The 115,091-nt window shown below is 65.8% G+C and carries 94 protein-coding genes and 1 tRNA gene (1 of these 95 running past the window's edge); 61 read left to right on the plus strand and 34 right to left on the minus strand.

The features are described 5' to 3' along the window. Positions 1-219: 219 nt before the first annotated feature. Positions 220-2,370: a methyl-accepting chemotaxis protein gene (locus tag MLE18_RS05345; RefSeq protein WP_243368019.1), complete on the minus strand. Its 2,151-nt coding sequence runs from the start codon at positions 2,368-2,370 to the stop codon at positions 220-222. Positions 2,371-2,638: 268 nt separating this feature from the next. Here MLE18_RS05345 and cysK point away from each other — a divergent pair, with 268 nt between their 5' ends. From cysK to MLE18_RS05365, 4 genes are all read left to right on the plus strand, one after another. Beyond that, the gene (gene cysK / locus MLE18_RS05350) at positions 2,639-3,577 is read left to right on the plus strand and encodes a cysteine synthase A (RefSeq protein WP_243368021.1); all 939 of its coding nucleotides are present in this window, start codon (positions 2,639-2,641) and stop codon (positions 3,575-3,577) included. Beyond that, positions 3,574-4,497: a serine O-acetyltransferase EpsC gene (gene epsC, locus MLE18_RS05355; protein WP_419714886.1), complete on the plus strand. Its 924-nt coding sequence runs from the start codon at positions 3,574-3,576 to the stop codon at positions 4,495-4,497. Before cysK ends, epsC begins: the two co-directional genes overlap by 4 nt. Positions 4,498-4,500: 3 nt before the next feature. After that, positions 4,501-5,721 carry a bifunctional nucleoside/nucleotide kinase/histidine phosphatase family protein gene (locus MLE18_RS05360; RefSeq protein ID WP_243368023.1) on the plus strand — a complete coding sequence of 407 codons (1,221 nt, stop codon included), beginning with the start codon at positions 4,501-4,503 and terminating at the stop codon, positions 5,719-5,721. A gap of 64 nt (positions 5,722-5,785) precedes the next feature. After that, a complete protein-coding gene (locus MLE18_RS05365; protein ID WP_243368025.1) occupies positions 5,786-6,181 on the plus strand; it encodes a hypothetical protein in 396 nt (131 codons plus the stop codon). A 255-nt stretch (positions 6,182-6,436) separates the two neighbouring features. Here the strand turns inward: MLE18_RS05365 and MLE18_RS05370 are convergent, their stop codons facing one another. The 5 genes from MLE18_RS05370 to MLE18_RS05390 form a co-directional block, all read right to left on the minus strand. Further along, a complete protein-coding gene (locus MLE18_RS05370; RefSeq protein WP_243368027.1) occupies positions 6,437-7,222 on the minus strand; it encodes a 4Fe-4S binding protein in 786 nt (261 codons plus the stop codon). Continuing rightward, positions 7,215-8,078 (minus strand): substrate-binding domain-containing protein, encoded by an 864-nt coding sequence (locus MLE18_RS05375; protein ID WP_243368029.1) that lies wholly within the window; start codon positions 8,076-8,078, stop codon positions 7,215-7,217. The genes MLE18_RS05370 and MLE18_RS05375 overlap by 8 nt, the downstream gene beginning before the upstream one ends. 461 nt (positions 8,079-8,539) lie before the next feature. Further along, positions 8,540-9,985: an outer membrane homotrimeric porin gene (locus MLE18_RS05380; RefSeq protein WP_243368031.1), complete on the minus strand. Its 1,446-nt coding sequence runs from the start codon at positions 9,983-9,985 to the stop codon at positions 8,540-8,542. Positions 9,986-10,280: 295 nt separating this feature from the next. Beyond that, positions 10,281-11,732, minus strand: coding sequence for an outer membrane homotrimeric porin (locus tag MLE18_RS05385; RefSeq protein ID WP_243368033.1), 1,452 nt, complete (start codon positions 11,730-11,732; stop codon positions 10,281-10,283). A gap of 345 nt (positions 11,733-12,077) precedes the next feature. Beyond that, on the minus strand, positions 12,078-12,800 hold the full coding sequence (locus tag MLE18_RS05390; RefSeq protein ID WP_243368035.1) for a carbonic anhydrase: 723 nt from the start codon (positions 12,798-12,800) through the stop codon (positions 12,078-12,080). Between the two features lie 114 nt (positions 12,801-12,914). On the opposite strand from MLE18_RS05390, the gene MLE18_RS05395 reads away from it, so the two are divergent. Continuing rightward, complete coding sequence (locus tag MLE18_RS05395; protein ID WP_243368037.1) at positions 12,915-13,277, plus strand: hypothetical protein; 363 nt, start codon at positions 12,915-12,917, stop codon at positions 13,275-13,277. A gap of 21 nt (positions 13,278-13,298) precedes the next feature. Here MLE18_RS05395 and MLE18_RS05400 read toward each other — a convergent pair whose 3' ends face one another. Genes MLE18_RS05400 through MLE18_RS05410 form a run of 3 tightly spaced genes read right to left on the minus strand, consistent with a single transcriptional unit; the run spans position 13,299 to position 19,256 of the window. Further along, complete coding sequence (locus MLE18_RS05400; RefSeq protein ID WP_243368039.1) at positions 13,299-16,466, minus strand: efflux RND transporter permease subunit; 3,168 nt, start codon at positions 16,464-16,466, stop codon at positions 13,299-13,301. 8 nt (positions 16,467-16,474) lie between these two features. Then, entirely contained in the window at positions 16,475-17,620 is a 1,146-nt protein-coding gene (locus MLE18_RS05405; protein WP_243368041.1) for an efflux RND transporter periplasmic adaptor subunit, read from the minus strand. A gap of 28 nt (positions 17,621-17,648) precedes the next feature. After that, a complete protein-coding gene (locus MLE18_RS05410) occupies positions 17,649-19,256 on the minus strand; it encodes an efflux transporter outer membrane subunit (protein WP_272881500.1) in 1,608 nt (535 codons plus the stop codon). A gap of 168 nt (positions 19,257-19,424) precedes the next feature. On the opposite strand from MLE18_RS05410, the gene MLE18_RS05415 reads away from it, so the two are divergent. The 5 genes from MLE18_RS05415 to MLE18_RS05435 all read left to right on the plus strand — a co-directional run bounded on the left by MLE18_RS05415 (position 19,425) and on the right by MLE18_RS05435 (position 27,062). Further along, positions 19,425-20,195, plus strand: coding sequence for a LytR/AlgR family response regulator transcription factor (locus tag MLE18_RS05415; RefSeq protein ID WP_243368045.1), 771 nt, complete (start codon positions 19,425-19,427; stop codon positions 20,193-20,195). Next, positions 20,192-21,907, plus strand: a complete 1,716-nt coding sequence (locus tag MLE18_RS05420; protein WP_243368047.1) for a LytS/YhcK type 5TM receptor domain-containing protein — start codon at positions 20,192-20,194, stop codon at positions 21,905-21,907. Before MLE18_RS05415 ends, MLE18_RS05420 begins: the two co-directional genes overlap by 4 nt. Before the next feature lie 153 nt (positions 21,908-22,060). Beyond that, positions 22,061-23,872, plus strand: a complete 1,812-nt coding sequence (locus tag MLE18_RS05425; protein ID WP_243368049.1) for a carbon starvation CstA family protein — start codon at positions 22,061-22,063, stop codon at positions 23,870-23,872. A 171-nt stretch (positions 23,873-24,043) separates the two neighbouring features. Next, positions 24,044-25,855, plus strand: a complete 1,812-nt coding sequence (locus MLE18_RS05430; protein ID WP_243368051.1) for a carbon starvation CstA family protein — start codon at positions 24,044-24,046, stop codon at positions 25,853-25,855. Positions 25,856-26,168: 313 nt separating this feature from the next. Continuing rightward, entirely contained in the window at positions 26,169-27,062 is an 894-nt protein-coding gene (locus tag MLE18_RS05435; protein WP_243368053.1) for a hypothetical protein, read from the plus strand. An 82-nt stretch (positions 27,063-27,144) separates the two neighbouring features. Here MLE18_RS05435 and MLE18_RS05440 read toward each other — a convergent pair whose 3' ends face one another. From MLE18_RS05440 to MLE18_RS05450, 3 genes are all read right to left on the minus strand, one after another. Then, entirely contained in the window at positions 27,145-27,651 is a 507-nt protein-coding gene (locus MLE18_RS05440; protein WP_243368055.1) for a GNAT family N-acetyltransferase, read from the minus strand. Beyond that, positions 27,648-27,920: a type II toxin-antitoxin system TacA family antitoxin gene (locus MLE18_RS05445; RefSeq protein ID WP_243368057.1), complete on the minus strand. Its 273-nt coding sequence runs from the start codon at positions 27,918-27,920 to the stop codon at positions 27,648-27,650. The genes MLE18_RS05440 and MLE18_RS05445 overlap by 4 nt, the downstream gene beginning before the upstream one ends. Before the next feature lie 122 nt (positions 27,921-28,042). After that, positions 28,043-30,217, minus strand: a complete 2,175-nt coding sequence (locus MLE18_RS05450) for a malate synthase G (RefSeq protein WP_243368059.1) — start codon at positions 30,215-30,217, stop codon at positions 28,043-28,045. 161 nt (positions 30,218-30,378) lie between these two features. Between MLE18_RS05450 and MLE18_RS05455 the strand changes: the two genes are divergently transcribed. From MLE18_RS05455 to MLE18_RS05470, 4 genes are all read left to right on the plus strand, one after another. After that, entirely contained in the window at positions 30,379-31,443 is a 1,065-nt protein-coding gene (locus MLE18_RS05455; protein ID WP_243368061.1) for an FAD-dependent oxidoreductase, read from the plus strand. Beyond that, the gene (locus MLE18_RS05460; RefSeq protein ID WP_243368063.1) at positions 31,440-31,958 is read left to right on the plus strand and encodes a 4Fe-4S dicluster domain-containing protein; all 519 of its coding nucleotides are present in this window, start codon (positions 31,440-31,442) and stop codon (positions 31,956-31,958) included. The genes MLE18_RS05455 and MLE18_RS05460 overlap by 4 nt, the downstream gene beginning before the upstream one ends. Before the next feature lie 60 nt (positions 31,959-32,018). Continuing rightward, positions 32,019-33,101 (plus strand): butyrate kinase, encoded by a 1,083-nt coding sequence (buk, locus tag MLE18_RS05465; protein WP_243368065.1) that lies wholly within the window; start codon positions 32,019-32,021, stop codon positions 33,099-33,101. 179 nt (positions 33,102-33,280) lie between these two features. Continuing rightward, positions 33,281-34,603, plus strand: a complete 1,323-nt coding sequence (locus MLE18_RS05470) for a hypothetical protein (protein WP_243368067.1) — start codon at positions 33,281-33,283, stop codon at positions 34,601-34,603. 216 nt (positions 34,604-34,819) lie between these two features. Here the strand turns inward: MLE18_RS05470 and MLE18_RS05475 are convergent, their stop codons facing one another. Further along, entirely contained in the window at positions 34,820-35,032 is a 213-nt protein-coding gene (locus MLE18_RS05475; protein WP_243368069.1) for a hypothetical protein, read from the minus strand. Positions 35,033-35,051: 19 nt separating this feature from the next. On the opposite strand from MLE18_RS05475, the gene MLE18_RS05480 reads away from it, so the two are divergent. Together MLE18_RS05480 and MLE18_RS05485 are read left to right on the plus strand one after the other, a co-directional pair. Then, on the plus strand, positions 35,052-36,989 hold the full coding sequence (locus MLE18_RS05480; RefSeq protein ID WP_243368071.1) for a toxin-antitoxin system YwqK family antitoxin: 1,938 nt from the start codon (positions 35,052-35,054) through the stop codon (positions 36,987-36,989). A 408-nt stretch (positions 36,990-37,397) separates the two neighbouring features. Beyond that, positions 37,398-39,488: a toxin-antitoxin system YwqK family antitoxin gene (locus MLE18_RS05485; RefSeq protein WP_243368073.1), complete on the plus strand. Its 2,091-nt coding sequence runs from the start codon at positions 37,398-37,400 to the stop codon at positions 39,486-39,488. 75 nt (positions 39,489-39,563) lie between these two features. On the opposite strand, the gene MLE18_RS05490 is transcribed toward MLE18_RS05485, so the two are convergent. Then, complete coding sequence (locus MLE18_RS05490; protein ID WP_243368075.1) at positions 39,564-41,237, minus strand: DEAD/DEAH box helicase; 1,674 nt, start codon at positions 41,235-41,237, stop codon at positions 39,564-39,566. Between the two features lie 305 nt (positions 41,238-41,542). Here MLE18_RS05490 and upp point away from each other — a divergent pair, with 305 nt between their 5' ends. From upp to MLE18_RS05525, 7 genes are all read left to right on the plus strand, one after another. Next, complete coding sequence (upp, locus tag MLE18_RS05495) at positions 41,543-42,169, plus strand: uracil phosphoribosyltransferase (RefSeq protein WP_243368077.1); 627 nt, start codon at positions 41,543-41,545, stop codon at positions 42,167-42,169. A gap of 9 nt (positions 42,170-42,178) precedes the next feature. Continuing rightward, positions 42,179-43,426 (plus strand): uracil-xanthine permease family protein, encoded by a 1,248-nt coding sequence (locus tag MLE18_RS05500; protein WP_243368078.1) that lies wholly within the window; start codon positions 42,179-42,181, stop codon positions 43,424-43,426. A 165-nt stretch (positions 43,427-43,591) separates the two neighbouring features. Next, positions 43,592-44,095 carry a hypothetical protein gene (locus MLE18_RS05505; protein WP_243368080.1) on the plus strand — a complete coding sequence of 168 codons (504 nt, stop codon included), beginning with the start codon at positions 43,592-43,594 and terminating at the stop codon, positions 44,093-44,095. 305 nt (positions 44,096-44,400) lie between these two features. After that, positions 44,401-44,889, plus strand: coding sequence for a transcription elongation factor GreA (gene greA / locus MLE18_RS05510; RefSeq protein WP_243310400.1), 489 nt, complete (start codon positions 44,401-44,403; stop codon positions 44,887-44,889). A 191-nt stretch (positions 44,890-45,080) separates the two neighbouring features. Further along, positions 45,081-45,869: an amino acid ABC transporter substrate-binding protein gene (locus MLE18_RS05515; RefSeq protein WP_243368083.1), complete on the plus strand. Its 789-nt coding sequence runs from the start codon at positions 45,081-45,083 to the stop codon at positions 45,867-45,869. A gap of 114 nt (positions 45,870-45,983) precedes the next feature. Further along, the gene (locus tag MLE18_RS05520; protein ID WP_243368086.1) at positions 45,984-47,036 is read left to right on the plus strand and encodes an amino acid ABC transporter permease; all 1,053 of its coding nucleotides are present in this window, start codon (positions 45,984-45,986) and stop codon (positions 47,034-47,036) included. Beyond that, on the plus strand, positions 47,023-47,802 hold the full coding sequence (locus MLE18_RS05525) for an amino acid ABC transporter ATP-binding protein (protein ID WP_272881502.1): 780 nt from the start codon (positions 47,023-47,025) through the stop codon (positions 47,800-47,802). The genes MLE18_RS05520 and MLE18_RS05525 overlap by 14 nt, the downstream gene beginning before the upstream one ends. 950 nt (positions 47,803-48,752) lie before the next feature. Here MLE18_RS05525 and MLE18_RS05530 read toward each other — a convergent pair. Further along, positions 48,753-50,036 (minus strand): EAL and HDOD domain-containing protein, encoded by a 1,284-nt coding sequence (locus MLE18_RS05530; protein ID WP_243368088.1) that lies wholly within the window; start codon positions 50,034-50,036, stop codon positions 48,753-48,755. 224 nt (positions 50,037-50,260) lie between these two features. Here MLE18_RS05530 and MLE18_RS05535 point away from each other — a divergent pair, with 224 nt between their 5' ends. The 4 genes from MLE18_RS05535 to MLE18_RS05550 all read left to right on the plus strand — a co-directional run bounded on the left by MLE18_RS05535 (position 50,261) and on the right by MLE18_RS05550 (position 54,389). Continuing rightward, positions 50,261-50,689 carry a hypothetical protein gene (locus tag MLE18_RS05535; RefSeq protein ID WP_243368090.1) on the plus strand — a complete coding sequence of 143 codons (429 nt, stop codon included), beginning with the start codon at positions 50,261-50,263 and terminating at the stop codon, positions 50,687-50,689. 38 nt (positions 50,690-50,727) lie between these two features. Then, complete coding sequence (gene gpt / locus MLE18_RS05540; RefSeq protein WP_243310405.1) at positions 50,728-51,222, plus strand: xanthine phosphoribosyltransferase; 495 nt, start codon at positions 50,728-50,730, stop codon at positions 51,220-51,222. A 142-nt stretch (positions 51,223-51,364) separates the two neighbouring features. After that, a complete protein-coding gene (locus MLE18_RS05545; protein ID WP_243368092.1) occupies positions 51,365-52,639 on the plus strand; it encodes an EAL and HDOD domain-containing protein in 1,275 nt (424 codons plus the stop codon). A gap of 193 nt (positions 52,640-52,832) precedes the next feature. Then, the gene (locus MLE18_RS05550; RefSeq protein WP_243368095.1) at positions 52,833-54,389 is read left to right on the plus strand and encodes a diguanylate cyclase; all 1,557 of its coding nucleotides are present in this window, start codon (positions 52,833-52,835) and stop codon (positions 54,387-54,389) included. 21 nt (positions 54,390-54,410) lie between these two features. Here the strand turns inward: MLE18_RS05550 and MLE18_RS05555 are convergent, their stop codons facing one another. Beyond that, entirely contained in the window at positions 54,411-56,009 is a 1,599-nt protein-coding gene (locus MLE18_RS05555) for an ABC transporter substrate-binding protein (protein WP_243368097.1), read from the minus strand. Continuing rightward, positions 56,009-56,455 carry a CreA family protein gene (locus MLE18_RS05560; RefSeq protein ID WP_243368098.1) on the minus strand — a complete coding sequence of 149 codons (447 nt, stop codon included), beginning with the start codon at positions 56,453-56,455 and terminating at the stop codon, positions 56,009-56,011. Before MLE18_RS05560 ends, MLE18_RS05555 begins: the two co-directional genes overlap by 1 nt. Positions 56,456-56,677: 222 nt before the next feature. Here MLE18_RS05560 and MLE18_RS05565 point away from each other — a divergent pair, with 222 nt between their 5' ends. Further along, on the plus strand, positions 56,678-59,233 hold the full coding sequence (locus tag MLE18_RS05565) for a hybrid sensor histidine kinase/response regulator (RefSeq protein WP_243368101.1): 2,556 nt from the start codon (positions 56,678-56,680) through the stop codon (positions 59,231-59,233). Positions 59,234-59,408: 175 nt separating this feature from the next. On the opposite strand, the gene MLE18_RS05570 is transcribed toward MLE18_RS05565, so the two are convergent. Continuing rightward, entirely contained in the window at positions 59,409-62,297 is a 2,889-nt protein-coding gene (locus tag MLE18_RS05570) for a bifunctional diguanylate cyclase/phosphodiesterase (RefSeq protein WP_243368103.1), read from the minus strand. A gap of 311 nt (positions 62,298-62,608) precedes the next feature. On the opposite strand from MLE18_RS05570, the gene MLE18_RS05575 reads away from it, so the two are divergent. From MLE18_RS05575 to MLE18_RS05600, 6 genes are all read left to right on the plus strand, one after another. Next, positions 62,609-63,031: a universal stress protein gene (locus tag MLE18_RS05575; RefSeq protein WP_243368105.1), complete on the plus strand. Its 423-nt coding sequence runs from the start codon at positions 62,609-62,611 to the stop codon at positions 63,029-63,031. 13 nt (positions 63,032-63,044) lie between these two features. Then, positions 63,045-64,154 (plus strand): YeiH family protein, encoded by a 1,110-nt coding sequence (locus tag MLE18_RS05580; RefSeq protein ID WP_243368108.1) that lies wholly within the window; start codon positions 63,045-63,047, stop codon positions 64,152-64,154. Positions 64,155-64,167: 13 nt separating this feature from the next. Next, entirely contained in the window at positions 64,168-64,566 is a 399-nt protein-coding gene (locus tag MLE18_RS05585) for a biotin/lipoyl-containing protein (protein WP_243368109.1), read from the plus strand. Next, on the plus strand, positions 64,566-65,003 hold the full coding sequence (locus MLE18_RS05590) for a universal stress protein (RefSeq protein ID WP_243368111.1): 438 nt from the start codon (positions 64,566-64,568) through the stop codon (positions 65,001-65,003). The genes MLE18_RS05585 and MLE18_RS05590 overlap by 1 nt, the downstream gene beginning before the upstream one ends. Positions 65,004-65,140: 137 nt before the next feature. Further along, positions 65,141-67,576 (plus strand): c-type heme family protein, encoded by a 2,436-nt coding sequence (locus tag MLE18_RS05595; RefSeq protein ID WP_243368114.1) that lies wholly within the window; start codon positions 65,141-65,143, stop codon positions 67,574-67,576. After that, positions 67,569-69,002: a sigma-54-dependent transcriptional regulator gene (locus tag MLE18_RS05600; protein WP_243368116.1), complete on the plus strand. Its 1,434-nt coding sequence runs from the start codon at positions 67,569-67,571 to the stop codon at positions 69,000-69,002. The genes MLE18_RS05595 and MLE18_RS05600 overlap by 8 nt, the downstream gene beginning before the upstream one ends. Before the next feature lie 156 nt (positions 69,003-69,158). Here MLE18_RS05600 and MLE18_RS05605 read toward each other — a convergent pair whose 3' ends face one another. After that, the gene (locus MLE18_RS05605; RefSeq protein ID WP_243368119.1) at positions 69,159-70,820 is read right to left on the minus strand and encodes an aspartate:alanine exchanger family transporter; all 1,662 of its coding nucleotides are present in this window, start codon (positions 70,818-70,820) and stop codon (positions 69,159-69,161) included. Positions 70,821-70,845: 25 nt separating this feature from the next. Continuing rightward, the gene (locus tag MLE18_RS05610) at positions 70,846-73,929 is read right to left on the minus strand and encodes a hypothetical protein (RefSeq protein ID WP_243368121.1); all 3,084 of its coding nucleotides are present in this window, start codon (positions 73,927-73,929) and stop codon (positions 70,846-70,848) included. A 334-nt stretch (positions 73,930-74,263) separates the two neighbouring features. Here MLE18_RS05610 and MLE18_RS05615 point away from each other — a divergent pair, with 334 nt between their 5' ends. From MLE18_RS05615 to MLE18_RS05630, 4 genes are all read left to right on the plus strand, one after another. Next, a complete protein-coding gene (locus MLE18_RS05615; protein ID WP_243368123.1) occupies positions 74,264-74,827 on the plus strand; it encodes a GAF domain-containing protein in 564 nt (187 codons plus the stop codon). 11 nt (positions 74,828-74,838) lie between these two features. Then, positions 74,839-75,855 (plus strand): type I glyceraldehyde-3-phosphate dehydrogenase, encoded by a 1,017-nt coding sequence (gap, locus tag MLE18_RS05620; RefSeq protein WP_243368125.1) that lies wholly within the window; start codon positions 74,839-74,841, stop codon positions 75,853-75,855. A gap of 536 nt (positions 75,856-76,391) precedes the next feature. Next, entirely contained in the window at positions 76,392-76,625 is a 234-nt protein-coding gene (locus MLE18_RS05625; RefSeq protein ID WP_243368127.1) for a hypothetical protein, read from the plus strand. A gap of 8 nt (positions 76,626-76,633) precedes the next feature. Then, entirely contained in the window at positions 76,634-77,635 is a 1,002-nt protein-coding gene (locus MLE18_RS05630) for a DUF6976 family protein (RefSeq protein ID WP_243368129.1), read from the plus strand. A 218-nt stretch (positions 77,636-77,853) separates the two neighbouring features. On the opposite strand, the gene MLE18_RS05635 is transcribed toward MLE18_RS05630, so the two are convergent. Then, a complete protein-coding gene (locus MLE18_RS05635; protein ID WP_243368131.1) occupies positions 77,854-78,948 on the minus strand; it encodes an NAD(P)H-dependent flavin oxidoreductase in 1,095 nt (364 codons plus the stop codon). Between the two features lie 819 nt (positions 78,949-79,767). Here MLE18_RS05635 and MLE18_RS05640 point away from each other — a divergent pair. From MLE18_RS05640 to MLE18_RS05710, 15 genes are all read left to right on the plus strand, one after another. Beyond that, complete coding sequence (locus MLE18_RS05640; protein ID WP_243368132.1) at positions 79,768-80,439, plus strand: Crp/Fnr family transcriptional regulator; 672 nt, start codon at positions 79,768-79,770, stop codon at positions 80,437-80,439. Between the two features lie 77 nt (positions 80,440-80,516). Beyond that, positions 80,517-84,272 carry a proton-conducting transporter transmembrane domain-containing protein gene (locus MLE18_RS05645; RefSeq protein ID WP_243368134.1) on the plus strand — a complete coding sequence of 1,252 codons (3,756 nt, stop codon included), beginning with the start codon at positions 80,517-80,519 and terminating at the stop codon, positions 84,270-84,272. Beyond that, positions 84,265-85,224, plus strand: coding sequence for a respiratory chain complex I subunit 1 family protein (locus MLE18_RS05650; RefSeq protein WP_243368136.1), 960 nt, complete (start codon positions 84,265-84,267; stop codon positions 85,222-85,224). The genes MLE18_RS05645 and MLE18_RS05650 overlap by 8 nt, the downstream gene beginning before the upstream one ends. A 15-nt stretch (positions 85,225-85,239) precedes the next feature. Beyond that, positions 85,240-85,698 (plus strand): NADH-quinone oxidoreductase subunit B family protein, encoded by a 459-nt coding sequence (locus MLE18_RS05655; protein WP_243368138.1) that lies wholly within the window; start codon positions 85,240-85,242, stop codon positions 85,696-85,698. Continuing rightward, positions 85,683-86,210 (plus strand): 4Fe-4S dicluster domain-containing protein, encoded by a 528-nt coding sequence (locus MLE18_RS05660; protein WP_243368141.1) that lies wholly within the window; start codon positions 85,683-85,685, stop codon positions 86,208-86,210. The genes MLE18_RS05655 and MLE18_RS05660 overlap by 16 nt, the downstream gene beginning before the upstream one ends. Beyond that, positions 86,207-86,755 (plus strand): NADH-quinone oxidoreductase subunit C, encoded by a 549-nt coding sequence (locus MLE18_RS05665; protein WP_243368143.1) that lies wholly within the window; start codon positions 86,207-86,209, stop codon positions 86,753-86,755. Before MLE18_RS05660 ends, MLE18_RS05665 begins: the two co-directional genes overlap by 4 nt. Continuing rightward, the gene (locus MLE18_RS05670; protein ID WP_243368144.1) at positions 86,755-87,840 is read left to right on the plus strand and encodes a hydrogenase large subunit; all 1,086 of its coding nucleotides are present in this window, start codon (positions 86,755-86,757) and stop codon (positions 87,838-87,840) included. The genes MLE18_RS05665 and MLE18_RS05670 overlap by 1 nt, the downstream gene beginning before the upstream one ends. A 333-nt stretch (positions 87,841-88,173) precedes the next feature. After that, on the plus strand, positions 88,174-88,533 hold the full coding sequence (hypA, locus tag MLE18_RS05675) for a hydrogenase maturation nickel metallochaperone HypA (RefSeq protein ID WP_243310435.1): 360 nt from the start codon (positions 88,174-88,176) through the stop codon (positions 88,531-88,533). A gap of 2 nt (positions 88,534-88,535) precedes the next feature. Beyond that, positions 88,536-89,099 carry a 4Fe-4S dicluster domain-containing protein gene (locus MLE18_RS05680; protein WP_243368146.1) on the plus strand — a complete coding sequence of 188 codons (564 nt, stop codon included), beginning with the start codon at positions 88,536-88,538 and terminating at the stop codon, positions 89,097-89,099. A gap of 278 nt (positions 89,100-89,377) precedes the next feature. Next, positions 89,378-90,202: an FkbM family methyltransferase gene (locus tag MLE18_RS05685; protein ID WP_243368148.1), complete on the plus strand. Its 825-nt coding sequence runs from the start codon at positions 89,378-89,380 to the stop codon at positions 90,200-90,202. Then, positions 90,189-91,028, plus strand: coding sequence for a sulfite exporter TauE/SafE family protein (locus MLE18_RS05690; protein ID WP_243368150.1), 840 nt, complete (start codon positions 90,189-90,191; stop codon positions 91,026-91,028). The genes MLE18_RS05685 and MLE18_RS05690 overlap by 14 nt, the downstream gene beginning before the upstream one ends. An 82-nt stretch (positions 91,029-91,110) precedes the next feature. Beyond that, positions 91,111-91,374 (plus strand): hypothetical protein, encoded by a 264-nt coding sequence (locus tag MLE18_RS05695; RefSeq protein ID WP_243368152.1) that lies wholly within the window; start codon positions 91,111-91,113, stop codon positions 91,372-91,374. An 859-nt stretch (positions 91,375-92,233) separates the two neighbouring features. Further along, positions 92,234-94,519, plus strand: coding sequence for a multicopper oxidase family protein (locus tag MLE18_RS05700; RefSeq protein ID WP_243368154.1), 2,286 nt, complete (start codon positions 92,234-92,236; stop codon positions 94,517-94,519). 103 nt (positions 94,520-94,622) lie between these two features. Continuing rightward, positions 94,623-94,919: a hypothetical protein gene (locus tag MLE18_RS05705; RefSeq protein WP_243368156.1), complete on the plus strand. Its 297-nt coding sequence runs from the start codon at positions 94,623-94,625 to the stop codon at positions 94,917-94,919. A 170-nt stretch (positions 94,920-95,089) separates the two neighbouring features. Continuing rightward, positions 95,090-95,302, plus strand: coding sequence for a hypothetical protein (locus MLE18_RS05710; RefSeq protein WP_243368157.1), 213 nt, complete (start codon positions 95,090-95,092; stop codon positions 95,300-95,302). Between the two features lie 166 nt (positions 95,303-95,468). Here the strand turns inward: MLE18_RS05710 and MLE18_RS05715 are convergent. After that, positions 95,469-95,544 (minus strand) — tRNA-Asn (locus tag MLE18_RS05715). A gap of 159 nt (positions 95,545-95,703) precedes the next feature. On the opposite strand from MLE18_RS05715, the gene lysS reads away from it, so the two are divergent. From lysS to fabZ, 6 genes are all read left to right on the plus strand, one after another. Then, entirely contained in the window at positions 95,704-97,314 is a 1,611-nt protein-coding gene (lysS, locus tag MLE18_RS05720) for a lysine--tRNA ligase (protein ID WP_243368159.1), read from the plus strand. After that, positions 97,311-98,540 carry an ABC transporter permease gene (locus MLE18_RS05725; RefSeq protein ID WP_243368161.1) on the plus strand — a complete coding sequence of 410 codons (1,230 nt, stop codon included), beginning with the start codon at positions 97,311-97,313 and terminating at the stop codon, positions 98,538-98,540. The genes lysS and MLE18_RS05725 overlap by 4 nt, the downstream gene beginning before the upstream one ends. Beyond that, positions 98,533-99,216 (plus strand): ABC transporter ATP-binding protein, encoded by a 684-nt coding sequence (locus MLE18_RS05730; RefSeq protein ID WP_243368162.1) that lies wholly within the window; start codon positions 98,533-98,535, stop codon positions 99,214-99,216. The genes MLE18_RS05725 and MLE18_RS05730 overlap by 8 nt, the downstream gene beginning before the upstream one ends. After that, positions 99,203-101,884: an outer membrane protein assembly factor BamA gene (bamA, locus tag MLE18_RS05735; protein WP_243368164.1), complete on the plus strand. Its 2,682-nt coding sequence runs from the start codon at positions 99,203-99,205 to the stop codon at positions 101,882-101,884. The genes MLE18_RS05730 and bamA overlap by 14 nt, the downstream gene beginning before the upstream one ends. Before the next feature lie 108 nt (positions 101,885-101,992). Then, a complete protein-coding gene (locus MLE18_RS05740) occupies positions 101,993-102,514 on the plus strand; it encodes an OmpH/Skp family outer membrane protein (protein WP_243368166.1) in 522 nt (173 codons plus the stop codon). Between the two features lie 67 nt (positions 102,515-102,581). Then, positions 102,582-103,034 (plus strand): 3-hydroxyacyl-ACP dehydratase FabZ, encoded by a 453-nt coding sequence (fabZ, locus tag MLE18_RS05745; RefSeq protein WP_243368168.1) that lies wholly within the window; start codon positions 102,582-102,584, stop codon positions 103,032-103,034. Positions 103,035-103,224: 190 nt separating this feature from the next. Here fabZ and MLE18_RS05750 read toward each other — a convergent pair whose 3' ends face one another. The 5 genes from MLE18_RS05750 to MLE18_RS05770 form a co-directional block, all read right to left on the minus strand. Continuing rightward, positions 103,225-104,274, minus strand: a complete 1,050-nt coding sequence (locus MLE18_RS05750; RefSeq protein WP_243368170.1) for a threonine aldolase family protein — start codon at positions 104,272-104,274, stop codon at positions 103,225-103,227. 72 nt (positions 104,275-104,346) lie between these two features. Then, a complete protein-coding gene (locus tag MLE18_RS05755) occupies positions 104,347-106,089 on the minus strand; it encodes an HD-GYP domain-containing protein (RefSeq protein ID WP_243368171.1) in 1,743 nt (580 codons plus the stop codon). Positions 106,090-106,113: 24 nt separating this feature from the next. Beyond that, complete coding sequence (locus MLE18_RS05760) at positions 106,114-106,503, minus strand: response regulator transcription factor (RefSeq protein ID WP_243368173.1); 390 nt, start codon at positions 106,501-106,503, stop codon at positions 106,114-106,116. A gap of 237 nt (positions 106,504-106,740) precedes the next feature. Further along, positions 106,741-107,061 (minus strand): IscA/HesB family protein, encoded by a 321-nt coding sequence (locus tag MLE18_RS05765; protein ID WP_243368175.1) that lies wholly within the window; start codon positions 107,059-107,061, stop codon positions 106,741-106,743. A 397-nt stretch (positions 107,062-107,458) separates the two neighbouring features. Further along, on the minus strand, positions 107,459-107,776 hold the full coding sequence (locus tag MLE18_RS05770; RefSeq protein WP_243368176.1) for an IscA/HesB family protein: 318 nt from the start codon (positions 107,774-107,776) through the stop codon (positions 107,459-107,461). A gap of 144 nt (positions 107,777-107,920) precedes the next feature. On the opposite strand from MLE18_RS05770, the gene pyrR reads away from it, so the two are divergent. Together pyrR and MLE18_RS05780 are read left to right on the plus strand one after the other, a co-directional pair. Next, complete coding sequence (gene pyrR, locus MLE18_RS05775) at positions 107,921-108,469, plus strand: bifunctional pyr operon transcriptional regulator/uracil phosphoribosyltransferase PyrR (RefSeq protein ID WP_419714887.1); 549 nt, start codon at positions 107,921-107,923, stop codon at positions 108,467-108,469. Next, the gene (locus MLE18_RS05780; protein ID WP_243368180.1) at positions 108,466-108,819 is read left to right on the plus strand and encodes a hypothetical protein; all 354 of its coding nucleotides are present in this window, start codon (positions 108,466-108,468) and stop codon (positions 108,817-108,819) included. Before pyrR ends, MLE18_RS05780 begins: the two co-directional genes overlap by 4 nt. A 386-nt stretch (positions 108,820-109,205) precedes the next feature. On the opposite strand, the gene argB is transcribed toward MLE18_RS05780, so the two are convergent. The 7 genes from argB to MLE18_RS05815 all read right to left on the minus strand — a co-directional run. Then, on the minus strand, positions 109,206-110,093 hold the full coding sequence (argB, locus tag MLE18_RS05785; protein ID WP_243368182.1) for an acetylglutamate kinase: 888 nt from the start codon (positions 110,091-110,093) through the stop codon (positions 109,206-109,208). Between the two features lie 11 nt (positions 110,094-110,104). Then, on the minus strand, positions 110,105-111,463 hold the full coding sequence (gene hslU / locus MLE18_RS05790; RefSeq protein ID WP_243368183.1) for an ATP-dependent protease ATPase subunit HslU: 1,359 nt from the start codon (positions 111,461-111,463) through the stop codon (positions 110,105-110,107). Continuing rightward, a complete protein-coding gene (gene hslV, locus MLE18_RS05795) occupies positions 111,460-111,999 on the minus strand; it encodes an ATP-dependent protease subunit HslV (protein ID WP_243310459.1) in 540 nt (179 codons plus the stop codon). Before hslV ends, hslU begins: the two co-directional genes overlap by 4 nt. Before the next feature lie 11 nt (positions 112,000-112,010). After that, the gene (locus MLE18_RS05800; protein WP_243368185.1) at positions 112,011-112,568 is read right to left on the minus strand and encodes a macro domain-containing protein; all 558 of its coding nucleotides are present in this window, start codon (positions 112,566-112,568) and stop codon (positions 112,011-112,013) included. Beyond that, positions 112,565-113,833, minus strand: coding sequence for a M16 family metallopeptidase (locus MLE18_RS05805; protein ID WP_243368187.1), 1,269 nt, complete (start codon positions 113,831-113,833; stop codon positions 112,565-112,567). The genes MLE18_RS05800 and MLE18_RS05805 overlap by 4 nt, the downstream gene beginning before the upstream one ends. Beyond that, positions 113,833-114,750 (minus strand): ABC transporter permease, encoded by a 918-nt coding sequence (locus MLE18_RS05810; protein WP_243368189.1) that lies wholly within the window; start codon positions 114,748-114,750, stop codon positions 113,833-113,835. The genes MLE18_RS05805 and MLE18_RS05810 overlap by 1 nt, the downstream gene beginning before the upstream one ends. Before the next feature lie 202 nt (positions 114,751-114,952). Continuing rightward, on the minus strand, positions 114,953-115,091 hold the 3' portion of the coding sequence (locus MLE18_RS05815) for an ABC transporter permease (RefSeq protein ID WP_243368191.1). 887 nt of this gene lie beyond the right edge of the window; only the last 139 of its 1,026 coding nucleotides appear in the window; the start codon falls outside the window, past its right edge — the gene reads right to left on this strand; its stop codon occupies positions 114,953-114,955.

Here is a 115,091-nt window from a genome sequence, read left to right on the forward strand (position 1 = left end):
GCTGATGTTCTTCAAATACAGCGGACAGTTCGGCCCCGGAGAGGCCTCGGCTGGACCTAGGACAAACCGGAGGCCTCCGGCGGCCAAAGGGAGTTCCTCCCTTTGGAATCCCGCTTCGCTTCGCGTTCACGGCGGGAGCATCGAGTTCATTCGATACGAAAACGCCGGGTGATCCTGACGGATCACCCGGCGTTTTTTTGGGGGGAAAAGGCAGGGATGCTAGGCGGGCAGGGCGTTGGCCCCGGAGCCGTTCTGCATGTCCTCGATGAGCTGCTTGAGCACCACGGCCTGGCGCGAGAGCTGCCCCACGGCCTCCGAGGCCTGGATCATGGCCTGCGAGGTCTCGCCCGAGATGGCGTTGACCTCCTCGATGGAGCGGTTGATCTGTTCGCTGGCCGCGGACTGCTCCTCCGAGGCCGCCGCGATGGAGCGCACCTGGTCGGCGGCGGCGTCCACCAGGGTGACGATCTCCAGCAGGGATTCGCCCGAGGTCTGGGCCATGCGGGTGGCGTCCTCGATGGCGCCCACGGCCTTCTCCACGGTGACGATGTTGGTGCGCGTGCCCTGCTGGATGCCGGAAATGGACTCCCCCACCTCCTTGGTGGCGGTCATGGTCTTCTCGGCCAGCTTGCGCACCTCGTCGGCGACAACCGCAAAGCCGCGGCCGGCCTCTCCGGCGCGGGCGGCCTCGATGGCCGCGTTGAGGGCCAGCAGGTTGGTCTGGTCCGCGATGTCGGAGATCACATCCATGATCTGGCCGATCCCCTCGGCCTGATGCCCCAGGGAGGACATGTCCGTCTTGAGATTCATGGCCTGGCGCTGCACCTCGCGGATGCTCTCCACCACCTTGGCCACCACGGCGGAGCCGCCCTCGGCCTTGTGCTTGGCGCCCTCGGCGGTCTGCGCCGCCTGGGAGGCGTTGCGGGCCACCTCCAGCACGGTGGCGTTCATCTGCTCCATGGCCGTGGCGGTCTCGGCCACGCGCTGGGCCTGGGTCTGCGCTCCGGCGCTGGAGTGGTCCACCTGGGCGGAGAGCTGGTCAGAGGCGGAGGCCAGAATTTCAGTCACGTGCTGCAGCTCCCCGGCCACGCGCAACATGCTGGAGAGCGTCTGGTCAGCCTGCACCCGGGCCGCGTCGGACTCGGCCCTGGCGGCCAGCGAGGCCTCGGCCTGCTCGGCTGCCAGGCGGGACTGCCTGTCGGCCTCCTCGATCTTCTCCTTGAGGCTGCCCACCATGGTGTTCAGGTTGGCGGCCAGCTCGCCTATCTCGTCCTTCTGGTCCAGCTCCAGGGTGCTGCCGTAGTCCCCGGCGGCCACCTTGCGGGCGAAGTCCACGCCCTTGCGCACCGGGCCGGTTATGGCCCGGGTGATGAACAGCGAGACGATGGCGCCCAGGCCCAGGGCCACGGCCAGTCCGATGGCCAGCTCCAGGCGGGCCATGCCCAGCTCCGCGCTGGCCTGCTCGGAAAGCTTGGTCAGCTGCTTGATGCCCGCCTCGGAGATGGAGGCCGTGCTGGCAAGAATGGCCTGGGCGGCCTTGGCCCCTGCCGCGTTCTGCTCGCGCACGTCGGCGGAGGCGGCGATCTGCTTGTCCAGCCTGTTGGAATAGACGGTGATGGTCTCCACCAGCGTGTTGAAGGTATTCTTCTGTTCTGCGTCGGTGGCGAAGGCCTTGAGCGTGGCGATGTTGCTGTGCACCTGCTGGAACAGGGCCTTGGCCTGCTTGTATTCGGCGGCATCGCCCGTGAGGTCGGCGCGCAGCACGTGGAACTGGATGGAGGAGGCCGCCTCCAGGATGCCGTTGGCGAGCTCAAGGTTCTGGAGGTCGTCCTCCAGCGTGTTCTTGCCCGCGTCCTTGGCGATGGATTTGTGCAGTATGCTCTCGTAGAGGCGGGCCACGTCCTGCGCGGCCTTGAAAAACCGTTCCGCCGCAGCCACGCGCTCGTCCCTGGCGGCGTTCAGGGCCTCCATGATGACCACGGTCTGGGAGGAGAGTTTTTCATAGTCGGCCAACTGGGTGGATACGGGGCCGATGGCCTCGCGCAGGGCCACGAGCTTGGGGTAGCGGTCGGCCAGAGCCTGGGCGTCCGCCAGGGCCTTCTTGGCCTCGGCCATCTGGGCGCGCATGGTCTCGAATTCGGCCTTGCTGCCCGTGTAGGCATAGCCGCGCATGGCGAACATGGCGCGCTGGGCGTGGTTTTGGATGTCGTTGGCCAACTCGACTTCCGGGACGTATTCGTCCTTGATCCGGGTGGAGGTCTCGCTCACGGAGGACATGCCCAAGAAAGCAACCGCACCGAGGACGACGACCAGCGCCAGGACCACGCCGAAACCGATCCCGATCTTGAGGGACAGCTTGAAATTCTTCATAACGACTCCCGATGCCGAAGAGGATATCCGTAAAAAGATGAGTGACGCGAACTGGTTGGGGTTCGCAAGTTCCATCGTATCTAGAGGGGCCATTCATTCACCGGGTTACCACATTTGTCAAATGTCTCTTTTCAGTCGGGATGAAGGCGGCCCTGGGGCGGAGGGAAATTCCACACCCTCTTCCGACCGCATCTGGCGGTCTTCCCTGAATGGGTCTATAGTGGGCACTTGCAAAAGAACCGCGCCTGGCGCGCAGAGAGGATACCCCATGAAAATAGCAGAGAGCATGGTGGAGCTGGTCGGCAAGACGCCCCTGGTCCGCCTGAACAGGATAGGCCAGGGTCTTGGCGTCACGCTGGTCGCCAAGCTGGAGTCCGCCAACCCGTGCTTTTCCGTGAAGGACCGCATCGGCCGCAACATGATCCTCGACGCCGAGAAACGCGGCGTCCTGGACAAGGACACGGTGATCGTGGAGCCCACCAGCGGCAACACCGGCATCGCCCTGGCCTTCATGTGCGCGGTGCGCGGCTATAAACTCATCCTGACCATGCCCGAATCCATGAGCCAGGAGCGCCGCACCCTGCTCAAGGGCTTCGGGGCGCAGCTGGTGCTCACCGAGGCGGCCAAGGGCATGCGCGGGGCCATCGAGAAGGCCCACGAACTCGTGGCCGAGCTGCCCAAGGCCTTCATGCCCATGCAGTTCGCCAACCCGGCCAACCCCGAGGCCCACGCCCTGACCACCGCCGAGGAGCTCTGGAGCGACACCGACGGCGCGCTGGACGCATTCGTGGCAGGCGTTGGCACGGGCGGCACCATCACCGGCGTGGGGCGCGTGCTCAAGCCGCGCAAGCCCGGCCTCCAGGTGGTGGCCGTGGAGCCTGACGCCTCCCCGGTGCTCTCCGGGGGGCAGCCCGGACCCCACGCCATCCAGGGCATCGGAGCGGGTTTCGTGCCTGACGTGCTGGACACCGCCCTGCTCGACGAGGTGGTCCGCGTCGCCAACGAGGACGCCCTGGCCATGGCCAGGCGCCTGATACGGGAGGAGGGCATCCTCTGCGGCATTTCCTCCGGGGCCAACTGCCACGCCGCGCTGGAGCTGGCCAAACGGCCGGAGAACAAGGGAAAGATGATCGTGTTCATCGTTTGCGACACGGGCGAGCGTTACCTGAGCACGGCCCTGTTCACGGCCATGGAGGGCGCGAAATGATGCGCGAGCACCACGTGCTGGTCAACATGACCCCCGACAAGTCCGTCATCGAGGACGTGGTGGGCCGGCTCACCGCGCCCAGCTCCTACCAGGCCTTCGCCAGCCGCAAGCTCACCGACGCGCCCATGCCCTCCATAGAGGTGCTGAGCGAGGTGATGAAACGCCTGAAGGCGGTGCTGTTCCCGGGATACTACGGCGACTCCGAGGTGACGCCCGACACCCTGGCCTATCACACCGGCGCGCACCTGGACATCGTGTTCCGCCGCCTGGCCGACCAGATCAAGCGCGGCTTCTGCTTCACCTGCATGGGCGAGAACAAGGCCTGCACCGGCTGCGAGGAGCAGGCCATGGAGAAGGCCACGGCATTCCTCCAGAGCCTGCCCGCCATACGGGACGCGCTCATCCTGGACGTGCAGGCCGCCTACGAGGGCGACCCCGCCGCCAAGAGCCCCGGCGAGACCATCTTCAGCTACCCCAGCGTGGCGGCGCTCATCCACCAGCGCGTGGCCCACAGCCTGCACGTGCTCGGGGTGGACATCATCCCCCGCATCATCACCGAGATGGCCCACGCCGTCACCGGCATCGACATCCACCCCGGGGCCACCATCGGCAAGGGCCTGTTCATCGACCACGGCACCGGCGTGGTCATCGGGGAGACCTCCATCATCGGCAACAACGTGCGCCTCTACCAGGGCGTGACGCTCGGGGCCAAGAGCTTCCCCAAGGACGAGCACGGCAACCCCGTGAAGGGCCTGCCCCGCCACCCCATCGTGGAGGACGACGTGGTCATCTATTCCGGGGCCACGGTGCTCGGGCGCATCACCGTGGGCAAGGGCGCGGTGATCGGCGCCAACGTGTGGGTCACTTCCGATGTGGAGCCGGGCGCCAAGGTCCTCCAGGCCAGAAACCCCAAGGAGTAGCGCATGTCCTCGGCCAAGCTGGTGATCGCCATGGTGGGGCTGCCCGCCTCGGGCAAGTCCACTGTGGCCTCCAAGATAGCGCAGTGCCTGGCGGCCGAAGGCGTGGCCGTCCGCGTGTTCAACAACGGCGACGTGCGCCGCGAGATGCTGGCGGGGCAGGACTCCGCCAGCCCGGAGTTCTATTCCCCGGCCAACCGCGAGGGCGCGGCCCTGCGGGAGAAGATCGCCCGCATCAACCTGGAGCGTGCGGCGGACTATCTGCGCGGCGGGGGCGAGGTGGCGGTGCTGGACGCCACCAACGTCTCGGCGCAGCGCCGCAGGGTCATCAAGCAGATGATGGCCGGGCACACCCAGTTCTTCATCGAGTGCGTCAACCCGGACCCGGAGCTCCTGGCGGCCAGCATCTCCCGCAAGGCCAAACTGCCCGAGTTCAGCCATCTGCCGCAGGAACAGGCCGAGCAGCACTTCCGGGAGCGCATCGGATACTACGAGACCATCTACACCCCCCTGGCCGACGAGGAGAACTTCGTGGTGCTCGACACCCTGGACAACCGCATCCTCCGCGAGCGTGTCCAGGCCGTTCTGCCCTACTACCGCATCCTGCGGGACTTGCTGGTCTCCGACTGGGTGCGAAGCCTCTACCTGGCCCGTCACGGCGAGACCGCCTACAACCTGGAGATGCGCATAGGCGGCGATTCCGACCTCACGGCCCGGGGCATGGTCCAGGCCCAGGCCCTGGCCTGGGCCTTCAAGGAGGTGCCCCTGCCCTACGTGTTCACCAGCACGCGCAAGCGCACCCGCCAGATGGCCATGGTGCTCTGCGACGGCCGGGAGGACTGCCGGACCATCGCCCTGCCCGAGTTCGACGAGATAGACGCGGGCGTGTGCGAATCCATGACCTACGACCAGATCGCCAGGGACATGCCCTCCGTGCACGAGGCCCGCACCCGGGACAAGTTCCATTACGTCTACCCCGGGGGCGAAGGCTACGTGACCCTGCAGGAGAGGGTGGAGCGGGGAGTGAAGAAGGCGCTCTATCTCTCCGGCAACGCGGAGAACATCCTGATCATCGGGCATCAGGCCGTGAACCGCATGATCCTCTCCCATTTCCTCTACCGGCGCACCGGGGACGTGCCCTACATACACATCCCGCAGGACCGCTATTTCCACATCGTGTCCACCCAGTCCCGCAAGCTTTTTGAACTGGTCAGATTCATGGGTTGATCTGCGTCCGGCAAAGTGCCATAGCTCAAGGGGGGGGTAACATCACACCCAGTGGGAGGATAGTATGCTCGGATTGGAAAAACGTGTCGACGCCATGAGGGACATGCAGGGCATTTCCAGCACGGAAGCGCAGAGCCCCGCCAAGAGCACCGCAACAACGGGCATCATGCTGGCCCTGGTGGCCATCGTCGTCGCGGTGGGCGTCTATTTCGCGGTGGACGGCAAATACGCCGGCAAACTGAGCGCCTCGGAAACCCGCCTGGCCGCCATGGAAGCCAAGGTGGCCGAAGCGGTGAACGCCCCCAAGGAGATGGCCCGCAAGGCGATCGCCGCCAACAACCTGGACGAGATGGCTCTGAAGGTCAACCAGCTCAAGGGCCAGCTCGAAGCGGCCCAGCAGGAGAAGCTGGCCAAGATCGAGGAGCTGGTGAAGGGCCTGCAGGCAGACATGGCCAAATAGGCTTCACCCGGAATCGGTATCGAAAATGGCCGCCGGAAGCATCGCTTCCGGCGGCCTTGTTTGTTTTCCAGGGGCACGTAGGCGGCAAGGAGCGGATTTCCAAAGGGTGTAGCCCTTTGGCTGCCGGGGCTTCCATCACAACCTGCGGGCCGAATCAGACACTAGGGACATTGCGAACCGGAAGACGCCTCCGGCGGGCAAAGGGAGTTCCTCCCTTTGCGATCCCTTCCCGCTTCGCGTCGTCCTTGTGAACGTTCAGGGCTTGGCGTTCTTCGGGGGCTTGCCGAACCCGATGGCGTCCACCGGGCAGCTGCCCAGGCAGTCGCCGCAGTTGGTGCAGCCGCGTTCGTCCGGACGCGCGCCCATCTCGCAGACCTTGCGGCACTTGTCGCAGCCGTTGCAGGCCTCGGTCTTGTAGAATCGCAGCAGGCTCAGGCGGTTCAGCAGCCCCAGCCCGGCCCCGGTGGGGCAGGCGAAGCGGCACCAGAAATTGGCCAGTATCAACCCGGCGGCCAGCAGCCCCAGCACCACGGCCGTGCGCACGAGCCAGAACGTGCCCGCGTGCTCGAAGGTCAGGGCCACGGAGCCGAAAAACTCGCCTGCGCGGATGGGCACGTTGCCGCGTGGCTGGCCCAGGGCGAACCACACCCATGCGCATAGCAGCAGCGCCGCTATCCCGCCGTAGGATGCGGCCGAGGTCCAACCGTTGCGAATCCTGGCCTTGAGGGGCGCCACAAGCCCGAGCAGTTGGTTGACCAGACCGCCTGGGCAGGCCCAGCCGCAGAAGGCGCGGCCCACGGCCAACGCCGAGAGCGGCAGCAGCAGCCAGAGGCCCCAGAACATGGTCAGGAGCCTGCCGTGGCAGGTGATGACCGGGCAGTTTTGGCAGCTGACGTATGGCACGATGAACGGGCAGCGGAAGATGCCGTAGAAGGACCATTGGCCCAAGAGGGCGAGCATTCCGAGCTGCACGGTCCTCCTGATCGCGCGCAGGCGGGTGGTGCGGGCCGGGTGCAGGGGGCTGGCGATGACCTCAGACATCCTTCACCCCCAGCTTCTCGGTGAGTTCGCGCCCCTTGTCCGACACGGCTGGGATGAAGCCCGCCCGCTCCAGGGTGGCCTGGGACTGGGAGGAGAGCATGTGCTCCACGTAGTCCTGGGCGCGGGAGCGATCCTTTGCGCTCTTCATCACGCCGATGGTGAAGGTCAGCGGCGGCGGCGGGAAGAACTTCGCGTCGATGGGCACCACGTCGAGCTTCCCGGCGAAGCCGGGCAGGCGGGTGACGCGCAGCTCCACGATGGAGACGTCGCCCTTGCCGGAGATGACGTCGTCCATGGTGCGCTGCACGCAACTGCCCAGGCTCACTGCGTTGGCCATGGCCTGGTCGTGGACGCCGGACTTCTTGAGGATGGCTATGGCCGCAGCTCCGCCCGGCGGAGATGCCTCGGGGGCAAGCACCACGCGCACGCCGGGGCGGGCCATGTCCTCGATGGAGGCGATTCTGGCCGGGTTGCCCTTGGGCGTCACCAGCACGTAGCTGGTGAAGCACAGCGGCGAGAATGAAACCATCTTGCCCGTCTGGCGCAGCTTCTTGGCCAGGTCGAGCACGCGCCCGGCGAAGACGTCCGTTTCGGCGCTTCCCAGCAGGGACTTGCCCAGCGCCGCTGCGAAGGCTCCGGTGTAGGCCACGCGGCACCCCGTGCGGGCCTCGTAGGCTTGGTTGGCTGGGATCATCGCCTCTGCCAGCCCCCCGCAGGACCAGACCTGCAACAGCCCGCCCGCGGCCGCGCGCGACGGCGCAACAGGCAGCACCGCGCCCGCGATGGCCGCCGCCGTGGAGGCCGCGGCCGATTTTAGAAAGTCCCTCCGCCCCCTCGATGTGTCCGAGGAATCCATGCGCCCCTCCCTGCTCCGGCCCTTCGCGGTGGAACCGCTCGTGTGGAATGGGCGCATCATACTGTGTAAATATCTATGAATAAAATAGATAATATCTATTCGAGGCGTGCTGCCGGGGAGCCTTGCGCAATAGGCGGCGTCCGAGGCGGCGGCTGAAGTGCAAGTCAGGCGGACGTACCGTAGGCCTGGCAACCGTTGGTTCCGGCAAACGGAGAACCGGCATTCAGGGGGCCGACAGGCTGTGGCCGGGCGACCGGAGTGCAGGCGGACAGCGGGGTAGGCGGGCGTGGTCGGGCGACAGGTGGGCAGCCAGGTGGGCAGGCAGGCCGTGGTTGAGCAATCGCTGGATCGTCAACCGGGGCCGGGCGAGCAACCGGCGGCGATGTTCAGGGCGACGCGCGCAAAAAAAACGGCCGGGACTTTCGTCCCGGCCGTATGGCGCATGTCCGGCGGAATCCTTTCTAGAACTTGTACTGCAGGCCGAAAGCGACCTTCCAGGCGTCGCCGCCCTTGGCTTCGTTCACGAGGCGACGGCCCCAAACGGAGCGCTGGAAGTCGCCGTGAGCCCAGCCGGCTTCAACGATGGCAGCCAGGTTCTGGTAGATGTTGTACTGGTTGTCGAAGTTGATGCCCATCACGTACTCGTTGACGGTCAGGTCACGACCCATCAGCACGTAGGCGCCCTGGCCCCAGAGGGCGTTGGCGTCACGCAGGGCACGGGCCTGGTTGGTGCCGCGAGCGTAGGTGAAGGTCAGGCGGTGCGTCAGATCCTGAATGAAGGAGATCTTGTTCAGGGAGAACGCGAAGCCCCAGGAGCCCTGGGCGTTCAGGCCCATGTGGCCCTGGTTGAAGGCCTGCGAGCAGTCGAACAGGAACGAGGTGGAGGGGCCCCAGGAGCCGACGACGGTGGGCATACGCTCGGAGCCGTCGCGCATGGAGCTGTTCTCACCAGTGGAGTACCAGAAGGTCAGCTGAGGAGTCAGGATGTCGAAGCCGGTGTACTCGGCGGCGACGTCGAAGAACAGGCCGTGACGCTGACGGCTGCCCTGACCACCGGCGCCCTCGCCGTAGATCACGTCGGCGTAGAACTTGAAGGGGTCAAGAGCGGTCACAGCGAAGGTGGAACCGATCCACCAGTACACGGTCTGGGCGTCCTTGAAGCCAGCGGGAGCCAGGGCGTAGCCGGCGGACACCAGGTTGGAGGCCAGGCCGCGGGTGGGGGACACGCCGACGCTGGTGCCAGCGTAGTTGGCGTTCTTGCCGGCAACCGCGATGGTGGCCCAGGGGGTGGCGGCGAAGCCGTCAACGGTGATGGGCAGAGCAAGGAAGTAACCATCGAACTCATCAGGCACCTGGGTGGTGGTGGGGTCGAAGTCCTTGTTGCTGTCCAGGAAACGGGTGAAACCGACGATGGCCTTGAACTGGTCGGTCACCGGGATGGACACGATGGCGGCCGCGGCGCGGGTGCCACCGAACACGGGGTTGGCGTTCAGCATGCCCTCGTTGGAGATGGGCAGACCGAAGTCCTGCATGCCGATGGTGAACTCAACGTTGGTGTTGGGCCACTTGAACTGCAGGAAAGCCTGGTACACGTCGATGGAGACGGTCGGGTTATCAACGGTGAAGGTGTCGTTACCCCAAGCCTTGTTGTTCACGCGGATGCCCAGGCGGAACTTCAGGCCCTCGTTGGCGATGAAGTCGGAGCGCAGGCGGAAGCGTTCCCAAATGGTGAAGGGGTCGCCGGTCTGGCGGCCGTTGTTGGTCCAGCCGGTGTAGTCGATCTTGGACCAGGCGTTCGCGTGGATGCGAGCGTCGCCAACCATCTTCACCTCGGTGGCGGCGGCGGCGATAGCCGCGAAGCCGAACACCATGGCGAAGAGCAGAGCGATGGATGCAAAGCGCTTCATTTTCTTCTCTCCTTTTGTCTTTCAGGATTGCCGGAACACTTCGCGGGAGGGGCGACTTACCAGGGACGACCCTTCCGCTATGCCATGAGCCCCTTCTATCCCCGTCAAGCGGGGGGTGCAAGACAAAAATGATGATTTTTTGACTTCCGTAAAATTTTTTTTACGGTCCAGTTTTTTGAATCGCCGGGGTCCCCCTGCCGTGGGCGGGCTCTGAAAGCGAGGGCAGCAAAGGCGTGAACGAAAACGGCCGGGACTTTCGTCCCGGCCGGCATGGGGCAGGTTCGGCGGATGCGCGTTAGAACTTGTACTGCAGGCCGAAGGCGACCTTCCAGGCGTCGCCGTCCTTGGACTGGTTCACCAGGCGCCGGCCCCAGACGGAGCTCTGGAAGTCGCCGTGGGCCCACCCGGCCTCCACGATGGCGGCCAGGTTCTCGTAGATGTTGTACTGGTTGTCGAAGTTGATGGCCATGACGTACTCGTTGACGGTCAGGTCGCGGCCCATCTGCACGTAGTTGCCGGTGCCCCAGAGGGCGTTGGCGTCACGCAGGGCGCGGGCCTGGTTGGTGCCGCGAGCGTAGGAGAAGGTCAGGCGGTGCGTCAGGTCCTGAATGAAGGAGATCTTGTTCAGGGAGAAGGCGATGCCCCAGGAGCCCATGGGGTTCAGGCCCATGTGCCCGCCGGCGAAGGCCTGGCTAGAGTCGAACAGGAACGAGGTCGAGGGGCCCCAGGAGCCGACGACCGTGGGCATACGCTCGGAGCCGTCGCGCATGGAGCCGTTCTCGCCGGTGGAGTACCAGAAGGTCAACTGCGGGGTCAGAAGGTCGAGGCCGGTGTATTCGGTGGCCACGTCGAAGAACATGCCCTTGCGCTGGCGGCTGCCCTGGTTGCCCGCGCCTTCGCCGTAGATCACGTCAGCGTAGAACTTGAAGGGGTCGAGGGCGGTCACGGCGAAGGAGGACCCCACCCACCAGAACACGGTCTGGGCCTGCTTGAAGCCGCTGGGGCTCAGCATGTAGGCGGCGGAGGCCAGGTTGGTGGCCAGGGACTGGTCGGTGTAGCGCGGCGAGGAGCCGACGGTGGTGGAGTACCCGGCGTCCCTTCCTGCCACGGCGACCATGCCCCAGGGGGTGGCGCTGAAGCCGTCCAGGGTGATGGGCAGCACCAGGAAGTAGCCGTCGAACTCGTCGGCCACCTGGCGGGTCGTGGTGTCGAAGTCCTTGTTGGTGTCCAGCAGGCGGGTGAAGCCGGCCACGGCCTTGAACTGGTCCGTCACGGGGATGGACACAACGGCCGCGGCGGCGCGGGTGCCGCCGAACACGGGGTTGGAGTTCAGCAGCGCGCTAGAGGAGATGGGCAGGTCGATGTCCTGCAGGCCCACGGTGAATTCGACGTTGGTGCCCGGCCACTTGAACTGCAGGAAGGCCTGGTACACGTCGATGGAGGTGGCCGGGTTGTCCACCGTGAAGGTGTCGTTACCCCAGGCCTTGTTGTTCACACGGATGCCCAGGCGGAACTTCAGGCCCTCGTTGGCGATGAAGTCCGAGCGCAGGCGGAAGCGCTCCCAGATGGTCAGCGGGTCGCCCGTGTTGGTGCCTTTGGCGTTCCAGCCGGTGTAGTTGATGTCGCTCCAGAAGTTGGCGTGGATGCGTGCGTCGCCAGTCATCCTGACTTCGGTGGCGGCCGCGGCGAGCGCCGCGAAACCGAACACCATGGCGAAGAGCATCGCGATGGATGCAAAGCGCTTCATTCTATCTCTCCTTTTGTGTTGCGATACTTCCGAACCCAATGGTGGAGAGGGTGACTTACCAGGCACACCCGATCCACACTGCCATGCAGACGGTATGTGCGCTGTTATCCGGTCTTGGTTACATGAAATTGTGCTTGTAAAATAGAAATGGTTTGCTGGTGCGAGAAAATGCTGGTGTGGTGCGGCTTTCGTGCCGCATTGCAAAATTGAAAGTGCTTCGTGCACTGAATAAAAAAGGGGCGCAGGGCGCCCCTTTCGTTCCAGTACGGTAATATTATGCTATGAAATAGTGATGCCTGTGCATTATATGCGTCCCTTTTAGTAAGGGGTGCTGCGCATCTGCGGCTATTTCGGGCCTCCGGTGAGGGCCAGCAGCTCCTGCTGCTTGGGGTGCTCGCCCAGCCAGTTCACCTTGCCGGAATCCACGTCATAGATGGCGCCCACGACCTTGACCTTACCGGCCTTGACCATGTCGCGCATGATGGGGCTCTGCTTGAACAGATCCTCGATGGACTGCCAGGTGTTGGCCTCGATGGCCTTGTTGGTCAGCTCGGCGGTGGCCATGCCGGGGTTCTCGGACTTGACCTTCTCCACGGGCGGAACGATGTTGGCCACCATCGCCGGGATGTTGCCCTCCACGTGGTCGCCCTTGACCACGGCGGTCACCGCGCCGCAGCGGGTGTGCCCGAGCACCACCAGCAGGTTCGCGCCCAGGTGCTCGGCGCCGTACTCGATGGTTCCGGCCTGGTCGAAGTAGGTGACGTTGCCCGCCACGCGCACCACGAAGAGATCGCCAATGCCCGTGTCGAAGACCACTTCCAGGGGCACCCGGCTGTCGGCGCAGCCCAGGATGGTGGCGAAAGGCTTCTGGCCTTCCTTGGCGGTGGTGGTCCGGCGGAACGCGTCCTGGTTGGGATGGATCATCTTGCCAGAGACGAAACGTTCGTTGCCGCGCTGGAGGCGCTCCAGGGCCAGATCCGGGGTGAGCAGGGATGCGGGCGCGGAGGCCAGCGCCGCGGCGGCGCACAGGGCCAGCAAGGAAAGGGACAGGACCAGAAGGCGTTTCATTGTCGATCTCCTTATGTGGTTGGTGTCCAACGGTAGGATGTCTTAGGGGAAGACACCGGAAGAAGTCAAACTTTCAGCCCGGCCCGTGCGGCCGGCGGATGCGGGGCGCGGAGCATGGTCTGGTCGATCCGTTCGTTGGTGGGGAGCCTGCTGGGGCAGGGCGGGAGCGAACCCGCCCCGATGTCCGCCGAGGTGGCGCTGGACACCTTCGCCCTGGAGTGCGTGGACCCGCGCCTGGCCCGCAAGCTGTTCCAGGGACAGGAGCTGGAGCTGGCCGCCGGGGAGGGCGGCCGCCTGGAGGCGCGCGCCGCCGGGAGGAAAGGCGCGCTCACGGCCGGAACTGTCCCGCCGGAGCGGGCCGGCCGCCTGGCGGAGCTGCTGGAGCGGGGCGCGCGCCTGGGCTGCCGGGTGGTCCTGGCGGAGGCGGACCGGCAGGACGCCCCGCTGGTGCGCGTGAGGGTCTCCGTGCTGATGTAGGCGGCTGTTCGGGCCTCGGCCTTAGTGCCCCGGGGGGAGTTCCTTGGCCTCGGCCTCGGGAGCGGGTTCATGCTCCTGCTCCTCGGGGGGATAGAAGCGCTCGATGATCCCCTGGACCACCACGTAGAACACCGGCACCACCATCACCGCCAGCAGCGTGGAGGCCAGCATGCCGCCGAACACCGCCGTGCCCACGGCGCGCTGGCTGGCCCCGCCCGCGCCCGAGGCCGAGAGCAGGGGCACCACGCCCAGGATGAAGGCGAAGGACGTCATGAGGATGGGCCGGAAGCGCAGCCTGGCCGAGTGCACGGCGGCCTCCTGGATGGACATGCCCTTTTCCCGCAGTTCGCGGGCGAACTCCACGATCAGGATGGCGTTTTTCGAGGCCAGCGCGATGAGCAGCACCACGCCCACCTGGGTGTAGACGTTATTATCCATGTTGCGCACGTACACGGCGATGGCCGTGCCCAAAAGGGCCAGGGGCACCACCATGATCACCGACGTGGGCAAAAACCAGCTCTCGTACTGGGCGGCCAGCACCAGGTAGACCAGCAGCACGGCCAGGGCGAAGATGAAGTAGGCCTCGTTGCCGACCTTCTTCTCCTGGTAGGCCATGTTGGTCCAGGAGATGCCCATGGAGGCGGGCAGCTTGTCGCGGGAGAGCTGCTCCATCAGGGTCAGGGCCTCGCCGGAGCTGAACCCGGGGGCCGCCGCGCCGAACACCGAGGCTCCGGTGTAGAGGTTGTAGCGCGTCAGGATGCTCGGCCCCACGATGTCCCGCACGGAGATCACCGCGCCAAGCGGCACCATGTTGCCCTGGTTGTTGCGCACCTGCAGGTTCATGATGTCGCGGGTCTGCTGGCGGTAGTTGGTGTCGGCCTGGGCGCGCACCTGGTAGGTGCGGCCGAAGAGGTTGAAGTCGTTGACGTAGGTGGAGCCCAGGTAGGTTTGCAGGGTGGAGAAAAGGTCCTGGATGGCCACGCCGTAGGTCATGGCCTGGGTGCGGTTGATGTCCGCCCATATCTGCGGGGTGCTGGCCGAGAAGGTGGTGTTGAGCCCCGCCAGCCCGCTCTGGGTGTGCCCGGCGATGATGAGCTCGCGCAGGGCGTTCTCCAGGGCCGACGGCCCGAGGTTGCCCATGTCCTGCACGACCATCTCGAAGCCGCCCGCCTGCCCGAGGCCCTGGATGGCGGGGGGGATGAAGGCGAAGGCCGCGGCGTCCTGAATCTGAGCCAGGCCGCGGCGGATGTTCATCAGGATGGCGTCCTGGGTTTCGTCCTTGCCGCGCGCGCTCCAGTCCTTGTAGATGACGAAATACGTCAGCATGTTGGACTGGTTGGCGTTGTCCAGGATGGACATGCCGCCGAAGGTGATCCAGTTGGCCACTCCGGGCACCTTGGGCAGCATGGCGTTGATCTGCGAGGCCACCTCCCGGGTGCGTTCCTGCGAGGCGGCCGCTGGCAGTTGCACGCTCATGATGCAGTAGCCCTGGTCCTCGTCGGGGAGGAAGCCGGTGGGCAGGCTCGAGAAGAAGAACAGCGTGGCGCCGATGAGCCCCGCGTAGATGAGCATCGCCAGCTTGCTGTGGCCCACCATGAAGGTCACGCCGCGGGTGTAGACGTTTTCGAAGCGCTGGTAGACCGCGTTGAAGCCCCGGAAGAAGGCGCCCGGCTCCGTGGTGCGGGGCTTGAGCCACAGCGCGCACTGCGTGGGCTTGAGCGTGGCCGCGTTGATGGCCGAGATGAGCGCGGTGGAGGCGATGACCAGCGCGAACTGCCGGTATATCTGCCCGGTGATGCCCGGCAGGAAGGCCACGGGCAGGAACACCGCCGAGAGCACCAGCGTGATGCCGATGATGGGGCCGAACAGCTCGGACATGGCCGTGATGGCCGCCTGCTTGGGTTTCTGGCCCTGCTCCATGTGGTGCATGGCCCCTTCCACCACGATGATGGCGTCGTCCACCACGATGCCGATGGCCAGGATGATGCCGAAGAGCGTGATGAGGTTCACCGAGAACCCCAGGGCGGACATGGCCACGAACGCGCCCAATATGGTCACCGGCACCGTGGTTGCCGGCACCAGCATGGCCCGCCAGTTCTGCAGGAAGACCATGATGACCACCAGCACCAGCACGGCCGCCTCGATGAGGGTCTTGTAGACGTCGTCGATGGCGCGGCTGACGAAGAGGGTGGTGTCGAAGGGGATGGCGTATTGCAGGCCCGGCGGGAAATCCTTTGAGAGCCGCGCTATCTCGGTGCGGACCTTCTGGGCCACGTTGAGGGCGTTGGCCCCGGGCAGCAGATAGATGGGTATGCAGGCCGCGGGCTGCCCGTTCTGCTGGCCGAAGAGGGTGTAGGTCTTGGCGCCCAGCTCCACCCGGGCCACGTCGCGCACGCGCACCACCTTGCCGGTCTGGTTGAAGGAGCTTTTGACGATGATGTCGCCGAACTGCTCGGTGGTCACCAGGCGGCCCTGGGTCTGGATGGTGAGCTGGAACTGCTGGTCCTTGGGGGTGGGGGGCTGGCCCAGCATGCCCGAGGCCACCTGCACGTTCTGCTGCGACAGGGCGTTGACCACGTCCTGGGCCGACAGGTTCAGGGACTTGAGCTTGTCCGGGTCCAGCCAGACGCGCATGCCGTAGTCGTCCGCGCCCACGATGGAGAGGTCGCCCACGCCGTCCAGGCGGGCGAGCTCGTCCTTGATGCGCAGGGTGGCGTAGTTGGAGAGGAAGAGGTCGTCGTAGGTGCCGTCGGGCGAGATGAGGTCGATGACCAGCAGGATGGCCGTGGACTTCTTCTTGACGTTGATGCCCTGGCGCTGGACCTCCTGCGGCAGGCTGGAGAGCGCGGTGTTCACCCGGTTCTGGACCAGCATGGTGGCGGTATCCAGGTTGGTGCCCACCTCGAAGGTGATGGTCAGCGTGTAGGAGCCGTCAGAGGCCGATTTGGAGGACATGTAGAGCATGCGCTCCACGCCGTTGACCTGCTGCTCGATGGGCGCGGCCACGGTCTCGATGATGACCTCGGGGCTGGCTCCGGGGTAGGCCGTGGAGACCTGCACCGTGGGTGGCGTGATCTCCGGGTACTGGGCCACGGGCAGCTCCAGCAGGGCCACGCCGCCCAGCAGCATCATGACGATGGCCAGCACGTTGGCCAGTACCGGGCGCTCGATGAAGAACTTTGAGAACATGGGCCCGCCTACTGTTTGGCTTCTTCAGGGGCCACGGGTGCGCCTGGCCTGGCCCGCTGCATCCCGTTGACGATCACGCGCTCGGTGCCGTCGAGCCCCTTGTCGATCACGCGCAGGCCGTTGACCGCCTGTGCCGTGGTGACGGGCCGCTGCTGGACCACGTTCTTGTCGTCCACCACCAGCACGTAGCTGCCCACCTGGTCCACGCCCACGCAGGACTCGGGCACCGTCAGGGCGTCGCGGCTCTCCAGGGCGGCGCGCAGCCTGACGAACAGGCCGGCCACGATGTCGCCCTTGGGGTTGGGGAACACGCCGCGCAGCAGTATGGTGCCGGTCTGGGGGTCCACGCCGATGTCGTAGTAGTCGAACTCGCCCTTGAGCGGGTAGCCGCTCTGGTCGGAGAGGCCCATCTCCACCGTGACGCGCTTGGGCGCGGACTGCCGTTGCTTGGCCTGGTTGACGCGCTCCACGCGCAGCATGTCGCGCTCGTTGAGGGTGAAGTAGGCGTAGATGGGGTCGTCCTTGACGATGGTGGCCAGCTGGGTGGCCTGGCCCCCGCTGCCCACCAGGTTGCCCGGGTCCACCTGGCGGCGGCTGACGCGGCCGTCGAAGGGCGCCGTGACGCTGGTGTAGCCCAGGTTGATCTCCGCGATCTGGAGGTTGGCCTTGGCGGCCTCCACGTTGGCCAGGGCGGTGTCGCGCTCGCGCTGCCAGCGCACCACCTCGGTGTCGGGGCCGGCGCGCTCGGCGAAGAGCTTCTTGGAGCGGGTCAGTTCGGTTTCGGCCTGCACCAGCTGGGCCTTCTGGGAGTCGAGGTCCGCCTTGGCGCGGTCCACCTTGGCCTTGTAGGGTGCGGGCTCGATCAGGAAGAGCTTCTGGCCCTGCTTCACGCGGGCGCCGTCCTCATAAAAGACGCCTTGGAGGAACCCCTCCACGCGCGCGTTGAGGTTCACGGTTTGCACCGCCTGGGTGTTGCCCGTGAACTCAAGGTAGTCCACCACGGTCTGGCGCACGGGCTTGGCCACCGTGACCTTGGGCGGCGGCGGGGGCACGTAGGCGTTGCGTTTGTCGCAGGCCGCCATGGCGGCCAGGAGGATCAATGCGGCCGCCAGGCCCGTCAGGCGGAGGGGAAGGCGCGTGGCTGATGCGTGCATGCGGTGCGTCCTCGTCTGGGGTTCGGTGTCAGAAGCCGGGGGCCAGGCGGCCTGCGGGGGCCTTGGCCGGGTCTTCGTATTTCTCGGGAGCGGTATTGAGCATGGAGCCCCAGTAGGTGCGGGCCTTCATCTCCCCGGCGACATCCGCCGGGACGGGCTCGGGCCGCTCTTCCCAGCCGCCGCCCAGGCCCCGGTACAGGCCCACCATGCCCAGCACGATGTTGCCCTGGGCGCTGGCCAGGGCGTCCTGCTGGGTGAGCTGGTTCTGCTGGGCCACGATGACGGTGGTGTAGTCGGTCTTGCCTTCCTTGTACTGGATGAAGGCCAGGTCAGCCCCGCGCGTGGCGGCATCGGCCGCGCGGGCCAGGTCCGCGGTCTGAGCGCGGGTGAACTGGTAGTCCGCAAGGGAGTCCTCCACCTGCTTGAGGGCCGTGAGCACGGTGTTGCGGTAATTGAGCAGCGCCGCCTCGAACCTGGCGTCCTGCACGCGCACGTTGTTTACGATGCGCCCGTAGTTGAACAGGTTCCAGGTGACCGAGGGGCCGAACCCGGCCGTGAGGCTGCGGGCGGAGAAGATGTCCGCCAGGTTGAAGGCCCCCATGTTGGAGGAGAGCCACCCGATGTTGCCCGTGAGCGAGAAGGAGGGGAACAGGTCCGCCTTGGCCACGCCGATGTTGGCGCACTGGGCGGCGGCCAGGTACTCGGCCTGGCGCACGTCCGGGCGTCGGCGCAGCAGGTCCGCCGGGATGCCCACCCCGATCTGCTCCGGGCACTCGGGGATGCGCGAGGGGCCTTCCAGCAGGGGGGCGATCTCCTTCGGGGTCATGCCCAGGAGCAGGGCCAGGGCGTGGCGGGCCTTGTGAACCGAGGAAGTCAGCACCGGGATGGTAGCCTCGGTGGAGGAGAGCAGGGTCAGGGCCTGCATCACGTCGCGCTCGGAGGTGGCGCCCAGGCGGAAGCGGATATCCGCGATGTTCCAGCCTTCCTTCTGCAGGACCACGTTGTTCTTGGCTATGCGCAGGCGCTCCTCGCTGACGCGCAGCAGCACGTAAGTGCTGGCAACGTCGGAGCCGAGGCTGACCAGGACGTTGTCGTAGTCGGCCACGGAGGCGGCCAGGCTGGCGTCGGCGGATTCGATGGCCCGGCGGAACTTGCCCCAGAAGTCTAGCTCCCAGGCGGCCTGGAACCCGGCCGAATCCTGCCAGTAGCTGAACTGGCCCTTGCCGTCGTTGGGGGGCTGGGCGGAGCCGGGGGCGCGGCGGCTGGGCTGGTTGTAGGTGAGGGCTCCCACGCCCTGCTGGGTCTGCGGGTAGATGTTGCCCACCGCGATGCCCAGCTGGGCCCTGGCCTCCAGGATGCGCACGCCCGCGATGTGCAGGGTCAGGTTCTGCTTGCGGGCGGTGGCCACCAGGTTGTCCAGCACGGGGTCGTTCAGGCTCTTCCACCAGTCCTCGGCGGGGGGGATGTCGGGCCGTGTCTTGGCGTAGTCCGACTCCATCCAGGACTTGGGCGAGGCTGTCTCAGGCTTCTTGAAGTCCGGCCCCACCTTCATGCATCCCGCCGTCGACAGCGCAAGGATGCAGAGCAGCAGGCAAAGTCGCGGCCAGGATATGCGTCCAGGGAGGCTCGTCGGCATTGAAAACCCCGTGACTGATTGGAAACGTTGTGCATTTAGACAATAGAAACCTACGGATTGGCAATAGGAAATAAATACCGCCCGGCAAGGTTCCTGTTCCTGGCATCCCTGTTGCGGGCTTTACAAGCGCGGGGCCCGGCATTAACCGGGGGGCAACTGGAGCGCATGATGACCATCCGAGCCCTGATAGTGGACGACGAGGCCCCGGCCCGCGACGAACTGGCCTACCTGCTGGAGGCGCACCCCGACGTGGCCGCCCTCCAGGCCGCCTCCGCCGAGGAGGCCCTCTCCGTCATCGCGCGGGGGCTGGCGGACGTCGTCTTCCAGGACATCCACATGCCCGGGCAGGACGGCTTCCACGTGCTCTCCCACTCCAAGGAGTTCGACTCCCCGCCGCTGTTCGTTTTCGTCACCGCCTACGACCAGCACGCCATCCGGGCCTTCGAGGAGAACGCCACCGACTACCTGCTCAAGCCCGTCTCGCCCGACAGGCTGGCCAAAAGCCTGGACCGGGTGCGAGCCGCCCTGGCCGCCAGGGAGGCCCAGCCCCTGCACCAGGCCGTCGAGCGCCTGCTCTCCTGCGTGGGGCCGGGCAAGCCGCTGCCCAAGCTGGCCGTGGAGCAGGGCGGGCGCATCAGGCTCATCGCGCTCGCGCAGGTGGCCTTCATCGAGGCGGAGGAGAAGCGCCTGGTGGCCGCCACGGCCCTCGGCAAGCTGGCCTGCCACGGCATGTCCACCCTGGCCAAGGCCTGCGAGCGCCTGGCGGGCCTGAGCTTCTTCCAGGCCAACCGCGCCCAGCTCATCAACCTGGAGCATGTGGCCGAGTTCTCCCCCTGGTTCGGGGGCAAGTACCATGTGGTCATGGCCGACAGCGAACGCACGGAGATCGTGGTCAGCCGCAACAGGGTCCGCGAATTCAAGACGAGGCTCGGGATATGACCGATCTGCTCAACCCACAGGTGCCCGAACTTTTTTTGAACCTCTCCCAGCGCTTCGGACTGCTGCTGGCGGGCGGGTTCGCCATCATGACCGTCACCTCCCTGGACAAGCTCGGCCCCCGGCGCGACAGGCCCCTGTGGGCCACCGTGCTCCTGGTGGTGCTCTTCGGCCTGTTCGGGGTGCTGGGCACCTATACGGGCAACGCGGTGTTCAAGTCCTTCGCGAACCTGCGGGCCATGGTGGTGGTCACGGCCGGGCTCTTCGGCGGGCCGGGCGTGGGCATCGGCGTGGGCTTCATCGCCGGGGCGCACCGCTACCTCATCGATATCGGCGGCTTCTCCGCGCTGCCCTGCGGCCTGGCCACCCTGCTGGAGGGCACCGCGGCCGGGTTCATCGCCCGGCGCAACCCCGGCAACAGCCTGGACTGGCAGATGGCCATGGGCATCTGCCTGGCGGGCGAGACCCTGCACATGGGCCTGGTGCTGCTCTTTTCGCAGCCCTTCGTGGAGGCCGTGGCCCTGGTGCAGGTGATCGCCCTGCCCATGATCGTGTTCAACTCCCTGGGCGCGGCCCTGTTCGTCAAGGCGCTGGACCTGCAGATGCGCTTCAAGCAGGCCCGCGACCGCGACCTGGCCCGCCAGATCCTCTCCATCGCCAACCAGACCGTGGGCCACCTGCGGGGCGGCTTGAACCCGGCTTCGGCCCAGGCCACGGCGGCCATCATCATGAACGAGGCCCAGGTGGCGGCGGTGGCCCTGACCTCCAACAACACCATCCTGGCCCACGTGGGCGAGGCGGAGGACCACCACGTCAGCGGCGGGCAGGTGCTCACCCAGGCCACCCAGCGCGTGGTGGACACGGGCGAGCCCCTCTTCGTGCACGACCGCCAGAGCATCGCCTGCTCAAGCGAAGGCTGCCCGCTCACCGAGGCCATCATCGTGCCCCTGCGCAAGGGCAGCCGGATCATGGGCTGCCTCAAGCTCTACGGCACGCGCCGCTCCCCCCTGGACGAGACCCTCTTCGAGCTGGCCAAGGGGCTGGCGGACCTGTTCTCCACCCAGCTGGAGCTGGAGGACATCGGCATCAAGAACCAGCTGCTGGCCCACGCCGAAATCAGGCGGCTCCAGGCCCAGATCAACCCGCACTTCCTGTTCAACTCGCTCAACACCATCGCCAGCTTCTGCCGCACCGCGCCCGCGCAGGCCCGCGAGCTGCTGCTGGACCTCTCCCGCTACATGCGCCGCAACCTGGACTCCAGCCGGGGCCTGATCCCCCTCTCGGAGGAGATCGAGCAGACCAGGGCCTACCTGGCCATCGAGCAGGCCCGCTTCGGGACCCGCGTGAAGACCGAGATCGACCTCGGGCCGGGCGCCGCCGAGTGCCTGGTGCCCCCGCTGCTCATCCAGCCCCTGGTGGAGAACGCCGTGCGCCACGGCATCCTGGCCAAGCCCGAGGGCGGGCTGGTGCGCCTGACCGCCTGGCGCGAGGACGGGCACCTTCTGGTGGAGGTGCACGACGACGGCGCGGGCATGGACGGCGTGGCCGTGCAGGCCATCGTGCGCAGCGCCTCCTCCGAGTCGCTCACCGACGGCATCGGGGCGCGCAACTCCAACCAGCGCCTCATGCAGCTCTACGGGCCGGACTACGGCCTGCTCGTGGACAGCGCCCCGGACAGGGGCACCTCCATCTCGCTTCGCATCCCGCAGCAGTAGCCTTTCGGGGCCTTTCCGGGCCACCCGGGGAGGCCCCTTTCAGACCCTCCTTCCTCCGCTTCAGCCCCCAAAACGTGCCTTTCGCGCCAGGTGCGTTGCAATCTTTCATGGAGGGGGCGTAGGCCGGGCTCAACATCTCGGAGGAGGAAAGTAATGAACGCGTTGACTCTGGTATTCGCGGCTTTGTGCGTGTTCGCCATCGCCTACCGTTTTTACGGTTTGTTCATCGCCAGGAAGGTGCTGGGCGTGAACGAGGCGCGGCTGACGCCCGCGATCAAGATGGCCGACGGCGTGGACTACGTTGAAACCAACAAATACATCCTGTTCGGGCACCATTTCGCGGCAATCGCCGCGGCCGGGCCGCTGCTCGGGCCCGTGCTCGCCGCCCAGTTCGGCTACGCGCCGGGCGCGCTCTGGATCCTCATCGGCTGCGTGCTGGCCGGCGCCGTGCACGACCTGGTGGTGCTGTTCGCCTCGGTGCGCCACAAGGGCCAGAGCCTGGCCTACATCGCCACCCAGGAAGTGGACAAGTTCACCGGCGGCGTGGCCTCCTTCGCGGTGCTCTTCATCCTGATCCTGACCCTGGCCGGCCTGTCCATCGCCTGCGTCAACGCGATGTTCCACAGCCCCTGGGCCACCTTCACCGTGTTCGCCACCATCCCCATCGCCATCCTCATGGGCCTGTACCTGCAGTTCTGGCGTCCCGGCGACGTCACCGGCGCGTCAGTGATGGGCGTGGCCATGCTGGTGGCGGCGGTCATCGGCGGGCACTGGATCGCCGAGCACGAGACCCTGAAGCACGTGTTCAACCTGTCCAAGCCCGCGCTGTCCCTGGCCGTGCCCATCTACGGCATCGCGGCCTCCATCCTGCCGGTGTGGCTGCTGCTGTGCCCGCGCGACTACCTCTCCACCTATCTGAAGATCGGCACCATCGCCATGCTGGCCATCGGCATCTTCTGGGTCATGCCCGACCTCAAGATGCCCGCCATGACCCAGTTCATGGGCGGCGGCGGCCCCATCATCCCCGGCGCGGCGTTCCCGTTCCTGTTCATCACCATCGCCTGCGGCGCCATCTCCGGCTTCCACGCCATCATCGCCACCGGCACCACGCCCAAGATGCTCGACTCCGAGCGCAACCTGCTCTTCGTGGGCTACGGCGCCATGCTGACCGAGGGCTTCGTGGCCATGATGGCCCTGGTGGCCGCCTGCGTCATGTTCCCGGCCGACTACTTCGCCATCAACTCCGCCCCGGCGGCCTTCGCCAAGCTGAACATGCAGGTGGTTGACCTGCCCTTCCTGTCCCAGGCCGTGAGCGAAGAGCTGGTGGGCCGCACCGGCGGCGCGGTCTCCCTGGCGGTGGGCATGGCCGAGATCTTCCGCCGCATCCCCTTCATGGATACCATGATGGGCTACTGGTACCACTTCGCCATCATGTTCGAGGCCGTGTTCATCCTGACCGCCATCGACGCCGGCACCCGCGTGGGCCGTTTCTTCCTGCAGGAAATGATCGGCAACTTCGTGCCCAGGTTCAACGACAAGCGCTGGTGGCCGGGCGTGTGCATCACCTCCGTGCTGTTCACCAGCACCTGGGGCTACCTGCTGTACACCGGCGACATCGCCACCATCTGGCCGCTGTTCGGCATGTCCAACCAGTTGCTGGCGGCCGTGGGCCTGATCATCGGCACCACCATGATCATCCGCATGAACAAGGGCAAGCTGGCCCTGATCACCGCCGTGCCCGGCCTGTCCCTGGTGGGCGTGACGGTCTGGGCGGGCTACCTGCAGATCGTGAACACCTACCTGCCCAAGGGACTCTACCTGCTGGCCACGCTGGCCGTGACCGTCCTCGTGATGATGACCGTGGTCATCATCGGCGCGGTGAGGCGCTGGATCGCACTGAACAAGATCAACAAGACGGTCAACGACCCCTACGGCGAACCCGTGCTGGAAGTCGTGCCCGAGTAGCCGAAGCTCCATCGCTCCCCGCCGTGCGGGGAGCTCCTCCTCGAACGAAGGCCGCCGGACCGCCCCGGCGGCCTTCCTGTTTTTCAGAGCCGGCCGCCGGTGAAAGGTGTTGTGTTCTTCCAAGCAGTTATGGCAGGAAGAAGCATCGCCAACCTAGGAGGAGGGGACCACATGAATGCATTGACGCTGGTGTTCGCGGCTCTGTGCCTTTTCGCCATTGCCTATCGCTTTTATGGCCTTTTTCTCACCAAGACGGTTTTGGGCGTGAATGAGACGAGGCTCACCCCGGCCATCAAGCAGGCCGACGGGGTGGATTACGTGGAAACCAACAAATTCGTGCTCTTCGGCCACCACTTCGCGGCCATCGCAGCCGCCGGCCCGCTGCTCGGGCCCGTGCTCGCGGCCCAGTTCGGCTATGCGCCGGGCGCGCTGTGGATCCTCATCGGCTGCGTGGTCGCCGGCGCCGTGCACGACACGGTGGTGCTCTTCGCCTCCGTGCGCCACAAGGGCCAGAGCCTGGCCTACATCGCCACCCAGGAGGTGGACAAACTCACCGGCGGCGTGGCCTCCGTGGCGGTGCTCTTCATCCTGGTGCTGACCCTGGCGGGGCTCTCCATCGCCGTGGTCAACGCCATGTTCCACAGCCCCTGGGGCACCTTCACCGTGTTCGCCACCATCCCCATCGCGCTGCTCATGGGCGTGTACCTGCACGTCTGGCGCCACGGCGACGTGGCCGGAGCCTCCCTCATGGGCCTGGTGCTCCTGGTGCTGGCCATCCTGGCCGGGCCTTACGTGGTGGCGAGCCCCACGCTCTCCAGCTGGTTCACCATGAGCAAGAACAGCATCGCCGTGAGCATCCCCATCTACGGGTTCGTTGCCTCGGTGCTGCCGGTCTGGCTGCTGCTGTGCCCGCGCGACTACCTCTCCACCTATTTGAAGATCGGCACCATCGCCATGCTGGCCATCGGCATCTTCTGGGTGCGCCCCGACCTGCAGATGGAGGCCTTCACCAAGTTCACCGGCGGCGGCGGCCCGATCATCCCCGGCGCGGTGTTCCCCTTCCTGTTCATCACCATCGCCTGCGGGGCCATCTCCGGCTTCCACGCCATCATCGGCTCGGGCACCACGCCCAAGATGCTCGACAACGAGCGCAACATCCTGTTCGTGGGCTACGGCGCCATGCTCACCGAGGGCTTCGTGGCCATCATGGCCCTCATCGCGGCCTGCGTGATGATTCCGGGCGACTACTTCGCCATCAACACCACCCAGGCGGCCTTCGCCAAGCTGGGCATGACCACCACCCACCTGCCCGAACTCTCCACCGCGGTGGGCGAGACCCTGGCCGGGCGGCCCGGCGGCGCGGTGTCCCTGGCGGTGGGCATGGCCTACATCTTCTCCTCCATCCCCTTCATGAAGGGGCTCATGGGCTACTGGTACCATTTCGCCATCATGTTCGAGGCCGTGTTCATCCTGACGGCAGTCGACACCGGCACCCGCGTGGGCCGCTTCTTCCTGCAGGAGATGATCGGCACCTTCGTGCCCAAGTTCCAGGAGAAGCGCTGGGTGCCCGGCATCGTCATCACCAGCGCGCTGTTCACCTTCTCCTGGGGGTATCTGGTCTACACCGGCGACATCTCCACCATCTGGCCGTTGTTCGGCATGTCCAACCAGCTGCTGGCGGCGGTGGGCCTGATCATCGGCTCGGTGATGATCATCCGCATGGGCAAGGCGAAATACGTGTGGATGACCGTGGTGCCGGGCTTCGCCCTGGTCTGCATGACCATGTGGGCGGGCTACCTGAACGTGACCGCCAACTTCCTGCCCAAGAACCTCTACCTGCTGGCGACCCTGGCCATCATCGTCATGGTGCTCATGGCCTTCGTGATCGTGGGCGCGGTGCGGCGCTGCATGCACCTGATGAAGATCCACAAGACCGTTCCGGACCCCTACGGCGAGCCGGTGTTGGAAGTGGTGCCCGAGTAGCGGGCGTCGCGACGAAATGAAGAAGGCCGCCGGACGAGAGTCCGGCGGCCTTTTTGGTTTGTTGGCCTATGCAGTTGGAGACCGCCATGGGGCGGCGCGAGTGTGCGCTTGCGGTTTACAAGTCGGCGTGTTATCGCGTTTGCCGAATGAAATATTATGCATTGGATGTATTTTATCCGCTGACTGACGCGTGGGTGGGCAGTGTGAAAACTCGCGACCCCGAGCAGGAACGGGCGCTTTGGAAACCCGGCGGGTCTCACTCATGATTTGGAACGGGGAGGGCGTGCATGAGGGCGAAAGCAGGAGATACCTCTTGTTCAGAAATCTAGCATTCGCCTTAACGCTGATGGCAAGTTTGTCCTGCGTGCAAGCAAACGCAGCGGAAACTGTCCAGAATGCAACCACGGCTCGCTTTGAGAAGAACGAGCCTTTCTCAGTCCATACAGCGATGCGTGTGATCTACGGGCAGACGGACGAAAACGATGCCTCCTTCTTCAAACCGGAGTTCAAGCCCAGAGGACCATACGAAATCCCGGAAGAGCTCATCGGGACGATGCTTGTGGCATCACCTGTCGCATACAAAGAGTTGGAGGAGTCCGGCACAAAAAAAGTGTACATGGTCACCAGCGCAATACCCGCAGAGGGTAAGTTCTTCTGCCGCATCTGCTACCCGGTGTTGGGATTGTTCGTGTTTGAACACCGCGATGGGCGATGGGGATTGACAGTGTATGACAAGGATCTTGTCATACTTGGAGGATACGGATCTTCGCCGGAGGTTGCGTTCGTGCAGATTGGCCCTTCGCGTTGGGCCGTTGCATTCACAAAGTCTGATGCGCACCTTGGGCACAATTACTTTTGGGTCGTGCTCTACGCCGTTGAAGGCGGAGCCATCTCCGAGGTGTTCGAGGGGTTGACTTTCGACGAATACGACGGCGACGAAACGGACTGCACGTTTGGCCCAAGCTACAGGTATGATGTTGATTTGTTCACGGTACACTCCTCAGGGGACTATTACGGCATCAAATCCGCGACGAAGGGAACCATCCCGCAGGGGGCCAACGCCTGCTTGCCAAGTGTAGCTGTCTCGAAGGAGGAGTACTTCCAGTACGACACGAAGTTGAGGAAGTATGTTCCAGCCCAGATGACCGAGGAGATCGGGCCGGTCGTCCCGCTTGGGGAGCACAAGCGGGAGAAGGGCGGCGGGTGATGACACGCCTTGAATGCCAGCCAAAAGGCCGCCGGACTCACGTCCGGCGGCTTTTGCGTTTTTATTGGACGGCGCTTGGCGGCTACTCCACGAGCCGTTCGAGGTCCTTCATGAGCAGCATCAACTTATTAGGCGCGAAGGGGCAGGGTTCGAAATCGTAACGCTTGTAGAATTCGGTGGCCGAGGCGTCCTTGGCGTGTACCAGCACGGCCCGGATTCCTGCGATTTTCGCCGCTGCCGCCGTGCGCAGCAGGGCGTCCTTCAGCAGGCCGGAGCCGATGCCCGCGCGCTGCTCCCCGAGGTGGACGGCCAGACGGGCCAGGATCATGACCGGGATGGGATGCCGGGCGAGCCCCTTGCCCACGCGCGCCGGGGCGTCCTGGTGCTCCACTGCGCCGACGGCCAGGGAGTAGTAGCCTACCACCACGCCGTCGCGGTGCGCGGCGTAGGTCTGGGCGCTGTTGGCCTTCTGGTTCATGAGCGCGAAGGATTGGAGAAAGCGGTTCAGCTCGGGCTTTCCGCAATCGAAGGCGCGGCAGTCAAGGCCGGGGTGGAGCTTCTCGATCCTCAAGCCGGACCGGCCCGTCATTCGAAGACGCTCTTTTCCTGAAGCAGCTTCTCCAACCGGGGTTTGGGCTTGGCGGGCTCGTCTAGGGCCTGCACGAAGCCGGTCCACTGCTCATCGGTAAGGATGAAGCGGCCCTGCTCGGCCAGCACGGCGTCGGCTTCCTTCAGGGCCGCGTCCAACACGAACTCGGATACGGTCTTGCTCCGGGCCGTGGCCGCGTCCTGCAGGGTGCGCTTGGCGAGCGGCGAGGTGCGTATGTCGATGCGTTCGTTCTTGGCGGCGGCTGGCATGAGGAGTCTCCTTGGATGGAGTACCTATAATGTACGGATGTTGTCCTGACAAGAGGTACTCGCCGAAAAAGGCCGCCGGACTCACGTCCGGCGGCCTTCCTCATTCTCGGTCCAGTTCCAGTCTACAGCAGCCCGAACTTCGCCTTCGCCTCACGCCGTCTGGCGTGCAGGATGGGCTCGGTGTAGCCGTTGGGCTGCACGCGTCCCTTGAACACCAGGTCCAGCGCCGCCTGGAAGGCCACGCTGGCGTCGAAGTCCTTGCTCATGGGGCGGTAGGCGGGGTCGCCCTCGTTCTGTCTATCCACCACGGCGGCCATGCGCTTCATGGTCTCCAGCGCCTGATCCTGCGTGCACACGCCCTGCAGCAGCCAGTTGGCGAAGTACTGGCTGGAGATGCGCAAGGTGGCGCGGTCTTCCATCAGGCCCACGTCGTGGATGTCGGGCACCTTGGAGCAGCCCACGCCCTGGTCCACCCAGCGCACCACGTAGCCGAGGATGCCCTGGGCGCTGTTGTCCAGCTCCTGCTGCACCTGCTCTGGCGTCAGGCCCGGGGCGGGCATGAGCGGGATGGTCAGGATGTCGTCCAGGGTGGCGCGGCGCTTGCCCGCAAGCTCGCGCTGGCGCGCCTGCACGTCCGCCATGTGGTAGTGCATGGCGTGCAGGGTGGCGGCGGTGGGGGAGGGCACCCAGGCGGTGTTTGCACCGCTCTTGGGGTGGGCGATCTTGGTCTCGACCATTTCGGCCATCATGTCGGGCTTGGCCCACATGCCCTTGCCGATCTGGGCCTTTCCGGCCAGGCCGCAGGCCAGGCCCACGTCCACGTTCCAGTCCTCGTAGGCGGTGATCCAGCGGGCGGCGCGCATGTCCGCGCGGCCCATCACGGGCCCGGCTTCCATGCTGGTGTGGATCTCGTCGCCGGTGCGGTCCAGGAAGCCGGTGTTGATGAAGATCAGGCGGTTCTTGGCCTGGCGGATGCACTCCTTGAGGTTGGCGGTGGTGCGCCGCTCCTCGTCCATGATGCCCATCTTCATGGTGTAGCGGGCCAGGCCCAGGGCGTCCTCCACGGCGGCGAAGAGGTCGTTGGTGAAGGCCACCTCGTCCGGGCCGTGCATCTTGGGCTTGACGATGTAGACGGAGCCCGCGCGGCTGTTGCGGTTGCCGCCCGTGGCCTTGAGGTCGGAGAGTGCCAGCAGGCCGGTGACCATGGCGTCCAGGATGCCCTCGGGGATCTCCTCGCCGCCTTCGGTGAGCACGGCGTTGGTGGTCATCAGGTGGCCCACGTTGCGCACCAGCAGCAGGCTGCGCCCGGGCAGGCTGAAGGTCTTGCCGTCGGGGCCGAACCAGGCCCGGTCGGGGTTGAGGCGGCGTTCAACGGTCTTGCCGCCCTTCTGGAAGGTCTCCACCAGGTCGCCCCGGAACAGGCCCAGCATGGTGCCGTAGGCCCGGGCCTTGTCCGGGCCGTCCACGGTGGCCACGGAGTCCTCGCAGTCGAGGATGGTGGTCAGGGCGGCTTCGAGCACCACGTCCTTCACGCCGGCCTGGCTGGCCTTGCCGATGGGGTGGGCGCGGTCGATCTGTATCTCGCAGTGCAGGCCCCGGTTGGCCAGCAGCACGGCCGAGGGCTCGGGCGCGCCCACGTAGCCGGTGAACTGGGCGGGGTCCTTCAGGCCGGTCTTGGCCCCGGAGGCCAGCGTGACGGCCAGGGCGCCGTTCTCCACGGCGTAGGCCGCCACCTCGGCGTGCGTGCCCTGGGCCAGGGGGAAGGCCTTGTCCAGGAAGGTGGCGGCGTAGGCCACCACGTGCGCGCCGCGCGTGGGGTTGTAGGCGGCACCCTTGGCAGTTGCGCCGCTGTCCGGGATGACGTCGGTGCCGTAGAGGGCGTCGTAGAGGCTGCCCCAGCGGGCGTTGGCCGCGTTGAGCGCGTAGCGGGGGATGGTCACGGGCACCACCAGCTGCGGCCCGGCCACGGTGGCGATCTCGGGGTCCACGTTGGCGGTCTCGATGGCGAAGTCAGGGCCTTCGGGCACCAGGTAGCCGATCTCCTCCAGGAAGGCGCGGTAGGCGGCCGCGTCGTGGGGCTGGCCCTTGCGCTCGCGGTGCCAGGCGTCGATCCTGGCCTGCATGGCGTCGCGGATGGCCAGCAGCTCACGGTTGCGGGGGGTGAAGCGGGCCAGCACCCCGGCCAGCGCCTCCCAGAAGCGCGCGGGATCGAACCCTGCTCCGGTTGCGGCTTCCTGCACGACGTCGTGGAGAGGCTTGGAGATGTTCAGCGAGGATACAGTCACACGTGGGTCCATCGTTGGGTGCTCCTGTAGAAGTTAAGGCGAGTTGTCCGACCGTAACAAAAAACCCTGCGATTGTCGCCGGGTCAGCCAAGTGATTTGTTTCACCCCCCTTGCGTCCGGGGCCTCATGCCCGTATGCCACGGGCAACGCATTTCTCCTCCCAGGAGCCTCCCGTGCCTGCCATGAACTTCAATTTCCTTTGCCCAGGCCCGGCCACTCCCGCCGGCCGCAGCGTGGGCATCATCGGCGCGGGGCCTTCGGGGCTCGCCGCCGCCGGACACCTCTCCTGCCTGGGCTACCAGGTGGAGGTCTACGACAAGTTGCCCAAGCCCGGCGGGCTGATGCTCTTCGGCATCCCCGGCCACCGCATCCCCCGCCAGCGCATCGCGGACGCCACCCGGCGCATGGAGCGCGAGCACGGGGTGGTGTTCCATCCGCAGACCAAGATCTGCTGCTCCGCCCCCATGTTCGAGGAGGAGGGCGACCACTTCTGCCGCGAGGTGCTGGGCCTCAAGGACCTGGTCATGCGCCACGACGCCAGCATCATCTGCACGGGCTCCTGGAAGTCCCGGCGCATGGGCATCGAGGGCGAGGGCCTGCCCGGGGTTTATTCGGGGCTTGAGTTCCTGTTCCCCATCCGGGCGGCGCGCTACGCCTCCTCCAAGGTCAAGACGCCCGAGGTCAAGGGCAAGGACGTGATCGTGGTGGGCGCGGGCCACTCCGCCGTGGACGCGGCCCACGGGGCCGTGAGCCTGGGCGCGGCCAGCGTGACCATGCTCTACCGGCGCACCGCGCGCGAGGCACCCTGCGGCACCTACGAGATCGAGCGCCTCAAGGAGATGGGCGTGACCTGGCGCGAGCTGGCCACCCCGCTCAAGGTGCTGGGCTCGCAGTCGGCGGAGGGCCTGGAGGCGCGCATCGGCGGCGAGGTGGAGACGCTCCCCGCCCAGGCCGTGATCGCCGCCATCGGCGAGATCGCCACCCCGCCCTTCGCCAAGGAGCTGGGGCTGGAGGAGGTCCGCAAGGGCGAGGTGCACTGGCTGCACATGACCGCCATCGAGAACCTGTTCGTGGCGGGCGACGCCCTCACCGGCCCCAGCAAGATCGGCAAGGCCATCTACTCCGGGCTCAAGGCCGCGCGCTCCCTGGCCAACTGGCTGGATCTCAAGGCCCAGAACCGCCTGGCCGAGTACGCCTACGACGACCTGGTGGCCAAGGACGAACGTTTCAGGAAATGACCGTCATGAAGACTTTACATATCGATTACTCAAAGTGCATCGGCTGCGAGACCTGCGAGTTCGTCTGCCGCTTCGTGCACTCCACGCCGCGCATCATGATGACGCGCACCACCGACGGCCTGATGATGCCCCTGTACTGCCGCCACTGCGAGGACCCCAACTGCGCCCGCGTGTGCAAGCAGGGGGCCATCACGCGCGACCCCCACGGGGCCATGGTGCTCGAGCCGCTCAAGTGCCGCGGCTGCGCCAGCCGCGCCTGCATGCTGGCCTGCCCCTTCGCGGCCATGCTGGAGACGGACAAGGGCGTGATGCTCACCAAATGCGACCTCTGCGCCGAGCGGCGCGGGCGCGGCATGGGCCCCGCCTGCGTGGACATGTGCCCCTGCGGGGCCATCTCCCACGTTGAGGTTTCGGAGCTGGCCGCGCTGGACACTCCCGAGGCCCGGGCGGCCGAGGCCCTGGTGCTGGCGCACATCCGCCCGGGCGGGAGCCCCTCGGGGAGCAAGGCGGGCTGACACCTCCGCCAGACGACGGTTGACCTGCCCGGCGTTTGTGCGGCACACAACACATTCGCCATGATTCCGCGCATCCTGACCATCAACCCCGGCTCCACAAGCACCCGTGCCACGCTCTTCGAGGGCGGGGCCTGCCTGCGCGACGTGGAGATCGCCCACCCCCAGGCGGAGCTGGCGGGCTTCCCGTGCGTCATGGACCAACTGGGCTACCGTCTGGAGGCCCTGGCCGGGCACCTGGGCGACGTGGGCCGCCTGGACGCCGTGGCCGGGCGGGGCGGGTTCCTGCGGCCCATCCCCGGCGGTGTCTACGCCGTATCCCAGGCCATGCTGGACGAGCTGGCCCAGGCCCCGCACGGCGAGCACGCCAGCAACCTGGGCGCCTTCCTGGCCGTGGACTTCGCCCGGCGCGCGGGCTGCCCGGCCTTCGTGGTGGACCCGGTGGCCACTGACGAACTCGACGACGTCTCCCGCCTGACCGGCCTGCCGGAAATTTCCCGCCGCACCATCTTCCACGCCCTGGGCCAGCGCGGGGCCGCGCGCGAGGCCGCCGCCCGCCTGGGCCTGCGGTATGAGGATGGCCGCTTCGTGGTGGCCCACCTGGGCGGGGGCATCTCCGTGGGCGCGCACCGCCTGGGGCGCGTGGCGGATGTGACCAACGCCATGGACGGGGAGGGCCCCTTCAGCCCGGAGCGCTCGGGCGCGCTGCCCCTGCTGCCCGTGCTGGATCTGCTGGACAGCGGCGTGCACTCCATCTGCTCCCTGCGCCGGGCCGTGACCACCCAGGCCGGGCTCACGGCCCACCTGGGCGTGAGCGACCTGCGCAAGGTGGAGGCCATGATCGAGGCCGGCGACGCCAAGGCCGCGAGGGTGTTCGAGGCCTTGGCCTACAACATCGCCAAGCACGCTGCCTCCATGCTCCCGGCCCTGCGCGGCCCGGCCGACGCCATCGTGCTCACCGGGGGCATGGCCCGCAGCAAGCGGCTCATGGAGGCCCTCGAGGGTCTGCTCGGCGGCCTGGCCCGGGTGGAGGTGGTCACCGGCGTGGAGGAGATGTCCTCCATGTGCCGGGGCGCGCTGCTGGCCCTCAAGGGCGAGCTGCCCGTGCAGGCCTATCCGCCGGGAGCGGAGGACGCCGGGTTGTGAGGGCGCTCGCGGTCTGCTGCCTGGCGTTGTTCTGCCTCGTTTCATCCCTTCCTCCAGCTTTCGGCGCTTCGCAGGCTCAAATCCAGGCTCAAGCGCAGACTCCGGCACAGACTCCGGCGCAGGCCCCGGCGAAGCCCTCCACCAAAGCACCCGCCCGAGACAAGCCCGCATTCAATCCCGTGCCGATCCCGCTGGAGGCTTCGCCCACGGAGCCAGCCGGTTCCGGGGAGGCCCCGGTGCCCCGCGCGGCCAAGCCCGAAGCCCGCGATCAGTCGCCCGTCCCTCCGGCCGCAGCCCCCGGGGCCACGGCGCAGAAGATGGCCGGACCGCCCTACGAGCGCCCCCTGGCCCTCCAGGCATCGCGCATCCTGCCCAAAAAGCTGCTCACTGGCCCCCACCACAGGGTGGAGGAGGCCGTGGAGAACGACGGCTACATGAACACCTACACCGTGCGCTCCCGCTACGGGGACTACCGCGTGGCCTCCACGGCGCTGCTGGCCGTGCGGGTGGACGAGTTCGCGGCCATGGCCGCCATGGACAAGGTGCAGGGGGCCTCCGAGTTCGGGCGCGGCGTGTGGGACGGCGGGGTCAGCCTGGTGGAGGGCGTGAAGAACCTGGTGCTGCACCCCGTAGACAGCGTGGAGAACGCGGCCTCGGGCGTGGGCACGCTCTTCAACCGCGCCGGGGACAGCATGTCCGCCGACGCGTCCAGCAAATACGAGGACTCCACCGGGGCCAAGCTCACGGGCTTTGCCTCCACCCGGCGCGAATACGCCAAGGAGTTCGGCGTGGACCCCTATTCCACCAACGAGCGCATGCAGGGGAAGCTCGATTCCGTGACCAAGGCCGGCTACGCGGGGGGGCTGACCTCCATGGGCCTCAAGGCGCTCATCCCCGGGGGCATCGGCATCGCGGTCTCCTCGGTGAGCGGCGTGCACTGGCTGGGCACGGTTGACCTGACCCAGCCCCCGCTGGAGCTGCGCGTGCGCAACCGCCGCAAGCTGGCCGAGATGGGCGTGGAGGAGTCCGCCATCGGAGCCTTCATGGACAACGCCGAGTTCACGCCCACGCAGCAGAGCCTGCTGGTCAAGGCCCTGGGGGACCTGGGCCGCAAGAACGGGCTCACGGCCTACGTGCGGCTGGCCGCGCGCACCCACAACCAGGACCAGGCCCTCTTCCGCCAGCGCATGGCCCAGATGTACGCGGGCTACCACCGCGCCGTGGCCCATGTGGACGGCTTCCTCCCCCTGGGGGACCTGGTGGCGGCCAGGAACGCCAAGGGCGCGCTGGTGCTGTGCTACCCGCTGGACCACCTCTGCTGGACGGAGAACGTGGCCCGGATGGCGGCCCGGGCGGCCAAGGCATCGCGGGAGCGGGGCGGCTGCCCGGTGGAGCTGTGGGTCACCGGGACGGTGAGCGCCGCGGTGCGGGAGAACCTGGAGAAGTCCGGCTGGACCGTAAAGGAGAAGACCGGGAAGACGCTTCTGGGGGAGGCGATGTAGGGCCGGGGCATCTTCATCGCGAGCCAAGGGGGCCGTCTCTCCACGACGTTGTTGCGCCATTGTGAAGAGGCGGGTACTTTTGGCCAACCCCGTCCCGGTCTCCAGCGCCAGCAACCGTCAACCTGGCAGACCTTCCCGGGCCGGGCCATCGCCCGTCGTGCCAGGGCGAATCCTCAGGATCACAACCCAGGGGGATCGCATGGTGACGTTGTATCCTCATTCCAGCGGCCGACTGTCTTCAGGCGCCTCCCTGCGTGGCGAAATCAGACCATCTTTCAGGCTGCCGACGGGTTGGTTGCGTTGCACATTGGTGCTTTGGGTTTGCCTCTGGTGCGTGGCGACCTGCGAAGCGGCAGCCGATGACGAGTTGTTGCTGCTGACCAGCGGCGCCAGGGCCGCGAGCGGCCCTTCCTCCGTGGTGAGGACCATAGGTCCAGGGGGCGGCGCCGTGCAGGCGGGCAAGGTTGGCGTCACCATCCCCCCGGGGGCGCTCGCCTCCCCGGTCCCCGTCACGCTGAAGCGGACCGCACCGGGGGCGGACTTCGGCAACCAGTCCGCCGCATGGTCCTACACGCTGGTGATGCCGCAACTCCAGGTCGGCCAGGACATCCCAGTGGTCTTCTCAGGCTTCGGTGGACCTGACCGGCGGGCGGCTGTCGCCCTGGCCGACTCGTCCACCACCTCCGGCCAGACGGTCGCGGTGCCCGCTCGGCTGGTTTGGGGCGATGTGGTCGCTGGCGCGCTGCGCTTCCATTTGCCCGCCGATGAACTCGCCGGGGGCGGTCAGGCCGCGGCTGCCATGGCCGCCGATACGGCCACGGCCTCGGGCGAGAAACGCAGTTTCAGCTGGTGGTCCGTCACCAACGTCGCACAGAAGACCAGCCAGCATTTCACGCTGGAATACCCCACCGCCATCATCGGGGTCAGCCCCGACGCGCCGGAGCGCATCCTGGCCGCCGCCGAGGATGCCTACCAGAAACTTGCCGACCTGCATTTCGACCTGCCAGGGTCGCTCAACTGGCCCATGTCCATCACTGTGAAATACGGCATGGGGGAACGTGAAGGGGAGACCGGAATCCCCCTGTCGGGCAAGAAAAACAGCTACCTGAACCTCAGCGCGGACATCTGCGGCAGCGCGTCGTCCGAAAAGATGCGCACCACCGTGGGGCATGAAATATTCCACGCCATCCAGAGCGCCTACGACCCGCGCGGTTCCCTGACCATCCGCCACTCTTGGAGCACGCCGTATTTCCTGATGCTCTCCGAGGCCAGCTCCACGTGGTTCGAACGCAAGGTGATGGGGGGCGGGGCGTATGTCTCCCCGCAGTTCCTCACCAACATGGATATGAAAAGCACGGGCCTGGAGATGTGGCAGGACAAGCCCGAGGCTCAGAACCTGGGCTACTGGGCTTCGGGGTTCCTGCGCTTCCTGACGGACAAATACCAGGACGCCTTCATCCTGACCCTGTGGCAGAAGGTGCGGGGCCAGAAAAATTCATCCTTGGGCTATTCGGACCTGCGGGCGCTGATGGACGCCGTGGGCTCAGGCATCGACACCTCCTTCGCCTGGAATGACTTTGTGGGCAAGGTCGTCAGCGGCACCACGGGGTACTCAGGCTGGACGCTCCCCGCCAGCAACGCCGTCTGGTACAACGTCAACCCGTTCGCCGGCGTGTTTTCCGAGGACATCGCGCCGTTTTCGGCCCTGAAGTGGACAGCCATCTTCAATACGTCGCGCACCAGCATGAAATATATGTTCAATGTGACCGCGGAGTCACCTGACATCTCCTATACGCTTTACAAAGCCAATGATGCGAACGGACCCTTCACGTTTGTGACCTCGCTCAAGCCGTTCACGCCGCAGACTGTCACGGTTGGGGTGGGCGATATTTATGTCATGGCTGTTGCGAACAGCGATGCCGCAAGTCCGTATAAGACGCGTTCAACTGCTCAGGTGATCGTGGGTAATTCCGAGGTGTGCCGTTTTTGCCCGGACGTTTCCCGTGATGCGGTGTTGGATGTCATGCCAGGTGGATACAAGGTCTGGTGGGATAGTACCCGCGAGTATCAACAGGCTGTGGAGTATTACTGGGATTATGCGTTGGGAAATGTTTATTTCTGTGCGTGCTATTGGCCTGGGTCCAATTATCTTAAAAGCAGGGTGACTTTTTTTGAAAATGGAGCCAATGCTGCTGTCGATCAATATGATGAATCCGGGCAGCGACATGGACGAAGGACGATTTATTACGAGACCGGGGGCGTTTGGTACATTGAACAGTATGTGCATGGCAGAATCCAGGCCAGATCCTTTTATACTCCGAGCGGTGAGCTTTACTGGCGTTGCACGTATGATGCACAAGGGGCGGAGACGTGCGGCGCTCCCTGAATGTTCGTGACGCTCGTTGGGTTTCCCGCTGTGTCCTGATGGCCTCAGCCGTTCAGAAGCAATAATAAGGGCCGTCGTCCTGCGATAGGTTCTATTGTTTACATTGCGTTAAGCAGCGCGTTCACTCGCGCTGCCGTTGCGATCGTTGTTCTGGCTGGTGCCAGAGGCGGCTTAGTGGTTGCTCATGCCCGCCAAGATGGTTATTTTTGAACCAGTCCAATTCAGCTCCCACTGCCCGGTCCCTTCCCCCGGGCTCTAGGAGCAAGGAAAGGGCCATCGCCCGTCGTGCCAGGGCGAATCCTCAGGATCACAACCCAGGAGGATCGCATGGTGACGTGGTTTCCTACCCTCGACGGCAGTCCGCCGTCCGTGTCCATCCGTCAAGGCGGAATCCTCCGCAGCTTTCCATTGTTACGCCTCCTGCTGGGGCACGCTTTTGCGCTGCTGGCCATGATCGGCTTTTCCGCCCCAGGCGCGGCGGCCGCGGACGACGACCTCCTGCTGCTGACCAGCGGGGCGCGCGCCGCCGGCGGCCCCTCCGTGGTCACCAAGACCATCGGCCCGTCCGGCGGGGTCCTGCGGGCGGGCAGGGTGGTCGTGACCATCCCGCCGGGGGCTCTGGCCTCCCCGGCGCAGGTTACGCTCAGGCGAACCGCGCCGGGCGCGGACTTCGGAAAGCAGTCCGGGGTGTGGTCCTACTCGCTGGAGATCCCTCTGCCGCAGGCCGGGCAGGACATCGACGTGGCCCTCTTCGGCCTGGGCGCGCCCGACCGGCAGGCCGCCGTGGCCCTGGGCGACTCCAGCACCATCTCCGGGCAGACCGACGCCGCTCCCGCCAGGGTGGTCCGGGGCAATGTGGTGTCCGGGGTGCTGCGCTTCAAGCTGCCGGCGCACGACCTCTCCCAGGGCCTGCTGGCGGGGGGCAACGGCGACGGGCACACCGCCGCCTGGTGGACCCTGGCCGGGTATGCAAGCAAGAGCAGCCAGCACTTCACGGTAGAATACCCCGCAGCCGTGCTCGCGGTGAGCGCCGACGCCCCGGACCGCGTCCTGGCCGCCGCCGAGGACGCCTACCAGAAGCTTTCCGACCTGAATTTCGACCTGGTTGGCTCGCTCGCCTGGCCCATGCCCATCTCCGTCGGCTACGCCACGCATGACGAACCCTGCCCGGCGGGCCTGCCCCTCTCCGGCAAGGGCAAGGGCTATCTGGTGCTGAACGCGGACCTCTGCGCCGCCGCCTCCTCAGACGCCATGCGCGCCGCCGTGGGACACGGGCTGTTCCACGCCGTGCAGGCCGCCTACGACCCACGCTCCACCCTGGCCGTGCGCCACTCGGCCGCCGATCCGCACTTCGCCATGCTCGGGGAGGCCAGCTCCACCTGGTTCGAGCGCAGGATACTCGGCGGAGGGTACGTCTCCCCGAACTTCCTCGCCAACGTGGGCCTGAAGGGCACGGGCCTGGAGGCCTGGCAGGGCACGCCCCAGGCCCAGGCCCAGGCCCGCAATCTGGGCTACTGGGCCTCGGGCTTCGTGCGCCACCTCGTCGACCAGCTCCAGGGCCAGGTCGTCCTCGGGCTGTGGCAGAAGGTGCACAACCAAGCCAGCCCCTCGCCGGGCTACTCCGACCTGCGCGCGCTCATCGATGCCGCCGGGGCGGGCGGCGTCGCGGCGTTGGCCTGGGCTGACTACATGGGCAAGCTCTTCAGCGGCAACACGGGCTATGCCGGCTGGCCGGTGCCCGCCAGCGACGCGGTCTGGCACAGCTCCGACCCGCCGCCGGGCCGCCTGACCGGCAGCCTCGCCCCGTTCTCGGCCCTGAAGTGGACGGCGTTCATCGACTCCGTGCCCTCCGGCGTGCAGTACATGCTGAGCCCCATCTCCGAGACGCCGGACATGACCTATGTGCTCTACAAGGGCACGAACGCCAACGGGCCGTTCAGCTATGTGGCCACGCTCAAGATGTTCAACCCGCACATGCTCGCGGCCGCGCCCGGCGACGTGTACGTGATCGCCGCCGTCAACGGGGACTCCAAGAGCCCCTACACGACGGTCTCCGGGGCGGACCTCATGCTGGGCGACGCGGCCAAGTGCCGCTTCTGCCCGGAGGTGCCGGACGACGCGCCCATGCTGATCTCGGAGGACGGGCTCTCCCGCTGGTGGGTGGACGAGTCGCACCTGATCACGCTGGCCCAGGAGCACTATCAGGACCCGCAGTGGACGAAATTGTGGTCGTTCTACTGTAGCTGGCCGAACGTGGCGGCATTCAAGACCGGCGTGAGATTCCGCCTGGACGGCACCACGGTCTACGATATCCAGCACTACGACCAGCAGGGCAGTCTGCACGGGGTCTGCAAGGAGTTCTATGAGGCCGGGAGCATTCACTTTATCCAAACATACTCCCACGGACTGATCCTGACCAGGACGGAGTACGGCCCGGACGGGGCGGTCATCCAGTATTGCACCTTCGACGGGCAGGGAGTGGCGACGTGCACGCCGTAGGCGGGGAGTGAGGGCCAAGAAAAAAGCCCCCGTCGCGAGACGGGGGCCTTTTCATTTCAATAGTGCGGGCTCAGCTTAAGCAGCGCGGTTGCCGTCGGCGTCTTCGCGGCGGCGGCTGCCGTTCTGCCTGGAGGGGCGGTTGGCCTCGGAGTCATCGCGGCGGGCAAAGCCCTGTCCGGCCTCCTGGCCCATGCTGCTGCCGTAGAAGGAGGGCTTGCGCTCTCCGCCCTGGTGGCGGTTGGCGCCCTGGTAGCCCTCGGCGCGGCGGGTGCCGCCCTCGCCGGACTCCTGGCGGCGGTTGTTGGCGTAGGGACCCTGGCCGCCCTGGCCGCCCTGGGCGCGGCGGCGCTCGCCAGAATACCCCTGGCGCTCCTGGCCCTGGCGCTTCTGGCCGGCGTGGTGGCCGGGGAGATGCCCGGCGGCAGGCTGGGTGGCGGGCTGGCTCACGCCGTCGCCGGAGGCGGGCTGGCGCCTGGTGTCGGCGGAGTAGCCCTCGTAGGCGGGGCGGCGCTGGCCCTGTCCGCCCTCGGAGCGGCGGTTGTTGCCGCCGTAACCGCCGCGTCCGCCGCCCGGACGCATGATGGGCCGGTCGAAGTCGCTGTGGCGGTCAGGGGCGGGCACGGCGTAGTCGAAGCCGTCCATCTTCTTGCGCTCGATGGTCTTGCCCAGCAGACGCTCGATGGCCCGGACCATGGAGTTGTCCTCGTGGGTCACCAGGGAATAGGCCTGACCTTCACGCTCGGCGCGGCCGGTGCGGCCCACGCGGTGGGTGTAGGTCTCGGGGGTGTCGGGCAGGTCGAAGTTGACCACGTGGGCCACGCGGGAGACGTCGATGCCGCGCGCGGCGATGTCGGTGGCCACCAGCACGCGGTAGCGGCCGGTGCGGAAGCCGTCCATGGCCTTCTGGCGCTGCGTCTGGGAGAGGTTGCCCTGCAGGCAGGCCGACGTGTGGCTGGAGCGCTCCAGCTGCTCGGCCAGGCGCTTGGCGCGGTGCTTGGTGCGGGTGAACACCAGCACGGAGCCTTCGGGCTTCTGCTCCAGCAGGTTGAGCAGCAGCTTGGTCTTCAGGTGCTGGGGCACGGGGAAGAGGCACTGCTCGACGGTGGAGGCCGGAGCCGTGCGGCCGATGCGCACCAGGGCCGGGTTCTTGAGCGTCTCGTTGGCCAGCCCACGGATGGAGTCGGGCATGGTGGCGGAGAACAGCAGGGTCTGGCGGTCCTTGGGCAGGGTGGAGAGGATGCGCCGGATATCCGGGAGGAAGCCCATGTCGAACATGTGGTCGGCTTCGTCCAGCACCAGCGTCTCAACGCCGGAAAGATTCGCGTTGCCCTGGTTCAGGTGGTCCAGCAGGCGGCCCGGGCAGGCCACCAGGATGTCGGCGCCCTGGCGCAGGCGGCTGGCCTGGGGTCCGAGGCCCACGCCGCCGTACACGGTGACGGTGCGGATGCGCGCGCCCTTGGTGTAGTCGCGGGCGCTCTCGCTGATCTGCTCGGCCAGCTCGCGGGTGGGGGCGATGATCAGGGCACGGACGGTGCCGCGCAGCGGCTTGGGGTCCTTCATGAACCTGTCGATAATGGGCAGCAGGAAGGCCGCGGTCTTGCCGGTGCCGGTCTGGGCCAGGCCCATGACGTCGCGCCCTTCGAGCACGTGGGGCATGGCTTCGGCCTGTATGGGGGTCGGGGCTTCATAGCCCAGGGATTTGATGTTGGCGGAAATGGTGGGATGAAAACCGAAAGAATCGAATTGCAAAAGGAGAACCTCGTGTTCTGGTTGTGAGGCGATGAGCGAGCGTGACTTGGCGTGCTGCCGACCCGTCAGGGAAGCGTCATCGGGGATAATGTCGTTGGTTTCGGCAGGAACAGTCTGGCGGGATGGGCGGGGCTGCAGCTAGCCCCCGCCACGCAGGCAGGCATGCCGTGGCGCGGTGTGCGCCGGGAACACCAATAAGCCTTTTAACGGCGGTGTCAACAACGGTCTTGACCGGCCAGCGCCAATTCTGCAAGAACCTGGAGGTTTGCTGCACATGTGAAAACTTAAAAAATAAGGAGAGGTCCATGCCTGTCACAGTGGTCGACCACCCTCTGGTGAAGCACAAGCTGGGCATTCTGCGCCAGGACGGCGTGAGCACCAACCAATTCCGCGACCTCGCCGGAGAGGTTGCCAGGCTGCTCACCTACGAAGCCACCAAGGACCTCAAGACCGAGCCCAAGACCATCAAGGGCTGGGCCGGGCCCGTGGAAGTTGAGCAGATCAAGGGCAAGAAAATAACCGTTGTTCCCATCCTGCGCGCGGGCCTGGGCATGATGGACGGCGTGCTGGACATGATCCCCGGGGCCAAGGTCAGCGTGGTGGGCATGTACCGCAACGAGGAGACCCTCTCCCCCGTGCGCTACTACGTGAAGCTCGCCAAGGAGATCCATAAGCGCACCGCCCTCATCCTGGACCCCATGCTGGCCACGGGCGGCACGCTCATCGCCACCATCGACCTCCTCAAGGAGGCGGGCTGCAAGAAGATCAAGGGCCTGTTCCTGGTGGCCGCCCCCGAGGGACTGGCGCGCCTGGAGGCCGCCCACCCGGACGTGCACGTCTACGTGGCGGCCATCGACGAGCGCCTCAACGAAGTGGGCTACATCCTGCCCGGCCTGGGCGACGCTGGCGATAAAATCTTCGGCACCAAATAGGGGGGAGTCATGGCTTTGGTTAACAACGGCGATTACCAGCTGCGCCTGCGGGACGTGCCCGTGGGAGCCCAGATGTTGTTCGTGGCCTTTGGCGCCCTCGTGCTGGTGCCGCTGCTCACCGGGCTGGACCCCAACGTGGCCCTGTTCACCGCGGGCCTGGGCACGCTCATCTACCAGGTGCTGACCAAGTTCCAGATTCCCATCTTCCTGGGCTCCTCCTTCGCGTTCATCGCCCCGGTGATGCTCTCGGTGCAGCGCCACGGCACGGCCGCCACCCTGGGCGGCCTGGCCTCGGTGGGCATCATGTACGTGCTCTTCGCGCTGCTCATCAAAGCCAAGGGCACGAGCTTCCTGCTGCGCATCCTGCCGCACGTGGTCACCGGCCCGGTGATCATGGTCATCGGCCTGATCCTGGCCCCGGTGGGCGTGTACATGGCCATGGGCAAGACGGGCGACGGGGCCAAGGTGCTCTACCCCGAGAACCAGGCCATGATCATCTCCATGATCTCTCTGGCCGTCACGGTGCTCATCGCCATCAAGGGCCGGGGCATGCTCAAGCTGATCCCCATCGTCTGCGGCATCGTGGCGGGCTACGCCACAAGCCTCGTCATGGGCATCGTGGACTTCGCCCCCGTGGCCGCCGCGCCCTGGTTCAAGATGCCCAACTTCGTGGCCCCGGCGTTCAGCTTCGACGCCATCATGATCATCCTGCCCGTGGCCATCGCGCCCATCATCGAGCACATCGGCTCCATCCTGGCCATCGGCTCCGTCACGGGCAAGAATTACATCGACAAGCCCGGCGTGCACCGCTCCCTCATGGGCGACGGCGTGGCCACCACCCTGGCGGGCTTCCTGGGCGGCCCCCCGCTGACCACCTACGCCGAGGTCACGGGCGCGGTGTCGCTGATCAAGATCTACAACCCCGCCCTGATGACCTGGGCCGCGCTCACCGGCATCGCCCTGGCCTTCGTGGGCAAGCTGGGAGCCCTGCTGCAGACCATCCCCGCGCCGGTCATGGGCGGCATCATGCTGCTGCTCTTCGGCGCGATCATGGTGGTGGGCCTGAACTCCCTGGTGCAGGACGGGCAGGACCTCATGAAGCCCCGCAACATGGTCATCGTGGCGCTCATCGTGGTGCTCGGCATGGGCAAGATGAGCTTCAGCTTCTGGGGCATCCACCTGGAGGGCATCGGCCTGGCCGGCGTGGCGGGCGTGGTGCTGAACCTGCTGTTGCCGCAGGACAGGGCCGAAGGATAGCGCCTGTTGCAATTCCCGCGCAGGCCGCGTTGCGTGGAAAAAGCCGGACCCTCACGTATGCGCAATACGCTTCGGACCCGGCTTTCCCGCGCGCCTTGCCCGCGCGGTTTTTGAACAGACGCTGGAATGGCGCCCCACAACGTGACCGCAACCCACGGAGAAGCCATGATTGACCCGCGCGAGGCGGCCTGCAGGCTGTACATCAACAAGGTGCTCTACCTGCGCGCCCTGGAGGCCCGAAAAACCCGCCAGGACGACATCAAGGAGCTGCTCGGGGCCACCCGGCCGGACCTCTCGCCCGAGGCGGCGGCCTGCGTGGCCGAGACGGTGCCCGCGCTCTTGCCCGAGCTGCACCGCAAGTGGATCGGCATGTTCGTGGAGACGCTCTTCGCCACGGCCGGCTTGGAGCAGATCGTGGTGCTCTGCGACGGCTCGGAGGAGAATAACGCCGCCCTGGCCCTGGCCTACGTGATGTTCCTGGAGTCCGAGCGCATGGAGAAGCAGATGGCCGCCGACCTGGAGCACGTGGAGAGCCTGGGCGGGGCGGGCGTGGCCGAGGTGGCCGCAACCCTCTGCGCCCGGCTGGACGGCCTGGAGGCCGAGGTGCTCAAGGAGCGCGAGGAGAAGGCCAGGCTCTACGCCGCGAACAAGGGCCGCACCGTGCATTAGGGCGGAGGTTCGATTCTCCGGGTCCGTGCCCGGCCGCTGCGGCCCGCGCGGACCCGGGCCTGATCAAGCTGCCGGGGAGGACGCCCATCTGGCGCAAGCGCCAGCGCAAGATCATACCCGCGCCCGCTCGGGCCTCAGCTGCCGGGCACGAACCCCAGCCGGCCATCGCGTCGCGGGCCGTCCCCCCTTGACCGCGGCCGGGAGCTGCCTTAAGAATGACCAACCGGATTGAGCCCGGGACCGCAAGGTTCCGGGCCAGTCATTTTTTTATTCCGAAGTCCTCTGGACGATTCGAGGTGCCGAACATGCAGAACATCCCCATTTCCGTCGAAGGCTACAGGCGTCTGGAAAAGGAACTGGACAACCTGAAGAAGGAGCGTCCCGCCGTCATCGAGGCCATCAAAGAGGCCCGCGAGGAAGGCGACCTGAAGGAGAACGCCGGCTACGACGCCGCGCGCGAGCGCCAGGGCATGCTTGAAGCCCGCATCCGCTACCTGGAGGGCCGCCTGGGCACCTGCCGCGTCATCGACCTGGCCACCCTGGACGGCGAGAAGGCCATCTTCGGGGCCACCGTGGAGATCGAAGACGTCAACACCGGCGAGAGCAAAACTTACACGCTGCTGGGCCCGGACGAGTCAGAACCCTCCAAGGGCAGCATCTCCATCCTTTCCCCCGTGGCCCAGGCCATGATCGGCAAGGAGGAGGGCGACGAGTTCATCGTGGACGCCCCGCGCGGCAAGATCCAGTACGAGATCGTCTCCATCCGCTTCCTCGGCCCCCAGGCCCAGTCCTGATCGGCGGGCGATAAACAGCGAGACCCCGGCCCCGGCCGGGGTCTTTTTGTTTGCGGCCCCCGGGACCCAAGGGGCGGGGCGGGTCCGTCACCCCCTTGCCACAAAGCCCGGCATCCTATAGGTGGTGCGGGTTTGCCCGCGAAGCCGGGCGGTGTCTCTGGCAAGGCACGCAATCACAACTGGAGGCTGAAATGAAACGCATCTGGATTCTGGCTCTGGCGCTTCTTCTGATCGGTTTCACCGGAATGGCGCAGGCGGCCGACGGCTCCTGGGACGCCGTGAAAAAGGCCGGCAAGCTTGTCATCGGCCTGGACGACTCCTTCCCCCCCATGGGCTTCAAGCAGGACGACGGCAAGCTGGTGGGCTTCGACATCGACGCCGCCGAAGAGCTGGGCAAGCGCCTGGGCATCAAGATCGAGTGGCAGCCCACCGCCTGGGACGGCGTGATCCTCTCGCTCGACTCCAAGAAGTTCGACTGCATCTGGAACGGCATGACCATCACCCCCGAGCGCGCCGAGAAGGTGCTGTTCACCAAGCCCTACATCATGGACGGCCAGATCGCCGTGGTGAAGGCCGACAGCAAGGTGAAGGGCTTCGCCGAGCTGGGCGGCAAGGTCATCGGCGTGCAGAAGGGCTCCTCCGCGGTCGAGGCCGTGAAGAAGCTGCCCAAGGCCCCCACCGAGGTGAAGGAATACGACGCCAACCCCAAGGCCTTCCTTGATCTGGACGCCGGCCGCCTGGCCGCCGTGGTGATCGACAACGTTTCCGGCCGCTATTTCGTCTCCACCAACCCCGGCAAGTACAAGGTCGTGCCCGGCTTCATCACCAAGGAGCCCTTCGGCATCGCCTTCCGCAAGGCCGACAAGGACCTGGAGGCCCAGGTGCAGAAGACCCTCGACCAGATGGTCGCCGACGGCACCATGGCCAAGATCAGCAAGAAGTGGTTCGGCGAGGACATCGCCAACCCCAAGAAGTGGTAACGCTTCGGCTCCGTTGACGAATGCGGGGGCCCGGCGCGCCGGGCCCCCTTTGACGCGCAACCGGCCAGCCCTCTCATCAGGGCGGCACAAAAGCATCCCCACAGGCACCGCGCAGTGAGAAATCCCGTCCGACGTTCTGCTCCCCCGACGCGCCTGGCCATCATCCTGGCCCTGCTCTGCGCGCTGTGCGCGGGCCTTCTCCACGCCCCCCTTCAGGCTTTCGCGGCCGACGTGGAAGAGCTCATGCGCCAGGGGCGCGACGCCATGGCCGAGGGCCGCCTGGAGGACGCCGAGGCCGCCTACCTGGCCGTACCCGCCCCGGGCGAAGGCACCCAGGAGGACGAGGGCGAGTACGCCTCCGCGCGCATGCAGGTGGCCCGGCTGCGCCTGGCCCGGGAGGACTTCGACGGCGCGGTGCAGGCCGCCCGCGACGTGCTGGCCCACTTCTCCGGCCACGCCGAGGCCAAGAACCTCATCGCCTCCATCGAGCGGGACCGCATGCCCGGCTGGGAGCGCTTCCTCAAGGATTGCCAGCGCTTCCTGCCCTCGCTGCTCTCCGGCGCGGGCATGACGCTGCTGCTGGTGTTCTGCACCATCATCATTTCGCCCATCGGCGGGCTGATCATCGCCCTGGGCCGCCTGAGCTCCTTCAGGGTGCTGCGCATGCCCTGCTGGTTCATCATCTGGCTCTTCCGGGGCACGCCGCTCTTATTGCAGCTCTTTTTCATCTATTACGGCCTGCCGTCGCTGGGGATCACGCTGAGGCCCCTCACGGCGGCGCTCATCGGCCTGGGCGTGAACTACTCGGCCTACCTGGCCGAGATCATCCGCGCAGGCATCGAGTCGATCCCCGCCGGACAGATGGAGGCGGCCAAGGCCCTGGGCATGACCTACGGCCAGGCCATGCGCCGGGTCATCATCCCCCAGACCTACAAGCGCCTGATCCCGCCCGTGGCCAACGAGTTCACGGCGCTGATCAAGGACACGGCCCTGGTCTCCACCATCGCCATGGTGGAGCTGATGCGCGCGGCGGACCAGATGTTCAACACCTATTTCAACGTCACGGCCATCATCCTGGCGGGCGTGATCTACCTCTTCTTCACCACGGTGTTCACGTTCATTTTCGAGCGCATCGAGGAGCGGGTGGGAATCTATGAGAAACGCTGACGCGGCCCCGCTGATCGAGTGCCGCAGCATCCGCAAGCACTTCGGCGAGCACGCCGCCCTGGACGACGTGAGCATCACCGTGGACCGGGGCGACAAGGTGGTCATCATCGGGCCTTCGGGCTCGGGCAAGTCCACGCTGCTGCGCTCCATGAACTTCCTGGAGACCATCGACTCCGGCGAGATCCTCTTCGAGGGCAAGCCCGCGGGCTACCGCACCGTGAACGGCAAGCTGGTGCTGGACAACCAGAAGAACCTCTGCGCCCTGCGGACCCAGATCGGCATGGTCTTCCAACAGTTCAACCTTTTCGCGCACATGACGGTGCTGGGCAACGTGATGGAAGGGCCCGTGACCGTGCTCGGGCAGCAGAAGGCCGAGGCGCGCGACCTGGCCCTGGCGATGCTCGAGAAGGTGGGCATGGCCGACAAGGCCGAACGCTTCCCGGCCACGCTCTCGGGCGGGCAGAAGCAGCGCGTGGCCATCGCGCGGGCACTGGCCATGCGGCCCAAGCTGATGCTCTTCGACGAACCCACCTCCGCGCTGGACCCGGAGCTGGTGGGCGAGGTGTTCGAGGCCATCAAGAAGCTGGCCCTCGAAGGCATGACCATGATCATCGTCACGCACAACATGGGCTTCGCCCGCGAAGTGGCGGACAGCGTGGCCTTCATGGAGGACGGACGCATCCTGCTGAAAGACCCTCCAGCGGAGTTCTTCGGCAAGGACTGCGAGCTGCCGCGCATCAAGAGCTTCATCGACCGCATCATGTAGCGCCGGATTTCGCCCTCCCGAGGGCTTGGTCTTCCAAAATGTTGAAAGCCGACGGGCATGGCCCGTCGGCTTTTTGCGTTCTGAATAATCGCGCTGTGGACGCGAAGCGGAAGGGGAGTCGAGAGCTGAAGGCTCGTTTGCAGGGAGACGCTGGAGCCAGCCGAGCGAACCAACTCACAACCTGCTCCGCCAGTGCTGCGGTGTCAGGTGACAATCGTCGCTATGCGCCGTCCATTCAGGAATATGTGGGAGTCTTCTGGCGGATGGAATCGGTTTGGCAGAAGAACCGCCTTCGGTGAGCACGATCAGCGTATCCCTGAGCTTGAAGACAAGAAAAGGAATTAATCGCAACAAATGGAGCTGGCCACGGCCTGCTCCATCTTGTTATTTAATCAGTGAAATCAGATGAGAAACAGTGTCCCGCGTGGCGTCGGCAATGAAGTACGAGATGGCACAGCATGCGGCATCGTGCGATAAATCCAAAAAATATATAATATATTTATTGTTTAGCATGTCAAATTACCGCATAAAATTGAAGTAAATTGTCCAAAGGACCCAGAAGAAAATCAGTTTCTTGAGTGTGAGGATGACAAGTTTTCGCCATCTGCTTGTTGGGTTGATTGGTGGTTCCATGTTTGCCTCCCTTGGCTAAGGTATTGAAAATATCATATAAAGTCAATAAGATTTGGCATTGTAAATATGCAGTGCGGGATGTGATGCCAATGCTGGGAATACCGAGCAAGAGTTGAATGATTTCCGATGGAACAGACCCGAAGCTAAAACGATTCGGGATAGCGGGGGAGCAGCGGAGAGTACTTCCCCAGGGTAGGCGGGCAGGGGGAGGTGGAGCCTCCGGCGGCCAAGGGGCCTAAGCCCCTTGGAACCCCACGCGGCTTCACGTTAGTGCGGGATGACCGGCGCGCGGCGGGTGCCGGCGACCTAAAGCCATACTACGCCCCCGCCTGCTCCTGCGCCTCGTCCTCGCCGTCCTTCCCGGCCCTGAAGCAGTGCCTGGCCCAGCGGGCGGCCTCCAGGTAGTCCCTGGCCGCCCCGAAGCGATTGACCTTCTGGCCTTCCAGGATGGCGGTGACGTCGCAGAACTGGTTCTGGTCCACGCATTCGAGCAGGTCCAGCCAGGGGGCGAGCATGTTGCGCTCGCCCGTGAGGGCGGCCTTGATGCGCGGGTCCATGGGCATGGTGCCCACCAGCTCTTCCATGGGCTGATCGAGCATGGCGTCCAGCAGGGAGAACAGGCCCAGCAGGAACATGGAGCGCGGCGGCAGCGGGGAGGAGGCGGCCCTCGCCGCGATCTTCTCCAGGAAGGCCCCGCGCTGCAGCGAGAGGTAGCCCAGCTCCTCGCCCTTGGGGGTGGAGTCGAGGCTTGAGACCAGGGCCATCATGGCCCAGTGCTTGAACGAGGTGTCGCCCAGGATGGCCACGGCGTGCTCGATGGAGCTCACGGTGCGGCCCAGGCCCATGCCCGGCGAGTTGACGTAGCGCAGCAGGCGGTAGCTCAGGAAGGCGTCCTTGGCGATGGGCGCGGCCAGTTCGGCGAAGGTGGAGTCCTCCTTGAGCAGGGCGGAGATCAGCTCCATGCGCGTGAGGCTGTTCACCGAGAGTTTGCGGCCCTTCACGATCTCGGGGCGGCCGAAGAAGGTCCCCGAGAAATAGTCGAACGCCAGGGCCTTGGACCCTGCGAAGGCCTCCCAGGTGCCGATGCCGGAAACCATGAGCTTGAGCGGGAATTTCTTGAGGAACTTGCGCTCCTTGGCCAACTGCATGGGGCTGAGGAGCTTGAGGTCCAGGATGACCATGCTGGCATAGCGCAGCAGATGCTCGTGCTGGCCGCATCCGCCCTCGAAGCGCAGGGCGATGGAGTAGCCGTAGTCCTGCAGGAACTCCAGGACCTCGCTAAGGTTGGAGCGCGTGCAGTGCTCGGGGCTGACCACCAGGTCGCACAGGTCCATGGGCAGCAGATGCACCTCGGGGGCGTCCAGCATGGGGTCGGGCACGTTGATGAGCAGGCGGTTGCACTCCTCGAGCAGGCTCTGCAGCTCGGAGGCGCCGTCGGTCACCAGCCAGGAGAAGGCCTGCACGTCGGAGTGGGCCGGGGTCCCGGGATGCAGACAGGAGCGCGCCACGACCTCGTGCGCGGAGATGGTCTTGTCTCTGTCGAAGACGGGGTGGCGGGAGAGAAAGCACGCTGCCGACTCGGACTGGTCTTGCTGGAGCATACGACAACCGGGCCTCACTAAACCGTTGATACGACGTATCGTTTTGAAAACACAGAAAAAATGGAGCAGAAACCTCTTTAAGCTGTTTTGGCCCTCCTTGCAAGGGCGGCTGCGTGTCGCTTCGAACCCTTAACAGTCCGGCGGGGGTAAGCCGAACGTGGCGACATGTCTCCCGCTGAGGGCAATCACTTGACCACGCGCCGCAAAGCGGTACATTTTACCGCATGCGCCGCATCACAGTATTGTTCCTCGCGCTTCTGGCCCTCCCGCTGCTTTCTCCCGCACATACCGGCGTCGCGCACGCCGCCGACCGCTGGGGCGTGACCGCTCCCCAGGCGCCCGTGCCCCCGGACGGCCAGGCCGTCCTGGGCGTGCGCGGCCTGCAGGAATCCAGGCTGCGGGGGGCGCAATGCGAGGTGACCGCCCCCGGCGGCCGCACGGCGCGCAAGCGCCCGGCGGGGCATCAGGAGTCGTTGCGCTATCCGGCCGATTTCGGGGCCGGGAGCCCCATGTCCCAGGGCCTGTACCGGGTGCGCTGGCGCACAGGCCGGGACTGCCGCCAGGCCCATTTCCTCGTCCTCGACGCGGCGAACCCCCTCAAGAACGCCAAAGAGCTGCAACGGCAGGCCAGCCAGGCCGGCCGCTGCCGCTGAGGCCGCACGGGCGCGCCACAATATCTTCAGGAGTGCACATGACCGACGCCGAACGCTACAAACGCATGTACCCCGTCAGCTGGGAGCAGCTCCAGCGGGACTGCCGGGCCCTCTCCTGGCGGCTGATGTCCCTGGGGCCGTGGAAGGGCATCTACGCCATCACCAAGGGGGGCCTGATCCCGGCGGCCATCATCGCCCGCGAGCTGGACATCCGGCTCATCGACACCATCTGCGTGGCCAGCTACGAGGGGCAGGTGCAGGGCGAGGGCGTGCGCGTGCTCAAGGGCGTGCAGGGCGACGGCGAGGGCTGGCTCCTGGTGGACGACCTTGTGGACACCGGCCGCACCGCCGTTGCCGTGCGCGAGATGCTGCCCAAGGCCCACTTCGCCACAGTGTACGCCAAGCCCGAAGGCCGCCCGCTGGTTGACACGTTCATCACCGAGGTCAGCCAGGATACCTGGATCCTCTTCCCCTGGGACTCGCAACCCCAATTCGTGCAGCCCATCGCCCAATGCGCGGCGCCCATGGGCTGAGGCCGCCGGGATGTATCAGGGAAGGTTCTTGACGCGGGATCGTATTTGATTGATTCATAAATAACGTAAACCTGGGAACAAGCCGTCAGTCCGTTCGAGCCGCGCCGCCCTGGTTGGTACGCATTTTTCCAAGGGAGAGCGCATGAGCGACGCACACGATCCCGCCCGGACTGACATGCCCGCCTACGACTTCGTGGTGGCCAGGCAACCCATCTTCAACCGCAAGCTCGAGACCTTCGGATACGAGGTCCTCTTCAGGACCTGCGACGGCGACAGCTGCGCCCTGATCACCGATTACGACGAAGCCACCAACAGGATCATCGCCGACGGCTTCGCCCTGGCCTCCAAAGGGGTGAAGCAGGGCCTGAAGCTCACGGTCAACGTGGGGATGGACAACATCATCTCGCGCCACGTGCTGGCCTTGCCGCCGGGCAAGGTAATCCTGGAGGTGCCCTGCGCGGCCGAAGCGTCCCCCGAATTCATCGCCGCCTGCAAGGACCTGCACGGCGCGGGCTACGTCTTCCTGCTGGACAACTTCACGCCCGAGGCCGCCGAGGGCAAGGCGGAGCTCCTGCGCCTGGCGAGCTTCATCAAGGTGCCCGTGGGCGAAAACCCGGGCCAGCAGGCGGCGCGCATCCGGGCGGGGCTGCAGGGCTGGAAGGGTAAGCTGGTCGCCTCCCGGCTGGAAACCTGGAAGGCGTTCGAGAGCTGCAAGTTCCTGGGGTTCGACTTCTTCCAGGGCTTCTTCTTCGCCCGCCCGCAGGAGCTCACCGGCAAGCGCCTCTCCACGCACAAGCTCACGCGGCTCAGGCTGCTCAAGGAACTGGCTGACGACACAGCCGACCTGGACGCCATCGTGCGCAACATCTCCACCGACGTGGCCCTGAGCGTGCGCCTGCTGCACTTCGTGAACACCGCGGCCTTCGCCATGACCCACCGGGTGGACACCCTCCACCGCGCGGCCTCCCTCGTGGGGACCAACACCCTGAGAAAGTGGGCTCTGGCGGCCGTTCTCTCTGATATCGACCCCTCCGACCGGGGGCGCGAGCTGTGCTACCGCACCCTGCACCTGGCCAACTTCCTGTCCCTGCTGGGCGGGCGCGTGCCGGGGGGGGGCCACAGCCCGGACAAGCTCTTCCTGCTCGGGCTATTGAGCAACGTGGACGCCTTCCTGGGCGAATCCATGCGCGACATCGTCGACGACATGCCCCTGAGCGAGGACCTCAAGCGGGCCCTGCTACGCGACGCGAGCGAGCCCCTGTCGCGCTTCACGGCCCTGGGCGACAGCGTGAGCCATGACGCCTGGGACTCGGCCCGGGCGCATCTCACCGGGCTGAACATCCCCCTTCCGGCGGCCGCGGACCTGTACATGCAGGCCGGGGAGGCCACCGGACAAGTGTATCAGCAGATGGCGTGACAGAACTGGGCCTCGTACTGTGAAAACGTCGTAACTCAGCTTAGTGCTTGAAGTTCTGCATCGCATGAGACAGGGTGAAGCCATGCGGACGACGACGGGCGACGGAGCATCCCTGCCTGAGACGCGAGACGCGTCATCCCCGGGAGCCGTTCAGGCGGGCCGGGCGCTCCGGTATGCTGTCCTCCTGCTTCTGATGTGCCTCCTGCCGACCTGCCTGTTCGCCGCGCAGGAGGCCAAACCGCAGGCCCGCATCGGCGTGCTGGCCAACCGCGGCAAGGATGCCTGCCTGGAGCAGTGGTCGCCTCTGGTGCGGAGCCTCTCCCGCGCCCTGCCAAGCGTGGCCTTCACGCTGGTCCCGCTGGACTTCGAAGAGGTGGACCGGGCCGCGGCCGAGGCCACGGTGGACTACATCCTTGCGAACCCCGCCATCTACGTGAACCTGGAGGTCCGTTACAGGGCCATGCGCATCGCCACGCTGGTCAACCAGATGGGCGACCGGGTCACGGCGTCGTTCGGCGGGGTGATCTTCACGCAAGCCGGACGGGACGACATCAACACCCTGCAGGACATCCGGGGCAAGAGCTTCGCGGCCACCTCCGAGGGCTCCATGGGGGGCTGGCTGGTGGGCCTCTCCACGCTGAGCGCCCAGGGCGTGGATCCTCGCAAGGTCTGCCCGCAGCTGAGCTTCCCTGGAACCCACGACGCGGTGGTGCGGATGGTGCTCTCCGGCGGAGCGGACGTGGGCACCGTGCGCACCGACACCCTGGAGCGCATGGCGCAGAAAGGCCAGCTGCGCCTTGAGGACGTGAAGATACTCCTTCCGCCCGGCTTTCAGCCAAACCCGGCCTTCCCCTTCCTGTACTCCACGGAGCTGGTGCCGGAATGGCCCTTCTCCAGGCTGGCCCACACGCCGGAGGGGCAGGCAAAGGCGGTGGCCGCCGTGCTGCTGACGATGCCGCCCGGGACGTGCACGGACAACAGCGTGCAGTGGACCGTGCCCCTGGATTACGAGTCCATCCACCGCATCATGCGCGAGTTGCGGGTGTCGCCCTACGAGGACCACGGGCGCATATCCCTCAGGGATTTCACCAGCCAGCACGGCCTGCTGGTGGCCGTGGTCGGCTCGTTGCTGCTGGCCCTGATCCTGGCGGCCCTGTATCTGGGGATGCTCAACTCCAGGCTGCAGGAGGCCATGGCCAATCTGCGCGAGGCCGAGGCGGAGCTGACGATCCGCGCGGACACGGACATGCTCACCGGCCTGTACAACCGCAGGCGCTTCTCGGAGATCGTCAATTCTGAGATTACCCGGGCCTTGCGCTACGAGCGGCCCCTGAGCCTGATCCTCATGGACATGGACCACTTCAAGCTGGTCAACGACACCTGGGGCCACCCCGTGGGCGACGAGGTGCTGCGCGAAGTGTCGGGGCGGGTGCGACGCTCGGCGCGCTCCAACGATTTCGTGGCCAGGCTGGGCGGGGAGGAGTTCGCGGTGCTGCTGCCCGAAACCACCCTGGAGGACGCCGTGGCCCTGGCGGAGCGCATCCGGCAGGCCGTCTCGTGCAGGCCCGCGCACATGGTGGGCGCCCAGGCGGTCAGTTGCACCCTGAGTCTGGGAGTCGCCGAGGTCTGCCCCTCGATCCAGGATTTCTCCTCGCTCTACAAGGCCGTGGACGAGGCGCTGTACCGGGCCAAGAAACAGGGCCGCAACAGGACGGCCGTGTCCTCCTACTGCGTGCGCAACCCGGCCTGACCGGCGTCCGCTCCAGAGCGGTCAGTTCATCTCCACTTCGCCCAGGAGCAGGTTGTTCTGCGGCGTCACGGCCCTTTCCAGGCGGACGTTTTTGCGGAAGGCCCAGGTGAGGGGCTCGTAATGCAGGGTGATGCAGGCGGCGTCGTCGTAGGCCAGGCGCTCGGCCCCGCGCAGTATCCGCCCTCTCTCAAGCGGGTCGCATTCCCTGGCGGCGGCCTCCACCATCTCGTCCAGGTCGGGGTTGCAGTACCCCGAGTTGGCGGAACCCACGTCCCCCTCCGGCTTGCGGCACATGAGCAGGAACTGGAAGCTGTTGGCCGAATCCTCCGTGTCGGGCCGCCAGCCGAGCATCTGCAGCCCGGCCCGGCGCTCCTGGAAGGCGGGCCAGTATTGGGCGAGGGGGATGGTTTCCAGGTCCACGCTCACGCCGATGCGGGCCAGCATAACGACCACGGCCTCCGCCACCAGCACGTCGTTGGTGTAACGGTTGCTGGGGGCGATCATTTTCACGCGCATGCCCCCCTCCAGACCTGCCTCGCGCATGAGCCTCCGGGCTTTTTCCGGGTCGTAGCGCGGAACGAGGTCGGGGTTGAAGCCGGACATGCCCCTGGCCGAGAGCTGGTGGGCGGGCACGGTGAGCTTGTTCATCACCTTGTCGGTTATGCCCGCGTTGTTGATGGCCGCGATGAAGGCCTGGCGCACCCTGCGGTCCTCGAATTCGGGGTTGGCGGCGGGGTTGAAGCCGATGGTTATCACGCGGGAGGACGCCATATAGGTCAACCCGACTTCGGGCGTCTTGCGCAGGCGCTCAGTCTCCTGCGGGGAGACCGGCGAGACGCAGTCCTGCAGGCCGGAGACCAGGGCGGCGCACCGCGCGGCGGCGTCGGGCATGGCGGTGATCACGACCTTGTCCACGTTGCCCCTGCTCCTGGCGTCCCAGTATTCCGGGTAGCGCTCCAGGGTCAGCCGCCGGTCGGGGTCGAAGCCGGAGACCATGAAGGGGCCGGTGCCGCAGGCTTTGGCGTGGGCGAACACGGGGTCGCCCCGGTAGATGGCGTCCTTGGGCTGTCCCTTGGCGTCCGTGCCCTGATAGTATTTGGAATCCATGGGGAAGATGTAGCAGAGCAGGTTGGCGGCCAGGGGCTCCGGGCGGGAGAAGTGGAAGTCCACCATGTGCTCGCCCACCGCCTCCACGCGCTCCAGGTTGGAGAACAGCGCCTTCCAGGAAGGGGAGCCCTGGGCGCGGCGGATGGACCAGACCACGTCCTGCGCGGTCATGCGGTTGCCGGAGTGGAAGGTGACGGACTCGCGCAGGTACACCCGCAGGGTCTGCGGGTCCTGCAGCAGCCAGCGCTCCGCCAGCCTGGGTTCGAGCTTCATCTCGCCGTTCCAGCGCGCCAGGGGGTCGAAGACCCAGTGGGCGTAGGTGGTCAGGTTGCCCGTGAGGGCGCTCATGTAGTCCAGGGTGAAGGGGATGGAGTCGAGGGCGAGCTTGAGCGTCCTGGAGTGCGCGGGGGAAGGGTCGAGCAGGGCCAGCCACAGGGCGGCGGCCAGGAGCAGGGCGGCCGGGCCGCGCGGAGCAGCCCCGGAGCCGGGCGAACCGGAGCCGGGGCGGATCATCAGTGCACCACCACCGTCGAGAGGGCGTTCTTGGGCGACCCGGCGATGATCTTGCGGCTGATGGCCAGGTAGATCAGGGCCTTGCGCTTGGCGTCCCACATGCGGGTCACAGTGGTGTCTTTGAAGAGCACGGACGTGCCTTCCGAGAAGACCTTCCTGGTCTTGGGCAGCTTGTCGGGAATTGCCGCCGTGCCGGTCTGGCGGCAGTCTATCGAGAATTCGGAGGGGTCTTCGGCCACGCCCACCGCCCCGGAGATGCCGCCCGTGCGGGCCTGGCTCAGGTAGCAGGTCACGCCGGGGATGTCCGGGTCCTCGAAGGCGTAGACGCAGACCTTGTGGTTGGCGCCCAGGAGCTTCCATTCCGTGGTCACGCAGTCGATCTCTTCGGCAAGGGCGGGTACGGCCAGCAGCACGGCGCAAAGCAGTGGCAGGATGCGAAGGAACATGTCAACGGCTCCTATTGGGTTGTGTCGCGCCGGAGTGAACCGGGCTGGCAAGTCTGTACACAAGCGAGCCCCCGCGGGCAAGGGCGGGCTGGACCGGCGCGCGCCCGCATGAGCGCCGGGGCGAACCCGGCGGTAGAATTTCCCTTGCCGTAAGACGGGGTTGCCAATAGTTTGATACCGGCTTGGCTGCCTTCAATCCGTTCAATCCCAGGGAACCGCACCATGCCGGACGCACTCCCGAGCACGATCTTCAAAAGACGCTCCATCACCACGGCCCTCGTGGTGCCTTTCGTCGCCCTGACCGCTCTGGCTGTGGCCCTGGCCGGTTGGTTGGCCGTGGTGGCCGGGCACAGCTCCGCTGAGGAAGTGGCCAGGCAGCTCGACGAAGAGGTCTCTGCGCGCATCGTCTCCAGAGCCCGGGAATTCCTGGGCGCGCCCCCCCTGACCAACTGGATCGACGCCAACGCGCTGGAACTCGGCGGGCTGGACCTCGGCCGCGAGGAATCCTGGCAACCGTTCTTCGCCCGCCAGATGCGGGCCTTCCCCACCGCCATGTACAACTTCGTGGGCCTGCCGGACGGCGAGTTCTACGGCGCCAGGCGCGGCGAGCGCGGCGAGGTGCAGCTGGTGCATGCCGGGAAGTCCACCGGCGGCAACTCCACCTATTACGCCCTGACCCCGGATGACAGGGCCGGGGAGGTGGTGGCCGTCTTCAAGAACTTCGACCCGCGCACCCGGCCCTGGTACGCGGCGGCGGTGGAGGCGGGCAAACCGGTCTGGTCTCCGATCTACCGCCACTTCGTCATCAAGGACCTGGCGATCACCGCATCCCACCCGGTCTACGACGCATCCGGCGCACTGCGGGGCGTGTTCGCCGTGGACTATGTGCTCTCCCAGATCAGCGACTATCTGCGCCAGATGCGCATTGGGACCAACGGCTGGGCCTTCTTCATGGACGAGCGGGGCCTGCTGGTGGCCACATCCATGGATACCCCCCTCTATGGCGACCAGGAGAGCGGCTACAAGCGCATCCCCGCGGAGGAGTCCGGCGACAGGTCCGTCCGGGCCGCGGCCATCGCCCTGAAACGGCATGCCGCTTCCGGCGGGGCGACGGAACCCGCGCTGTTCGCCTTCGAGCTGGACGGCGAGACCGTGATGGCCAGGTCCGTGCGTTTCACGGACGCGCTCGGGCTCGATTGGCGGTTGGTGGTGGGGGTGCCGAAATCCGACTTTCTGGCCTCCATCCAGGAGAACACGCATCGCACGGTGCTGCTCTGCCTGCTCTCCATCCTGGCGGCCAGCTTCGCTGGACTGATTACGGCGCGTTGGATCGTGCGCCCCATCGAGCAGATCCGGGCCTCGGCCGTCTCGTTGGCCAAGGGCCGCTTCAAGGCCCGCATTCCAGAGGGACGCCAGGACGAGCTGGGGGACCTGGCCCGCGTCTTCAACGACATGGCCCGGCAACTGCGGGAGTCCTTCGAAGCCCTGGAGTCCCGCAACGCGATCATCACCGGCCAGAACAAGGATCTGGAGCGCAAGGTGGCCGAGCGTACGGCGGAGCTTTCCCTGGCCAACGAGCGCCTCATCAGGGCCATCTCCCGGGCCGAGAGCGCCAGCCAGGCCAAGACCGAGTTCCTGGCCAACATGAGCCACGAAATACGCACCCCCATGAACGCCGTGCTGGGCATGGCGGAACTGCTGCTGGCTTCGGACCTTTCGCCCGAGCAGCGCGAATACCTCGAAACGCTCAACGTGGCGGCCAGGGCGCTGCTGGGGCTGCTCAACGACATCCTGGACCTCTCCAAGATCGAGGCCCGCAAGGTGGAGCTACGCCCCGCGCCCATGCGGATGCGCGACCTCCTGGACACGGTGGTGCGCACCTTGCGCCCCCTGGCCGAATCCAAGGGCCTCGAGCTCGCCAGCTCGATCGGCGAAGGCGTGCCCGAGGCCGTGCAGGCCGATGAGACCAAGCTGCGCCAGATCCTGCTCAATCTCGTGGGCAACGCGGTGAAGTTCACGGAGCAAGGCACCGTGTCGGTTTGCGTGCGCCTCGCCGAGGCCTGTCTGCCGGGCGAGCCCCATGGGGATCATGGCAAGGTCGTGCTCAGTTTCTCCGTGCGCGATACCGGCGTTGGCCTGCTGCCGCAGGACCAGGCCCGGGTTTTCGACTCCTTCACGCAGGCGGGGGGGACGACCAGCCGCCAGGGAGGCACCGGCCTGGGGCTGACCATCGCCAGGCGCCTGGTGGAAGCCATGGGCGGATATCTGACCCTGCATAGCACCCCGGGGGAGGGCAGCGAGTTCTTCTTCACCCTGGTGCTGCCGACATGCCTCCCCGGAGAGTGCGTCTGGACCCCGCCGGAGGCAGCGTCCTCCCGGCCGTCACGCCCGCTCAGGGTGCTCATGGCGGAAGACGACCGCATCAACCGCCTGGTGATCGTGAAGCTGCTGGAGATGGCCGGGCACTCGGTGCGCACGGCGGTCAACGGGCTCGAGGCCCTGGAACTGCTGGGGAAGGAGGCCTTCGACGTGGTCCTCCTGGATATGCGTATGCCCGAGATGGGCGGGCTGGAGGCGGCCCGGCGCATACGGGCGGGCGGGGGAAACTGGGACCCTGGGCTGCCCCTGGTGGCGCTCACAGGCAACGCCATGCCCGAGGAGCGTGAGGAAGCCCTACGTGAGGGCATGAACCAGTATCTGGTCAAGCCGGTGAGCCGGGTGGATCTTGAGCGGGCTATGGCCCGCGCCGTCAGCGAGGCCAGGTCCGCCGGGACGTGATCCCGTCGGCTGGGCTTGCGCCCCGGCAGTTCGTTGAAACACGCCGATTCTTGCAGCCTGCTCAAAAAACTCGCTGGCAAGGCGCAAGAAAAAGTCAAGGCCGAAGCGTAGTTGGCTACGTGAGGGTTTGACTTTTTTGCAGCAACGCAGCCAGCGAGGATGTTTCAGCAGGCTGCTAGCAGCCGCTGGAGGTGTTGCACCCCATGAAGTCGTGGCCGGGCAGCTCGAATGCCCGTCCTATCAGGCGCGCGGCCTCCCACCCGGGCATGGGCCTGGCGAAGAGGAAACCCTGGGCGCTGCCGCATTCCAGCTCGATCATGCTCTCCAACTGCTCCACGGTCTCCACGCCCTCGGCCACCACGCCCAGGCCCAGGTTGCGCGCCAGGGCGATGATGGTGCGCACGATCTCCATGTTCTCCCGCCTGTCCCCGCCGCCGCTGATGAAGGAACGGTCGATCTTGAGCCCGTCGATGGGGAAACGCTGCAGGTAGCTCAGCGAGGAATACCCGGTACCGAAGTCGTCCACCAGCAGTCTGACGCCCAGGCTCTTGAGTCTGGCCAGCTTGTCCACCGCGCCCCGGGCGTCCTCCATGAGCACGCTCTCGGTGATCTCCAGGCGCAGCCGCGAGGGCGGCAAGGCGAAGGCCTCCAGCACGCGGCGCACCACCTCCACCAGATCCGGCTGGCGGAACTGCTTGCTGGAGATGTTCACCGTGATGAAAATGCTGTCCGCCCCGGTGACGCTCTCGCGCCACTGCGCCATCTGGCGCATGGCCTGGGTGAGCACCCACTCGCCCAGGGGCAGGATGAGCCCCGTCTCCTCGGCCAGGGGGATGAACCGGTCGGGGGGGATCATGCCGCGCGAGGGGTGGTTCCAGCGCACCAGTGCCTCGAAGCCCTGCAGGCTCCCGTCCACGGTGGAGACGATAGGCTGGAAGTGCAGGGCCAGGTCGTCGTTTTTCAGACTGTGGCGCAACTCGTTCTCCATGTGCAGCTGCTCCATGGCCTGCTCGCGCATCTTGCGGGTGAAGGCGAGCCTGTCCTTGCCGGACTCCTTGGAGCGGTACATGGCGATGTCGGAGTCGCGCAGGATCTCCTCGGTGGTGTCGTACTCCTTGGTCTTGAGCACGATGCCGATGCTGGCCCCGCAGTACACCTCGTTGCCGGAGATGGTGAAGGGGCGGTCCAGCACCTCGCGGATGCGGTCCGCAACCTCGATGACCTCGCGGGAGTTTCTGAACTCCTCCAGAAGCACGGCGAACTCGTCGCCGCCCAGCCGCGCCACGGTGTCCACCGAGCGCAGGCAGCTCTCCATCCTGCGGGCGATGCCCTTGAGCAGCACGTCCCCGGCCAGGTGGCCCAGGCTGTCGTTGATGCGCTTGAAGCGGTCAAGATCCAGGAGCAGCACGGCGAAGTTGTAGTCCGGGCGGCGCTTGCCGCGCTCCATGGCCCGGCCCAGGCGTTCGATGAACAGGGAGCGGTTGGGCAGGCCGGTGAGGGAGTCGTGGAAGGCCTGGTGGGTCAGCTGCTCCTCGAAGCTTTTGCGCTCGGTGATGTCCTCGTAGATGTAGTAGATGCCCTCGATGGCGCCATCCAGCATGATGGGATAGCCCAGCACCGAAACCGGGATGAGCACTCCGCTCTTGGTCTTGCGCAGGGTCTCCTTGCAGACGGTCTTGCCGGAGACCACGGTGCGGTGGAAACCCTCGGCTTCGCTTGTCAGTTCGTCGGGCACGATGAGGTGGCGGTTGTATTCGCCTCGGACATCGGGTTTGGTGTGCCCGAAGAGCGCGGTGAAGGCCGGATTGATGTCCAGGATGCGCCCCTCGGGGCTTTTGAGCACGATGGCCTGGGGGGAGCTCTCGAAGAGCATCTTCAGGTGAACGCGCTCGCGCTGCAGCTCGGCCTCCGTGCGCTTGCGCGCACTGACGTCGCGCACCAGCGCCGTGACGAACACCTCGTCCATGGCCTCGAAGCGGTTGATGGATACCTCGGCCTCGAACTCGGAGCCGTCCTTGCGCCTGTGCACCCACTCGAAGCGCTGGGGCTCCCCGGCCAGGGCCTTGTCCAGCAGCGTGCGTGCCTTCTGGGCGGAGGGCGAACCGTCCGGCTGCAGCTCCGGGGAGAGGTCCGCCACGCAGAGCCCGCCGATCTCCTGCCGGGTGTAGCCGAACAGCTCCAGGGCCTTGATGTTGCTGCTGGAGACCAGGTCGTCCTTGAGGGTCAGGATGCCGTCCGTGGCCGAGCGCACCAGCGAGCGGTAGCGCTCACGGCTGGCGGTGAGCATGTCCTCGGCCTGCTTGCGGGCGGTGATGTCCGTGACGGTGCCTTCGTAGAAGGCGGGCCGTCCGTCTTCACCGGGCACCACGCGGGCGTTCTCGCTGATCCAGATGATCGAGCCGTCCTTGCGGTACACGCGGGATTCGAAGTCCTTGATTTCGCCGTCGCGGGTGATGCGCTCGACGAACTCCTCGCGCCTGCCCTCGTCCACGTAGAGCTGGCGGCGGATGTCGCTCAAGGAGGCCATGAGCTCCCCGGGGGATGCGTAGCCGTAGATGCGGGCCAGGGCCGGGTTGACCACCAGGTAGGAACCCTCGAGTGTGGTCTGGAAGATGCCCTCGGCCGCGTTCTCGAAAAAGGCCTGGAACTGGTTCTCGGCCCGCAGGAGGTTCTGCTGGGCCACCCGCAGGTGGGAGACGTCGGTGTAGGTGGCGAAGTAGCACTCCCGGCCGGGAGTTTCGCAGACGTTGAAGAAAGTTATCACCACGTCGATGAGGCGGCCGTCCTTGCGCCTGCGCGTGGTCTCCATGGTGGCAGGGCGGCCCGGCGCGACGGTGCGGTCCAGGGCGGCCAGCTCGCTGCTCCGGTCCTCCGGGATGACCAGCCCGCGCAGCGACCTGCCTTCGATCTCCCCCTTGGAAAAGCCGAAAAGCCGTTCGAAGGCCGCGTTCACGAGGATCGCCGTGTCGCTTGCGTCCATCAGGCAGGCCGCGATGGGAACGTGGGCGAAGAAGGCCTTGAAGTGGGTCAGGCTGGCTGTTGGGTCGCTGTCTGGCTGATGCATCGTCGTTCCCGGGTGTCTGCGTGACGCGATTGTAACGCGATGCCACCCAAAAGCAAAGATTAACATTTCTGTGAAAGATAGCCGGATGGCCGAGGGTGCCAACGGGCGTTGGCACCTTCAGGCCGCCCGTTGGCAGCCTCCGTCGACCATATTCAGAAAAATATGAATGATTAAAGTATATTATGTTTTGAACCCTGTTGGTACGGCGGTTGCTATTACGAATGGCCCGGCTACGGCGCAATGCGCACGGATGGTTGGCCCTGACATCAGGGCCCCCGGGTAAGGCATAAACCGCAAGTGGAGGTTCGTTGATGAACGTGCTTGTTGCTCACGACGGCTCAGCCCTGGCCGACAAGGCCCTGGAAGCCGGAGCGGACCTGGCGGCCGCCAGCGGCGGTGTGCTCACCATCGTCACCGTGGTGCCCGATCTCTGCCTTTCCACCGAGGAACTCTCCGAGCAGGAGTGCGACGTTGTGGCGGGCAGCCTGGCGGCAGAGGCCAGGGGACGGATGGCGAAGGTTTCCAATGCGTTGGACACCAGCTCCGTCAAGGCCGGGGTCGTCATCAAGTACGGCCGGCCTGCGGAGTGCATCGTGGAGGCAGCGGCTGAGGCCGGAGCCGGGCTGATCGTAGTCGGGAGCCAGGGGAAGCACGGGGCGGCGAAGCTGCTCTTGGGCTCCGTCTCCTCGCGCGTGGCGGAACTGGCGGCCTGCAATGTGTTGATCGTAAAGTAGGGAGTCGAACGAAATGGAAGAGAGAGGTTTTCTGGGGAAATTGGCGGCCATAGTGCCCGGCCTGGCCATGATGGTCCTGACGCTGTATCTGCTCAAGCAGGTTGTGGAACCCTGGCTGGCCGGGGTGGCAGTGTTCGGGCAGAAGGGCTACATAACCAAGTCCATCGGGCTCAACTACGTGCTCATGTCCATCCTGGTGGGCATGGCCTACCGCAACCTGCTGTTCAGGGGCCGCATCCCCGACTGGGCGGCCGAGGGCTTCCGCACCACCCGCCTGTTCATCAAAACGGGCGTCATCATGCTGGGCTCGCTCTACACCATCCAGAGCCTGGCCAAGGTCGGCGGCTTGGCCATCGCGCTCATCGTGGCCTTCGTGTTCGGCACCATCTTCTTCGTGATGTGGATGGGCAAGAAGCTCGGCATGGACCGCTCCATGGTGGGCGTCATGGGCGCGGCCTGCGGCGTGTGCGGCGTCTCCGCCGCCATCGCCACCAGCCCCGGCGTCAAGGCCAAGCCCGCCGAGGTGGCCCTGGCCATCGCCACCATCCTGGGCTTCGGCATCATGTCCATGTTCATCACGCCGCCCATCGGGCGCGCCCTGGGCCTCTCGGACTACCAGTTCGGCGCCTGGGTCGGCACCGGCATCCTGAACTCCGGCCAGGTGCTGGCCACCTGCCTGTCCTTCAACCCGGCCATCGCTCCGGGCACCGCCGTGGCCTACGGCGAAATCTGGAACGTGGTGCGCGTCATCTCCATCCCCTTCGTGGTCTTCTTCATCACGCTCTGGTACTGGCGCGGCGAAGCCAAGGAAGAGCACATGAGCCTGTGGGGCATCCTGAAGTCCAAATTCCCCATCTTCGTGCTGGGCTTCTTCGGCATGACGGCCCTTTCCTCCTTCGACATGCTCGGCAAGGAAGGCTCCGAGACGCTGCACATGCTGCGCGACTGGATGGCCTGGATCTTCGGCATCGGCATGGTGGGCCTGGGCGCCTACATCGACTTCGGCGAGATCAAGAAGGCGGGCGGCGCCCCCCTCAAGATCGGCGTGGCCGCCGGCACCCTCAAGCTGGTGCTCTCGCTTGTCATCATCTTGCTGTTCATCGGCAAGGAAGCCTCGTTCTAAGAAGGAGCAGCACATGTCCGCCGAAGATAAGAAGAAAGCACTCACCGTATTCAAGACCGACAGGCACGAGGACGTGGCCGCCTGCTTCTTCGCAGGCCTGGCCGTGGTGATCGTGCTCAGCTATATGGCCTTCTTCCTGCCCTCCGTGACCATCAAGGCCCCGGTGGACGGCAAGCTGACTGAGATCAAGGTCAAGGTCGGCGACACCATAGCGGAAGGCCAGCCACTCTACGTCTACGAAACCAAGAAGAAGAAGTTCGTCCAGGGACAGATGCAGGAAACCGCCGTCACGGAGACGTTCAAGTCCAAGACTCCGGGCAAGGTGCTCTCCCTGAAGCTGGCCGCTGGTGAGGCGTTCAAGAAGGGCAATGGACTGCTGGTTGTCGAACACGTCAAGGGGACGCTGCCCTAATGCGCATCCTCCTGGCGTTGGACGAATCGACCAGGGCCATTGACGAGGCCGTGAAGCTCGCCGCCGAACGCGGGGCGGGCCTCACGGCCCTGTTCGTGCAGGACGCCACTTGGCACGACTACCTCGGCAGCGACTGGCTCTCCGGCTCCAACGCGCGCGGCGGCTACATCGAGTGGGCCGCCGAGCACGACATGCGGGAAGCTGCCGGGCTGCCCGAAATGTTGCGCGAGAGGACGAAAGGCATCGACTTCGAGCTGAAGGTGGCCTCAGGGCGCGTGCCCGAGGAGATCCTCAAGGAGCTGGCCTCGGGAGCGTACGACCTGCTGGTCATGGCCCAGCCTTTCAGGCGCGGTCTGGAGGTGTTGCGCGACACCGCGGCCGGGCTCGTCCCCAGGCTGCCCTGCTCGCTGTACCTCGTGCGGGCGCAGGACGGCTGAACCTGTTTCCGGCGCTTCGCGGCGGACCGGCCCCCCCGCGTCGCCGCGACGCGCCGCGTTGACAGGGGTGCGCGCCGGGCCCTATGTCTGACGCGTCGGCGCGTGCCCCCCATCCTTTCACCCCCGTGGCGTCCAGAGTGAAACAGGCCAGACTCCAGACCCGTCTCTCCCTGCGGCTGCTGGCCGTGCTGCTGGGCATCGGCCTGGTGTTCGGCCTTTCGCTCAACCACTACCTGCGCGTGCTGCTGGAGACCGAGGTCTCCGACAAAGCCAGCATCGTGCTCTCCAACGTGGTGGCCATCCAGTCCTACGTGCGCGAGACCCTTCGCCCCACCATGTACGGCGTGCTGCCGCCCGAATCCTTCGTGATCGAGGCCATGTCCACATCCTATGTGACCCGCAGGGTCATGTCGGACTACAACGCCGCCAAGGAGTCCTTCATCTACCGCCGGGTGGCCCTGGACCCCCGCAACCCCGAATACGGGGCCGACGAGCGGGAGAGCGAACTCATCGCCCACTTCCGGGACAACCCGCAGGAGACCCAGATCAGCCGCTATTACCGGAAGAACGGCGAGGAATTCTTCATCATGGCCCGGCCCGTGACCTTCGACGAATCCTGCCTGTCCTGCCACGGCAAGCCCGAGGACGCCCCGCGCGTTCTTCTGGATCGCTACGGATCGGAGCGGGGTTTCGGCCGCAAGGACGGCGAGATCGCTGGCCTGGACAGCATCACTATGCCCGTGGAGGCCGAAGCCGGGGCCATCAACCGGGCCATGGTGAACTTCATCCTGTTCTTCGCGTTCGGCACCATGCTGATCATGGGCCTGAACCACTTCTTTTTCGACAGGATGATGGTGCTCAACATAGGCAGGCTGGCCGCCGCCATGCGCTCCAGGTTCCCCGCCGAGGCAGGGCGCGCGCTGGACGGCCCTAAGCGCGACGGGAGCGACGAGATCGAGGGCATGGTGGAGGACATGGAGCGCTTCGCCGACCACCTGCGCGATGCCCGCGAGCAGCTGCGCGACTACGCCGCCAACCTGGAGGCCAAGGTGGACGAACGCACAGCCGAAGCCCGCCAGGAGGCCCAGGCCCGCCAGGCCGACGTCAAACTGTTCCTGTATGTGCTGGAGCTTTTCGCCAAAGGCGAGGACCGCAACGCCCTGCTGGACAAGGCCCTGGCGGCCGCCGCGCGGCGCTTCGGCGCGATCGCGGCGGAGTTCGTCTGCTTCTATTCCATGAACGCCCGCGTCTGGCCCGCGGACTGCTCGATGCCCGCCCTGGAGAGCGCCATGCGCACGCCCCTGCTGGACGGGGAGGGCGTCTTCCTCGGGCGGGAGGCCATGGTGCCCGTGCAGTCCGCCAGCGCGGTGCGCGGCGCGTTGTGCCTGCGCTTCGGCTCGGATGCCCAGCTGCCCCCGCAGGAGCGCGAGGTGCTCGGGGCCATGGGCAGGCAGTTGGGCATGGCCCTGGAGAACCTGGAGGCCATGGAGAGCCTGCTCAGGCGCAAGGCCGTGCTGGAGTCAATCTTCGAGGGCATCGCGGACCCGCTGTTCCTGCTTGGCCCCACCGGCGAAGTGCTCCACGCCAACGAGAGCGCCCTCAAACTCCTGGAGGAGTGCCGTGCCCTCGAGGCCCCGTCGCCCGGCGGGGAGCCGGGGGAGGGGACCCTGGGCCTGCCCGCCCTGGCCGCCCAGGTTTCGGGCGCCGTCGACGCCGGCGAGGGCGGGGCGCCCTCCATCGAGAGCGAAGCCTTGCTGCCCGGCGGGCGCTCCCTCCGCCTGCGGGCCTACCCGGTGAGCGGGCTGGCCGGGAGCGGCCGGGCCATCGTCTACGCCCGGGACAACACCGTGGAAAAGACCATGCTGGCCAAGCTCCAGCAGAGCGAGAAGGCCACGGCCGTGGGCATGCTGGCAGCCGGCATGGCGCACGAGATCAACAACCCCCTGGGCGTGATCCTGTGCTACGCGCGCATCCTCTGGGACGACGGCCAGAGCCCCCAGGCCCCCGACCTGGACATCATCATCCGCCACACCCTGCAGGCCCGCAAGGTGCTCGAGGATCTGCTGCGCTTCGCCCGGCCCAAGCCCGAGTCCCTGGAGGACGTCAACCTGGCCGACGCGGTGGAGTTCCTGGCCCGGGTGTTCAGGGGCAAGGCCAGCCGGGCCAACCTCTCCATCGTCACGGACCTCCCGCCGGATCTGCCACCGGTGCGGGCCAACAGCTCCTCCCTGGAGCAGATACTCACCAACCTCATGCTCAACGCCATGGACGCCCTGGAGGAACAGGGCCAGGAGGAGCCGGGGCTCATCCACGTGAGCGCGCGCACCGGGCCGGACGGCTCCGAGGTGCTGCTCACCGTTCGCGACAACGGGCCGGGCATCCCCCCCGATTACGCGGGCCGCATATTCGACCCCTTCTTCACCACCAAGAACGTGGGCAAAGGCACGGGCCTGGGCCTTTCCGTGGTCTACGGCCTCGTGCGGGACCTGGGCGGGCACATCGATGTGCGCAGCGAGGGCGGGGCGGTGTTCACCGTGGGCCTGCCCGTATCCAAGGACATCGCAGATGCATGAGACCATTTCCAGCGACGCCATCCTCGTGGTGGACGACGAGAGCCATTTCGCCAAGGGCGTGGCCCGGCTGATCCAGAAGGGCTTCCCGGAGCACCCCGTGCTGGTGCGCACCAACACCGAGGAGGCCCTGGAGACCCTGCAGGAGCGCCCCTGCGCCCTGCTGCTCACCGACGTGCGCATGCCCGGGCAGGACGGCTTCGCCCTGCTGGAGCGCGCCCTGGCCCTGGAGCCAGCCCTGACCGTGGTGATGCTCTCGGGCTACGGCAGCGTGGAGGTGGCGGTGAAGGCCCTGAAAAGCGGAGCCTACGACTTCCTGACCAAGCCCGTGGATCAGGACGTGCTCTACCGCGCCGTGGCCAAGGCCCTGGACCGGGCCGCCCTGTCCCGCGAGAACAGGCGGCTCAAGGCCGCGGTGGACGCAGGCTCCGCCGGGCAGCGCCTCATCGGGGAGAGCCCGGCCATGCGGCAGCTTCGCGAGGAGATCGAGGCCGTGGCCTCCAACGACTACACGGTGCTCATCCTGGGCGAATCCGGCTCCGGCAAGGAGCTGGTGGCCCGCACCATCCACCGCCTGAGCAGGCGGGGCCGGGCCGGGATGGTCAGCCTTAACTGCACGGCCGTGCCCGAGCAGATCATCGAGAGCGAGCTTTTCGGCCACGTGCGCGGGGCCTTCACCGGCGCGGTCAAGGCCCGGCAGGGGCTGTTCACCGCCGCAGACGGATCGAGCCTGCTGCTCGACGAGATAGGCGACATGCCCCTCACCGTGCAGCCCAAGCTGCTGCGCGCCCTGCAGGAGCGGGAGGTGCGCCCTGTGGGCGGCAGCGAGAACATCCGGGTGGACGTGCGCATCCTGGCTTCCACCAACCTGAACCTGGAGGCGCGCATAGCCTCCGGCGAGTTCCGCGAGGACCTCTACTACCGCCTGAACGTGCTCACAGTGCGGGTGCCTTCGCTGCGGGAGCGGCCCAAGGACGTGGGCCTCCTGGCCATGCACTTCCTGGGGCGCACCTGCGCCGAGCTGGATACTGGTGAGAAGGAGTTCACCCCGGACGCGCTGGACTTCCTGGGGTCGCGCCACTGGCCGGGCAACGTGCGGGAGCTCTTGAACTTCGTGAGGCGGGCGGCGGTGTTTTCGTCGGGGCCGGTGATCACCGAGACGCAGGTGCGGCTCCTGGACGCCCAGGTGCGCGCCCCGGGAGCAGGGTGCGGCGTGGCGACGGGGCTCGCGCCCTACGTGGAGGCCAAGGAGAGGGTGGTGGACGACTTCACCCGTGCCTACGTGCTCAAGCTCATGGAGCGCACCAAGGGCAACGTGTCCCAGGCGGCGCGGCTCTCCGGGCTGGAGCGCGTCTCCGTGCAGAAGATCCTCAAACGCCTGGGCATCGACCCGGCCGGGTTCCGCCCGCCGGGGGAGCCGGCGGAGTAGGCCTTAGCTGCCAGCAGCAAATGTCGATTCTTGCAGCCTGTTCAAAAAGCTCGCTGGCAAGGCGCACGAAAAAGTCAATGCCGATGCGTATTTGGCATGCGCGAGGGTTTGATTTTTTCGGGGCAACGCAGCCAGCGGGAATTTTTCAACAGGCTGCTACAGCCGCACCAGCAGCGCGCCCAGCAGGGTCAGCAGGACGTTGGCCAGCGTGTAGGTGCCCGCGTAGCCCAGCGAGGGCAGGGTGCTGCGCGCCGCCTGCGTGACCACCTTGAGCCCGGGCGTGGAGGTCATGGCCCCGGCCATTGCCCCGAAGAGCAGGGCGTAGTTCATGCGCAGCACCAGGCGCCCGAAGGCCACCCCGCCGAACAGGCTCACCGCCGCGATGGCCGCGCCGCTGATGAGCAGCTCCGGCCCCATGGTCAGCATGGCCTCCAGCACGCCCTGGCCCGCCTTGAGGCCCACGCAGGCCATGAAGAACATCAGCCCCAGCTCCGAGATGATCCATCTGGCCGCCGGGGGCACCCGCCCGAACGTGGGAGAGATCGAGCGCGAATAGCCGAAGATCAGGCCCATCACCAGAAGCCCCCCGGCCTGCCCCAGCCCCACCGTCACGTCGCCAAGCTTGAACTTCACCGCCCCCAGGCCCAGGCCCAGGGCCACGCCGATCACGAAGGCGATGAGGTCCGTCTCGATGACGGTGCGCTCCACGAAGCCCAGGGCCTTGACCACCGCGTCCAGGCGGTGGCGCAGCCCGGCCACGGTGAGCAGGTCGCCCTTTTCCAGCACGATCTCGGGCCTGGGCGCGATGGGGATGTGCGAGCGCACCAGGCGCGTGGGCGTGCAGCCCTGGCGGGGGATCACCGTGAGCTCGCCCAGGCTGCGCCCCGCGGCGTCGTCGTTGGCGATGATGATGTCCACGGTGTCGATGGAGTCCGAGAGCAGGTCCAGGTCGATGACCTCGGGCCCGATGCGATCGGCCATGAGGGGCACGCGGTCCACCGGGACGGAGAGGGCCACCACGTCGCCCTCGGCCAGGGCCATGCCCGGCTCGGGCTGGAACACCGCGCCCTCGCGCTTCACTGCCTGGAGCACGCAGTGCCCGCCCCGGCAAAGGTCGGAGCTCTCGAAGGAGTGGCCCGCCACCTCTGCGCGGCGCACCTCGAAGGCGCGCAACTGCGGCGGGGGGGAGGCCTGCTCCTGGGTATCGAGGGTGTCCTCGCGGTAGCGCCGCTCCCGGGAGAGGGACATGGCCTCCTGGGCAAGGTCCACCCGCAGGAGCATGGGCGCGTAGCGCATCAGGGCCAGCACGCTGAACAGGCCCACCATGTAGGCCAGGGGATAGGCCGAGCCCATGCGCACCAGGGCCGGGCCGGAGTTGGGGTCGGCCTGGCGCAGTGCCTCTTGCGCGGCGGCAAGGGTGGGGGAGCTGGTAAGCGTGCCCGCCATCAGGCCCGCCGCCGTGGGGGAGGAGAAGCCGAACACATGCCCCAGGCCGTAGGCCGTGCCCGCGGCCAGCAGGCCCACCGTGACAGTGAGGGCCATGTAGCGCGGCCCGTCTGCCAGGAAGATGTTGAAGAAGCGCGGCCCGGCCGTGATGCCGATGGAGTAGATGAACAGGATGAAGCCGATCTCCTGGAGCATGGGCGGGGCCTGGAAGCCGTAGTGGCCGAAGACCATGCCCGCCACCATGACCCCCACCGGGGCGGAGAGCTGGATATGCCACAGCGATACCCGGCTCAGGCCGTAGCCGCAGGCCAGAACGACGAAGAAGAGCAGCATGGGCTGCTCAAGAAGAAGCGCGGCTAGGTCGATGGTCATGATGCTCTCCAGGCCGGCGGCCGGGTCAGGCCTGCCGGGCGGCCTTGTCTTGCGCCTCGAGGCGCTGCCCCTGGGCGCCTATCGGGTCCTGGAGCTGGGCCAGGCGCTGCACGGCGTCCAGGTAGCCGTCGGCGTATTCCAGGTAGAAGGCCAACCCCTTGGAGAAGTTCTTGCCCACAAGCCCGTCCAGGAACAGCTGGCTGATCTCCCGCTTGCACAGCAGCACATAGTGGGAGGAGATGAACACCTGCCTGGTTTGCGGGTCCAGCTCCTTCATGGTGCGGGCCAGCGCCCCGCGCGCCCTGGGCTGGTACATCCAGAAATACAGGAAGTCCAGTGAGTTGACGATGATGGCGTTGGCAAGCTCGGGCTGCTCGCGGATGAGCTCCTCCACGAAACGCTTGGGGTCGGCCAGCATCTGGAGCACGTCCCGCCGGGGGTAGAGCATCTCCAGGCGCTCGTGGACCGCCATGACCTGGCGCAGCTTGGCGGAGTAGTCTCGCAGGCGCTGGAGCATGTTGTTGCCCCGGTCGGCCAGGCCCTCGATCACCGCGGCCACGCTGTCCGAGGCCAGCTTGGAGATCACCGCCGCCCACTGCTGCAGGATGGCCGCCGCGCCCGGCTCTCCGGCCAGGGTCAGGAACCATCCCACCGTGGCGCTGAAGAGCATGGCCAGGGGGATGGAGAGCACGCTCCTCAAAAGGTTCCAGAACGCGGCCGAGCGGGGCAGGCCCCTGAAGAGGTTGTGGGTGCAGATGTAGCTGCCGTTGACGAAGGCCATGATGGCGTAGACCGCCGTGGGGTTGGTGCCCACGGTGATGCCGAAGGTTTCCTCCAGGAGGAGCGTCTTCACGAAGAAGTCCAGCAGCGGCACGGAGAAGCCGGTGTAGAACAGGGAGTCGGAGAGCCTGCTCCAGCTCACGTAGTCGTTCCACTTGAGCAGGGGCGTGCGCGAAAGCCCGCCTCCACCCAGCACGGACTGGATCACGTTGCGCACTCCGGTGATGCCAAACCAGATCAGGGCTCCGAAATACTTGAGCAGCCACCAGTCCTTCGTGAACAGGAAGGCCAGGAACGCGGGGATGAAGCCGCAGAGCACCTTGAGCAGGTTCTTGAGGCTGTTGTTCAGGTAGGCAGGGCCGGGCAGGCTGCGCCGGGCGGATTCCCGCCGGGGGGCCAGGCTCAGGTTGTTGCCGCAGTCCTTCTTGGTGCCGCCGAGGATGGAGATGTTGCTTTCGCCCCTGGGCACCGGGTGGAAATCACGGTAGCGGAACTCCCGCTGGGCCTTGTAGCCCAGGAAGCGCAGGGAGTCGCGGCGCCGGGCCAGGGCGTAGAGCGTGTTCAGCCAGGGGTGCGAACTCTCGCGCGGCTCGAACACCAGGTGCGGCTCCATGGTCATCCCCACGGTCATGATCCGGCCCGTGGATTCCTTGTTGCGGCGCAGCTCGGCCTGTGCGGAGGGCGGCAGCGTCTGGTCGGCCACGAGGCCCATGCCGAAGCCCCGGCAGGACTGCCCGGTGGAGTCGGTGCCGATGGAGGTGCGCAGGGGCCTGCTGCGATAGTGGGCGTGGAAGGAGGAGACGTTCTCCAGAATGCGCCAGAGGTTGGCCGTCGTGGCGGCGGCCTCGGGCGAGCCGTCGGCTTCCAGGGCCCCGAGCCGGGCCATGATCCAGTGCTTGAGCGCGATGGCGCTGGGGTTGTTGATGACCTGGAGCAGGTTGGCGATGCCTGGGGCGTCCTCCACGAGTCCGAGGCTCACGTTCTTGAGGTTCACCACTTCCAGGTGGGTGATGCGCCCGCCGCAATCCGCCAGGATCTCCAGCACGGAATCGGGGCTCAGCCCGCAGAGGTTCAGGATGAAGCGGTTGCCTACGCGCAACGCTCCCACGGCGTCCAACAGGCTCACGGGCGTGTGCAGCGGACAGTAGATGGCCGGATGTTCGCATGCGCCGTTTTCGTGGCGCAGGGGGGAGACGAACTGCTCCAGGTAGTCGTCCGTGACGGCCTCGGCGTCCAGAACGTTCATCTCCTCGATGAGGGACTCGATGTGCCGCTGCTCCTCGGCGTCGGCCGAGGCGTGCTCGGCCTGAAGCTCCTCCACGCGCTTGCGCAGGTGCGGCAGCAGGGCGGCGTGCACGTATTTGCCCAGGTGGTCCAGCGAAGGCTGGCCCGCGCCCACGGAGGTGAAGAAGCCCTCCACGTCCAGGGGCTGCATGGCGAGGCCGAAATAGGCGTTGAAATCGGGCAGCACGGATTCGTTGAACTCGCGCAGCACGCCCAGCAGCTGCTCCTGCTGCAGAAGCGAGAGCTGCCGCCCCTGCTGCATGAAGGCCTCGATCTCCGGCTCGCGCAGGAAATCCACGAACTCGCGCTCACCTGCGAAGCCGCGCGGCACCCAGATGATCTTGGCCTGCCTGGAGCCGTGCCGGGTGGTGAACTCGATGCCCACGCGCACGGTGATGCCCATGATCTCGGCGGCGGCCAGCAGCTCCTCGGCCACGTCGGGCTGCACGAAGTTGTAGTAGATCACCGTCAGGTGGCGGATGCCCTTGATCCAGGCGTCCATGATCAGGTGCGTGGCGGACTTGCGCCCCTTTGTGTTGGCGTCGTGGACGTGGTTGTCGAAGCAGAGCTGGACCCAGTCCTCGGGCATGAGCAGCAGGTGGTAGCGCTTGAGCAGCCGGGCGATGATGCGGGCCTTGCCCGTGGCGGCCATGCGGAAGTCGTGGGCCAGCTCCAGCTGGCGCTGGGGGTCGCGTTCGCGCACCAGCTCCTTCATCACCTGCATGAGCACGCGGGCGGTGTTGCGCCGCAGGTAGGTGACGGAAGCGTTCATCACCTCGTCATGCAGGGCGCGCAGGGCCACGATGCGGTCGTGCGCCTTGCCGATCTCCAGTGAGCCGAGAAGGTTGGCCGCGGCGTAGGCTATGCGCAGCCCCTGGGAGGCGGCCAGCTCCTTGATGCCCCTGGGGTGCAGGTAGTGGGTGAGGAGGTGCTTGAAGCCGGAGTAGGCTTCGCGGCCCAGCACGTCGGCCACGATGCCCAGCAGGGCATAGTCCTTTTGATCGAAGAGAAGCCGGCCGCCGATGCGGCTCATGCTGGAGTTCATGCGTTCCTGTCCGGGCCGACGGTTTGGGCTAACGTGCCGATATCGCGTTCAATCAACGCAAGCGGCCCGCTTGTCAAGCGGAGCGGTCCCGGCAGGTGTCGCCTGGGCGGCTCCCATTCGCGTCTTCAAACGTTAATGTGAACGACTTCAGATTGTTACGTGGAATGCGAGAGCGATGGCCGGTGCGGCGCCAGATGTTTCAGCCCTGCGGATGCAACGCCTGCCTCACGATGGAATTGTTTGCCTGCGGCTGGTGCTTGGGGCATAGGGGAGGCGGAATCCAAACGGCCCGTCGCGGAACGCGGCGCCGACTACACCGCCTGGAGGAAACGGCATGAGCGAAAAGGAATGCACATTCTACCGCACGCTGTACGAAGTGGCCAAGGTCATCAACTCCAGCCTGGAGCCGGCCACCGTTCTGGCGGGCATCGTTGAGCAGACCGCCCGGGCCCTGGAGGCCAAGGCCTGCACCATCCGCCTGCTGGACCGCAAGGGCTTGACCCTGCTGGCCAGCGCTGCCTGGGGCCTCTCGGCTGGCTACCTGCGCAAGGGGCCCATCGAGGTGGCCAAGAGCGGGCTGGACCAGGAGGTGCTGGCGGGCAAGCCCGTCCAGGTGAAGGATGTACGCAGCGACACCCGCTTCCAGTACCCCGAGGCGGCCCGCAAGGAGGACATCGCCTCCGTGCTGGTGCTGCCCCTCACCGTGGGGGCCAAGCCCATCGGCGTGATGCGCGTCTATTCCAACACCGTGCGGGACTTCACCCCCGTCGAGGTGGACTTCGCCTCGGCCATCGCCAACCTGAGCGCCATCGCCATCGAGAACGCCAGGCTGCACCAGGCCCTCAAGACCGACTACGAGCTCCTGGCCGAAACCACCTACGCCATCCACGACCTGTAAGGGGGCCGACCATGAAGAAAGTGCGCATCGCCATCAACGGCTTCGGCCGCATCGGGCGCCAGGTGCTCAAGGCCGTGCTGGAACGCCACAGGAACACCATGGAGATCGTGGCCATCAACGACCTCTTCGACGTGGCCACCAACACCCACCTGCTCTGCTACGACACAAACTACGGCCGCCTGAGCGTGGACGCCTCCGTGGTGGACGGCAACATGGTGGTGGGGGACTGGAAGATCCGCAACTACGCCGAGCGCGACCCCAAGCAGCTGCCCTGGGGCGACCTGGACGTGGACGTGGTGGTGGAGTCCACCGGCATCTTCCGCACCGGCCCGCAGGCCCAGGTGCACCGCGACTGCGGGGCCAAGAAGGTCATCATCACCTCCCCGGCCAAGCAGGAGGACATAACCGTCGTGCTGGGCGTCAACGAGCACGCCTACGACCCGGCCAAGCACCACATCATCTCCAACGCCTCCTGCACCACCAACTGCCTGGCCCCCGTGGCCCAGGTGGTTCACGAGAGCTTCGGCATCGTCCGGGGCATGATGACCACCGTGCACTCCTACACCAACGACCAGCGCATCCTGGACCTGCCCCACAAGGACCTGCGCCGCGCCCGCGCCGCGGGCCAGAACATCATCCCCACCTCCACGGGGGCGGCCGAGGCCGTGGCCCTGGTCATCCCGGAGCTCAAGGGCAAGTTCAGCGGCTTCAGCCTGCGCGTGCCCACGCCCACCGTCTCCGTGGTGGACTTCGTGGTGGACCTGGAGCGCGAGACCACCACCGAGGAGCTGCGCGCCAGGCTCAAGGAGGCCGCCACCGGCCGCCTGAGCGGCATACTGGACTTCAGCGAGAAGCCCCTGGTCTCCTCCGACTTCAAGGGCGACCCCCACTCCAGCATCGTGGACGCCGAGTACACCACGGTGCAGAACGGCACCCTGGCCAAGATCATCTCCTGGTACGACAACGAGTGGGGCTACTCCTGCCGCGTGGCCGACCTGATCGACTACATGGCCAAGGCCGGCCTCTAGGCTCCCGCCCGCCTACCGCGCCGACTCCGTGCAATATTGGCCGCCCCTCCGCGATGGAGGGGCGGCCTTCTTTTTTGCGGGGTTACCGATGGCCGTCCGCGAGGTGTTTCGTTGTGACCCAATCGCCACGAGGATGTGTCGGATGGGGACACAAACAGTATGGTCCTACAATGATTGAATTAATTCAAGATTGGCAGCTGGCGGGGCCGGATATAGCGCCTTCCCGTTTGGGGTGTTGGAACACTGGGGGCCTCAATTGGGAAGCCTAGCGCAGGGTGGTGCTTCCAACGTGGCGTAATCACAGTTGTATTTATTTGGCTCGATAGTTGCTCTTTAATGCATCACGAGGGGTGATGAGGCATGGTGTATTGAAGGAGTTGTGGAGCTTGCTGAGAGCGCGCTTTGCGATGAATGGATCTTTTTCACATGGTTCAGGCAGCTGAGCGATCATTTCGTAAAATGCTGCGCGCTGTGATGATGTACTCACCATGTCTCCGTGATTGTACGTAAGTAAGTCAAACACAAGGAGTGCAGGTATGGAAGTCCCGAGCATGTCGCGCCCGCAATGGTCAGATCTCGTCACGGGGAAGAAAACATATCAGCTTAAATTTCTTGCGGCAAAGATCCTGCTTGGCCGCCTCGTGCATTCCGTGAAGGAGAACCCGACCCCGGACAACATCAAGTCGTGCGTCGAGCTGGTGTACAACGTCTACGCCAAGAACGCCGGTTCTCCGTCCGTGCAGGAAGATTTAACCACCATTTTCGGGTAGGGGGAGCCATGTTACAGGACATCATGACCGTAGCGGAGACCGCGAAACTCATCGCGGCGGGTAAAGTCCTCCTCCTGGCGGGCGACGAAGCCGCGTTGCGCCAGCTGCCCAAGGGCAACTGGATCGGCGGCACCATCCCATACTTCATCTCCCACACCGAAGGGGGGCTGGCCACGCGCGAGCGCATCTTCGTCACGGACGTCACCGGCGTGGTGCAGAGCGTCGAGATAGTGGAACGGGACGCCAACGGCCTGGCCAAGGTCTACGCCGAGGGCCCGCAGGAAGGCTTCAGCGTCGTGATCATCCCGGCCCTGAGCAAGGCTCACCTGTCCTTCGCGCTCAACGCGCCCAACTACAGGGATTTCGGCGTGCGCCCGCTCATCGGCTGGATCTCCGGCGTGCACCTGGACGACCTGGGCAAGGTGACCCCCAAGGTCTTCAACGGCGTGACCGGCAACGTGCTGGAGGAAGGGGCCGTGGTGCTTCAGGCTACCCTCAGTCCCGGCAAGGTGGCCGAGGTGGGCATCGTGAACCTGTTCGAGCAGGGCGGGGGCGACATTTTGACCTTCCCGGCGGACGGATTCTCGGCCAAGGAGGTGCTGGTCAACGGCGAGAAGCGCAACTTCGCGGCCTACATCGTGAAGAACAAGCTGGACACGCGCCTGCCGCTGGTCGCGGACTACTACGGGGCCCTGGTGAACATCAGCTTCCAGGGCATCGACGAGGTGGAGGGCGAGGTGAAATTCTACGCCCCCGTGTTCACCGGCATACGCTACAAGCACGCCAAGCCCGTGGCCGACTACGGCGAGGCCTTCAAGGCCTGCCTGGAGAACAAGTGCCAGCTCTCGGAAGACCGGGTGGTGTTCTCCTGCAACTGCATCCTGAACTATCTGTACTCGGGGCTGGAGGGTAAAAAGACAGACCCGTTTGCCGGGCCCATCACCTTCGGCGAGATAGCCTACCAGTTGCTCAACCAGACCCTGGTCTACCTCGAGGTGCACGACGTCTGATCCGTGGACGCACGGAGCAAGCGCACTGTCGGGTCCGGTCCGCCAGGTGGCCGGACCCGCTCGCGCGGGAATCCGCCGGGAAGGGTGTGTCGTGGTGGCTTCGCCCATGCGTCTGGAGCGATACGACGGGGCGGCATGGCTTCCCCGGAAACGAAACGGGGCGGCTTCGTGCCGCCCCGTCATTTTGCTGGGTGATTGTTCCTGGCCCGCGCGCGGGTCTAGGAGGAGGGTTGCTCGTCCGCCGGGGGGGCGGTCTCGCCGGTGGTCAGCTCGTGCATGAGCTCGGCCACGGAGACGATCTTGTCAACGCGCCAGGCGTTGGCTCCGCAGAAGGCGAAGCCGGCCCTGAAGTTGCCGCGCTGGGCGCTGATCAGCGCCAGGCTGATGCAGTAGGGCGCCTGCTCGACCCCGCATGAGGCCATGCACTTGCAATAGCAGGAGATGGGCGACGTGTGCCCTTCGCTGACGTTCTTCAGGAAGGGGCTCACGATGGCCCGGCCGGGCAGCCCGAGGGGGCTGTCGATGATCTGGATGTCGGCCTGGGTGGAGTCCACGTAGGCCTGCTTGAAGCGCAGGTCCGCGTCGCACTCGTGGGTGGCCACGAAGCGGGTGCCGAGCTGCACGCCCGAGGCCCCGATGGCCAGCATGTCCAGGATGTCCTGGTGGGTGTAGATGCCGCCCGCGGCGATCACGGGCACTTCGCGCCCGTGGGTCTCCTTGAGCTTTTTGGCCACCTCCACCACGTCCTTGACCAGCACCTCCAGGCGCGATTCTGGGGCGTCCAGGGCGCTGCGCTTGAAACCCAGGTGGCCGCCCGCCAGGGGCCCCTCCACCACGAAGGCGTCGGGCACGCGGTCGTACCGCGTGATCCACATGCGGGCCAGGAGCTCGGCCGCCCGCCCTGAGGAAACCACCGGGATCAGCTTGGTCTTCTGGCCGGGTTTCACCAGTCCTGGCAGGGTGCGGGGCAAGCCGCCGCCGGAGATGATGAGGTCCACGCCTTCGTCCATGGCGCAGGAGGCCATGGCTTCGAAGTCCGTGAGGGAGGCCAGGATGTTCACGCCGATGACGCCGGTCGTCAGCTCGCGGGCGCGGCGTATCTCCCGGCGCAAAGCCCGGAGGTTCGCCTCTGTGTGCTTGGTGCGGACGTCAGGCTCCTTGAAGCCGACCATAGCCGCGGAAATGATCCCCACGCCGCCCTGGGCCGCAACGGCCGCGGCGAGGCCCGACAAGGAAATGCCGACCCCCATGCCTCCCTGGATGATGGGCACGGGGATGTGGAGATCGTCGATGTAAAAACCGGGAAGGCTCATATGCGGTCCTGTCAGAGACACTGCCGGAGGCAGGATCGAGCGAGCGCCTGGCGCCGATGGTTGGAGTTTATTTTAATGTGAACCCGAGTCGGGATATGTCAAGAAACGGTTTTTGTCATGCGCTATTAGGGGCTCTTGGCCGCCAGTATGTCGGATTTAGCTGAAATATTTCCCGAAGCGAGCTGTATCTGGTCGAGCGGGGGCGGTGTGCCGCCCCGCTGACGGAATCGGCGCCGACATGTGTCGTGGTGCCGACATGTCGTGATGGCGACATTTTGTTGCGCGTGATTCCAGGCGCTTGAGGCGCAGATTGCATACTTGCGTGGTATGAATTGATGGCGAGGGACACGATGAAGCTGGACGAAACCGACGCGTTTGATTAAGGCTTTTCGAAAGACGCACGCCGTCCGCTCATTCCGGCCGGACCCATGTCGCCTGCGGCAGCTCTCACAATTCCGACAGCCGCGCGACATACCCAACCCCGGCGGTGCAGGCGCACGCAAGGAGCTCACCTTGCCGCCGCACAGCCGACCGGCCGATCCCGAATGCGCGACAGGCGTCCGTCATACTCGACCGGAAACCAACCCAAGTGGCTCCGGACGTCATAATAAACGCGCTCTGAACGCTGCCGCACGCAGCAGGACGAACTCGCGGGCATTGCAATGATTACTGGCTGTGTACGCCCATCGCGGCGTTTATACATAGCGGAGGGACCGCTCTCCCGCTCCGCCCACCCGATTCAAGAACCGAAGCATCCGCCTTCGGTCTCGGGTGTGGCCTTTTTTTTGCCCGCCGTTCGCCCAGTGCGAAGGGACATGTATGGGAAGCCGCCTCAGATCTTCCGGCAGAAACCTGCTGGAAATCATATACAAGGAAGAAAACAAGGTCATCCTGGACGCCCTGCACGAACGCAGCTACCGCAAAAGGCACCTGCTGTTCATGCCTTACCACAAGGAAGACCTCGTATGCATAGTTAAAACCGGAAAACTGAGAATGTACATGGGCCTGGAGGGCAAGGAGCTCTCCCTGTCCATGCTCGGCCCCGGCGATATATTCAGCACCCACTCCCGCGCATATGTAGAGGCGCTGGAGGATACCACCATTCTGGCGTGTCCGGTCTTCAAATTCTTCAAGGCCGCCATGGAACGCCAGGAATTCATGCTCCCTCTGCTCATGTCCCTGGGTGACATCCTCACCGGGGCTTTGAGCATCATCGAACGTCTCTACTTCCACGACATCGACAAGCGCGTTGCAGCCTTCTTCTATGAGGAGGCGCTGTTGCGCGGCGAAAACAGCACGGACGGCATGCGCCTGCACGTCGGCCTCACTGTGGACAACATCGCCAAGATCGTCGGCTCATCCCGCCAGACGGTCTCCTCCCTCATATCCGCCATGGAGAAGAACGGCATCATGAAGAAGCTGTCCCGTGGCGAATACCTCATCACGGACATGGAAGAACTGCGTCTCACCGCGCTGCCCTGCGCGGAGTGAGAAAAGATTCACAATCGTCGGCTGGACGACAGAAATAGACCCCCCTCTCGGATAGGGACGAGCAAAAGGAGGATGACATGCAACTTGCCACTTCCCTCGGACTTTTCGTCGGGGCCGCGCTGCTGGTCGGCAGCGAGGTCCGGGCGTTGCGGTCCTTGGGCGAACCAAAACGCCTCATGGCCTTCTCGGCGCTGGCCCAGATCGGCTATGTGCTCATAGGCTTCAGTCTTGGCTCGTTCAACGGACTTACAGGTGCGTTTCTTCATATAGGCTACCAGACCATCATCCGCGCCCTCTGGTACATGTCGCTCAGGCGGCTGGCCGCAGGCGCGGGCGGTTGGACCCTGGAGAACCTTCGCGGCGCCGGACAGGGTCGCGAGGCCCTTTCGGTGATGATGGGCTTCGCCATGTTCTGCGCCCTGGGCATCTCGCCCGTAACCGCCCCCGCGGGCAAACCCCTGGTGCTCTTCGCAGCCGTGGACGGCGGGCACATGCTGACCGCCCTGGCCATGGCCCTCTCCAGCGGCATCGCCGCCGTGTACACCGTGCGCCTCTTCCAGGCCGTCTGCCTGGAGAAGGCCGGCCCCAGGGCCGAGAGCGCGGCCAAGGCCGATCCCGTAAGCTGGGCGCTCATGGCCGCCTCGGTGCTGGCCTGCCTGTTCCCCCACGGGCTGATCCACCTGGCGGCCTCCAGCGCCGCGGGCATCCTGGGCCTGGCCGACATCCCGGCCGTGGCCGACCTGGAAGGCTCCTGGCCCCTGCAGGTGCTGGTGCCCTACCTGGGCGGCTTCGCGGTCTACGCAGTGGGCCGCCTGATGCCCGCCTGGCGCTCCGCCCTGGTGCTGGCCGTGGCGGCCGCCACCGTGGCGGCGGCCTGGTTCACCCCTGGCCTGGCCCCGCTGCAGAACATGTTCACCATGCTCTACGCGCTGGTGGGCGGCGTCATCGTGGTCTACTCCCTGGGCTACGTGGGCGAGAAACCCGGCTCCGACCGCTACTTCCTGTTCCTGTTCATGATGGTGGGCACGCTGATCGGCCTGGCCTCGGCCAAGGACGCCGGCGGGTTCTACGCCTTCTGGGAGCTGATGACCTTCAGCTCCTACATGCTGGTGGTGCACAAGCGCTCCGACGAGGCCCTCAAGGCGGGCGCGCGCTACTTCATCATGTGCGTCGGCGGCGCCTACGCCATGCAGGTGGGCCTGATGGCCCTGGTCTCCGCCGCGCCCCACGGCGCGCTCATGGACGCCGCGCAGACCGCGCAGGCCATGGGCCCCGCCGCCGTGGCCGGGATCGCGCTGCTGCTCCTGGGCGGCTTCGCGGTCAAGGCGGGCCTCTTCCCCCTGCACTCCTGGCTGCCGGTTGCCCACCCCGTCGCTCCCTCCTCCATCTCCGCGCCCCTCTCCGGCCTTCTGACCAAGGCGGGCGTTTTCGGCATGGCCCTGGTGCTGCCGATGCTCTTCCAGGGCTCCCTGGCGGGCACCTCGGCCTACGGCCTGCCCTTCCTGCTGACGCTTCTGGCCGCCTGCACCTTCGTGCTGGGCGAGGTCATGGCCCTGGTCCAGACCGACATCAAGCGCATGCTGGCCTACTCGACCCTGGCCCAGATCGGCGAGATCGCCCTGGTGCTCTCGCTGGGCACCTGGGCCGCCACCGCGGGCGCCCTCGGCCACGTGGTGAACCACGCCGTGATGAAGGACCTGCTCTTCCTCACCGCCGGCGGCCTCATCATGCGCGCCGGCACCCAGCGCATCGACGCCCTGGCGGGCATCGGCCGGGCCATGCCCTTCACCGGCGCCTGCATGGCCCTGGGCCTGGTGGCCATCATGGGCCTGCCCCCGTTCAACGGCTTCTACAGCAAGTTCCTGATGCTGCACGCGGCCCTGGAGGCCGGCAGCGCCTGGATCGCCGTGCTGGTACTGGCTGGCAGCCTGGTGGGCTGCGTGTACTACGGCCGTCTGATCAAGGTGCTGTTCTTCACCCCCTACGAAGGCGCCTGGGTGCCCGAGACCCCCATGACCATGCGCCTGGGCGTGGGCGCGCTGGCCGCCGTCACCGTGCTGGGCGGCCTCTTCCCCCAGACCTGGCTCTCCCTGGTGACCCCGGCGGCCGACGCCCTGTTCCCCGGCGCTCACGCCGCGCTGCCCGACCTGACCGTCTCCTGGGCGCTGCCCGTCATCCTGCCGCTCCTGGGCGCGGTGGCCGCCATCGTGCTGCGCGCCGACATGAAGCGCGCGGGCCTGGCCGCCACGGCGAGCCTGGTCCTTGCCGTGATCGTGCTGCTGGCCCAGTCCGGCAGCTGGGGCAGCCTGCAGTTCGCCTTCGCGCTGCTGGTGCTGCTCACCGGCGCGTGCAACATGTACTACTCCACCGGCTACATGAGCCACAGCCACACGCAGTGGCGCTTCTACGCCGTGTTCCTGACCATGATCGCCGGCCTGGTGGGCATGGGCACCGCCACCGGCTTCCTGGCCTTCTTCTGCTTCTGGGAGATCATGAGCTCCTGGCCGCTGTTCCTGGCCATCATCCACGAGGAGAGCCCCGCCGCGCTCAAGGAAGGCACCAAGTACTTCCTGTTCAACGTGGCCGGAGCCTCCTTCCTGTTCCTGGGCGTGCTGCTGGTCGGCCGGGCCGCCGGGGGCTACGGCTTCGAGCAGGTGGTCCAGGCCCTGAACACCCTGCCGCCCTCCGCCTGGATGACCGGCGTGTGCCTGATCGGCCTGGGCATGCTGATGAAGGCGGCCATGCTACCCATCCGCATCGACTGGCAGATGCACCCGCCCACCGCGCCCACCCCTGTTTCCGGCTACATCTCCTCCATGCTGCTGAAGAGCGCGCCCTTCGGCCTGCTCTTCCTGCGCTGGGGCCTGGCCGGCGGGGTGAACGTGGACGGCGCCGCCGCCCTGGACACCGCCATGTACGTGGGCGCGTGGATCGGCGGCATCACCATCATCTACGCGGCCATCCAGGCCCTGCTGCAGACCGGCATCAAGGAGATGCTCATCTACTCCACGGTCAGCCAGCTGGGCTACATCGTGCTGGCCATCTGCCTCGGGACGCCGCTCGGCGTCACGGGCGGCATGCTGCACTTCTTCAACCACATGCTGTTCAAGAACCTGGCGTTCCTCTGCGCCGGCGCGCTGATGTTCGCCACGCACGCCCACAACCTGGAGGAACTCGGCGGCATCGGCCGCAAAATGCCCATGACGCTCCTGTGCTTCGCGGTGGCGCTGTTCTCGGTGGCTGGCATGCCCCCGTTCAACGGCTTCAGCTCCAAGCTGACCATCTACTACGCGCTTATCGATCAGGGCGAGATGACTCTGGCCATCATCGCCATTCTCTCGAGTGTCATCACCTTGGCCTACTTCCTCAAGTTCATGCATTCGGCCTTCTTCGGACAGCTCTCGCCCAAGGCCGCGCATGCACATGAAGTGGGGCTGGCGATGCGTGCTCCCATAATGGCGCTTGCCGGGCTGTGCATCCTTACGGGTGTGTTCCCCGGCATCGCCCTGATCCCAATCGCTTCCATTCAGCAGAGCCTCGGCATCGTGCCCCTGGACGTGGGCCTCTCCGGCATCCTCTCCGGCACCGGCGCTTCCGACATGACCCTGCTGAGCTTCATGATCGCCCTGTCCGGCGGATCGGTGTGGCTGATCGCCCGGTACGCCACGCGCACCGTGCGCCGCACCGCCATCCACCTCTGCGGCGAGACCAGCGTGACGGCCCAGCAGACCAACGTTGCGGCGTCCAACCTGTACGCCGCGCCCCTTGAGCTCTTGGCGCGCATGAGTCGGGGTTATTTCACTCCCAAGCGCGTTGGAGGAGGCCATGACTAGTTTCTTCGAAGCAACATTCGCCATGTTCATCTTCCCGGGCGGCCTGTTCGCGCTGGCCGCCGGGCTGATGCTCAAGGGCGTTGACCGCAAAGCCGTGGCGCGCCTGCAGCGCCGGGTCGGCCCGCCGCTGTACCAGCCCGCGCTGGACGTGCTCAAGCTGACCATCAAGGAAACCCTCATCCCCCACACCGCCAACGAGGTGGCCTTCAAGCTGGCCCCGGTGCTGGGTCTCTCGGGCGTGCTGCTCACCGCGGCGGTCATGCCCATCGGCGGCGTCTGGAACGGCGTCACCGGCATGAAGGACCTGCTGGTGCTCCTGTACCTGCTGCCAGTTCCGGCCATGGCCCTGATGATCGCGGGGTCGGCCTCCAGCTCGCCCTACGGCGCGCTGGGCTTCTCCCGCGAGATGGTGGTGATGTTCGCCTACGAGATGCCGCTGATCGCCTCCTTCCTGGCGGTGGCGGTGCGCGTGGGCGGCACGGGCAGCGGCATGTTCGCCCTGGACAACATCATCAACTACCAGATGCAGCACGGACCCATGATCTTCGACCCGATCATGCTCCCGGCCTTCGTGGCCATGCTGCTCTTCATCCCCGGCACCATGGGCTCGGGCCTGTTCGACATCCCCGAGGCGGAGCCCGAGGTCATCGAAGGGCCGCTGCTCGAGTACTCGGGTCCGCTGCTGGCCATGTTCCAGCTGATGAGCGCCGTGAAGCTGGTCGTGGTGGTGGAGCTGGTCGTCGCGCTGTTCATGCCCAACGGGCTGGGCGGCAACGTGCTGGTGAACCTGGTGTGGCACCTGTTCAAGTGCCTGGCGCTGATGCTGGTGGCCGTGACTGTGTTCCGGGCCTCCACCGGCCGCCTGCGCCTGGAGCAGGGCTTCGCCTTCTTCGTGAAATACACCTCGCCCCTGGCGCTCGTGAGCCTGGGTCTGGCCTACATGCTGCGCTAGACGAGAGAGGATAGCATGCTGAACAAGTTCATAAACAAGATCGCTCCCCGCTCGCCCTGGCTCTACCGGCTCAACGCCGGCTCGTGCAACGGCTGCGACGTGGAGCTGGCCACCGTCGCCCTGATCCCGCGCTACGACGTGGAGCGCCTGGGCTGCAAATACTGCGGCAGCCCCCGCCACGCGGACATCGTGCTCATCTCCGGGCCGCTGACCTCCCGCGTGCGCGACAAGGTGCTGCGCGTGTACGACGAGATCCCGCACCCCAAGGTCACCCTGGCCTGCGGGGCCTGCCCCATCTCGGGCGGCGTGTACCGCGACAGCTACACCGTCAACTCCCCCATCGACCAGTACATCCCCATCGACGTGGTGGTTCCCGGCTGCCCGCCCCGCCCCCACGCCATTATCGAGGGCGTGGCCCTGGCCCTCGAAATCTGGCGCAAGCGCCTGGAGGAGGGCACATGCTCCCGTTCCTGAAAGTACTCGTCCGCAACCTGCGGCAAGGCCCCAGCACGGACCCGTTCCCCTTCGCGCCCACCTACACCCCGGCCCGTTTCCGGGGCCGCGCGGAGCTGGACGAGAACCAGTGCATCCTCTGCGGCATCTGCCGCCACGTCTGCGCGGCCGGAGCCATCCAGTTCCGCGCCGCCGAGGACGGCTCGGGCATGGAGTTCCGCGTGTGGCACAACAGCTGCACCTACTGCGGCCTCTGCGCCCACTACTGCCCCACCAAGGCCATCCGCATGACCAACGACTGGCACCTCTCCCACAAGGGCGAGGACATGTACTCCTTCGCGGAGACCAAGTTCGTGAAGCTGGGCTCCTGCGCCGAATGCGGCGCCACGATCCAGCCCCGACCCGCGGCCATCGTGGAGAAGCTCGGCGCGCGCTACCCCGAGCGCTTCATGCTGTGCCCCAAATGCAAGCGCGAAACCCTGGCCAACCACGCCGCCTCGCGGAAGGTCATCCGGGTGGAGGAAGCGAGATGAACGAAATCGCCAAGCAGGCCCTGGAGAGCGCCCTGAACAAGGCTCTCGGGCCCGACAGCGTCTATTGGAACAAGGACCTGAACGGAAACTCCTTCGGCTGGGTGCGCCTGGCCGACAACGACGGCCTGTCCCGCGCCGCCGCCGCCCTGGCGGGCGTCAGCGCGCGGCTGATGGTCATCACCGCCTACAGGGTGGACAAGTACGCCACCTACCCCGGCCGGGAGATCGCCTACCACTTCGATCTGGACGGCACCGTGGTCACCGTGACGGCGTCCCTGCCCACCGACGAGGACACCATCCCCTCCATCACCCGCTGGTTCCAGAACGCCGACTGGCACGAGCGCGAGTTCATGGAGCTCTACGACATCAAGGTCACCGGCCATCCCAACCCGGTGCGCCTCTTCCTGGACACCAACGTGGAGCAGGGCGCCCTGGACCGTCTGGTCCCGCTCTCCACCATGATGAACGGCGCCTGCACCAAGACCCTCTGGGAGAAGGTCTACGCCGGCACCGAGATGCCCGACTGGGCCAAAGGAGCTCAATAATGTCCGGCACGTATACATTACCCATCGGGCCGCTGCATGTGGCTCTTGAAGAGCCCATGTACTTCGACATCAAGGTCAGGGGCGAAACCGTGGAGTCGCTCGGCCTCTCGGCCGGGCATGTGCACCGCGGCATGGAGTCCCTGGCCATGCAGCGCAACTACCTGCAGAACGTGGTGCTCACCGAGCGCGTCTGCTCGCTGTGCTCCAACAGCCACCCCTCCACCTACTGCATGGCCGTTGAGAACCTGGCCGGCATCCTGGTGCCCGAGCGCGCCCAGTACCTGCGCGTCATCGCCGACGAGGTGAAGCGCATCGCGTCCCACCTGTTCAACGTGGGCATCATGGCCCACCTCATCGGTTTCGACTCGCTGTTCATGCACGCCATGGAAGTGCGCGAGATCATGCAGGACGTGAAGGAAGGCGTGTACGGCAACCGCATGAACCTGGGCGCCTGCACCATCGGCGGCGTGCGTTACGACATCGACGCCGAGATGAACGCCTTCATCCGGGGCAAGCTGGATGAGTTGAAGCCCCATCTCGAGGAGATCTACGGGATCTACACCACCGACCCGCTGATCCTGAAGCGCACCACCGGCGTGGGCGTGCTGCCCGAGGCCGACGCCCGCCGCTACGGCGTTGTCGGCCCGGTCGCCCGCGCATCCGGCATCGCCTACGACGTGCGCAAGAAGACCCCCTACTGCACCTACAAGGAACTCGACTTCGACGTGCAGTGGGACACCAAGGGCGACGTGCACTCCCGCGCGCTGGTGCGCCTGCGCGAGGCCGTGGACTCCGTGAGCCTCATCGAGCAGTGCCTGGAGCAGATGCCCGAAGGCCCCACCGAGCTGGAGCAGTTCGTGGCCATCCCCGAGGGCGAGGCCGTGGCCCGCTCCGAGGCCCCGCGCGGCGAGCTGTTCTACTACCTGCGCTCCGACGGCAGCGACACTCCCCACCGCCTGAAATGGCGCGTGCCCACCTACATGAACTGGGAAGCGCTCCAGACCATGATGACGGGCTGTCAGGTGGCGGACATCCCGCTCATCGTCAACAGCATCGACCCCTGCATCAGCTGCACAGAGCGCTGATCGCGGGAAGCCCGCGCCAGACCACGAAAGCCGCCCTCCGGGGCGGCTTTTTCGTTGGGGAAAGGCCGGGTTAATTTTTCTTCGCTCAGGGCCTCCGGGCCGGGGTTCAGCCGCGTAGCTGAGCGAAGGTGCAACTTGCTGTATTTTTTTGTGTTTTATGTGCAGTGCGGGCGACGGCGTCTGCAATGGGGCGCGCCAAGGGAAGATTACGTGCGCTGACATTGTGAAAATAATGGGTTTTGTCGCGCGGCTGACAGTCTTGCCCGTCGGGCTCCTGTAAACGCTTTCTCAAGAGCAGCCACGCCGAGCGTGGGATACCTGGAGACCGAAGCAATGCATGAATCTTCCCTGGCCTCGAGCATCATCGCCATAGCCGAAGATACGGCCAGGAAAGGGCAGGGCGGAAGGATCGTCCAGGTGGACATGTGCATCGGCGAGCTGGCCTGCGTCGAGGAGGAAACCCTTCGCTCGTGTTTCGAGATGCTCTCCGAAGGGACCCTGGCGCACGGCGCGCGGATGGTGGTCGAAAGGAAGCCCGCCACCGGCAGGTGCACCTCCTGCGGGGGGACGGCACGCAAGGCCGGAAGGCTCCTGAGATGCCCCGATTGTACGAACTCCTTCGTCACGCTCGAAACAGGGCGTGAACTCTTTGTCAAAAGCATTGAGGTCGAACGTCCAAACCAGGAAGCATAGCCATGGCAAAGCAATCCGAGAATTCCGTCGTTTTCGCCAACCCCGACAAATGTATCGGGTGCAAGAAATGTGAAAGCGCCTGCGTCAGCGCGCACATCAATATGCCCGCCAAGGAAGCCCGCAAGAAGGGTATCCCCGTCATCTCCCGCATCAAGGTGGTGAAGGTGGACAAGTACAAGTACCCCCTTCAGTGCCGCCAGTGCGAGGACGCCCCCTGCGCCCACGCCTGCCCCTTCGGCGCCATCCGCCAGGAAGACGGCATGGTCCGCATCAGCGAGTCCCTTTGCGTGGGCTGCAAGATGTGCGTGATGGCCTGCCCCTTCGGCGCAATCGAAGTGGGCGTCGAGGGCGAGATGCCCGGCTCCACCAAGACCAACCGCGGCTCCGCCAAGAAGTGCGACCTGTGCGAAGCCTGGCGCGCCGGCAACGGCAAGGAAGTCTGCGCCTGTGTCGAGGCTTGCCCCAACCAGGCCCTGCAGCTCATCGACGTGAGCACCTACCGCGCCGTGGTGGCCAAGGGCCGCGCCCAGGAATTGGCCCGCATGCACGCCGCCGGCAACGAATAGCGCCGGAGCGACCCGCGGGGACGCCCGCAGGGTATGACGCGCTCCGAGATGAATGAAACGGCCCCGGACCCCATGGTCCGGGGCCGCTTTGTTTGGCGCGCGCTCCGGCCCGGACAAACGGCCCGGACAAACGGCCCGGACAAACGGCCCTTACATACGGCCCGTACAAACGGCCCGAACATGCGGCTGGACGCGGGCGGGGGCCATGACGTACCTGGAGGCATGGCGGCCCCCATCCGGGCGCCCGCCGCAACCGCATACGCACAGCGGAGCTCTTGATGATCTCCACACCCCGCGCCGAACTGGAGCGCCTTTACGAGGCCTACAAGGATCACCCCCGCGGCAAGCCCGCGCGCATCCGCTACATGGGCTGGACCCTGGAGACCCCCGACGCCCTGAGCTGCCTCTACCAGCTCAAGGAGATCGTGGTGCAGGGCATCTACGACTTCCCGTGCTCCCGGCGCGATCCGGTCATCATCGACTGCGGGGCCAACATCGGCGTGAGCGCACTGCACCTGGCCGCCCGCCATCCCGAAGCCAAACTGCTGCTCTTCGAGGCGGACCCGCGCATCGCGGGCTACCTGGAGCGCAACCTGGCCGCCAACGGCCTTGCCCACGTGCCCGTTGTCCGCAGGGCCGTGTGGGTTCACGATGACGGCGTGGACTTCGTGCCCGAGGGTGCGGAGGGCGGCTCCGTGCTCGGCGTGGGCCAGGGGCGGCGGGTGGAGTCGGTGCGCCTGCGCGCCGTGCTGGAGCGGCTTGCGCGGGTGGATTTCCTGAAGATGGACATCGAGGGCGCGGAAGCCGAGGTGTTGGCGGATTGCGCCGGGCAGTTGGGCAAGGTGGGCTTCGCCTTTGTGGAGTGCCACTGCTGGCGGCACCTGCCCCAGAACCTGCACTCCGTGTTGGCCCTGCTGGCCGGGGGAGGCTTCCGCTACTACCTGGAGAACATCTGGCCCGGAAACGAGCCCTACCTGAGCGGGGGGGGAGGGCCGGCCATGGACGTGCAGGTCAACGTCTGGGCCAGGCGTCCGGTTCCGGCCCAGGCCCGGCCTGAAGACCGGCCAGGGAACCCGGACGGAGGCGGCGATGCAGGAGCATGACCTGTTGACGGCCCTGGGTTTCATCGCCCTGGGCCTGGGCACCGGCGCCTTCGGGACCCTCATCGGCGCGGGCGGGGGCTTCATCCTCATGCCCGTGCTGCTGATGCTCTTTCCCCACGACGATCCGGCCCTGCTGACAGCAATTTCCTTGGCCGTGGTCTTCGCCAACGCGGCCTCCGGCACCGAGGCCTACGCCGTGATGAAGCGCGTGGACTACGCCTCGGGCTGGCGCTTCGCCCTGGCGGCCACGCCCGGGGCCGTGCTCGGGGCGCTCTCCACGCACGCCTTCCCGCGCAGGGCCTTCGACGTGCTGTTCGGGGCGCTGCTGGTGGCAGGGGCGCTCTACCTGCTGCTGCGCCGCCAACTGGAAAGCAAGGGCAAGGAGGCCTGCCCGCCGAACGCGGCGCACAGGCACCTGGTGGACAGCTCCGGCGAGACCTACGACTACTGCTTCAACATGAAGACGGGCCTGCGCATCAGCGTCGGGGTCGGTTTTCTCTCCAGCCTGTTGGGCATCGGCGGCGGGATCATCCATGTCCCGGCCATGGTCTGCGTGCTGGGCTTCCCGGTGCACGTGGCCACGGCCACCTCGCACTTCGTGCTGGCCTGCATGGCCCTTGCTGGCACCCTGACACACGTGTTCACCGGATCGTTCCACGAGGGAGTCCAACGCACCATCTACCTGGCCATAGGCGTGCTGGCCGGGGCGCAGGTGGGCGCGCACCTCTCGCGGCGCATCAACGCCGCCTGGATCATGAAGAGCCTGGCCGTGGCCCTGGCCCTGGCCGGGCTGCGCATCCTGATGCAGGGGGCGGGCGCGGGCTGAAATGGAGTCAGCCGGAGCCGTACTTGCCCGCAAATGAAAGGGCGTGCTACATTGGCGGCAATTCTGCTCCAGGAGGTGCGGCATGCACGTGACTGCGGACATCCTTGCCGAAAGGATCAAGGCATTCTACCCGGAATTCGAACGCTACAACCTGTCCCTCGCCGTGAGGGATGACGCCGCCAAGAATGCCTGGGTGGTGGCGATCTCCCGAGGAGGCCACAGGCTCGACACCTACATCGAGCACAAAGACGCCAGGAACTGCCTGGAGGGCAGGGAGTGCGTACATCTCTCCACGCAGATCGGCCAATTCGTCAAGAATTACTGCGGCGATTCCTGCGCCACCTGAACCGGGCCGGAAGTTGGAAATAATTTTCCATTGCATCCGGGCCGTGATTCCCCCTGGACAACTTTTGAGGTCAGGCATATATGTAAGCCGTGTCCAGGCGAATGTTGGTGCAACCTCAACGGAGGCGATACCATTGGGCCAGACAGAAGATGAACAGCATTTCATGAAGTAGAGCACAACAGGCCATAGGCTCATATGCAGCCACGGCATAACGCAACATGGGTTAACCATACGCTCTACTGTTTTGGCCACGACATCCCTCAAATAACCACATAAAGCTCAATTGGATCAACCCGCTGGCCCCGTCCTTCACTGGACGGGGCCTTTTTCATTTCGCCTCCGGGCCTTTGGGCGGATTTGCCGCAGACGATGACCCAGGCCTGTTCAGCCAAAGATGGTGCCCCGGGGGGAGTGGAGTCCGGAGGCCCAGCGTGGGGCTTCCAGCCGTTCTACCCCGCCGCTAGCCGTTCTGTTCCTCCGTGAATCAGGAGCGACGAAGCCGCCTCCCGTCAGCAGATCCGGGGCGCTGGCCCCGATGCATTGTAAAATGATCAATGACTGTATGCGGTTGGGCGGACAGAGAAAAAATTGTTGCTGATTGCCGTCAGGGGGCAAATGCAGGCGAATCATAACGATTTACAAAGTATAAGAAAATTTTATGCAGCGAAAATGGAGAGCATGATGCTTCGTCTTGAGCGGTGTAATAATTAGTAATATGCCAAAAAATTATTTCATTGACAGATCTAAATGTTACATGAATAGGGTAAGATACCAAAAACCCCTATGGGCATGCCTGTTCCACGACCTCTGCGTACATGTCTCACCCGGGGCATCGTTCAGGCACATGAAGGAGGAGGCTATGCGACGTGCATTGAAAGACAGTCGGTTGAGGCTGGCCGTGACCACCCTGGCTTGGGTCCTGACGGCATTGATTCCCTGGCAGTTCACCTTAAGCGGCGGCCTCGAATCCGCCCGTGCATACGGTTTCGCTCAAAGCCCGATACTCACGAAGTTCATTGACCCGTTGCCCGACATACCCCTCGCCACGCCAGATCCGACGCAGCCCTACGGCCCGAACTGCGACTACTATACGATAGGCATCCAGCAGTTCACGCAGGTCATGCACAGCGAGATGCCGCTGGGCACCAAGCTCCGCGGATATGTGGACCTGACCACCAACCCGGCAAACGCCCCGAAATTCGGCGGGCCGCTCATCGTGGCCCAGAAAGGCAAGGCGGTGCGCATCAAGTACGTCAACACCCTGCCTGCGGGTAATTTCTTCCTGCCTCTGGACAGCACCCTCATGGGCGGGATGCTGCCGCAGAACGCCGTGGTGGTGCACCTTCACGGCGGCTTCAGCCCCTGGATCAGCGACGGCACGCCCCACCAGTGGTTCACGCCCGACGGGCAACGCGGGCCGAGCTTTGCCAGAGTCCCGGACATGCCCCCGCCAGGCCCGGGGGAGGCGACCTATTATTACACCAACGATCAGAGCGCCAGGTTGCTCTGGTATCACGACCACTTCGTGGCCATGACCCGCGTGAACCCCTACGTCGGCTTGGCCGCGCCGTACCTGATCACGGACAATGAAGAACAGGCCATGATCACGAACGGCATCCTGCCTGGCTACGGAATCCCGCTGATCGTTCAGGACAAGACCTTCGTGGCCGCGGACATCGCCACGCAGGACCCGTCCTGGACCCTCAACCCCGACTGGGGCCAGACCGTGGGCTCGCTGTGGTACCCCCATGTCTATGAAACCAACCAGGACCCCGCCACCGGCGCCCCGGTGCCGAGCGGCCGCGTGGATTACGGCAAGTGGGTCTATCCCCCTGTGGCGAACGTGATCGAACCCCTGCCGACCCCCTCGTGCGTGCCCGAGTTCTTCGCCGACACCCCGGTGATCAACGGCGCGGCATACCCCTACCGCGAGGTGAAGCCCCAGGTGTACCGCTTCAGGATCCTCAACGGTTCCAACGCCAGGAACTACAACCTGCAGCTCTACTACGAGGACCCCAGCAACAACGGCGAGCCGGTGCTGCCCGGCACCCCCGTCACGCCGTTGGCCGTGGCCCCGCCGACTTTCCTCCAGATCGCCAACGAATCCGGCTTCCTGCCGGCATACACTGAGCTGAACACCAACCCGCCCAAGCAGTGGGACGGCGTGCAGTGGAACCTCTGGCTGGCCCCTGCGGAGCGCGCCGACATTCTCATCGACTTCTCGGGCATCCCGGACGGAACCCGGCTGATTCTCTATAGCGACATGGCCGCACCCGCCCCCATGGGTGATCCCCGCAACGATTACTTCACGGGCGACCCCGACTTCTCCCCAACGGGCCTGAACATGGGCGGCGCGCCCACGACCCTGGTCGGCAAGGGCCCCAACACCAGGACGCTCATGGAATTCCGGGTGAACAGCGCGGCAGCGGATCCTGCCTTCACCACGACCATGGCGGCCATCAAGGCTTACCTGGCCGACCCTGTCACCGGGCTGCCCGGGGTGTACGCCAGGTCCCAGCCGGGCCCGGTCGTCCCGGTGGGGACTCCGGTGAACAACAGGTCCGTCACGGTGGGCGGCTTCGCCAACATGATCAAGACGCTGAACGAGGAGTTTGACGACTACGGCCGCCTGCTCCAGAGGCTCGGCACCAACCAGCTCCACTACAACAACCAGGGCGTCTTCATGACTGGTTTCGGCTACGACCAGCAGATCACCGAAAAGGCCTTCGCCGGCTCCAGCCAGGTCTGGACGGTGGTCAACAACACCGGCGACGTCCACCCAATCCACTTCCACCTGTTCAGCGTGCAGGTGGTGGCCAGGACGGACTGGGCCGGAAACAGCATCCCCATAGACCCCAACGAGATGGGCTGGAAGGAGACGGTCAAGATGTTCCCCGGCCAGAACACCACCGTGGCCATGCGGTTCAACCTTCCCAAGGTCCCCTTCCATCTCAAGCCCAGCATCCGCCCGAGGAACGGTTCCTTGCCCTTCGACAGGTTCAAGAACCCGCTTGTCGACTTCGGGCACGAATACGTGTGGCACTGCCACATCCTCGAACATGAAGAGCACGACATGATGCGGCCGATGTCGGTGTACCGCCCCGTGTACTTCTGGTGGCTGCCGCTGTTGATGGGCGACAAGTAGCCCGGATTGCGGCCGTGCGGCCGCCTATCCGGTGGCCGCACGGCGCAAGGTGCGGACGAAGATGCAACACTTCGAGCAAAGGAGACTGATTATGTCGCGGACCATGAAAATATTCTGTGCGGGCGTGGCGCTGGCCGCCGCGCTGCTCTGCGCCCCTTCGGCCGGCCTGGCCCAGGCGGCCCAGGCGGCCCAGGCAGCCCAGGAGGCCCAGGAGGCCCGGGACTCGGTGCTGGACTCAAGCCAGTGCAGGCGGACCTACATGACCTGCTTGAGCCAGGCCGGGGAAGAACTGGGCCCCAAGGCTCAGTGCGCCCAGGTATACCAGGCCTGCCAGCGCAGCGCTCAGGCCAAGGCCAAGTCCTATAAACCGGCAACGAGCAAGCCTAAGGGCGCGCAGTAAAGCCGGCCGGGAATTCGGGGGCGGGGCAGATCGCGCCCTGTCCCCCCGGTCCCGGCGGAATTCAGTGGCAGGCGGCTACGCGGAGGGGGGAAATGCGCAATATAAAAGGCAATGCCGGTCGTTATACGATACGGTCGGGGAGGGTGGACTCCAGCGATTCGTCGCGGAGGGTGCGTAAGAATTGCCCCAACTGCCAGGCGGAACTTGAGTACAAGGAGGGCCCGCACGAGAACGGCAGGTTCCAGAGCTTGTACGAGTGCCCGTATTGCCTGCGGGAATACCTTGGCATGCAAAGTGAGTTTCTGGTCGACGTGACCCTGGTGTGGAGCGAATACGACGAGGCATTCAACACCAGCGACGTGTGTCCCGGAACCATACCCTGAAACGCGGCGCTTTCGGACGGCCGTGGGGAGCGTTGTGGACGCATGCGTGAGGCAACGGCGGGGGCGCGGTTTTGCGCCCCTCAATGCATGCAACCCGGGCCTGAGGCATGACATGTGCGCAAACGAGAAAGGGTTCCAGACTTGCGTCTGGAACCCTCGTTCTTCGTGGCTCCCCGGGGGTGACTCGAACACCCAACCTAGTGATTAACAGTCACCCGCTCTGCCGATTGAGCTACCGGGGAACAGAGCCGCGTCGCGGCGGAAAGAACGTCTAAGTGAAAGGGGGCCCGGCGTCAACCACTTTTTTTGGAACTTTCCGGCTTCCTTGACGCTCCTGTGGAATTGTCATAGTTCAGCCGGATTCGATCCGACCTTCTCTTTACGACCACGGAGTGATCCCTTTGGCATCCCAAGACAAGCCCCGCCGCCGCGATTTCAAATTGCCCGTGAAATCGGACAAGGTCGAGCGGTTCCACCCCTTGCTCGAAGCCCTGGCCAACCGCGACGAACTCAACGAAGTTCTCAAAAACCGCGTGGCCAAGGCCTGCCAGCTCCTTGACGGAGACATCCCGCTCTACCCCAACGATTTCGTCAAGACCGACGACATCGGCGTCACCGCGACGAAATACAAGGACGCCGACGAGGCCGCCCTGGCCGCCCTGGCCGAGGCCGACCCGCCGAGGACCTTCGCCCTGGCCGGGCGCATCGTGGCCCACCGCTCCTTCGGCAAGGTGACGTTCTTCCACCTGCAGGATGCCTCCGGTAAGCTGCAGTGCTTCGCCACCCGCGACGAGTTGGGCGTGGACGCCTACTCCGTGTTCAAGAAGTTCGACACCGGCGACGTGGTCGGCTGCGTGGGCAAGCTCTTCCGCACCCAGACCGGCGAGCTGACCCTGGGCTGCACCGAGGTGCGCCTGCTCTCGAAGTCCATGCGCCCGTTGCCCGAGAAATACCACGGCCTCAAGGACGTGGAGATCCGCTACCGCCAGCGCTACGTTGACCTAATCGTCACCCCGCGCACGGCCGAGATCTTCAAGGTCCGCACCCGCATCGTCACCGAGCTGCGCAGCTTCCTCAATGAGAGGGGCTTCGTCGAGGTCGAGACGCCCATGATGCAGGCCATCCCCGGCGGCGCCACGGCCAAGCCGTTCCTGACGCACCACAACGCGCTGGATCTGCAGCTCTACATGCGCATCGCCCCCGAGCTGTACCTCAAGCGCCTCCTGGTGGGCGGGTTCGAGAAGGTCTACGAGGTGGGACGCAACTTCCGCAACGAGGGCATCTCCACCCAGCACAACCCCGAATTCACCATGTGCGAGTTCTACTGGGCCTACGCCCGGTTCGACGACCTCATGGACCTCACCGAGGAGCTTTTCGCCCGCCTGGCGCAGGCGGTGTGCGGCTCCACCAAGGTGACCTACCAGGGCCAGGAGATCGACCTCACCGTGGGCACGTGGCAGCGCATGAACTTCCACGAATCCCTGGAGAAGGTCGGCGGCGTGCCCCCCGAGATCTACACCGACTACGAGGCCTGCAAGGCCCACGTGCTCAAGCACGGCGAGAAGGTGCTCAAGGGCGAGAAGCTGGGCAAGCTCCAGGCCAAGCTCTTCGACCTCTTCGTGGAGCCCAAGCTCATCCAGCCGCACTTCATCTACGGCTACCCCACGGACATCTCGCCGCTGTCGCGCCGCAACGAGGCCAACCCCGAGATCACGGACCGCTTCGAGCTGTTCATGACCGGGCGCGAGATGGCCAACGCCTTCTCCGAGCTGAACGACCCCGTGGACCAGCGCCTGCGCTTCGAGGAGCAGGTGGCCGAGAAGGCCGCCGGCGACGACGAGGCCCACTACATGGACGAGGACTACGTGCGCGCCCTGGAGTACGGCATGCCCCCGGCGGCGGGGCAGGGCATCGGCATCGACCGGCTGGTGATGCTGCTCACCGACTCGGCCTCCATCCGCGAGGTGATCCTGTTCCCGCTGCTCAAGCCCGAGGGCGCAGCCACAGAATGAAATTCGAGCTGTTCATAGCCCTGCGCTATCTGCTCACCAAGCGCGAGCACTCCTTCATCTCCGTCATCTCCCTCATGTCCGTGCTGGGCGTGGGGCTGGGGGTGGCGGCGCTCATCGTGGTCATGGCCGTGATGAGCGGGTTCTCCACCGAATTCCGGGACAAGCTCCTGGGCCTGTCCTCCCATGTGATCGCCGGCGTCACCGGCGGGGCCATGCGCAACTACGACGCCCAGATGGCCAAGGTGGCCAAGGTGCCCGGAGTCTCCGGCGTGACGCCCATCATCTACGCCGAGGTCATGCTCTCTCGCGCTGGCGCCCCTAAAGGGGTGATCCTGCGCGGCATCGACCCCGCCTCGGCCCGGGCCGTGCTGGCCATCCACAAGGATATGGTCTTCGGCGCCGTGGACGACCTGGAGAAGCCCTCCGACGTGCCCGGCATCCTGCTGGGCTCGGAGCTGGCCGCGCGCATGGGCGTGGGCCTGGGCTCCACCGTGAACGTGCTCACCCCCTCGCTGCGCGGCTCGGCCGTGGGCTTCACCCCCAAGGTGAAGATTTTCCAGGTTGTGGGCGTGTTCAAGACCCACATGTACGAGTACGACTCCTCCTCGGCCTTCGTCTCCCTTGGGGCGGCCCAGGATATGCTCGGCTTCAAGCCCGACTCGGCCCTCTACCTCGACGTGCGCCTGCACGACCCCGACGACGCCCCACGCATCGCCGAGGACATCAGCCAGGCCCTGGGCGGCATGCCGTACTACACCCGCACCTGGGTGGACATGAACGGCAACATCTTCGCGGCCCTCAAGCTGGAGAAGGCCGGGCTGTTCGTGGTGCTCCTGATGATCGTGCTGGTGGGCTCCTTCTCCATCATCACCTCCCTGGTGCTGCTGGTCATGGAGAAGACGCGCGACATCGCCATACTCATGTCCATGGGCGCCCAGGCGGACTCCATCCGCAGGATATTCCTGCTCCAGGGGTGCATCATCGGGGCCGTGGGCACGGTGATGGGCTACGCGCTGGGCATCGGCCTGGCCCTGACCATCAAGCATTTCCAGTTCATCAAGCTCCCGGCGGACGTCTACCCCATGGATACGATCCCCGTGCTGCTCAACTGGGTGGATCTGGTGGGCATCGGTGTAACGGCTTTCGGTCTTTGCTTCCTCTCTACATTGTACCCGGCCAGCAAGGCGGCCTCGCTCAAGCCCGTGGAGGCCCTGCGCCATGACTGAGCCGATCTACCGCCTCATAGGCCTGGGCAAGGACTACCAGGGCCCCGCCGAGGCCGTGCGGGTGCTGGGCTCCATCGACCTGGAGATCATGCCCGGGGAATCGCTGGCGATCCTCGGGTCGTCGGGCTCGGGCAAGTCCACGCTGCTGCAGCTGCTGGGCGCGCTGGACACGCCCACGCGCGGCATGGTGGAGTTCGACGGGCAGGACATCACCCGGCTCAAGCCCGCCGCCGCCGCCAAGCTGCGCAACAAGGACATCGGGTTCGTCTTCCAGTTCCATCACCTGCTGCCCGAATTCACGGCCCTGGAGAACGCGGCCATGCCCGCGCTGATAGCGGGAGAGCCCAAAGAAAAGGCTTTTGATATGGCCTCTGCGGCCTTGGGGCTTTTAGGGCTTGAACAAAGGCTGCATCACAGGGTAACAACCCTGTCCGGCGGAGAGAGGCAACGGGCCGCCATCGCTCGGGCGATCCTGATGCGGCCCAAGGTTCTCCTGGCTGACGAACCGACGGGAAACCTTGATGAATCGACCGGCCAGCGCGCCGGAGAACTCCTGGCGAAACTGAACAGTGAACTCAATATGACCCTCATAGTGGTCACACACAACCACAACCTGGCCCGGCTCATGGGTCGGCGGATGGAACTGCATGGCGGAGAACTCTATGCGCAGCCCTAACCGTACCGGTCTGATCCTCACTTTCCTTGCAACGATTTTCCTGTGCTTCTCCGGTGCGGCCATGGCCCAGTCCGGGGCCGGCAAGGTCCTGGTGCTGCCTTTCGCAGTGAATGCCCCCAGCGGCAAGGACTCGCTTTCCAAGAGCATCACTCAGCTGTTGACCGAGCGCCTGCGCGAGCAGGGCGTGAGCGTCGTGGGCGCTTCCGCCAAGGCCAAGCCCGTCGACTCCGCCTCCGCCGCGCGCTCCGCGGCCAAGGCTGCCGGGGCCGCCATGGCGGTGTACGGCACGCTCAACCAGATGGGCGACACCATCTCCATCGACGCCAAGACCGTGGCCGCCACGGGCGGCGAGCCGCAACAGATCATCGTCACCCGCCCGGACATGCTGTCCCTGCCTTCCGCCGTTGACGAACTGGCGGGCAAGGTCCGCCCGGCCGGGGCAACAGCCTCCGCGTCTTCTTCCGTTGCGGGTGCCTCCGGCGCCAAGGTGGTCGAGCTTGACGTCGAGGGCAACAACGCCCTGGAGAAGGACGTCATCCTGCTCAAGGTCAAGACGCAGGTGGGCGAGCCCTTCGAGACCAAGACCGTCAACGACGACCTCAAACGCCTTTTCGAACTGGGCTACTTCGAGGACGTGCAGATCCGCACGGAGGACGTCCGCGGCGGCAAGCGCGTGGTCTTCGTGGTCAAGGAGAAGCCGCGCATCCAGGCCGTGAGCGTGCTCGGCAACGACGAGATCAAGAAGGACGACATCCTCGAGGCCATGGGCACCAAGGCCGGCTCGGTTCTGAACATGCAGGTGCTGGCCGACGACCTGGAGAAGATCCGCGAGCTCTACAAGAAGAAAGGCCTGTACCAGACCACCGTCGAGTACAAGCTGGAGCAGACCGATCCCCGCCTGGCCCGCCTGAACATCGTCATCCACGAGACCCAGAAGCTCTACATCAAGAAGATCACCATCGAGGGCGCCAAGCAGATCTCCGCCTCCGACCTCAAGGACGAGATGGCCCTGAAGGAGAAGAACTTCCTCTCCTGGATCATGCAGACCGGCGTACTTAAAGAGGAGTTGCTCGACCGCGACTCCGCCGCCATCGAAAACTACTACACCAACCGCGGCTTCATCGACGCCCGTGTGGGCCAGCCCACGGTGGACGTCAAAAGCGACGGCATCTACTTGACCTTCCAGGTCTCCGAGGGCGAGCGCTACAAGATCGGCAACGTCAACTACAAGGGCGACCTGCTCCTTGAAGAGAAGAAGCTGCGCGAGCTCACCAAGCTCAACACCCTGGCGACCAAGAAGGACTACTTCGACCGCTCCGTGGTCCGCGAAGACATCACCAAGCTCAACGAGACGTACTCCGACATGGGCTACGCCTTCGCGGAGACCGACCTCGACATGCAGAAGCGCGGCGACGAGAAGATCGTCGACGTGACCTACATCCTGAGCAAGGGGCAGAAGGTTTACGTGCGCCGCGTGGTGGTCGAGGGCAACGACCGCACCCGCGAGAACGTCATCCGCCGCGAGGTGCGCCTCTCCGACGGCGACCTCTTCTCCGGCACCAAGCTCAAGCGCTCCAACGAACGCCTGAACAAGCTGGACTACTTCGAAAAGGTCGACCTGGAGACCGTGCCCACCGACAACCCCGGCGAAGTGGACATCCGCGTCAAGGTCAAGGACAAGAACACCGGCTCCATCTCCGCGGGCGTGGGCTACTCCACCTACGACTCCGTGTTCTTCGGCGGCTCCGTGCAGGAGCGCAACCTCTTCGGCAAGGGCTACGACGTGCAGTTCCAGGGCATGATCTCAGGCATCACCAACCGCTTCGTCCTGAGCTTCACCAACCCCCACGTCTACGACTCCAACCTCGCCGCCGGCGCGGACGTGTTCAGCACCTTCCGCCGCTACTCCGACTTCTACAAGCAGTCGCAGGGCACCCGCATCCGCTTCGGCTACCCCGTGGGCGAGTTCACCACCCTGAACTGGGACTACCGCCTGACCCGCGACGACGTGTACCACACCAACCCCTATGCGGCCACGATCATCCAGGAGTCCAAGGGCATCCACTGGACCAGCGCCGTGGTGGTCGGCGCCTCGCGCGACACTTCCGACAGCCGCACCAAGCCCACCAAGGGCACCATCAACGAGCTCAACGTCGAATACGCCGGCCTGGGCGGCGACCGCGGCTTCGTCAGGACCAGCTACAGCTTCAACTTCTACCAGCCTCTGCCTCTGGAGACGGTGTTCCACTTCAGGACGCAGATCGGCGTGCTCTACCAGAACGGTTTCGGCGACATCCCGGTTTTCGAGCGCTTCTTCCTGGGCGGCATCAACAACATCCGCGGATACGAGACCGACAAGATCACCCCGCACGACCACCGCACCAACGAGGCTATCGGTGGCGACACCTCGTACTTCGCCAACCTGGAGTACATCTTCCCCATCGCCAAGCAGTACGGCCTCTACGGTGTCGGCTTCTTCGACGCGGGCAACTCCATCTACCGGATGCGCGACGGCCTGAACCTCTGGTTCGTCAAGTCGTTGGGCGGCGGCGTGCGCTGGCACTCCCCCCTGGGCCTGATCCGCGTGGAAGCCGGTTACGCGCTCGACAACATCCAGCATAACCAGAACCCGTTCCAGATCGGCTTCACCATGGGGCAGACCTTCTAAGAATGGCTTGACTTTCTCGGCAAAAGGGTATGTGAGCATCGCCGTGCCCCAATGCGACGAAGAATTGTCCCGTGTGAAAAGATTTGCAGACAAAGGAGAAAACGAGAAATGCCTAACCTGCTGAAATATGTGCTGCTTGCATGCCTTGTTGTGGCCATGCCGGCAATGGCTCGGGCCGCGGACAAGATCGGTGTCGTCAGCTCCGATGAGGTGGTGCAGAACTCCGACGCCGGCAAGCGCGCCATGCAGGAACTGCAGAACAAGGCCGAGTCCAAGCAGAAGGAACTCACCCGCCAGAGCGAAGACCTCAAGAAGATGGACGAGGACTTCCGCAAGAAGAGCGTGACCCTCTCCGCCGAAGCCAAGCAGAAGGCCCAGGCCGAAATCGAGGCCAAGTTCAAGAAGATGATGGATGACCAGAACAACTTCAACCAGCAGATGAACCAGGAGCAGTCCAGGGTTCTCGAACCCCTGTTCAAGGTCTTCCAGCAGGTCGTCGGCGATTACGCCAAGAAGAACGGCTATTCCATGATCATCGAAAAGCGTGCCGTGCACTTCTCCGCCGCCGGCACCGACCTGACCGCCGACATCACCAAGGACTTCGACGCCGCGGCGAAGCGCGGCAAGTAGCCTTCAATCTTCATGATCAGGCGGCTTCCTCCCGGAGGCCGCCTTTTTTTTACCCATAGGAGGCGACATGGCCGACATGCCCATCCCCGTCACAGAGATTCTCAAGCTGCTGCCGCACCGCTACCCCTTCCTGCTGGTGGACCGCGTGCTTGCCTTTGAGAAGGACATCTCGCTCACCGCCATCAAGAACGTCACCTTCAACGAGCCGTTCTTCCAGGGCCACTTCCCCGACAAACCGGTAATGCCCGGCGTGCTCCAGCTGGAGGCCATGGCCCAGGCGGGCGGGCTGCTGCTGGCGCTCTCCCGCGAGGGGCTCGGAGACAAGCTGTTCATGTTCACGGGCATCAACAACGCCAAGTTCCGCCGCCCGGTCGTGCCGGGCGACCAGCTGACGCTCACCTGTTCGGACGTGAAGCAGAAGCTGAGCCTCTGGAAGATGAAGGGCACCGCCACCGTCAACGGCGAGCTCTGCTGCGAGGCCGAATTGACCGCCGCCGTGGTGGACCGCAGCAAGTTCTAGCCTTCCCGTTCAGCATCAATCGCGCCTGAGTGCGGCGCGAAGCGGAAAAGGGATTCCAAAGGGCGCAGCCCTTTGGCCGCCGGAGGCACTTTTCACACCAGGCTGACTGGCAGGTGAAGAAGCCTCCGGCGGCCAAAGGGATTTCATCCCTTTGGAATCCCTTATCGCTTTGCGTTCGCGGCGGATGGGATCAGCAGGGGGCTAGCGCCTCCCGCAGGGCGTCCACGAAGCCGCGCACATCGGCCTCGGTGGTGTCGAAGGAGCACATCCAACGCACCTCGGGCCGTTCCGCAGGTTCCGGGTTCCAGACATAGAAGAAATACCGCTTCTGCACTGCATCGATGGCCGCCGACGGCATGCGGGCGAACACGGCGTTGGCCTGCACCGGCCGCGTGATCTCCACCCCGGGCATCGCGGCGGCCTCGCGGGCCAGCAGGGCTGCCATGGCGTTGGCGTTGCGGGCGTTGGTCAGCCAGAGCCCGGTCTCGAACAAGGTGGTGAACTGCGCGGCGACGTAGCGCATCTTGGAGGCCAGCTGCATGGACTGCTTGCGGAGGAAGCGCATGGCCTCGCCCGCTCCAGCCGCCAGGGCGCGCGGAAAGAGCACCACGGCCTCGCCGTACATGAGCCCGTTCTTGGTGCCTCCGAAGCTCAGGGCGTCCACGCCGCAATCCACGGTCATCTCCTTGAAGCCAACGCCCAGTGCGGCGGCGGCGTTGCACAGTCGGGCGCCGTCCATGTGCAGGAACATGCCGTTGGCGTGGGCCAGATCCGCCAAGGCCTTGATCTCATCCAGGGAGTAGAGGGTGCCCAACTCGGTGCACTGCGTGATGGAGATCACCTTGGGCTGGTTGTGGTGCTGGTTGCCCAGGTGATGCAGCACGGGCTGAATGCGCTCCGGGGTGATGCGCCCGTGGTCGTGGGGCAGGGCGAAGAGCTTGCAGCCCAAGTTTCGCTCGGGCGCGCCGCATTCGTCCACGTTGATGTGCGCGGTCTCGGCGCAAACCACGCCGTGATAGGGCCGGGTCAGCGATGCCAGCGAAAGCACGTTGGCCCCGGTGCCAAGAAAAGTGAAGAACACCTGGCAATCCTCCCCGAATACGCGGCGGAAGGAGGCCTCGGCGGCCTGCGTCCAGGGGTCGTCCCCGTAGGCGAGGGCGTGGCCGGTATTGGCGGCGGCCAGGGCCCCCAGAATGTCAGGATGGACGCCGGAATTGTTGTCGCTGGCGAAGCTGTGCATGGTCTTTCCTGTAGTGCTTCTGGCCTTGGTGGCCTGTGTGGAATGGGCTGATGGAAATCTGAGGCTGGGAGATCACTTCGTGGTGGTGACCGACAGGGAATCGAAATCCTGCTCTTGGGCCATCCGCTGCGATTCACGCTCGATGGCCTCTATGTGGCGGGCGAAGACGGCCACGAGCTGCTGGTCCAGCTTGCCCTGGGCCGCGTCGCGGTGGAGGATCTGCAGGGCCTCCTCGCGGGGCAGGGCGGGCTTGTAGTGCCGCTCCATGGTCACCGCGTCGTAGATGTCCACGATCATCAGGATGCGCGCCATGAGCGAAATCTCGTCGCCCTTGAGTCCGGCCGGATAGCCGGAGCCGTCCAGGCGCTCATGGTGCTGGAGGATAATCTCGGGCAGGTCGCGCATGCGCTTGGGAAAGGGGATGTGCTGCAGGATCCGGTAGCTTTCGGCCGGGTGGCGTTCGATCTCCTTGCGCTCCTCGGGCAGCAGGTTGCCCCGCGGCAGGAGCAGGGCAAGGGTCTCGACTTCCGAGAGGATGGGCATCGCGAGGCCGTAGGCGTTCAGCTCCTGCTTGGCGACTTCGACCACCAGTGAGGCCTGTTCCCGGGTGAGGCCGTCGGAGGAGTTGATACGCTTGAGCATCTCGAAATCCGCGTTCCAGGGCGCGCCGGATATTTCAGAGAGCAGGGCCATGCGCATCCCGATCAGGTCCATCTGGTCATTGGGGAGCCGGGTGGACTTGGTGAGCACCTGCTCCCGGACGCCGATCTTGCCTACGTCGTGCAGCAGCCCGGCATAGTAGATCTCGGTGAGCGCGGAGTCGTCGAAGGAGACGCGGGGAAAGTGGAAGTGGTCCTCGTGCACGGCCTTGGCCAGGGCCACGGCAAGCCGGGCCACGCGGTGGGAGTGCCCGGCGGTGAAGAGGTCCCGCGCGTCGATGGCGGTGGCCAGGGCCTGGAGCAGGGCCTTGAGCAGCGTCTGGATGCTTTCGAAATGGACGGCGTTGCCCATGGCCGTGCCCGCAACCGAAGCCAAGGTGTTCACGTACTGGAGGTGGTTGGCCTCCAGCGCCACGTCGCGGGCGCTGGCCAGCACCAGCAGGCCCACGCGGTTTTCAGCGGCCACGATGGGCACGGCAAGGATGGAGGTGATGCCGGGCACCTCGTCGTGCCAGCGTGGGTCGGCCACGAGGTCGCTTATGATCTCGCCCTTGCCGGTGCGCATGAGGTCCTGGAAAAGGGTGCTGGAAAGGAAACGCTCTAGGTGCCGCTCCTCGGCGGGGCCGAAGGAAGCGATGGGCACGGGCGAGTTGCTGTCGTTGTCGCGCAGGAAGATCATGCCCATTTCCGTGGGCAGTGCGCCGGAGGAGCACTCCCCGATGAGCGCACGGCCAACGTCGCGCAGGCGCAGCGAGGCGTTGAGGCCCACGGTCGCCCGGTGCAGCAGGGAAAGCTCGCGGTATTTCTGCAGGGTGTCGGAAGCAAGGGCCCGGCGCGCGTCGTCCTGATGGAGGAGCATCTCCAGGCTGGCGGCAACGAACTCGGCCACCTGCTGGGCGTTGCTCGAAGCGCGGTGGGAGCGGGGCCCGTCCTTCTCGGCGACGATCACATGCCCGAGCACACACCCGTTGGAGACAAAGGGCGCGCTGAAGCGCGCGGCATCCGCATGCTGGAGGTGCTCCTCGTCGAGGCCGAGTGAGGCGTGCATGCGCCCCGCCTGGACCACGGCAATGCCCCAGCCAGGCTCCAGGAGCGACCTGGCCTTGGTGAGCAGCGGAGTTATGTCGAAGCTGCGGAGGAAACGACGCAGAACCATGAGGAACGGATACTCCGGCTTGTACTACCTGTGGATGCCGAGCAGCGCGCGGGCTGTGCTCAGAACCTCGTCCGGGTCAAAGGGTTTGGTCATGTAGTGCTTCGCGCCAAGTTCCAGGCCCTGCTTGCGGTCGACCTCCTGCCCCTTGGCGGTGAGCAGGACGATGCTGGCGCCGCTGTTCAGCGCGGCGTCGCCCTTGATTCTGCGGCAGACCTCGTAGCCGTTGAGTTTGGGCATCATGATGTCGAGGAAGATGATGGAGGGATGCTCGCGCTTGATGATCGCCAGCGCTTCTTCGCCGTTGGAAGCGGTAAGCAGCTGAATCCCGTGTTCTTCTTCAAGATCTTCGAGGGTCTGTTCCAAGAGCATACGGATATGCACTTCATCGTCGACAATAAGGATTTTGCCGGACATGTCAGCTCCTGGATGCAGAGACGTCTTTCACTCCGCTCATACGCCAATTGTTTACGAAGGTGAAGCACCTTACCATGTGCCGGGGCGGCAAAGAAAAGCGGGGGGGCCCTGTGGGCGCCGCGTCAAAAAGCCTAGAGGCGCTATTCGCTGGCAACATCCACCACGGGCTGTCCGTTGCCGCAGCGTGTCCGGGCTGTAGAGAACAGATCCTGGACGGGTGCCGTCTATACGGTACTGTTATTGTCCGCCGCAGGAACCGCTGGAGCAGGAGCTGCCGCACCCGCCGCCGCCGAGTTCGAGGCTGGAATTGATCTGGAAGCCCATGTAGGTCAGGTCGATGGTGATGGGCTGGGCCTTGCTCATGAGCTCTTTTTCAATGATGAAGCTGTAGCCCTGAACATCGAAAACGTCGTCGTTGTCTTTTGGCTCATCCAGAGCCAATGCCAGCCGGGGGCCAGCTCAGCCACCGGAGGAGAGATACACGCGGATGGGGGATTTCTCCTTGTCCGCAAAGTAGGAGTCAAGCTGCGTTTTGGCAGCCTCAGTAAGCGTGAACATGGGAGCCTCCTGGGATGATAGGGTCCCGGAATAGATAGTTCCGGGGTCCCGGTTTGTCAAATATTGTAAATTCCTATGTCCATTATTGGATGTGGCAATGCTCGGTATTCTGAGTTCTCTTGCCCCGTAGCACCTGTGAGCATCTTGAGAAATAAAATAATCAACGTGCGCGAAACTTGTTCGGCACCGGTCAGGCGGGGTGCGGGCCGGGTTCGCCGCCCGGCATCATGGCGAAACAGCGGCGCGCCACTGGACGGTATGGCTCAGAGATTCGGCAATGGACGCCGCAGCCGTGGCAATGGTCAGGAGAAAAAGAAAACGGCGGGCATCGCTGGATGGATGCCCGCCGTCGGATACGCGCCGGGTGTAGGCTTGGCGGGAAGCGCGGAGAATGCTGCTAGGAGCAGCTACCGCCTGAGCAGGAGCAGCCGCCGCAGCTGCCGCCGGAGAGCTTCAGGCTCGATTCCACCTGGAACCCGGAGCAGGAGAAATCCACGGTCAGGGGCTTGGCTTCAGTGAAAAGCTCACTCTCCACGATGAAGTCGTAGCCGTCCACGGTATGCACGGAGTCTCCGTCCTTGGCGTCGTCCAGGGCCAGGGTCAGGCGCGGGCCCGCACAAGAGCTGCTGGTGAGGAAGATGCGGATGGCGGATTTGGCGTTCTGCTCGAAGTAGCTGTCCAGTTGCGCTTTTGCTGGCGCTGTGAGAGTGACCATGAGACGTCTCCTTTAGGCTAAAGCTCTGCAGCATGGAGTATGATTGCCCCCTGTTGCAGTCAAATACGAATGTGTGATGCCTGCATTTGCCAGTTCGGGTGAATTCGGATAATTAGAGCAAAACGCAATGCGGACGGGATGGTCATGAAGCGCCAGAAAATCGTTATGAACGGCAAGGAAGTCGCCCGGACGCTGGAACGTCTGGCTTTCGAAATACTCGAGCGCCACGGCGAGTGCACGGAGCTGGCCCTGATAGGCATCCAGCGGCGCGGGGTGGAGCTGGCCCAGCGCCTGCGCAAGCTGCTGGAGGCCCGCCTGAACTGCGAATTGCCCCTGGGCAAGCTCGACATCAACCTCTACCGCGACGACTGGACAAACCTGGCGCACCAACCCCAGATCAACCAGACGGACATCCCTTTCGGCATCGACGGGCGCAAGATCATCCTGGTGGACGACGTGCTCTATTCGGGCCGCACCATCCGGGCCGCGCTGGAGGCCATCCTGGATTTCGGGCGCCCCCGCAAGGTGGAGCTCCTGGTGCTGGTGGACCGGGGGCACCGCGAGCTGCCCATCCAGGCCGACTACATGGGCAAGATGCTGCCCACCTCCCGCGAGGAGCGGGTGGACGTATACGTCAAGGAGATGGACGGCGAGGACCGCGTGCGCCTGGCCAGCGGGGAGGACGCGCAGTGAGCCTGCGACCGGCGGCCGCCGCGCTGCTGGCCCTTGCCGCGCTCGGCGCGGGCTGCGGCAAGGACGAATACCCGCCCAAGGTGCGCGAGAACTTCACGGTGGCCTGCTTGGATTCGAGCAAGGACACCCTCTCCAAGATGCCCGGCATGGGCGAGGCCGCGGTGGACAAGCAGGCCAAGACCTACTGCAACTGCGTGCTGGAGAAGATGGTTGCCAAGATGCCCTACAAGGACTTCGTGGAGATGAACGCCGCGCTGGAGAAAGGCGAATCGCCCACGGGGGCCAGGGCTGCCCTGCTGGAAGGGATCATCGCGGAGTGCGGCGGGGCCGCGCTGGAGCCGAAGAACTAGCCTTCCTGACTTTCTGTATGAAAAAGCGGCCCCTGTTCGTCGGAACAGGGGCCGCTTTGCGTTCAAGCTGAGTCGAATGCGGAGTGGGGCTATTTCGTGCTGTAGTCTTCGTCCGGTGCCGTCGCGGGGCGGGACCGACGGATATATTTGAAGAATATCCGCCGTCCCCGCTCCGCGACGGCACAGGACGAAGACGGCACGTCTCAGGGCGACAGCAGGACGGGGACGGAGTCAATCCTTCCCCGGCTCGGTTTGTCCTTTATGACTGTGACAAAGCCGGCGCACGATAAATCTAAACGGTTAGCGCGCACGACGCGAAGCCGTAAGGGATTCCAAAGGGACGAAGTCCCTTTGGCCGCCGGAGGCATCCTCCTGCGTTCCTCCCCCTATTTCTTCATCGTGACTTCGGTACCCACGCCGGATTTCGTGAACAGCTCCAGGATGAGCGAGTTCTCAACGCGCCCGTCGATGATGTGCGCCTTCTCCACGCCGGACTGCACGGCCTCCATGCAGCATTGCAGCTTGGGGATCATGCCGCCCTTGGCCACGCCGTCCTGGATGGCCCAGCTGGCCTCGCGCAGGTCCATGGATTCGATGAGCTCACCGTCGGCGTCCAGCACCCCGGCCACGTCGGTGAGCAGCATCAGGCGCTTGGCGCCCAGGGCCTGGGCCACGGCCGCGGCCGCGGTGTCGGCGTTGATGTTGTAGGTCTCGCCCGCGTCGTCCACGCCCACCGGGGCGATGACCGGGATCACGCCGCTGTCGGTGAGGGTTCGGATGAGCGAGGCGTTGACCTTCACGGGTTCGCCCACCTTGCCCAGGTCGATGATCTCGGGCGGGGCGTCCTCGCGCGTGAGCACCATCTCCAGCTTGCGGACCTTGATGAGCCAGCCGTCCTTGCCGGAGAGGCCCACGGAGGTGCCGCCGTGCAGGTTGATGAGGTTGACGATCTCCTTGTTCACGCGGCCCACCAGGACCATCTCCACCACGTCCATGGTGGCGTCGTCGGTGACGCGCAGGCCCTCGCGGAAGTGGGACTCGATGCCCAGCTGGGTGAGCATCTGGCCGATCTGCGGCCCGCCGCCGTGCACGATCACAGGGTTGACCCCGATGTACTTGAGCAGCACCACGTTGAGCGCGAAGCTCTTCTTGAGGTGCTCGTCCTTCATGGCGTGTCCGCCGTACTTGATGACGACGGTCTGCCCGCTGAACTTGCGGATGTAAGGCAGGGACTCCAGCAGCATCCTGGCCTGGCTGGCGGCGGTATTTTCCATGTCTGTGTCCTCTAGAGGATGTAACGGCTGAGGTCGCGATCCTCGGCCACGTCCTTCAATTTATCGCGCACGTATTCCCGGTCGATGGCGACGCTCTCGCCGCTGCGGTCCGGGGCCTCGAAGGAGAGGTCCTGCACGATGGTCTCCATGATGGTGTAGAGCCTGCGCGCGCCGATGTTCTCGGTCTCCTCGTTGACCTTCTGGGCGAAGACGGCCATCTCCTCCAGCCCGTCGGGCGTGAAGGTGACGGTGACGTTCTCGGTGGCCAGCAGGGCGGCGTACTGGGTGGTCAGGGAGTTCTGCGGTTCGGTGAGGATGCGCAGGAAGTCCTCCTTGCCCAGGGCGGAGAGCTCCACGCGCAGCGGGAAGCGGCCCTGCAGCTCGGGCACCAGGTCCGAGGGCTTGGAGAAGTGGAAGGCGCCGGCGGCGATGAACAGGATGTGGTCCGTTTTGACCATGCCGTACTTGGTGTTCACCACGCAGCCTTCCACCACGGGCAGCAGGTCGCGCTGCACGCCCTCGCGGGAGACGTCCGGACCGGAGCCGCCCTTGCCGTCGCGGCCGCAGATCTTGTCGATCTCGTCGATGAACAGGATGCCGGTCTGCTCCACGCGCTCCCTGGCGGACTCGGAGACCTTGTCCATGTCCACCAGCTTCTCGGACTCCTCGGTGATGAGCAGCTCGTAGGCGTCGCGCACGGAGAGCTTGCGGGTCTTCTTCTTCTGCGGGAACACCTTGGAGAACATGTCCTTGAACTGGCCGCCGATCTCCTCCATGCCGGGCATGGCCATGATCTCCACGCTGGGGGAGGGCATGGCCACCTCCATCTCCACCTGCTTGTCGTCCAGCGCGCCCTTGCGCCAGAGCTGGCGCAGCTTGTCGCGGGTGGACCCGGCCTCCTCCGCGCCCGCCTGGGGCAGGGCGTCGGCGTAGTAGCCGCTCTGCGGGCGCATGGAGGGGGGGAGCAGCAGGTCCAGCAGGCGTTCTTCGGCGGCCTTCTCGGCCTTCACGCGCACCTTGCCGGACTCCTCCTGGCGGATCAGCTGCACGCCGATCTCCATGAGGTCGCGGACCATGGACTCCACGTCGCGGCCCATGTAGCCCACCTCGGTGTACTTGGTGGCCTCCACCTTGTGGAAGGGGCACCCGGCCAGCTTGGCCAGGCGGCGGGCTATCTCGGTCTTGCCCACCCCGGTGGGCCCGATCATCAGGATATTCTTGGGAGCGATCTCGTCGCGCAGGGCGGGGTCGATCTGCTGGCGGCGCCAGCGGTTGCGCATGGCGATGGCCACCATGCGCTTGGCCGCGTTCTGGCCCACGATGTAGCGGTCCAGCTCCGAGACGATCTCCCTGGGGGTCAGGGTGCTCATGCGTTCACGGTCTCCAGGACGATATTGTTGTTGGTGAACACGCACAGCTCGGCGGCGATGTCCATGGCCTTGCGGGCCACTTCGGCGGCGGGGAGCTCGGTGTTGCGGGTCAGGGCCCGGGCGGCGGCCAGGGCGTAGGAGCCCCCGGAGCCGATGGCGGCCACGCCGTCGTCGGGTTCGATCACGTCGCCCGCGCCGGTGAGGATGAGCACGGCCGAGGCGTCGGCCACCAGGAGCATGGCCTCCAGGCGGCGCAGGAACTTGTCCTTGCGCCAGTCCTTGGCGAGCTCCACGGCGGCGCGGGTCAGGTTGCCGGAGAACTCCTCCAGCTTGGCCTCGAAGCGCTCGAACAGGGTGAAGGCGTCGGCGGTGGACCCGGCGAACCCGGCCAGCACGCGGTCCTTGTAGAGGCGGCGCACCTTGCGGGCGGTGTGCTTCATGGCCACGGCCTGCCCGAAGGTGACCTGGCCGTCCCCGGCCATGGCCACGCCGGAGGCGTCGCGCACGGCCAATATGGTGGTTCCGTGAATGTCCATGGGATAGGTTCCTAGAGTGTGCGGCGGGCGAAAGCCAGCCAGGTTTCATAGGCTTGGGCGGAGTAGAGCACCATGGCCGCCTCCTGGGTGTCGCCGCGTTTGAGACCCTCGGCAACCTCCTTCAGGGCGATGGGCATGGCCTGCTCCACGGGGTAGCCGTAGGCCCCGCAACTGATGGCCGGGAAGGCCACGGAGACGATGCCGTGCTCGCGGCAGAGCGCCAGGCAGGAGCGGTAGGCCCTGGCCAGGGCCTCGGGCTCGCCCTGGCTCCCGCCGCGCCAGATGGGGCCGACGGCGTGCAGGATGTACTGCGCGGCCATCTCGAACCCCGGGGTCAGCTCGGCTTCCCCGGCCTTCAGGGGGCCGCGCCGGGCGATGATCTCCCGGCAGGCGGCGGGCAGCATGGGCCCCGCAGCGCTGTGGATGGCCCCGTCCACGCCGGAGCCCCCGGCCAGGTGGGCGTTGGCGGCGTTGACCACGGCCTGCGCGGGCCAGGAGGCGATGTCCCCCCGGGCGATGCGCAGGGTCCCCTCCCCGACGGTGAAGACGGCGGATTCCGCGGCGTTCATGGGTTGAATGCCTCGGCCCAGGCGGGGTCGATCCCCGGGGCCAGGATGCCCAGGCCCGCCCGGGATGGGTTGAGGATGGCGGCGGCCAGCTCGCGCACGTCCTCCAGGGTCACGGCCTCGAAGCGGGAGGCCGTCTCCTCGGGGGAGACGAAGCGGCCCAGGAGCAGGTGGTTGCGGGCCAGGCGGGACATGCGGTCCTCGCTGGACTCCAGCGAAAGATACAGCACGGAGAGCAGGTGGTCGCGGGCGTGCTCCAGTTCGGCGGGTGTCACGTCGCCACCGGCCAGTCGCTCCAGTTCGCCGCGCAGGGCCTCCAGCAGTTCGCCGGTGCGCTCCGGCTCCACGGCGGCGTAGAGCTGGAGCATGCCCTGGGTGCGCATGGTGTTGGCGAAGGAGTAGACCGTGTAGGCCAGGCCCCGGCGCTCGCGGATCTCCTGGAAGAGGCGCGAGGACATGTTGCCCCCCAGGATGGCGTTGAGCACGCCCAGGGTGAAGCGGCGCTCGTCGGACGCGCCCATGGCCTCGAAGCTGAGGGTCACGTGGCTCTGTTCGCAGTCGCGCTCCTTGAGGGAGCGCACCGGGGCGAACGTCCCGGCCGGGGGGGCCTTGGGCGCGGCGCCGCGTTCGAGGGAGCCGAACAGCCGGGCCGCGAGCTCATGGAATCCGTCGTGGTCGATGCCTCCGGCGGCGGCCACCAGCATGCTCTGGGGGCGGTAGTGGTCCGCGCGCCAGGCGTCGAGCGCCTCCAGGGTGAAGCCGCGCACCGTCTCGGGGCGGCCCAGGATGGAGTGGGCCTCGCTGCCGCCGGGCCAGCTGGCCTGCCAGAAGGACTCCATCAGGCTGTCCTCCGGATCGTCCTCCACCATGGCGATCTCCTGGAGCACCACGTCCTTCTCCTTGGCCAGGTCATCCTCGGAGGGCGTGGGCGCCAGCGCAAGTTCCGCCAGGATCTCCAGGGCGTCGCTGAGGTGGGTGTCCACCACGCGGGTGTGGAAGCAGGTGTGTTCCCGGCTGGTGAAGGCGTTGGACTGGCCGCCGAAGAGGTCCAGGGCCTTGGCGATGTCCAGGGCGCTGCGGCGCTCGGTGCCCTTGAAGGCCAGGTGCTCCCAGAGGTGGGCCATGCCCTCCTGGGCAGGGGTCTCGTTGCGGGAGCCGGATTCGATCCAGATGCCGAAGCTCACGCTCTTGGAGTCCGGCAGACGCTCGGTGGCCAGGCGCAGGCCGTTGTCCAGCACGCGCAGGCGGTGGTCGTAGGGGGGTGTCATCAGTGCTCGCGGAAGAAGGGTTTGCCGAGCCCGGCGGGCGCGCGCCCACGCCTGCCCAGGGCGGCGGCGAAGCTCAGGGTGAGGATGGTCAGCACGTAAGGCAGGATGCGCAGTATGTACAGCGGCACCACGTTGTAGCCCGTGGCCTGCGAGAAGAACTGCAGCGCCGAGAGGAACCCGAAGAACAGCGCCCCGGCCAGCGCGCCCAGGGGACGCCAGCCCGAGAAGATGACGATGGCCACGGCGATCCAGCCCTGCCCGGCGGAGATGCCCTCCTTCCAGCCGGGGGTGAAAACCAGCGATAGGTAGCCTCCGGCCATGCCGGAGAGAAAACCGCCCAGAGCCACGGCCGTGAAGCGTGTGCGCACCACGGGCGCGCCCATGGCGTCGGCGGCGGTGGGGTTCTCGCCGCAGGCGCGCACGGTGAGGCCCCAGCGCGTGCGCGAAAGCGCGAACCACATGACCACGGTGACGGCCACGGCCACGTAGACCAGCGCGTTCTGGCCGAACACGGCCTTGCCCACCAGGGGCAGGTCGGAGAGCACGGGGATGGGCCACTCGCCCACGCGAAGCCCGGGCTTGCCGATGAAGCCGCGGCCCATGAAGTTGGCCAGCCCAGCGCCCAGGATGGAAAGCGCGATGCCCGAGAGCAGCTGGTTGGCGCCCAGGCGGATGGCGAAGAAGCCGTGCAGGCAGGCCAGCAGGGAGCCCACGAGCCCGGCGGCGGCGAAGGCCAGGGCCGCGTTGCCCGTGAGGTAGCCCACCAGGTAGCCGATGAAGGCCCCCATGAGCATCATGCCCTCCTGCCCCAGGTTGATGACCCCGGCGCGCTCAGAGAGCACCTCGCCCTGGGCTGCCAGCAGCACGGCCATGGAGGATTTGAGGGTCAGCGAGAGCAGGAATGCGAAGTCGTTCATTGTGCGGTGCCTGTTATCACGCCGTGGCGTCGTTTCCAAGTTCCGGCGGCAGAGCCTGACTGGCTGCCGCCAGGTATCAGCCGTCCATGCCGGGGACACGCCGGCAAGGTGCGGGAGAAAGCCAAGGCCGATGCGTATCCGGCATACGCGAGGGTTTGGCTTTGCTTCGCAACGAAGCCAGCGGGGACTTCGTCGCGGGCGGTCAGCGCTTCTTCCTGACCTGGAGCCAGAGCAGGCTCAGGAGCAGGGCCGCCTCGATGACCAGGCTGGCCGCCGAGGGCAGGCGCATCTTCGTCTGCAGGTATTCGCCGCCCACCAGCACCGCCGCCAGCACCACGGCC

Source organism: Fundidesulfovibrio soli (assembly GCF_022808695.1).
Classification (GTDB): domain Bacteria; phylum Desulfobacterota; class Desulfovibrionia; order Desulfovibrionales; family Desulfovibrionaceae; genus Fundidesulfovibrio; species Fundidesulfovibrio soli.

What these genes read in the sequence shown, in the direction of transcription:
- MLE18_RS05345 (WP_243368019.1), bottom strand. Translation starts at nt 2,370, where the DNA reads ATGAAGAATTTCAAGCTGTCCCTCAAGATCGGGATCGGTTTCGGCGTG.
- cysK (WP_243368021.1), top strand. Translation starts at nt 2,639, where the DNA reads ATGAAAATAGCAGAGAGCATGGTGGAGCTGGTCGGCAAGACGCCCCTG.
- epsC (WP_419714886.1), top strand. Translation starts at nt 3,574, where the DNA reads ATGATGCGCGAGCACCACGTGCTGGTCAACATGACCCCCGACAAGTCC.
- MLE18_RS05360 (WP_243368023.1), top strand. Translation starts at nt 4,501, where the DNA reads ATGTCCTCGGCCAAGCTGGTGATCGCCATGGTGGGGCTGCCCGCCTCG.
- MLE18_RS05365 (WP_243368025.1), top strand. Translation starts at nt 5,786, where the DNA reads ATGCTCGGATTGGAAAAACGTGTCGACGCCATGAGGGACATGCAGGGC.
- MLE18_RS05370 (WP_243368027.1), bottom strand. Translation starts at nt 7,222, where the DNA reads ATGTCTGAGGTCATCGCCAGCCCCCTGCACCCGGCCCGCACCACCCGC.
- MLE18_RS05375 (WP_243368029.1), bottom strand. Translation starts at nt 8,078, where the DNA reads ATGGATTCCTCGGACACATCGAGGGGGCGGAGGGACTTTCTAAAATCG.
- MLE18_RS05380 (WP_243368031.1), bottom strand. Translation starts at nt 9,985, where the DNA reads ATGAAGCGCTTTGCATCCATCGCTCTGCTCTTCGCCATGGTGTTCGGC.
- MLE18_RS05385 (WP_243368033.1), bottom strand. Translation starts at nt 11,732, where the DNA reads ATGAAGCGCTTTGCATCCATCGCGATGCTCTTCGCCATGGTGTTCGGT.
- MLE18_RS05390 (WP_243368035.1), bottom strand. Translation starts at nt 12,800, where the DNA reads ATGAAACGCCTTCTGGTCCTGTCCCTTTCCTTGCTGGCCCTGTGCGCC.
- MLE18_RS05395 (WP_243368037.1), top strand. Translation starts at nt 12,915, where the DNA reads ATGGTCTGGTCGATCCGTTCGTTGGTGGGGAGCCTGCTGGGGCAGGGC.
- MLE18_RS05400 (WP_243368039.1), bottom strand. Translation starts at nt 16,466, where the DNA reads ATGTTCTCAAAGTTCTTCATCGAGCGCCCGGTACTGGCCAACGTGCTG.
- MLE18_RS05405 (WP_243368041.1), bottom strand. Translation starts at nt 17,620, where the DNA reads ATGCACGCATCAGCCACGCGCCTTCCCCTCCGCCTGACGGGCCTGGCG.
- MLE18_RS05410 (WP_272881500.1), bottom strand. Translation starts at nt 19,256, where the DNA reads ATGCCGACGAGCCTCCCTGGACGCATATCCTGGCCGCGACTTTGCCTG.
- MLE18_RS05415 (WP_243368045.1), top strand. Translation starts at nt 19,425, where the DNA reads ATGACCATCCGAGCCCTGATAGTGGACGACGAGGCCCCGGCCCGCGAC.
- MLE18_RS05420 (WP_243368047.1), top strand. Translation starts at nt 20,192, where the DNA reads ATGACCGATCTGCTCAACCCACAGGTGCCCGAACTTTTTTTGAACCTC.
- MLE18_RS05425 (WP_243368049.1), top strand. Translation starts at nt 22,061, where the DNA reads ATGAACGCGTTGACTCTGGTATTCGCGGCTTTGTGCGTGTTCGCCATC.
- MLE18_RS05430 (WP_243368051.1), top strand. Translation starts at nt 24,044, where the DNA reads ATGAATGCATTGACGCTGGTGTTCGCGGCTCTGTGCCTTTTCGCCATT.
- MLE18_RS05440 (WP_243368055.1), bottom strand. Translation starts at nt 27,651, where the DNA reads ATGACGGGCCGGTCCGGCTTGAGGATCGAGAAGCTCCACCCCGGCCTT.
- MLE18_RS05445 (WP_243368057.1), bottom strand. Translation starts at nt 27,920, where the DNA reads ATGCCAGCCGCCGCCAAGAACGAACGCATCGACATACGCACCTCGCCG.
- MLE18_RS05450 (WP_243368059.1), bottom strand. Translation starts at nt 30,217, where the DNA reads ATGGACCCACGTGTGACTGTATCCTCGCTGAACATCTCCAAGCCTCTC.
- MLE18_RS05460 (WP_243368063.1), top strand. Translation starts at nt 31,440, where the DNA reads ATGACCGTCATGAAGACTTTACATATCGATTACTCAAAGTGCATCGGC.
- buk (WP_243368065.1), top strand. Translation starts at nt 32,019, where the DNA reads ATGATTCCGCGCATCCTGACCATCAACCCCGGCTCCACAAGCACCCGT.
- MLE18_RS05475 (WP_243368069.1), bottom strand. Translation starts at nt 35,032, where the DNA reads ATGGTCCTCACCACGGAGGAAGGGCCGCTCGCGGCCCTGGCGCCGCTG.
- upp (WP_243368077.1), top strand. Translation starts at nt 41,543, where the DNA reads ATGCCTGTCACAGTGGTCGACCACCCTCTGGTGAAGCACAAGCTGGGC.
- MLE18_RS05500 (WP_243368078.1), top strand. Translation starts at nt 42,179, where the DNA reads ATGGCTTTGGTTAACAACGGCGATTACCAGCTGCGCCTGCGGGACGTG.
- MLE18_RS05505 (WP_243368080.1), top strand. Translation starts at nt 43,592, where the DNA reads ATGATTGACCCGCGCGAGGCGGCCTGCAGGCTGTACATCAACAAGGTG.
- greA (WP_243310400.1), top strand. Translation starts at nt 44,401, where the DNA reads ATGCAGAACATCCCCATTTCCGTCGAAGGCTACAGGCGTCTGGAAAAG.
- MLE18_RS05515 (WP_243368083.1), top strand. Translation starts at nt 45,081, where the DNA reads ATGAAACGCATCTGGATTCTGGCTCTGGCGCTTCTTCTGATCGGTTTC.
- MLE18_RS05525 (WP_272881502.1), top strand. Translation starts at nt 47,023, where the DNA reads ATGAGAAACGCTGACGCGGCCCCGCTGATCGAGTGCCGCAGCATCCGC.
- MLE18_RS05530 (WP_243368088.1), bottom strand. Translation starts at nt 50,036, where the DNA reads ATGCTCCAGCAAGACCAGTCCGAGTCGGCAGCGTGCTTTCTCTCCCGC.
- MLE18_RS05535 (WP_243368090.1), top strand. Translation starts at nt 50,261, where the DNA reads ATGCGCCGCATCACAGTATTGTTCCTCGCGCTTCTGGCCCTCCCGCTG.
- gpt (WP_243310405.1), top strand. Translation starts at nt 50,728, where the DNA reads ATGACCGACGCCGAACGCTACAAACGCATGTACCCCGTCAGCTGGGAG.
- MLE18_RS05545 (WP_243368092.1), top strand. Translation starts at nt 51,365, where the DNA reads ATGAGCGACGCACACGATCCCGCCCGGACTGACATGCCCGCCTACGAC.
- MLE18_RS05550 (WP_243368095.1), top strand. Translation starts at nt 52,833, where the DNA reads ATGTGCCTCCTGCCGACCTGCCTGTTCGCCGCGCAGGAGGCCAAACCG.
- MLE18_RS05555 (WP_243368097.1), bottom strand. Translation starts at nt 56,009, where the DNA reads ATGATCCGCCCCGGCTCCGGTTCGCCCGGCTCCGGGGCTGCTCCGCGC.
- MLE18_RS05560 (WP_243368098.1), bottom strand. Translation starts at nt 56,455, where the DNA reads ATGTTCCTTCGCATCCTGCCACTGCTTTGCGCCGTGCTGCTGGCCGTA.
- MLE18_RS05565 (WP_243368101.1), top strand. Translation starts at nt 56,678, where the DNA reads ATGCCGGACGCACTCCCGAGCACGATCTTCAAAAGACGCTCCATCACC.
- MLE18_RS05570 (WP_243368103.1), bottom strand. Translation starts at nt 62,297, where the DNA reads ATGCATCAGCCAGACAGCGACCCAACAGCCAGCCTGACCCACTTCAAG.
- MLE18_RS05575 (WP_243368105.1), top strand. Translation starts at nt 62,609, where the DNA reads ATGAACGTGCTTGTTGCTCACGACGGCTCAGCCCTGGCCGACAAGGCC.
- MLE18_RS05580 (WP_243368108.1), top strand. Translation starts at nt 63,045, where the DNA reads ATGGAAGAGAGAGGTTTTCTGGGGAAATTGGCGGCCATAGTGCCCGGC.
- MLE18_RS05585 (WP_243368109.1), top strand. Translation starts at nt 64,168, where the DNA reads ATGTCCGCCGAAGATAAGAAGAAAGCACTCACCGTATTCAAGACCGAC.
- MLE18_RS05590 (WP_243368111.1), top strand. Translation starts at nt 64,566, where the DNA reads ATGCGCATCCTCCTGGCGTTGGACGAATCGACCAGGGCCATTGACGAG.
- MLE18_RS05600 (WP_243368116.1), top strand. Translation starts at nt 67,569, where the DNA reads ATGCATGAGACCATTTCCAGCGACGCCATCCTCGTGGTGGACGACGAG.
- MLE18_RS05605 (WP_243368119.1), bottom strand. Translation starts at nt 70,820, where the DNA reads ATGACCATCGACCTAGCCGCGCTTCTTCTTGAGCAGCCCATGCTGCTC.
- MLE18_RS05610 (WP_243368121.1), bottom strand. Translation starts at nt 73,929, where the DNA reads ATGAACTCCAGCATGAGCCGCATCGGCGGCCGGCTTCTCTTCGATCAA.
- MLE18_RS05615 (WP_243368123.1), top strand. Translation starts at nt 74,264, where the DNA reads ATGAGCGAAAAGGAATGCACATTCTACCGCACGCTGTACGAAGTGGCC.
- gap (WP_243368125.1), top strand. Translation starts at nt 74,839, where the DNA reads ATGAAGAAAGTGCGCATCGCCATCAACGGCTTCGGCCGCATCGGGCGC.
- MLE18_RS05625 (WP_243368127.1), top strand. Translation starts at nt 76,392, where the DNA reads ATGGAAGTCCCGAGCATGTCGCGCCCGCAATGGTCAGATCTCGTCACG.
- MLE18_RS05630 (WP_243368129.1), top strand. Translation starts at nt 76,634, where the DNA reads ATGTTACAGGACATCATGACCGTAGCGGAGACCGCGAAACTCATCGCG.
- MLE18_RS05635 (WP_243368131.1), bottom strand. Translation starts at nt 78,948, where the DNA reads ATGAGCCTTCCCGGTTTTTACATCGACGATCTCCACATCCCCGTGCCC.
- MLE18_RS05640 (WP_243368132.1), top strand. Translation starts at nt 79,768, where the DNA reads ATGGGAAGCCGCCTCAGATCTTCCGGCAGAAACCTGCTGGAAATCATA.
- MLE18_RS05645 (WP_243368134.1), top strand. Translation starts at nt 80,517, where the DNA reads ATGCAACTTGCCACTTCCCTCGGACTTTTCGTCGGGGCCGCGCTGCTG.
- MLE18_RS05650 (WP_243368136.1), top strand. Translation starts at nt 84,265, where the DNA reads ATGACTAGTTTCTTCGAAGCAACATTCGCCATGTTCATCTTCCCGGGC.
- MLE18_RS05655 (WP_243368138.1), top strand. Translation starts at nt 85,240, where the DNA reads ATGCTGAACAAGTTCATAAACAAGATCGCTCCCCGCTCGCCCTGGCTC.
- MLE18_RS05660 (WP_243368141.1), top strand. Translation starts at nt 85,683, where the DNA reads ATGCTCCCGTTCCTGAAAGTACTCGTCCGCAACCTGCGGCAAGGCCCC.
- MLE18_RS05665 (WP_243368143.1), top strand. Translation starts at nt 86,207, where the DNA reads ATGAACGAAATCGCCAAGCAGGCCCTGGAGAGCGCCCTGAACAAGGCT.
- MLE18_RS05670 (WP_243368144.1), top strand. Translation starts at nt 86,755, where the DNA reads ATGTCCGGCACGTATACATTACCCATCGGGCCGCTGCATGTGGCTCTT.
- hypA (WP_243310435.1), top strand. Translation starts at nt 88,174, where the DNA reads ATGCATGAATCTTCCCTGGCCTCGAGCATCATCGCCATAGCCGAAGAT.
- MLE18_RS05680 (WP_243368146.1), top strand. Translation starts at nt 88,536, where the DNA reads ATGGCAAAGCAATCCGAGAATTCCGTCGTTTTCGCCAACCCCGACAAA.
- MLE18_RS05685 (WP_243368148.1), top strand. Translation starts at nt 89,378, where the DNA reads ATGATCTCCACACCCCGCGCCGAACTGGAGCGCCTTTACGAGGCCTAC.
- MLE18_RS05690 (WP_243368150.1), top strand. Translation starts at nt 90,189, where the DNA reads ATGCAGGAGCATGACCTGTTGACGGCCCTGGGTTTCATCGCCCTGGGC.
- MLE18_RS05695 (WP_243368152.1), top strand. Translation starts at nt 91,111, where the DNA reads ATGCACGTGACTGCGGACATCCTTGCCGAAAGGATCAAGGCATTCTAC.
- MLE18_RS05700 (WP_243368154.1), top strand. Translation starts at nt 92,234, where the DNA reads ATGCGACGTGCATTGAAAGACAGTCGGTTGAGGCTGGCCGTGACCACC.
- MLE18_RS05705 (WP_243368156.1), top strand. Translation starts at nt 94,623, where the DNA reads ATGAAAATATTCTGTGCGGGCGTGGCGCTGGCCGCCGCGCTGCTCTGC.
- MLE18_RS05725 (WP_243368161.1), top strand. Translation starts at nt 97,311, where the DNA reads ATGAAATTCGAGCTGTTCATAGCCCTGCGCTATCTGCTCACCAAGCGC.
- MLE18_RS05730 (WP_243368162.1), top strand. Translation starts at nt 98,533, where the DNA reads ATGACTGAGCCGATCTACCGCCTCATAGGCCTGGGCAAGGACTACCAG.
- bamA (WP_243368164.1), top strand. Translation starts at nt 99,203, where the DNA reads ATGCGCAGCCCTAACCGTACCGGTCTGATCCTCACTTTCCTTGCAACG.
- MLE18_RS05740 (WP_243368166.1), top strand. Translation starts at nt 101,993, where the DNA reads ATGCCTAACCTGCTGAAATATGTGCTGCTTGCATGCCTTGTTGTGGCC.
- fabZ (WP_243368168.1), top strand. Translation starts at nt 102,582, where the DNA reads ATGGCCGACATGCCCATCCCCGTCACAGAGATTCTCAAGCTGCTGCCG.
- MLE18_RS05750 (WP_243368170.1), bottom strand. Translation starts at nt 104,274, where the DNA reads ATGCACAGCTTCGCCAGCGACAACAATTCCGGCGTCCATCCTGACATT.
- MLE18_RS05755 (WP_243368171.1), bottom strand. Translation starts at nt 106,089, where the DNA reads ATGGTTCTGCGTCGTTTCCTCCGCAGCTTCGACATAACTCCGCTGCTC.
- MLE18_RS05760 (WP_243368173.1), bottom strand. Translation starts at nt 106,503, where the DNA reads ATGTCCGGCAAAATCCTTATTGTCGACGATGAAGTGCATATCCGTATG.
- MLE18_RS05770 (WP_243368176.1), bottom strand. Translation starts at nt 107,776, where the DNA reads ATGGTCACTCTCACAGCGCCAGCAAAAGCGCAACTGGACAGCTACTTC.
- pyrR (WP_419714887.1), top strand. Translation starts at nt 107,921, where the DNA reads ATGAAGCGCCAGAAAATCGTTATGAACGGCAAGGAAGTCGCCCGGACG.
- argB (WP_243368182.1), bottom strand. Translation starts at nt 110,093, where the DNA reads ATGGAAAATACCGCCGCCAGCCAGGCCAGGATGCTGCTGGAGTCCCTG.
- hslU (WP_243368183.1), bottom strand. Translation starts at nt 111,463, where the DNA reads ATGAGCACCCTGACCCCCAGGGAGATCGTCTCGGAGCTGGACCGCTAC.
- hslV (WP_243310459.1), bottom strand. Translation starts at nt 111,999, where the DNA reads ATGGACATTCACGGAACCACCATATTGGCCGTGCGCGACGCCTCCGGC.
- MLE18_RS05800 (WP_243368185.1), bottom strand. Translation starts at nt 112,568, where the DNA reads ATGAACGCCGCGGAATCCGCCGTCTTCACCGTCGGGGAGGGGACCCTG.
- MLE18_RS05805 (WP_243368187.1), bottom strand. Translation starts at nt 113,833, where the DNA reads ATGACACCCCCCTACGACCACCGCCTGCGCGTGCTGGACAACGGCCTG.
- MLE18_RS05810 (WP_243368189.1), bottom strand. Translation starts at nt 114,750, where the DNA reads ATGAACGACTTCGCATTCCTGCTCTCGCTGACCCTCAAATCCTCCATG.